Genomic DNA, 115,343 nt, shown 5'->3' on the forward strand with positions numbered 1-115,343 from the left:
GACGCCAGAGCAGATCCTCAGCAAGCTTGACGACGAGCGCGTCAAAGACAGCGACGTGCAGCACGATGGTCGCCACGCTCATGACTATGATTACGTGAACCGCGTGCGCGACGTGAACGCGGATACGCCAGCGCGTTACAACGCCGACCCGGAACGCCTGTTTGAGTCCTCCGGCTGTGCGGGTAAGCTGGCGGTGTTTGCGGTGCGCCTCGACACCTTCCCGGCGGAAAAACGCCAGCAGGTGTTCTATATCGGCACCAATCAGCCTGACGTGCTGACCGAAATTCGCCGCCATATTCTGGCGGAGTTCAAAAATCTGCCGGTCGCGGGCGAATATATGCACCGCGATATTTACGATATTGCCGAGCAGTACGGCAAAGATACCTTCCTGATGATCGACAAGCTCGGCACCGACAAAATGCCGTTCTTCTTCACCATGAAGGGCCGCGCGGATGCGATGCTGGAAAAAGTGTCGCTGTTCAAGCCGCACTTCACCGACCGCTTTATGCAAAAGCTGGGGCACGCCTTCCCGGCGCATCTGCCGGAGCGCATGAAAACCTGGCGCGATAAATACGAACATCACCTGCTGCTGAAAATGGCCGGTGACGGCATTGATGAAGCGCAGGCGTGGCTGACCGAATACTTTAAAGAGGCAGAAGGTGACTTCTTCGTCTGTACGCCGGAAGAAGGCAGCAAAGCCTTCCTGCACCGCTTCGCGGCGGCGGGCGCAGCCATCCGCTACCAGGCGGTTCACGCCGATGAGGTGGAAGATATTCTGGCGCTGGATATTGCGCTGCGCCGTAACGATACCGAGTGGTTTGAGCATCTGCCGGCGGAGATCGACAGCAAGCTGGTGCATAAGCTCTATTACGGGCACTTTATGTGTTACGTGTTCCACCAGGATTATATCGTCAAGAAAGGGGTCGATCCGCACGAGGTCAAAGAGCAGATGCTGGCCCTGCTGCGTGAACGCGGCGCGCAGTATCCGGCGGAGCATAACGTAGGGCATCTGTATGAAGCAGATGAAAACCTGAAGCGCCATTACCGCGAAAACGATCCGACCAACAGCATGAACCCGGGGATCGGTAAAACCAGTAAGCTCAAATATTGGGGCGAAAAAACCGACGTGTAATGCGACGCCGGTAGAATTTCCCGGGGTCGGCGTAAACGCCTCGCTCGGGCTACGATTCGCATGTAGCCCGGCCGAGCGCAGCGACGCCGGGAATTTTCCCAACACGATAAGGAATACAATGATGTCTACGCTTGATGTCACCCGCGACGGCAATGTTGAAATCCGTGACGCGCAGGCTGACGATGTACAAGCCATTGCCGCGCTGTATGCCTGGCACGTGCTTAACGGCCGCGCCTCGTTTGAAGAGGTGCCGCCATCCATTGATGAAATGCAGCAGCGGATGCGCAATATTCAGGAACAGGGCCTGCCGTGGCTGGTGGCGCTCTATCGCGGCGAAGTGGTCGGTTACTGCTATGCCAACCACTACCGCCCTCGCCCGGCCTACCGTTACACCCTTGAAGAGTCTATCTACGTTGACACCACAATGACGGCGCACGGCATCGGCAGTCGCCTGTTAACGGCGCTGATTACGATTTGCGAGCAAGGGCCATGGCGGCAACTGCTGGCGGTGATTGGCGACGGCAATAACAATACCGGTTCGCTGCGCCTGCATAAAAAGCACGGTTTCGAGGTGGTGGGTCAGTTGCGTAGCGTGGGCTACAAGATGGGGGACTGGCGGGATACGGTAATCATGCAGCGTCCACTCAATGATGGTGACTGGACGCTGCCGGAATAGTTAATCGTCCTGGGTGGTTTGCCCGCTTTTCTGGGCTCTGGCGATATCGCCTTCCACCTGGGCTTCCTTCTGCTTCTTATAGCTCAGCGCGGCCGCAGGTACCGGCATCACTTTCCCGGTTTCTACCCAAGTACGCAGACGGCTGGCGTCAGCGAAGTGGGTAAACTTACCGAATGCATCCATCACCACCATCGCCACCGGGCGCTTGTTCATCACGGTGCGCATCACCAGGCAGTGACCCGCAGCGTTGGTAAAGCCGGTTTTGGTCAGCTGAATGCTCCAGTTATCGCGATACACCAGATGGTTGGTATTGCGGAACGGCAGCGTGTAGGCCGGATGAGCGAAGGTCGCGGTGTCTTCTTTGGTGGTGCTGAGCTGGCCAATCAGCGGATACTGTTTGGTGGCAATCAGCAGCTTCGTCAGGTCACGCGCGGTCGACACGTTATGAATCGACAGCCCGGTTGGCTCAACGTAGCGGGTGTTGGTCATCCCCAGCGATTTTGCCTTGGCGTTCATCGCCCGGATAAACGCGTCATAGCCGCCCGGATAGTGGTGAGCCAGGCTCGCCGCCGCGCGGTTTTCTGACGACATCAGCGCCAGCAACAGCATATTTTTACGGCTGATCTGGCTGTTCAGGCGCACGCGGGAGTAAATCCCTTTCATCTCTGGCGTGTGGCTGATATCCACCGTCAGGATCTCATCCAGCGGCAAATGCGCGTCCAGCACCACCATCGCCGTCATCAGCTTGGTGATAGAGGCCATCGGGCGCACCAGATCCGGCTGGTTGGCGTAAATAACTTTGTTCGTTTCAAGATCAACAATCATCGCGCTACCGGAAGCAATTTCCGGCTGCGAGGCAACGGCGGTGACGGCCGTTTTAGCACTCGCCTGAGGCGCAAAAGGCAAAGCCAGCACAAAGGCAAGGCTCAGCAGGGAAACGCGAAATTTCTGCATGGTGAGTATTCTGGTGGTTATTTATGCACATTATGATAGACAACCGCCTCGTACCTAAGGGGTACGAAGCGGAATGGCTCATCATAGCGCGGAGTGCGCGGCATCTACCAGAAAAGAATAGTGAATAAATGCTGCATTGCTGACGGAATCTACATTCACATCAGCAATGCATTCAGCGAGTTAAAACAGCCTGTATCCGTAGCCCCACAGCACCACGGTCAGCGCCAGCAGAACCTCCAGTACCAGCACCCCAATGGCGAGGGTGGAACTGGCAAAGCTCAGCCCCTCTTCCCGGTTAATATTGAGGAAGGTGGGAATACCGACGTAGAGTAAATACCCGGTGTAGAACAGCGCCACCGTCCCCACCAGCGCGCACAGCCACACCAGCGGATAGAGCGCGACGATACCACTCAGGAAAATCGGCGTCGCCACGTAGCCGGCAAACACCATACAGCGCTTGAGTGAAGGACGCTGCGGGTAGTTGCGTGCCATCCACCAGATAACCCGGCCCATCACCGCTACGCCCGCCAGCATCAGTGCGTAGAAGAGTATCGCCAGCCCAATCCCGGTCATCAGTGAAAGCCTGACCACGGTGCCTTCGCCAAAGTTCCAGCCAAGCTGGGTGGTACCGATAAACGCGCACACCACCGGAATGGCCGCCATCACCAGCACATGATGCATATAGTGGTGAGAGACGGTTTCGTTCTCACTACGGATCACATGCATCTCTTTATCAGGGTGGGAGAAGAGTCCCCATACATGGTTCATAACGCCTCCTCAGCACGGCTTCGTACCACGTTGCTCTAAGTATAATTCACATAAATAGATTGTTTTATGTACAACGTAAAAAATAGACGCCGCCGCACTTCTCGCGTGAGGGTGTATGATTAAAGGATTGATGCAGTAAGGAGTGAGTGTTTGCATGGATATCAATAACCTGATTTCCCACTATGGTTACGCTGCGCTGGTGATTGGCAGTATGGCGGAGGGCGAAACGATTACGCTGCTCGGCGGGGTGGTGGCGCATCAGGGTCTGTTAAAATTTCCGCTAGTGGTCATTTCGGTGGCGCTGGGCGGTATGATAGGCGACCAGTTGCTGTACCTGCTTGGTCGGCGGTTTGGCGGGCGGCTGCTTAAACGTTTTTCACGCCACCAGGCGCGCATTCGCAAGGCGCAGCGGCTGATTAAAAGTCGTCCCTATCTGTTTGTGATTGGCACCCGTTTTATGTACGGTTTCCGCGTCATTGGGCCGCTGCTGATTGGCGCCAGCGGTTTGCCACCGAAGATCTTCCTGCCGCTGAATATTCTGGGGGCGTTAATCTGGGCGCTGCTGTTCACCACGCTTGGGTACCTTGGTGGTGAAGCCATTGGTCCGTGGTTGCATCATCTGGATAAACATCTGAAGCATCTCATCTGGCTGGTGCTGGTGGTCGCGCTGGTGATTGCCGTTCGTTGGTGGATGAAGCATCGCGAAGCGAAAAAACCGCAGGAATAAACCCGGCATAGGCCGGGTTTAGGGTAGCCCGGCCGAGCAACGCGACGCCGGGAATCACGCAAACCTTAAAACGAATACTGCACGCCCACACGATAACGCGTCTGACGCTCGTCGGTGGTATTACGCACGGAGACGTTGCCGATTTCCACATACGGCTTCCAGTTTTTATCAATACTGTAGGCCGTTTTAAAGTTCAGCTCGTAATCATCTTTACCGTTGTCATAGCGATTAAAATCTTCGCTCTTTTTATAAAGGTAGTTGCCTTCGAATGCCCACGCGCCGGTTTTATAACCCAGCCATACGTCACCGCGGTTAATATGTTCATCGTCTTTATCTTCAGAAGTATCTCGCACATATTCGTAGCGATATCGCGCTGCCAGATAAATACCATTACTGAAATTATACTGCCCACGAATATACGGTTTATAAATTGATTTAGACGAAGAGGTCTCTAATGCCAGGCCGGGTTGAATCGTTATTTCCGGCGTCGCATTAAACTGATAGCTCACCACATATTCGCTACCATTATCAACGACGTCATTAAACGCTTTCCGCGAATGTTCACCGCCCGATTTGCTTTTTGCCTCAACCGAGAAGCCAAAGCCGTTAGCAAAGCGGTGTGATATCAGCACCCTGTCCTTCTGCACCTGACTGTCGTCGGTATACTCATGGCGCAGGTCGATAGTGACCGCCTGTGCTGATGCGCTGGCGAAGGCCAGCATCCCAAAGGTTATTAATTTTTTCACGCAATCGTCCTCTGTTGTTATCGTTAACTCCAAAGCGGTGAGGAACTGGCTTTAATATTTAAAATATGAATATAAAAAGGTGTAGGGTATTTATTATCAATAAAGAATATTCTTTCTTCGGAGGGCGATACTAGTGGCGAGCAAATGAGGTGTCATTAAATTAAATCAAAATACGTGATCACAAACATATTTTAATGCAATATTGATGGTGATTTTTAATAAAATTAAAAATCAAATGCCGAGGGTATATATTAGCGAGTGATATTATTTAATCTAAGTATTTATTTTCCACTTTCCCCCTGCATGAATAATACAGGGGGGAAGTAACACGAGGTTGGCTATTTTTCTTCGCTGATGTGGTAGCCACCGCCCAGCGCCGAGGTCAGCTGGATGCTGGCATCGATCCACTGGCCGTGCAGGCGTAACGCGTTGACGCGCTCCTGCAGAGCGGGCAATTTCGCAAGGCTAACTTTAGCACCCGGAATAATCCCGGCGTTCATCCGCGCCTGCGCCAACGTCACCACACGCTGTGCGTCTTTTTCAACCTGCTGTTGCTGCTGGTTTTTCTCCATCAGCGTTTCAACCTGGCTGGCAGTTTTCGCCACCTGATTTACCGCATCCACCACCGCTTTATTATATTTAGCGATGGAGAGATTGCTCTGCGCATTAGCGATATCAAGGTTAGCGTTCAGACGGCCGCTATCGAAGATAGGTAGCGTCAGCCCGGCGGTCACGCCCATCTGGTTGGCCGAGCTACGGAACAGATCGCTTAAGTGCAGGGCATCCTGTTGCAGGAAGGCCATCAGGTTGATGTCCGGGTAGAACGCCGCTTTCGCCGCGTCGATCTCACTCAGCGACGCTTCGATATACCAGTGCGCTTCCTGCAGATCCGGACGGCGCGCCAGCAGGTCGTAGCCTAAGCGAGCCGGCATTTTGCTGGCAACCGCTGGCAGGTCGACCTTACGCAGATTCAGCGACTGGCTCTGGCTGTTGGTCAGCGCCATCAGCCGCGCCTCAATCTCTTTCATATTGCCAGCCACGTCGGTCAACTGCTGGTCGGTTTTGCTGACGTTAATATCGTTCTCAGCCCCTTCGGCGGAGTTGGTCAGCCCGTGCTGGTACAGCTCGGTATCCACGGTCACGATATTATTTTGTTCGCTTTTCACCTGCTCTAACACGTCGCGAATCGCGGCTTCGGTTTGCCACTGCCAGTACAAACGCGCCACGCTGCTGGAGAGCAGTTCCTGGGTTTGCGCCCGCTCGGCAACCTGCGCCTTCACTTCACCGATACGCGCCTTCACCTGCGCGCGGTTTTTACCCCACAGGTCAAGATCCCATCCGGCGGTCAGGCCGAACGTACCGTTGGTGTACCACGGGCCGGTATTGCCGTCAGTGTCGGTGGCAAACGGCCCCATCAGGCCTTCTGAGGACATTTTCTGGCGCTCAAGATTCCCGCCGAAATCCACTTCCGGGCCCAGCGACGACTTCGACATCCGCGCCTGCGCTTCGGCCAGTTTGATGCGCTGATCGGCAATCTGCATATCCGGCGCATTCGCCAGCGCGCGGGTAATTAGGCTGTTCAGCTGTGCATCGTGATAGCCCTGCCACCAGTTACTCTGCGGCCAACCGTTTTGCAACGCCGCAGGGAGTTCCGTTGAAACGTTCGAGGCCGGAACCTGCTGTTTAACAGGACTACCAATATCATGCGAAGGTGCACAGCCAGCCAGCGCGATGAGCAGGGGTAAACCAGTCAGCACGCTTTTTTTCAGAGTTAAGTTCATTTGAGAGGTCAGGTTACAAAAGAAGGAGGTTTATATTAATTTAAATGCAGCCAATCCTTTTAGTAAAGCGTGTGGGAACATAATTTGACATACTTAGTGACAGTCAAAAATGATTAAATTTCATGGAGTAGAAATGAGTCAGAATATTTATGACAACCCTGATTTCTTCGCCGGGTACGCCACGCTTGATCGTTCGGTTAGAGGGCTCGACGGTGCGCCGGAATGGGCCACTATTGTGCAGATGATGCCCGCGCTGGCCGGTCAGCGGGTGGTGGATCTTGGCTGTGGCTACGGCTGGTTTTGCCGCTGGGCGCGCGACCAGGGCGCCGCTAAGGTGACCGGGCTGGATCTCTCCAGCCTCATGCTGGAACGGGCGCGAGAGATGACCCACGACGCGGGGATTGAATACCGCTGCGAAGATTTGCAAACCCTCACCCTTGCCGCCAATAGCTGCGACGTGGTTTACAGCTCGCTGGCGCTGCACTATTTGCCCGATATCACCCCGCTGCTCACCTGCGTATATCAGGCTTTGACGCCGGGCGGTACGCTGCTGTTTTCCGCCGAGCATCCTATCTATACCGCCCCGCTCAAGCAGGGCTGGCAGGAAGATGCACAGGGACAGAAAAGCTGGCCGGTCAGCCATTATCAGCAGGAAGGCGAGCGCATCAGCAATTGGTTTGCCGACGGCGTGAAGAAACAGCACCGGACGCTTGGCAGTTGGATCAACGCGCTGGTCGCCGCCGGTTTTGTGATTGAATGCCTCAACGAATGGGGACCAACCGCAGAACAGATTGCCGCCAACCCGGCGCTGGATGAAGAGAAAGAACGGCCGATGATTTTTATTCTGCGCGCGCGTAAGCCGGTGTGAGTTGGGTGAGTGCCGGATGGCGGCTACGCCTTATCCGGCACTCACCGATGCTTACGCTTTCAAGCTCGCGCCGTTGGTCGCAATCACCTCTTTATACCAATCGAAGCTCTTCTTCTTGCTGCGCGCCAGCGTACCGGTGCCGTCGTCGTGGCGATCCACGTAGATAAATCCGTAGCGCTTGGAGAGCTCCGCCTTCGAGGCGCTGACCAGGTCAATCGGCCCCCAGCTGGTAAAGCCCATCAGCTCAACGCCGTCTTCAATCGCTTCCCGCGCCTGCACCAGATGGTCATTCAGGTAGCTGATACGGTAGTCATCGTTGATGCTGCCGTCAGCTTCCACTTTGTCCTTCGCACCTAGGCCGTTTTCAACGATAAACAGCGGCTTCTGGTAGCGATCCCACAGCACGTTCAGCAGCGTGCGCAGCCCCAGCGGGTCAATCTGCCAGCCCCACTCCGAGCTTTCCAGATGTGGATTCGGCACCATATTGAGGATATTGCCGCGCGCTTTCTGGTTCAGCGCTTCGTCGGCGGTCACGCACCCGGTCATGTAGTAGCTAAACGAGATAAAATCGACGGTCGATTTCAGCGCTTCACGGTCGGCGTCGGTAATCTCCAGCGCAAAACCGTTGTCGCGGAAATAGCGCAGCATATAGCCCGGATACGCTCCGCGCGCCTGTACGTCGCCGAAGAACTGCCAGCCGCGGTTCTCCTGCAGGGTTTTGAACACATCATCCGGCTTGCAGCTTAACGGGTACATCAGGCCGCCCAGCAGCATGTTGCCAATTTTCCCTTCCGGCACAATCTCATGGCAGGCTTTCACCGCCAGCGCGCTCGCCACCAGCTGATGGTGAATGGCCTGATACACTTCCGCTTTGCTGCTATCCCCCGGCAGGCCTACGCCGGTCATCGGCGCGTGCAGCGACATGTTGATTTCGTTAAAGGTCAGCCACAGTTTGACCTTGCCTTTGTAGCGCTCAAACACCGTACGGGCATAACGCTCGAAGAAGCCAATCACCTTGCGGTTGCCCCAGCCGCCGTAGTTTTTCACCAGCGCCCACGGCATTTCATAGTGGGAGAGCGTGACCAGCGGCGTAATGTGATGTTTAGCCATCTCGTCAAACAGCTTGTCGTAAAAGGCCAGACCGGCCTCGTTTGGCTCGGCGTCATCACCGTTCGGGAAGATACGCGTCCAGGCAATCGACACGCGCAGGCAGTTAAAACCCATCTCGGCGAACAGCGCGATATCATCCGGGTAGCGGTGATAGAAGTCGATGGCGATATCTTTTAAGCCGGTGTCACCTGGCACACGCTCAACGACGTCGCCAAAAACGCCGTGCGGTTGCACGTCGGAGGTGGATAACCCTTTGCCATCCTCAAGAAAGGCACCTTCAACCTGGTTCGCTGCGGTCGCGCCGCCCCAATAAAACGTCTGCGGGAATGCTTTCATCTCTCTCTCCTGTGATTAATGCGTAATGGACAACAGCGGTTGACCGGCGCTGACTGCGCTGCCGGCAACGATCTCCAGCTCCGGATAATCATCGCTATTGCTGATAATAATGGGGGTCGCCAGGTCGTAACCGGCGTCCAGAATGGCCTGACGATCGAAGGTGAGCAGCAGATCGCCCGCCTGCACCTTATCGCCCTCTTTCACATGGGCGGTGAACGGCGCGCCGTCCAGCTTGACGGTATCAATACCAACGTGGATCAGCAGTTCAATGCCGCTGTCGCTCTCAAGACCGATGGCGTGTTTGGTTTGAAAAATCGAGGCGACTTCGCCGTTAAAGGGGGCAATCACTTTGCCCTCCGCCGGGATAATTGCCACGCCTTTACCCAACAGGCCGCTGGCGAAGGTGGTATCCGGAACATTTTCCAGCGCCAGCACGCTGCCGGTCATCGGTGCCAGCACGTCATTTTCCGTCACTTTTGCCACCGCAGCGGGCTCAGCTACCTTGCGCGGCATCCCGAAGAAATAGGTCAGCAAGCCGGAAAGGATAAAGGCCACCGCTGTACCAATAAGCCCGCCCCATACGCTGGCATCAATACCGCTTGCCGGGATCATCTGCGCCGGGAAGAAGATATTCGGCAGGCCAAACGAGTAGGTCGCGCTGTTGCTGAAGGCGGTAATCGCGCCACCGAGGGCACCTGAGACGCAGCCAAAGATAAACGGACGACGCAGCGGCAAAGTCAGACCGTAAATCGCCGGTTCGGTAATACCAAAAAGTCCGGCAGAAAACGCAGAGCCTGCCAGCACTTTCTGGCGCACATCTCGAGTGGCGAGGAAAATCCCCAGCACCGCCCCCACCTGCGCCAGCACCGCCGGCAGAATAATCGGCAACATCGAGTCGTGGCCCAGCACGTTCAGGTTGTTGATCATCAGCGGTACCAGCCCCCAGTGCAGGCCGAAGATAACGCAGACCTGCCACAACCCGCCCAGCGCAGCCCCCGCCAGCCACGGCGCAACGACGTAAACCGCCTGGTAACCGTTCGCCAGCATCACGCTAAGCCAGGTGGCGATTGGCCCGATAACCAGAAACGTCAGCGGCACCACAATGGCAAGGCAGATAGCCGGGGTAAAAAAGTTCTTCATCGCCGACGGCAGCAGCGCGTTGCTGCGCCGCTCAATCCAGCAGCACACCCAGGAGGCGAGGATAATCGGGATAACCGAGGAGCTGTAGTTGATAAAAGTGACGGGGATGCCGAGGAAATACTCCGCCGTGGCACCCGGCATTTGTCCGGCCTCAAAGGCCTGAATCATCAGCGGGTGGGTCAGCGCGCCGCCGATCACCATCGTAATAAACGGGTTACCGCCAAACTTTTTCCCGGCGGTGTAGCCGAGGAACAGCGGGAAAAAGAAGAACAGCGCGTCGCTGGCCGCAAACCAGATTTTGTAGGTCGCCTGTTCGGTGTTCAGCCAGCCGCACACTACTGCCAGCGCCAGCAACCCTTTCAACAGACCGGTGGCCGCCATCACGCCGATAAACGGCGCAAAAATACCGGACACCACGTCGATAATCTGCCCCAGCACTGAAGTTTTTTCGCCTTTGACCGCGACCGGTTCGCTATCGTCGGTAATACCTGCCGCCTCGCGTACCGCCAGCCAGACATCGTGGACGTGGTTGCCGATCACCACCTGAAACTGACCGCCGCTCTCAACCACCATAATCACGCCGGGGTTCGCCTTTAGCGCCTCGGCGTCAGCTTTGCTGCTGTCTTTAAGCTTAAAACGCAGCCGGGTAGCGCAGTGAACCAGACTCACCATATTCTCTTTACCGCCCACGTGGCGGAGAATATCCTGCGCAAGTTCATGATATTTCATACCAAATTCCTTGACCGAGTATAAAAACAAAAAAACCCGAGAACGACGCCAGATGGCACCGCGCTCGGGTTTTGCCTGCGTTATGCAGTAACAATCCCATTGTGGTTTGGGGATTAACGCCCCTCTTTTCTCACCCGTTCAATATGAATGGCGAGAAACATAATCTCTTCCGTCGTCAACGGCCGCTGATAGCTGTTTTGCAGATGCAAACCGACGGTTTCCGCACACTTCCACGCTTTGGCGTAGTTGTCCTTCACCGCGCTATGCAGTTCGGCGTCATCGTCTTCCACCACCGTTCGCGTCAGCATCCGCTGGGCAAAGAATTTCAGGTGGGTCACGAAGCGCTGATAGCTTAACGACTCTTCGTTGTACTCCAGACGCAGTTGGTACTTCACCAACTGCAAAATTTCCTGCATCACACGGGTGACGTGCATCACTTCCGGCATTTCGCTGTTGAGCTGCGCCGTGACCAGATGCAGGGCGATAAATCCGGCTTCATCCTCCGCCAGCGCCACGCCGAGCCGCTTTTCAATCAGCGCTCGCGCCTCCTGCCCCAGCGCAAACTCTTTCGGGTAGAGCCGCTTTATCTCCCACAACAGCACGTTACGCAGCGCTACGCCCTTTTTCTGCCGCTCAATGGCGAAGTGGCAATGGTCGGTCAGGGTGATGTAAACGCTCTCCTGCAGCCTGCCGAGCCGCTCGCGCGCCCGTTCGATAATCCGGTCGCAGGTGGTCATCACCTCAAGCGGGATCTGACTGAGTAATTCACCTAAACGCCCTACCAGCTCATCGCTTTGCAGGGCAAAAATTTTCTCGATTTTCGTCTCATCCAGTGAGTCGCCGACGCGTTTCTGAAAGGCTAGCCCTCGCCCCATCACTACCTGCTCACGCCGGTGTTCATCCAGAACCACCACCACATTATTATTAAGTACTTTGGCGATTTGCATTTATGAACCCCAGAAACAAAAAAACCTGACCTCTGACAGGAGCCAGAGAATCAGGTTTTGCCTGCCGAAGCAGTAACAATCGTTCAGGAGTATTTCACTTTCACGTAGTGAAGCTCAATGAAGCAAAGAGAAAATTGTGATGGAGATCTGATACTTTATGCGCGCCAGTCGGTAATCGCCCGCGCAATCAGCTTCGACTCCTGCAGCGCGCGCACGGCGCTAAACAGTTCACTAGCCTCGTCATACTCTTTACGCAGGTAGCCAAGCCACTGCTTAATACGCGCCACATGATACAGCCCGGTATCCCCCTGTTTTTCCAGGAGAACATATTTTTTCAGTAAATCCACCACCTGCGGCCACGGCAGGCGCGGCTCGTTGTATTTGATCACCCGGCTGAGGTTCGGCACGTTCAGTGCGCCGCGGCCAATCATCACCGCATCGCAGCCGGTGACGGCCATACACGCCTGCGCGCTGTCGTAGTCCCAGATTTCACCGTTGGCGATAACCGGAATGGTGAGCCGCTGGCGAATCTCGGCGATCGCCTGCCAGTTGATGCGCTCGGCCTTGTAGCCATCCTCTTTGGTGCGTCCGTGGACGGCGAGTTCGGTAGCGCCCGCCTGCTGCACCGCATCGGCAATTTCAAACTGTCGCGCCCCGCTGTCCCAGCCCAGACGCACTTTTACCGTCACCGGCAGATGCGCGGACACCGCTTCGCGCATCGCTTTCACCCCCTGGTAGATAAGCTCCGGATCTTTTAGCAACGTCGCCCCACCGCCGCTGCCGTTTACCGTTTTCGACGGGCAGCCGCAGTTGAGATCTACGCCCCAGGAGCCTAGCGCCACCGCACGGGCGGCGTTCTCCGCCAGCCACTCGGGGTATTGCCCTAATAGCTGGATTCGCACGCGGGTCCCGGAAGGTGTGCGGCTTTGGTTATGCAGTTCGGGACATAGCTTGTAGAACGATTTTTCCGGCAATAGCTGGTCCACCACGCGCAGAAATTCGGTGATGCACAGATCGTAATCATTCACTTCGGTCAGCAGCTCGCGCACGAGCGAGTCGAGCACGCCTTCCATCGGTGCCAGTAAAACACGCATATCGTTATCCGGAAAAAAAAGAGGCGCTATGGTAACGTCTTAGTATGCCGCTTTCCACTGCCAGTCAACACACCAGGAGGTGAATGATGAATTCAAGGGATATTACGCTTAAAGCCATCCAGCCACCGTGCGGATTCAGCGACGTACCGCCGGTCACGCTGACCGATGCCACCCTGCTCGAGCGTAAAAATAAACTGCTCGAACGGATGCAGGAAGAACGCTTTGATGCGCTGGTGATTTACGCCGATAAAGAACACGGCGGTAATTTTGAGTACCTGACCGGCTTTATCCCGCGCTTTGAAGAGGGCCTGCTGGTGCTGCATAAATCCGGGCACGCCACCGCCATTCTCGGCAATGAAAACCTGAAGATGGCAGCGCATTCGCGCATTCCGGTGACGTTAAAACACTGCCCGCTGTTCTCGCTGCCTAATCAGCCGATGGATAACGAAAAGCCGCTGGCGCAGCTGTTCAGCGAAACCGGGCTGAGCGCGATGTCTAAAGTGGGGCTGGTCGGCTGGAAGATGTTTACCACCGCTGGGAGCGATAACGCAAAGCTGTTCGACCTGCCGTGGTTTATCGTCGAGGCGATAAAACAGAGCACCCATGCCGATTTGGTCAACGCGGCGCATCTGTTTATTCGCGGTGATAAAGGGGTGAGAACGGTGAATAACGCCAACGAAATTGCCCATTACGAATATGGCGCCAACCTCGCGTCCCGCTGCATGCTGGCGGCGCTGGACGCCGTCGAACCAGGCGTTCGTGAAGTGGATCTGGGCGCGCTGCTCGCCGCCGAGGGGCAGGCACCGTCTGTTGTTACCATCGCCGCAGCCGGGCAACGTTTTGAGAAAGCCAACCTCTATCCTTCGTGGAAAAAGGTCGAGCGCGGCCAGCCGCTGTCGATGACTACCGGGTTTAAAGGCGGGCTCTCCAGCCGCACCGGGTTTGTGATTGCTGAGGAGAGCGAGTTGCCGGAGAACCAGCGTGATTATCTGGACCGCGTGGTGAAGCCCTATTTTGGCGCGGTGGCGACGTGGCTTGAGAATATTAAGGTCGGGATGCCGGGCGGTGAGCTTTATGATTTAGTCGAACGCGTGCTGCCAAAAGCGCAGTACGGCTGGCACCTTAACCCGGGGCACCTGAGCGCGGATGAAGAGTGGATGTCGTCACCGGTCTATTCAGGCTCAAGCGAGACGCTGAAAAGCGGCATGGTGATGCAGATTGATATTATTCCGTCGGTACCGGGATATACCGGCACCAGCGCGGAAGAGAGCATTGCCCTGGCCGATGCCAGGTTACGCCAGCAGATAGCGCAGGCGTATCCGGCGCTGTGGGCGCGCATCGAGGCACGGCGGGCGTATATTCGCGAGACGTTGAATATTGCGTTGAGCGATGACGTGTTGCCGCTGTCTAACGCCGTGGGGTATCTGCGGCCGTTTATGTTAGCCAAAGATAAGGCGCTGGTGGGTTAGTGTGGTGATATTCCCGGCGGCGCTTTGCTTGGCCGGGCTACAAACCCTGCTCCATTCGGTCCCCTCGCCCCTTTGGGGAGAGGGCTAGGGTGAGGGGCATAGGCGCACCGAACCCTCACCCCGACCCTCTCCCTTAAAAAGGGAGAGGGAGCACATGGTGCCAACCGCTATTACCGCGGTTGCAGACAGTTATCTTCTTTCCAGCCGTACAACCACTCGATGCCGCGATAGAACTCTTCCTGGGTTTTGCCTTTCCACAGCAGGTTACGCACCTGACGCTCGACCCCAGCCGCATGATACAGACGCCCCATTTCACGGGTAGACCAGACGATACGCGCGGTGCGCGGAATACGCACCGACTCGTACAGCGCAAACGCGCTGGCGGCATCGCCGTCGCACTGGGTCAGCGCCTTACCGAGCGTCACCGCATCTTCCAGCGCCATACAGGCGCCCTGGGCCATATACTGCGCGACCGGGTGAGCGGAGTCGCCCACCAGCGTAATTCTGTCGTTGCCCCACTTCTCTACCGGCTCGCGGTCAGCGGTGGACCAGCGACGCCAGGAGGTGGGCTTATCCAGCATCTGGCGCGGACGTGGGTGAATGCCTTTAAAATACGACATGACCTCTTCTTTACTGCCATCACGTACGCCCCACTGCTCGGTTTCGCGGCTGTGGAAGGTCACCACCAGGTTGTACTGCTTACCGCCGCGCAGCGGATAGTGCACCAGGTGGCAGTGTGGGCCAGCCCACAGCACCGGCGCGTTGATACGCAGGTCTTCCGGCATATCGTCGCGTTCCACCACGGCGCGATAGACCACGTGGCCGGTCACGCGCGGCGTGTCGCCGAGCAGGCTCTGGCGCACCACCGATTTCACGCCGTCGCAGCCAATCAGAATATCCGCCGTCCAGCTGTTGCCTTTGTCGTCAAACACGGTGACATCGTCGGCGGTCTGGCGAATATCCACTACGTGGGTAGAGGTACGGTATTTCACACCCGGGTGCTGCAATGCCGCTTCCCAGACGGTGGCATGAATATCGACGCGGTGGATAACCGCATAGGGGCCGCCGAAGTGGTCACGGAACGCCTGCCCCGTCTCAATGTGAATCACCTCTTCGCCGTTGACCGCATCCATCATGGTGATGTGGTCGGTAAAGACCGCACGCTGACGGGCGACCTCGCCCACGCCGAGGCTGTCGAGCGCGGAAAACGCGTTCGGCCCGAGCTGAATCCCGGCACCAATCTCGCCAATTTCGTGCGCCTGTTCCAGCAGCATCACCTGGATGCCCTGACGCGCCAGCGACAGCGCGGTGGCCGCGCCACCAATACCGCCGCCGACAATGATTGCACGCGTTACTTTAGCCATGATTCTTCTCCTGTTCTCACTACGCCGGGATCTTGTCCTGCTGGTTTTCAGGGGCCGCCGCAATAAACGCCGGCAGCGCCGTACACGCATCAAACACGGCTTTACAGCGTGGGAAACCGCTTAAATCGCAGCCCATCCGCTCCGCATTCGCCCACTGCGGCACCAGGCAGCAGTCGGCCAGCGTCGGCGTATCGCCGAAGCAAAACGCCCCTGATTGGCCACGGCGCAGCAGTTGTTCTACCGCGCTCAGCCCCTGCTGGATCCAGTGTGCATACCAGCGTTTTTTCTCTTCTTCACTCACCTTCAGCTCGTCGCTGAGGTAGCGCAATACGCGCATGTTGTTGATGGGGTGGATGTCGCAACAGATGGCGTACACCACCTCCAGCACGCGCATGCGCTGGGGATCGTTCGCCGGAAGCAGCGGCGTCTGCGGGAAATGTCTGTCCAGCCAGTCAATAATCGCCAGCGACTGCCCCAGCGATTCACCCTCGTCGGTGACCAGTGCAGGCACTAATCCCACCGGGTTCAGGCGTCGGTACTCCAGCGCATTCTGCTGGCCGATACGGATGTTGACCCCGACGGTCTGGTGGTCAATGCCCTTCAGCGCCATCGCAATACGTACGCGGTAAGAGGCCGAACTATTAAAAAAACTGTACAGCTTCATCATTCACCTCAAATAATTTTGACCGCGATGGGCGTTAATCCTTCCACATTACCGGTGATGGTTTCGCCCTTCACGACCGCACCAACGCCTTCCGGCGTGCCGGTGAAGATCAGGTCGCCCGGCTGCAGTTCGAAGAAGCCTGACAGGTAGCTGATGGTCTCTTTCACGTCCCAGATCAGGTGCTGAATATCGCTGCGCTGGCGGTCTTTGCCGTCAACCTGCAGCCAGATTGGCGCGTTATCGAGGGACGGCGCGTCGGCCACTTTATGCAGCGGCGCAATGGGTGCAGACAGGTCAAAGGCTTTGCCGATTTCCCACGGACGGCCCATCTGACGCATCTCCATCTGACGGTCGCGGCGGGTCATGTCCAGCCCGGTGGCGTAACCCCAGATATACTCTTCAGCTTTCTCCAGCGGGATATCGCTGCCTTTTTTACCAATGGCGACCACCAGCTCGATTTCATAGTGATAGTTGTCGGTCTGCGCCGGGTAGGCGAGGTTCAGGGTTTCGCCAGCAGCAACGGGAACCACGGCATCCGCCGGTTTGCAGAAGAAGAATGGCGGCTCGCGATCCGGGTCAAAGCCCATCTCACGGGCGTGTGCGGCATAGTTACGGCCCACGCAGTACACGCGGCGCACCGGGAATTTCTCATCGCTGCCAACAACCGGTACGGCAACCGGCGCCTGGGGTTCAAATACGTATTTGCTCATCTTTCTTCTCCTGATTAATAGCGCGCTTCGCGGAACAGTCCCAGGGCTTCCTGGACAGGCCTATCCGAGAAACTGAATAGCACGGTCTCTTCTGGCGTGTTAAAGGACACGCTGTGCCAGGTTGGCACGACAAAAATATCTTTCGCTTTAAAGCTGAAGGCCTGCTCGCCGATGGTCACCTCACCGCTGCCTTCCACCACGTGGTAGATGGTGCTGTCGGTGGTGCGCGCCTGACGCGTCTGGAAGCCTTTCGGCAATAGCTGCAGGAAAGCGCCCATCGACGGCATCGGGTAGCCCCCGGTCACCGGGTTGACGTAGCGCATCTTGTAACCATCCCACTCATCGGCATCGCCCATGCGCATCAGCTCATGCAGCGCTTCACGGCTGCGGTCGTAACGGTAGTTGAAAATCGGCGATGAGTTACCCACCTGATGGCGCAGCGGCAGCATGTTGGCGGCGTAGCGCGGCAGGTAGTCGCCTTCTTTACGGGTGACCGGCTGCTGTTCTTCCGGGTAATCTTCCGCGAAGCCGCAGCCGAGGTAGTTCACCAGCGGCAGGTCGAGGCCGTCGAGCCAGATAACCGGTTCGTCGCCCGGGTTACCGTGGTCGTGCCAGCGCCACTGCGGGGTGAGGATAAAGTCTCCGGGGCTCATCTGGGTGCGTTCGCCGTCAACGGCGGTAAACGCGCCGTGGCCTTCTACCACAAAGCGCAGCGCCGACTGGTTATGGCGATGGCTTGGCGCCACCTCACCCGGCATGATCAGCTGCAGGCCCGCGTACAGCGACGAGGTAATCGATGAGTGACCGCGCAGGCCCGGATTTTCCAGCACCAGCACGCGGCGAACCGCCTCTTTTGCGCCAATCAGCGTGCCGCTTTCCAGCAGCAGCGGGCGAATTTCCTGGTAGTTCCAGTAGGCCGGGGCACAGTTGGCGTTCGGCGTTTTTGGCACCAGGTGATGCAACGATTCCCACAGCGGCGTCAGGTTTTGCCCGGAAATATGCTGGTAGAACTGCTGGCGATCGTGTTTTACGTCCGAGGTCATTATTATTCTCCTTAACTTTTCACCGCGCCCATCACAGGCGACGATTCGGGTACTCGGGAAGATTGGCGTACGACCAGCGTCAGGAGCGTCAGCACCACGGCGCTAATGGCGGCCGGTACGGCAATCACAAAGAACAGGGTGTCGAATGAGAAGTTCATCGCCATCATCACGCCGCCGGAAACGGAACCGACAATCGCGCCGCAGCGGCCGATAGCGTTTGACCAGCTCACGCCAGTGGCGCGGCTCTGGGTCGGATAAAGCGTGGCGGTCAGTGCATTCAGCCCAACCTGCGACCCGCTGATGCCGATACCGGTACCGAAAATCGCCAGCGCCATCATCCACAGGCCGTTTTCGCTCAGGCCAATCATCACAATGCACACCGCCCCCAGCGCATAGCTCACCGCCAGCACCCAGAACGGGTTGAATTTATCCATTAACACGCCGAGCATCAGCGCCCCCAGCGTACCGCCTACCTGGAACGCCGCCGTTACCCACGAGGCGTGCTGGAGATCGATACCGCGATGGTTCAGCAGGGTTGGCATCCAGCTGGAGAGTAAATAGATGATCAGCAGGCTCATAAAGAACACCACCCACAGCATCAGCGTGATGGTAAGCTGACGCCCGGCGAACAGCTGGCTGATGCTGCCCTTCTGGGTTGCCGCCGGTTCATCAAGCCAGAACTCGGCGTCGTCATAACGCTCGCCGGTCATGGCGCTCACGGTGCGGCGAATTTCCGCCTGCGGACGCTGACGACGCACCAGCCAGCGCGGGGATTCCGGCAGCACGGCCAGCAGCGCGAAGAACAGCACGATAGGCAAGACGCCGCCCAGCACCAGAATGCCGTGCCAGCCAATCACCGCCACCAGCTGCGCGCTAACGATACCGCCCAGCGCCGAGCCGAGGGTAAAGCCGCAGAACATCAAGGTGACCAGCGCGCCGCGACGGCGGGCCGGCAGGTATTCAGAGGTCATGGTGATGGTATTGGGCATCGCGCCGCCAAGGCCGAGGCCGGTTAAAAAGCGCAGGATGATTAAGGCTTCCAGATTCGGTGAGAACGCCGACAGCAGGCTGAAGAGGCCAAACAGCGCCACGCACCATTCGATAACGCGTTTGCGCCCGAGCCGGTCAGAGAGCGGGCCGCACAGCAAGGCGCCTGCGGTTAACCCCAGCAGACCTGCGCCAAACAGCGGTGCCAGATCGCCTGCGGTTAGCTGCCAGTGGTCGCGAATGGCTGGGGCGATAAAGCCAATCGCGGCGGTATCAAAACCGTCCATCATCACTACCAGGAAACAGCAGATGATGACGCGCCACTGCATCTTGCCGATCGGAGCGACATCGATGAGTGCCTGTAGTTCACGTCGTTGCGTCATAGGGAGGGCCTCGGTATATGCAGGTTATCCACGTCGCCGTTCACGCTTTCGCCAGAACGGCTCAGAGTAAGATGTTTATTTTTTTGCTTTTATGTTGCTATCTTGTGACATGTGAAATGAGTTGTACAATGGCATTTCATGCCTATCCATAACCTGGAGGTTATATCTCATGGCCGATTGGACGCAGAAGCTGAAGCTCCACCATCTGAAGATGCTGGTGGCACTTGGCGAGCAGGGAAACCTGACTCAGGTCGCTAAAATGATGCACATCACCCAGCCCGCGCTCTCAAAATGGTTAACCCAATTTGAAGAAGAGCTGGGCATCACGCTTTTTGAACGTCACAGCAAAGGGCTGCGCGTGTCCGAGGGCGGTAAGCTGCTGCTTCAGCACGCACAGCGGCTGATTAACGACATCGAACGCTCGCAGTTTGAGATGGAGCGTTTTAAACAGGGCGGCCTTGTGGGGAGCCTGAAAATCGGCTGCTCGCCGGTGGCGACCGACTGCGTCTCCCAGGCCATTTTCCCGCTGCTGGCCGAAATGCCAACGCTGCATCTGAATATTGAAGAGAAGGTGATGACGCCGCTGCTGCATGATTTGCAGTCCGGCGTCGTGGACGTGGTGGTTGGGCGTATTGGCGGCCGGGCGCTGGAACTGCCGCTGAATTATGAGGTGCTCTATACCGAACCGGTCTGTTTCGTGGCGCGAACCGACCATCCCCTCGCCCACCGCAGCCGACTGTCGTGGGAGGACCTGGCGTCATGGCGTTGGATAGTCTGGCCTAACGGCACGCCGATTCGCCAAAGCATCGACAACGCCCTGGTGGAAAACGGCGTCATGCTGCCTGAAAATACCATTGAGTCAGCCTCGATGAACGTCAGCGTCAACCTGCTGCAAAGCAGCGATATGATCTCAATTCTGTCACTGCGTCTGGCGGAGCGATACCAGAGCCAGGGCCAGCTCGCCATTCTGGCGCTGCCACGTGTTGAGCAGAAAGGCAGCGTTGGCGTATTCTGGCGCAAATCGAGCACGCCTTCGCTTGCGCTAAGCCGGTTTCTCCACTATTTGTCGCATCCGGTACAAATGGCGGAATAACGCCGGGCAGATGCCTGATGTTCGCGTTATCTATATCAGGTATGCTCAGATTTCATGATGTGATCGGTAGCACATTTCAGGGTTTAATTGTATGATGAATGCATTCCACCAAAGGTGAATCCCATGCTCAAATCGCTGAATTTAATCTGGCAATACCTGCGTGCATTCGTGCTGATTTACGCCTGTCTGTATGCCGGTATTTTTATTTCGTCGCTGCTGCCGATTACCATTCCCGGCAGCATTATCGGCATGCTTATTATGTTTGTGCTGCTGGCGCTGCAAATCCTGCCCGCGAAGTGGGTCAACCCCGGCTGCTACATCCTTATCCGCTATATGGCGCTGCTGTTCGTGCCGATTGGCGTGGGCGTGATGCAGTACTTCTCGCTGCTGAGCGCGCAGTTCGGCCCGGTGGTCGTCTCCTGTACCATCAGTACGTTGGTGGTGCTGGTGGTGGTGAGCTGGAGCTCTCACCTGATTCACGGTGAGCGTAAAGTCGTTGGTCGTGAGGGAGCGGATAAATAATGCTGCACTATATCTGGTGGTCTTTGCCGCTGACCTTAGTCGTCTTTTTCGCCGCCCGTAAGCTTGCCGCGCGCTTTAAGATGCCGCTGCTTAACCCGCTGCTGGTGTCGATGATAGTGATAATTCCGTTCCTGCTGCTGACCGATATTCCGTACGATCACTACTTTAAGGGTAGTGAAGTGCTGAACGATCTGCTGCAGCCTGCGGTGGTCGCCCTGGCCTATCCGCTGTATGAACAGCTGCACCAGATCCGCGCCCGCTGGAAATCCATCATTACTATCTGCTTCGTCGGCAGCGCGGTGGCGATGATCACCGGGACGTCAGTGGCGCTGATGATGGGGGCTTCACCGCAAATCGCCGCTTCTATTCTGCCGAAATCGGTGACCACGCCGATCGCGATGGCGGTCAGCGGCAGCATCGGCGGTATTCCGGCCATTAGCGCCGTGTGCGTGATTTACGTCGGTATTCTCGGGGCAGTATTTGGTCATACCCTGCTGAACCTGATGCGGATTACCACCAAAGCCTCACGCGGGCTGTCAATGGGCACCGCCTCGCACGCCCTCGGCACCGCTCGCTGCGCCGAGATGGACTATCAGGAAGGGGCGTTTAGTTCGCTGGCGTTGGTTATCTGCGGCATCATTACCTCGCTGATTGCGCCATTCCTGTTCCCGATTATTCTGTCGGTAGTGGGATAAAACGAGACAAATCACACATTTTTAATTGATGTTACACACGTTGCATTAACAATGAGATATTGATCACTAATCGGGGCGCTTGCGCCCCGTACACTACGATCCCATTACATTGTTATGAGGCACAACGCCATGCATCCACGTTTTCAATCTGCTTTTTCGCAACTGGCGGCAGATCTGCAGACCGCTATCGCTCCCCTGCTAGCCGATCCGCACTTCCCTGCTCTGCTGAGCGCCGAGCAGGTCTCTTCGCTTAAAACGGCGACGGGGCTGGACGAAGACGCGCTCGCTTTCGCGCTCCTGCCGCTGGCAGCAGCCTGCGCCCGTGCCGACCTGTCTCACTTTAACGTAGGCGCTATCGCCCGCGGCGTGAGCGGTACCTGGTACTTTGGCGGCAACATGGAATTCCTCGGTGCCACCATGCAGCAGACCGTGCACGCAGAACAGAGCGCCATCAGCCATGCCTGGCTGCGCGGCGAAAAATCTCTGCAGGCCATTACCGTTAACTACACGCCGTGCGGCCACTGCCGTCAGTTTATGAATGAACTGAACAGCGGGCTGGCGCTGCGTATCAACCTGCCGGGCCGTCAGCCGCATACGCTGCAAGACTACCTGCCGGACGCGTTCGGGCCAAAAGACCTCGATATCAAAACCCTGCTGATGGACGAGCAGGATCATGGTTATCCGCTCGAGGGCGATGCGCTGGCGCAAGCTGCCATTCAGGCCGCTAACCACAGCCATACCCCATACAGTAAAGCGCCCTCCGGCGTGGCGCTGGAGCTGCGTGACGGTACCATTTTCAGCGGCAGCTATGCGGAAAACGCGGCGTTTAACCCAACGCTGCCACCGCTGCAGGGTGCCCTGAACCTGCTGAGCCTGAACGGTTACGACTACCCGGATATTCAACGCGCCATTCTGGCCGAACGCACCGATGCGCCGCTGATTCAATGGGATGCCACCGCCGCCACGCTGAAAGCGCTGGGCTGCCACAATATCGATCGCGTGCTGTTAGGTTAACGATGTCGCCCGGACGAGGTGTGAACACGCCGACTCCGGGGTGACTCGGTACCCCGTCCCGGCGGCGCTTCGCTTAGCCGGGCGACAACACACCGGTTAATTTCCCCGCAATTAAACGATGGTTTCTTGCTCTTGCCCGGCGGGTAAAGTAGCCTGATGTCTCCCTCGTCCACTATTGAGTCAAGTTCATGTTAAAGCGTGTGTTATACAGCCTGTTAGTCCTATGCGGCCTGCTGCTGTTGACCGTGCTGGGTCTTGACCGTTGGATGAGCTGGAAAACCGCCCCTTATATCTACGATGAACTGCAGGATCTCCCCTACCGCCAGGTTGGCGTGGTGCTCGGCACTGCCAAGTACTACCGCACCGGGGTTATCAACCAGTATTATCGTTACCGCATTCAAGGTGCGCTGAACGCCTACAACAGCGGTAAGGTCAACTACCTGCTGTTGAGCGGCGATAACGCGCTGCAGAGCTATAACGAACCGATGACCATGCGTCGCGATCTGATTAAAGCGGGAGTCGATCCTGCGGATATTGTGCTCGACTACGCCGGTTTCCGTACGCTCGACTCCATCGTGCGTACCCGCAAAGTCTTCGACACCAACGATTTCATCATCATCACCCAGCGCTTCCACTGCGAGCGCGCGCTGTTTATCGCCCTGCATATGGGCATTCAGGCGCAGTGCTACGCCGTGCCGTCACCGAAAGATATGTGGAGCGTTCGCCTGCGTGAGTTCGGCGCCCGCTTCGGCGCGCTGGCCGATCTCTACCTCTTCAAGCGCGAGCCGCGTTTCTTAGGCCCGCTGATCCCTATTCCTGCCCAGCAGGAAGTGCCGGAAGGCGCTCAGGGATACCCGGCGGTGACGCCAGAGCAACTGCTGGAGTTGCAGAGGAAGAAATCCGCCGCTAAAGCTGATGAGTGATATATGTGTCACTAAAAACGTAAAACGTTAATAACGCGTGATATAAGGTACATAACTTGCCTTTATCACGTTTTATGTGTCATATTTTACGCATTAGTGGGAGGGGCATATGGAATCACTGACGCTACAGGCGCTGCTGAACGAAGCATGGGTTGATATCGCTGAAATCTCATTTCCCGAAAGCGATAACGGCAACTGGCGGCTGACTGAATTAGACTACCTGTCAGATTATGCCATCGAGCACCTGGATGCAGATAACCATTGCGCAGCCTCTATCAACCACCCGGTTGCCCTCTACTTTGACGACCATAGATCTCCTGGCTGGCTGCGATTTATTGACGATATTATTCCCAGCGGCGCCAGCCGACGCTATTGGGTCAATCAGCTTGATCTGGACGGTCTGACTCCCCAACAGCAAGATTTTATTTTACTCAAATACGGCACCATCTCTCCGGTCGGTAATCTGCGAATAAAAGAGTCGCTGCCTGATTATCAGCCAGAGGCGGAAAGCATCTATTTTACCGTCCAGGACGTCATCAATCGCGCGGCTGATTTTTTAGATTACGCTCAGCTACGGGGGGCCGCCGCCGGAGGTGCTACGGGCGCAGGCGGCGAAGCGCCTAAGCTACTCTTACGCTGTAGCGCGGATGAGCAGATCTGGATTGATAGCTGGCAAAACAGCCTCGACAATACCGACAGCTATTATCTGGTGAAATATCCCAGAGGTGGAAGAACGGAAATCGACTGCCATATTTTACGTGCTGAATATCATTTCTATCATGAGCTAACGGCGATGGGCTTTAATACCATCCCCACCAAAGGTATGCGTCTGGAAGAAGGAACGCACTACCCTTCATTATGGCTGCCTCGGTTTGATATCCAGAAAGCCGAGACGGGAAAAATGAAGCGCTATGCTATGGAATCTGTTTATTCCATGCTGCAAAAACCACCGGGAACCTTGCTCGATCACGAAACCACCATCCGCCAATTGCTACAGAAAATAGAGAATAGCAATACCGTTCAGGCAAGCGGCGAACGCTTCCATAAAGAGCAGTTTGTGATTGAATGGGTACGACGCGATTTACTTAATATCGTGTTTGGCAATAGCGATAACCACGGACGGAACACCGCATTTATGCGGGATGAAAATCATATTCGACTGGCACCTATTTATGACTTTGCACCAATGAAAGCTGACCCGGAAGGGATCCCCCGCTCGACTAAATGGGCATCTCCGCTCGAAATAGGGGGTCAGTACAACTTTCCAGCGATTGCAGATACGCTAAGCGATCTCGTGCCTGCCCCAGAGTTACTGAGCGCACTGCGTGAAACAGCAGCTTCGCTCGTCGACTTACCGGAAAGGCTCCAGGCACGCGGCGTACCGGAGGCCATTTTATTGATGCCGTCGATTGGCTTTAAATTTATGACAGACAAACTGACACGGTGGGGGCTGCTATGAGTGCGCAAAATAAAAAAGATGAGATTAAAGCCACCGTCGAACGCTTACGTCAGTCTAATAACGACTTAAATCAGGCGACAGGGATTTATAACGCCACTAGACAGACACCGCTGGTGGAAAAAAAGCGCGTCTCCTCAACGACGGATAAAATCACCACTCAGGAACGTAAAACGGTGATGAATAACCTCATCAGACAGCTACTGCTGGGTGAGATTTCACAGGGCGTCGCACTAAAGCAGTTTCGAATCCACATCATGGGATTAAAACAGGACGCCTACGCCGAACTGGTTTCCGTATCACGTAAAACGCTGTCAGATATTGAAAACGACAAAGGAAATTACTCCGTCGAAGTAATCAATCGAATCTATAAACCCCTCGGTCTACAGATAGGTCTGATACCGATCGCAAAAAGCCTGCTGACGACGCTACTTTCATCGGAGTAAACCTCTGCTTCAGATAAATCGCTCTAATGGATTCTCATTGCGGTAATTGTTCCTATTTGCATCTTATGTATTCTTGCGATCCTCAATAAACCATACCAATTATCAGGTTATTTGTGAATACTTTCACAGAACCCTCCCCCTCATCCGCTTAGCCTGCCAGTAGTTGTTTCACTTTATTTGCCTTAATTAAACTAATCATTAAGGGAGCAATTATGTCGCAACACGAATACCAGGATGAGCTGATTCCCGCCTTTACGCCGCTGTTGGCGATCAAAGAAGCCTCCCGCTGCCTGCTGTGCCACGATGCGCCGTGCAGCCAGTCCTGCCCGGCGGAGACCGACCCAGGCAAGTTCATTCGCTCACTCTATTTCCGCAACGTTAAAGGCGCGGCCGAAACCATTCGAGAAAATAATGCATTAGGGGCGGTGTGCGCACGCGTCTGCCCAACGGAAAAACTGTGCCAACAGGGCTGTTCCCGCTCGGGAATCGATACGCCGATTGATATCGGCCGCCTGCAGCGTTTTATTACCGACTTTGAGCAGCAAACGGCGATGCAGATTTACCAGCCGGGCCGCAAGGATAAGGGCAAAGTGGCGATTGTTGGCGCGGGCCCTGCCGGATTACAGGCCAGCGTCACCCTCACCAATCTGGGCTATGACGTGACCCTTTTCGAAAAAGCGGCTCAGCCGGGCGGCTGGCTACGTCACGGTATTCCTGAATTCCGCCTGCCGCAAAAGGTGCTGGATGCAGAGATTGCGCGCATCAGCGAAATGGGCGTGACGATTCGCTGCGGCTGTGAAGTTGGCAAAAACCTGCCCCTCTCCGAGCTAAAAGCCGACTACCGCGCCGTGCTGCTGACCGTTGGGATGTCCAAAGGCTCGACGCTGCCACTGTTTAACGACGCAAGCCCGGTCGAGATTGCCGTCGATTTTCTCCAGCGCGCCCGTACCTCAGGCGGCAACATCACCGTACCGCAAAGCGCCCTGATTGTCGGCGGCGGCGACGTGGCAATGGACGTGGCCAGCACGCTGAAAATTCTCGGCTGCTCGTCCGTCACCTGCGTCGCGCGCGAAGAGTTGGCCGACTTCCCGGCAAGCGATAAAGAGTTCACCACCACCCAGGCGCTGGGCGTGTCGATTATCGATGGCTTTACGCCTGTCAGCGTGACGGGCAACAAAGTCACATTCCAGCACGTTCGCCTGCCCGGCGAGCTGACGCTGACGGCGGAGCGTATTTACCTGGCGGTGGGCCAACGCGCCGAGCTGGACGCCTTTGCGGGCATTCAGGTACAGCGCAACGTCGTGGAAACGCACGACTACCAGACCAGCGATCCTGCGCTGTTCGCCGCAGGCGATATCGTCAAAGGAGATAAAACCGTGGTCTACGCCGTGAAGACCGGGAAAGAAGCCGCTCAGGCCATTCATCACTATTTAGAGGAGGCATGAACATGTTAACCAAGGATCTGTCGGTCACCTTCTGCGGCGTTAAATTCCCTAATCCGTTCTGCCTCTCGTCTTCACCAGTGGGCAACTGTTACGACATGTGCGCCAAGGCCTATGACAGCGGCTGGGGCGGGATCGTGTTTAAAACTATCGGCTTCTTCATTGCCAACGAAGTCTCTCCGCGCTTCGACCATCTGACCAAAGAAGACACCGGGTTTATCGGCTTTAAGAATATGGAGCAGATTGCCGAGCACCCGCTGGCGGAAAACCTGGCGGCAATCCGCCAACTCAAGCAGGATTATCCCGATAAGGTGCTGATCGCCTCGATCATGGGCGAAAATGAACAGCAATGGCAGGATCTGGCAAAGCTCGTCGAAGAAGCCGGGGCCGACATGATTGAGTGTAACTTCTCCTGCCCGCAGATGACCTCCCACGCGATGGGCAGCGACGTCGGGCAAAGCCCGGAGCTGGTAGAGAAATACTGCCGGGCGGTGAAGCGCGGCTCCTCTCTGCCGATGCTCGCTAAAATGACGCCGAACATCGGCGATATGTGCGAAGTGGCGCTGGCGGCCAAACGCGGCGGTGCCGACGGTATCGCGACCATCAACACCGTTAAATCGATTACCAATATCGACCTAAACCGTAAAATCGGCATGCCGGTGGTCAACGGCAAATCCAGCGTCTCCGGGTATTCAGGTAAAGCCGTGAAGCCGATTGCGCTGCGCTTCATTCAACAACTGCGCACGCACCCCGAACTGAAGGATTTTCCCATCAGCGGGATCGGCGGGATTGAAACCTGGGAAGACGCCGCCGAGTTTTTACTGCTGGGCGCGGCGACGCTGCAGGTTACGACCGGCATCATGCAGTACGGCTACCGTATCGTCGAAGATATGATAAGCGGCCTCTCCCACTACCTTAACGATCAGGGCTTCCATTCGCTTGATGAGATGATTGGTCTTGCCAATCACAACATCGTGCCGGCCGAAGACCTCGACCGCAGTTACATCGTCTACCCGCATATTAATCAGGAAAAATGCGTCGGCTGCGGCCGCTGCTATATCTCCTGCTACGACGGCGGGCATCAGGCGATGGAGTGGAATGAAGAGACCCGCACGCCGCACTGCGCTACCGAAAAATGCGTCGGCTGTCTGCTCTGCGGACACGTCTGTCCGGTGGCCTGCATTAGCCTTGGGGAGATAGCCTTTAAGCCGGGTGAAACAGCGCACGCCGTGGCGCTTTAACGCCCTTCAACATACCGGCCCGCCCAATGGGCCGGATGGATAACGCTATGAGCACACTTGTCGCTATCGCGCTAACTACCGGGATTTTATCCGGTATCTGGAGCTGGGTTGCCGTGACATGGGGGTTGCTTAGCTGGGCGGGGTTTCTTGGCTGTACCGCGTATTTTGCCTGTCCTCAGGGCGGGCTAAAAGGGCTGGGCATTTCATTTTGTACGCTGGTCAGCGGCGTATTCTGGGCAGAAGTGATTATTCACGGTAGCGCGCTTTCGCCTGCGCTGACGGTTGTCAGCTATCTGCTCACCGGGGTGGTGGCCTTCGCCATGTGCATTCAGGCCAAAAGCGGCTGGCTCTCTTTTGTCCCCGGCACCTTTATCGGCGCCTGTTCAACCTTTGCCTGCGACGGCAACTGGCGAGTGGTACTGCCTGCGCTGCTGGTAGGGTTGGTTTTTGGTTATGCGATGAAAAACAGCGGGCTGTATATTGCCGCCCGCAGCAAGTAGCCCGGCCAAGCGAAGCGACGCCGGGGCCCTGGAGTCGGTGCTTTGCACCTCGTCCGGGCTACAACGTAAAAGCCCGGCATTTCGCCGGGCTTCTTTTTATTTCTTACGTGCGTACTTGAGGGAGTCCAGCGCCACGGCGAAGATAATAATCCCGCCCTTGATGATGTACTGCCAGTACGGGTTCACGCCGATATAGGTCAGGCCGTAGTTGATAACGGTGAAGATAATCACACCGGTCACCACGCCCAGTACGGTACCGACGCCGCCGCTGAATGACACCCCGCCAACCACGCAGGCGGCAATCGCATCCAGTTCATACATAAAGCCGAGGTTATTGGTTGCCGAGCCGATACGCCCTGCTTCCAGCATCCCGCCGAAAGCATAGAACACGCCGGACAGCGCATAAATCACCAGCAGGTTCAGCGCCACGTTCACGCCGGAAACCTTCGCCGCTTCCGGGTTACCGCCGATAGCGAAGATATTTTTACCAAAGCGAGTCTTGTTCCACAGGATCCAGACAAAGCCAACGGCAATCAGCGCGTAGAAAGTAATGTACGACAGTCGGAAACTGCCCAGCGCGATAAACCCTTGCGTGAACGTCGAGAAGCCGCCGTCGAAGCCAGAAATCGGCGATGCACCGACGAAGTCGTAGTACAGGGAGTTGATACCGTAAACGATGATCATCGTACCCAGCGTGGTGATAAACGGCGTCACGTTCAGGTAAGCGATGATAATCCCGTTAATCAGGCCGATCACCGCGCCAATGGCACAGACAATAATCATCACCACGAAGATTGGCATGGTTGCCATCTCAGGGAAGACCTTGTTGGCGTTCTCCATCGACTGCAACAGCGTCGCTGCAATCACCGCCGCGAGGCCAACCTGGCGGCCCGCCGACAGGTCAGTACCCTGGGTCACAATCAGACCAGCAACGCCGAGGGCGATGATAATACGCACAGAAGACTGAGTCAGGATATTACTAAGGTTCAACAAACTTAAGAAAGTTGGGTCCTGGATAATAATAATGGCCAGCAGAACCAAAAGAACAACGTAAATACCGCCATCTTTCAGATAAGTGAGAAAGCTTTTTTTATTTAACGCACTCATGTCGAGCCCCTGAAATTAAAGGTGCAATGACGCAAGACGGAGAATTTCGTTTTGCGTTGCGGTTTTCGTTTCTACAATCCCGGCAACCAGGCCATTACTCATGACAAGGATGCGGTCAGTAATACCCAGCAGCTCTGGCATTTCTGAAGAAATAATAATGATCCCTTTATCCTTCTTCGCCAGTTCGGCGATTAATTGATAAATTTCAAATTTTGCACCAACGTCGATACCACGGGTTGGTTCATCCAGCATCAGGATTTCAGGCTGGGTTAACAGCCAACGTCCAATAATCACTTTCTGCTGGTTACCACCGGATAACGAACCAATTTGTGTGTGATGCCCTGGCGTTTTCACGCGCATCGAGTCGATAACCCATTGGGTGTCGCTCTTCATGCGGGAGTTATCCAGCAGGCCCACTTTGTTTTTATAGCTCTTGATATTCGAGATTAATGAGTTAAATCCAATATCAAGGTAGGCGTAAATACCGGTTGAGCGGCGCTCTTCAGTGACCAGCGCAAAACCGTTATTTATCGCTTCGTTGGCGCTATGGTTGTTGATTTTCTTCCCGTGCAGCGTAATGGTGCCGCCCGATTTTTCGCGCACGCCGAACAGCGTTTCCACGATATCGGTACGCTTAGCCCCCACCAGCCCGGCAATGCCGAGGATCTCCCCTTTACGCAACTGGAACGACACGTCACGAATCGACGGCTGACGCAGGGACGTCAGGTGCTGCACGTCGAGGATGACTTCGCCCGGCTCGTTCTGCCTGTCCGGGAAGCGCTGGTTCAGCGAACGGCCCACCATCATGGCGATGATCTTGTCCATATCCAGCCCTTCCAGCGGCTGGGTGGCAATCCACTGCCCGTCGCGCAGAACGGTGATCTCATCACACAGCTGGAAGATTTCTTCCATCTTGTGCGAGATATAGACGATGCCGCAGCCACGGTCTTTCAGCTTACGGATGATGGTAAACAGGTGGTTTACCTCTTTTTCCGTCAGCGATGACGTAGGCTCATCCATAATCACGATTTTCGCGTTATAGGAGAAGGCCTTAGCAATTTCAATCATCTGCATCTGCGAAACGGACAGCGTACCGACGCGCGCACGCGGGTCGATATCAATATCCAGCTCATCAAAGATGGCTTTAGTATCGCGATACATTTTATCCTGGTCGACAAACATGCCTTTGGTTGGGTAACGACCTAACCACATGTTGTCCATGACCGAGCGTTGTAATACCAGGTTAAGTTCCTGGTGAACCATCGAAATACCATTCTCCAATGCTTCTTTAGCAGAATGGAAATCAATCTCTTTGCCCTGGAAGAGAATACTGCCGGAATCTTTTTGGTAGATCCCAAATAGACATTTTAATAACGTTGATTTGCCCGCACCGTTCTCGCCCATTAATGCATGGATCGAGTGCGGACGAACTTTCAGGTTAACATTATCGAGTGCTTTTACGCCCGGAAATGACTTGTTGATCTGGCTCATTTCCAACAAGAATTCACCAGACGGCTCTCTATTATTGTTGTCCATATATATACCTGGCTGCGATATTTCTGCGTCAGTATTTATAGGGCGCACAAATGCGCGCCCTATATATTTAAAGATTACTTACCGGTGAATTCGCTAAGGTTGTCTTTATCTACGCCAACGTAAGGAACGCGGACGATTTTGTTCTCGATCTTCCAGTTGGTACCATCAGCAGCACCTTTACCAGCAGCGAGGTTTTTCGCCAGATCGAAGGTCGCCTTCGCCTGGTTGTTCGCATCGTTCAGCACGGTACCGGCCATCGCACCGGATTTCACCAGCGCCAGCGCTTCTGGCAGGGCATCAACGCCGAATACTGGGATGGAAGATTTGTTGTGTGCTTTCAGCGCTTCTACCGCACCCATTGCCATCGCATCGTTGTTGGCGATAACGACTTCAATTTTGTTAGCGTTAGGGCCGGACAGCCACGCGTCCATCTTATCTTTAGCCTGAGCGGTATCCCACATGGCGGTATCTAACGCCAGCTGCTGGGTTTTCAGGCCCTTGTCGTTCAGCTCTTTGATAACGTAGGTGGTACGCGCTTCAGCATCCGGGTGACCCGGTTCGCCTTTCAGCAGCACGAACTGAATCTGGCCATCTTTGTTCAGGTCCCAGTTCGGGTTCGCCGCCCAGTGTTTAGCAATCAGGTCGCCCTGGATAATACCGGACTCTTTAGAGTCAGTACCGACGTAGAACGCTTTGTCATAGCTATCCAGCGCTTTACGAGAAGGTTCTTTGTTGAAGAAGACGATCGGCACGTTCTGGCCGCGCGCTTTTTCAATAACCGTGCCCGCCGCCGCTGGGTCAACCAGGTTAATTGCCAGCGCTTTCACGCCTTTTGCCAGCAGCACGTCAATCTGGTCGTTCTGCTTGGACTGGTCGTTCTGGGAGTCGTTCATCAGCAGCTGAACGTCCGGCGCGGTTTTCGCATCTTTCTCGATAGCTTTACGCACAACGGACATAAAGTTGTCGTCGTATTTATAAATTGTCACACCAATACGCGTATCGGCAGCGTGAGCTGCTGCACCGAAAAACATGCTGGCCATCAGGGCAGACAGGGTTAACACCTTCTTATTCATGGTATCTCCGGTTTTATTATGCAGGGTAGTTCGGGTGAAAATAATCGGCGGGCAGCGTTAACAGGATGTTACTGCTCGACGAAATTCACTGATAAAAATTTGTTCTTCCGTGTTGAGTAACAATCCAGATTACGTTCTAAACTGTTTTTGCAGCTGGAATACGTTATAAAAAGTGATTAATCACCGTTACATCATGTTTCAGCCTGATAAACGCTGCCATCATAGCCATGCCGATGTTAACGATCTGTGAATTTACTCACAGATTGAAAACGGTTACATCGAGCTAACAAATCAGTTCGTGATGGGATGCACAAATTGCCGTTGCGCTACCGAATGGCGGCGAACTAAGGTCGGCATAAAGCAGTGCGTTGCTTCGCCGTCGAGCTTTCCTGCCGCCCCTAACAGCGCCAGTTCCGTGGCCTGTTTTGCCATAGAAACAATCGGGTAGCGGATGGTCGTCAGCTGCGGGTCGGTATAGCGGGCGATGGGAATATCATCAAAGCCAATGACCGACACCTGCTGCGGCACGGCAATGCCGTTATCTTTAAGCGCGCTAAGCGCCCCAGCCGCCATATTGTCGTTATAGGCAAACACTGCCGTCAGCCCGGCATTGCGTCCGAGCAGCTCAACCATCGCCGCTTCCCCGCCTTGCATATCCGGCGAGCCGGTGCCGACCCAGCTATCGGGTGCCACAATCCCCTGCTCCAGCAGCGCACGCGTCCACCCTTCCCGCCGCATATCATCATCTTCAATGCGGTGGCTGGAGGCGAGATAACCAATACGTTGATGACCATGATTGAGCAGCATCCGCGTCCCCATCAGCGCACCGCTGACGTTATCCAGGCAGACGCAACGGTGGGCATAACCGGGGACGATGCGGTTGATGAGCACCATGCCGGGCATCTGCGCCATAAACTCGCTCAGTTCACGATCGCTTAAGGCTTTTGAATGGACGATTAACGCGCTACAGCGCTGACGAATCAGCACCTCAATGGCGTTACGCTCTTTTTCTGCTTCGTGGTAGCTATTGCCGATCAGGACATACTTATGATGCTGCTGGGCGACGGTATCCACCGCTTTGACCAGCGCGCCAAAAAAGGCGTCGGACACGTCCATTACCACGCAGCCAATGGTATCGCTGACCTGCGTAGCCAGCGCCTGCGCGTTGGCGTTCGGGCGATAGCCCAGCGCTGACACCGCTTTCATGACCATGTCGCGCGTCTCATGGCTGACCAGCGCGCTGTTGTTCAGCACCCGCGAAACGGTGGCAACGGAGACGCCCGCCTGGCGGGCGACATCACGAATGGTGACCATACACACCGCCCGGTTGAAAATTGCTGCAGTTCACGATACACCCCCTATGTCCAGCGTGAGCGCTATTCTGGCAGCGAGTTTGCGGCAACTACGTGAGTGAGGTCACAGGGTTGGAAACGGTTACATCCATTTTGTTAATGGTTGTGATCTGGATCGTTATCTAAATGTGCCGCGAAATGACACGCCTGACGCTTTTGCCGTCAATTGCCGCCAGAGCCATTCAACCGGCCCCTGACGGAAATAGCGCAGCCACAGCAGCGAGAATGCGAGGTTGACCAGCCAGATGGGAACGACAAACGCCAGCAGCGTCAGGCGATCGAATTCCATAAACAAGCCGAAGTGATAAAACAGCGTGGTGCAGATAAGCGTTTGCAGAAGATAGTTGGTGAGCGCCATGCGCCCGACGCAGACCACCGCCGCCGCCAGCCGGCTACGGCTGATTTGCGGCCAGTAAGCGTAGGCCAGCGCCGCATAGCCCAGCGTCTGGATAGGTGCGCTGATTTCACGCGGCGCCTGCAGCAGGAACGCACACCAGCGATAGTCCCAGTCGAGATGCCACTGGGCGGCAATCGCCGGCAGGTTAATCAGCATGCCAAGCGAAATGCACACCGCCGCGCAGCGACGATAGTGGCGGTGGCTAAACTGCCCTTTCAACCAACCGCAGCGCATCAGCGCCGCGCCCATCAGCATCATGCCCGCCAGCTGCCAGCCGTACTGCGCACCGAGCGCCAGCAGGTTCGCCGACAGCATATCGCTGCGGTTAGTGATGGCTTCCATTCCGCCATTCAGCTTCCAGTAATGTTCGTAGAGCAGGCTTGAAGCATCCGGCACCCATGAACGGCTTTGTCCGTTATCGGCAATCAGCCCAAGTAACAGCAGTACAGCCACGCCAATGACGTACAGCATCGCGCCGGTGTTGAATAATGCTTTCACTTCACGCGCGTCGCGCACCAGCCGCCAGCAAACCAGCCCCACCAACGAATAGGCCAGCAAAATGTCGCCGTCCCAGAACAGTAGCCCGTGGATAAACCCAAGCAGCGCCAGCAGCGTCAGACGGCTTTGGATCCAGCGTGAACCGCGCGGAAGCAATAGCTGAAGGCCCGCGCCAAACAGCAGCGCAAACAGGGTGAGGAATTTCACCTGCGCAAACAGGTCAAGAATGGCCCACGTCCAGGCATCGCGAGAGGTAATTTCGCCGTACCAGGCAGGGTTAAGATAGGCGGCCTTCGGCAAGCCGAAGGCGCTGATGTTCAGCAGCAGGATACCCAGTATGGCTACGCCACGAATAAAATCCAGCGTGACGTTTCGCTCCATGTACCCTGCTCCGTTGGTCAATTAATTGTGGTGACGTACCGCGCGCAAGAACTCCTGGCGGGTATTCTGGCTGGACTTGAACAGGCCGCCCAGCGAGGTTGTGGTGGTGGCGCTGGTCGCATCACGAATGCCACGCGCTTTCACGCAGTAATGCACCGCGTCAATAGAAACCGCCACGTTGTTGGTACCGAGCAAAGTTTGCAGCGCGGTCAGAATCTGCTGCGTCAGACGCTCCTGCACCTGTGGTCGCTGAGCGAAGAACTGCACGATACGGTTGATTTTCGACAGACCAATCACCGAATCTTTCGGGATATAGGCCACGGTCGCTTTACCGTCGATGGTGACAAAATGGTGTTCGCAGGTGCTGGTTAAGGTGATATCGCGCACCGTTACCATTTCGTCGACCTTCATTTTGTTTTCAATGACGGTAATTTTCGGGAAGTTAGCGTAATCCAGACCGGAGAAAATCTCATCGACATACATTTTTGCAATGCGATGCGGCGTTTCCATCAGACTGTCATCACTCAGATCGAGATTCAGCAGCTGCATGATCTCAGTCATATGCCCGGTGATCAGACGCTTACGGGTTTCATTATCCATTTCGCGCTCCGATGGGCGCAGCGGTGTTTCCAGACCACGGGCGACCAGCGCTTCATGAACCAGGACCGCTTCTTTACTCAGTGATGACATCGTTTATTCTCCTGCAGGTGTGGCGCTTTGCTTTTTCGGTGCAAAGTTTGCACTCATTGTGCGTGAGGCGACGCACAGAATCCAGTATTCGTCGCGATAATTATTGCAATCGTTGTTCTCTTTCAACCCGTGGGCACCAGACCAACGCCCCGCCAATCAGTAATGCCACGGCGGCAATGCCCAGCGCGGGCTCCAGCCGTTGCGTGAGCCAGGTGGATATCGCCGAGGTCATCGGCCCCACTAATTGCCCAACGGCGTAACCGGTGGTCAGCAGTCCGGCCATATAGCGCGCGTGTTTTGGCGCAAGTTCGCGGCCATACAGCAGCGACAGCTGAACCGCCGCTAAGAATCCGCCGCCGACCAGCAGCGCGCCGCACACCAGCCCGCTCATCCCCGGCAGCAGCCAGGCCAGCAGTACACCTAGCCCCTGAAGCCACAGTACGACGGCCAGACGCTGATGCGCGTGACCGACCCCACGCATGGCGATACTCAGGCCAATCCCCGTGACGCTCGCCAGACCGAAAATCGGCCAGATAAACTGCGCAAACAGGCTCTCAGGAAAGCGATGGCTCGCCATCTGCGATAAAAAGGTAGCGGGCAGGATATAGCCGAAGCCTGCCAGACTATAGCTCCACACCAGCCGTTTCAGATTGGTAGTTAAGGTCAGCGGCTCGGGCTTTTCGCCGCTGCGGTGCAGCTCACCCGGACGCGGCAGCCAGCGGCCAATCAACGCCACCAGCAGCAGTGCCAGTACGCCATAAAGCTGCCAGCCCGCCGCCGCGCTCAGCGACTGTGCATGAATAAACACGCCGAGCAAACCGCTTAACGCAATACCGGCGCCCGGACCGGCAAATACCGCCGCGCTTAAGCCAGGCCTCGCATAGTGCGCCAGCCGTTCGTTAACCCACGCCGCCGTCAGTACCATTGCCCAGCCGCTCATGCAGCCAATGACAAAACGCAGCGCGCCGTGCAGCCAGGCGTTATCCGCCAGCGCCGAGAGAAAGGTCAGCGCAACGGCGCCTACAATCCCGGCATAAAGGCGCATTTCCACACCGCGATGGGCGCGCATGGCATCCCACGCGCCAACCAGATACCCCAGATAGTTCAGCGCGGCGACCAGCCCGGCGCTGGTCAGCGTCAGCTCACCTTCGCCGATCATCAGCGGCACCTGCGGGGTAAACGCGAAGCGCCCTATCCCCATCGCCACTACTAGTACCAGAAACCCACTTAGCGCAATACGTACCGGCATGAACGCCCCGGATGTAAATGTAAAGTTATCTTTATGATGCAACATGTGGATGGTATGCGGAAGTGAAAGTTACTCACCGCCGATGAATTATCTGTATGATGGACTGATATATTTTGACCAAAACCGCGAGGAGCCCGCATGGAAATGCTTGAAGAGCACCGCTGTTATGGCGGCTGGCAGCAGCGCTGGCAGCACCATTCTGCCACGCTAAATTGCCCGATGACCTTTAGTCTGTTTTTACCTCCGGAAGGGAAAAAAACGCCGCCACCGGTGTTGTACTGGCTGTCCGGCCTGACCTGTAACGATGAGAACTTCACCACCAAAGCCGGGGCGCAGCGGGTTGCCGCTGAACTGGGCATTGTGCTGGTAATGCCCGATACCAGCCCACGCGGCGACGGCGTTGCCAACGATGCCGGTTACGATCTCGGCCAGGGCGCAGGCTTCTACCTGAACGCCACCGAATCCCCGTGGGCCGCGCACTATAGGATGTATGATTACCTGTGCGATGAGCTCCCGTCGCTAATCCAGGCACAGTTCAACGTGAGCGCACGCAGCGCGATTAGCGGCCATTCCATGGGCGGCCACGGTGCGCTGATGCTGGCGCTCAAAAATCCGGGCAAATATTGCAGCGCGTCGGCCTTCGCGCCTATCGTCAACCCAAGCCGGGTGCCGTGGGGACAGAAAGCCTTTAGCGCCTATCTGGGTGATGACGTTGCTCGCTGGAAAGAGTGGGACAGCACCGAGCTGCTGCTGGCAAGCCAAGCGGAACATGCGATCCCGATGCTGATCGACCAGGGCGATAACGACCAGTTCCTCGCCGACCAGCTCCAGCCCGCGGTGTTCGCCGAGGCAGCGCGGCAGAAAGACTGGCCGCTCACCCTGCGCATTCAGCCGGGTTACGACCATAGCTATTACTTTATTGCCACGTTTATTGAAGATCACCTGCGCTTCCACGCCGAGTATCTGCTGAAATAATAGCAATCCCGGAGTCGGCGCTTACGCGCCTCGTCCGGGCTACCCTCATATGCAGCCCGGCCAAGCGCCAGCGCCGCCGGGGTTCGCACAGGTTTAGAAGCGGTAATCCACCGCCATAAAGTAGCGACGACCGTCTTCGTTATAGCTGTAGTCATCACGATTCAGGTCTTTATCACCCACGTTGAGCACGCCCGCGCGCAGCTTAACGTCTTTGGTCGCCTGCCATGCACCGCCGATATCCCAGGTGGTATAGCCGCCCGGCGTTTTCGAGGTTGCCGTGGTAGCACGCTGCTTACCGGTGTAGCTTCCCGCCAGATAGAACGTCCAGTCCTGAATCGGGCTCCAGTCCACGCGACCATTACCGGTGTGGAACGGCAGCTCCTGCAGCGGCTTGTCACCACCGTTGCTCAGGTCTCGACCGTCGTTATAGGTGTAGTTCAGCGTCACCTTCCAGTCGTCACCAAACGGCACCTTCAGCTCGGACTCCACGCCGCGGATACGCGCTTTGTTGACGTTGTAGTAGGCAAACACCGGCACGCCGTTATCGAAGCCGACAAAGTTCGGATAGCCCGGCGCAGCATTTTTATCGCGCGTACGGCTGATGTTAATCATGTCGTCGATATCGTTCTGGAAGGTGGTCACGTTCGCCTGCACGCCCTCCAGCCAGCCCTCTTCCCCTTGATAGTAGAGGCCGATTTCATAGCTCTCGCTGGTTTCCGGCTTCAGGTCCGGGCTACCGACAATTCGGCAGCCGCCGCGACAGGAGTTGGTGGCCCAGTCCGGGCTCAGCTGCAGCAACGAAGGCGCTTTAAACGCCGTGGCCCAGCCCCCTTTCACCGTCACGGTATCGGTCGCGTTATAGACCAGGTACGCACGCGGGCTCCAGTGGTCACCATAGGTTTGGTGATCGTCCATACGGATACCGGTGGTCAGTGCCAGCGGTTCAAAGATGCGCCATTCGTCTTCAAGGAACAGCGCGTACTGGCTGGCTGAGGTTTCGCTGCTGGTGCCGCGCGTCAGGTTAACCGGGTCACTCAGCTTGTCGTGACGCCATTCGCCACCTAAGGTCACCAGTTGATTAATCGCCCCCAGCGGCAGTACATATTTACCGTCGATGGTGTTGCTTTCAGAGGTGATTTCACTGGCGTTACCCGGGTTCTTATTCACCACCTTCTCGCCGTAATATTTAAGCTCGCTGTTGCCCAACTCCCAGCGGCCATTGTGGCTTAACGAGTAGTTCTGGCGTTCAACGCGGTTACGGTCGAGCGAATCGGAGTCGCGGTCCTGGCGGTCGAAACCATAGCCTGCGGTGATATCGTTGCTCTCGTTTGGCGTCCAGGCGAACTCGACATTGGCATCGCGGCTGGTAAAGCCTTCAATACGCGGGCTCTCACCGGTCGCGCTGGTGCTGGAGGGTTGCTGATCGTCTTTCTCGCGTTTTGCCAGACTACCAAAGGCTTTCATGCCCAGCACGCCGTCCACCAGCGGGCCGGCGGTATAGAACTGGCCGTTCCAGGTGTCGCCACGGTCGCGGTGTTCCTGAATGGTGGTGTCAGCGGTGACGGTGCCGGTCCATTTGGCGCCAATCTTTTTGGTGATGATGTTGACCACCCCGCCCAACGCATCGGAGCCGTACAGCGAAGACATCGGCCCACGCACCACTTCAATGCGCTCGATAGCGTCTACCGGGATCCAGTTGAGGTCGAAATCGTTGTGGCGGAAGACGACGTTACGCGAGTTGACGCGTTTGCCGTCGATAAGAATCAGGGTATAGCTGCTGTCCAGGCCGCGAATACTCACGCCCTGACGGTTATCCCCTTCGTTGGTGAGCTGAACGCCCGGAACCTCTTTCAGCACATCCTTCAGGTTCTGCACCGGCTTGCGCTGCAGGTCTTCCTGGGTGATGACGCTGATACTCGCGGGCGCATCCTTCACGCTTTGTTCGGTGGCAGCCGCCGTCACGACCATCACGTCTTTATCATCTGCAGCGCTGACCGGCAGCGCCAGGGACATTACGGACGCACAAAGCCCGCCCCGAACCAAGGGGTTTAACCTGAACATTTCCTATCTCCATGAGGTGAATACTGAATTAAAACAAAGAGGTCTTACTCACAAATGCTGCTGCAATGCCGTTGACCGACGGCCTGTTGTTTTATGCAGATGTGGCTGGTCCCTCCAGGTTTTATCTATCAGGAGTGGAAATGGCTTCATCTATTTATATGAGGCGTGATAATAAACGTAATGATAATGATTATCAATTAAGTTTATTTAAAGTTATGTCAAGAAGTAACTATTTGCGTCTACTTCATAGACGGCAGGCATAAAAAAACCTCTCCGAAGAGAGGTTTCTCACATTATGCCGAACGGCTGATTATTTCTTGAAGCGTTCCGGGAAGTGCATTTCGCTATAGCTCACGAAGTGCGTACCGCGGGTCAGCTTATAGCCGAACCAGATAACCAGGAACAGCGGAATACCGATATAGGTTGCCGCTACGCCGCCCCAGTCGATGGTATCGGCCAGGAAGGCTTCGTAGTTCTGGCCCAGAGTAATAATCAGGCACAGTACGAAGGCGAAGATTGGCCCCAGCGGGAAGAACCCGGAACGGTACGGCAGATTATTCAGGTCATGACCCTGCATCACATAGCCGCGACGGAAACGATAATGGCTAATCGCAATCCCCAGCCAGGCGATAAAGCCGGTCATCCCGGAGGTGTTCAGCAGCCACAGGTAAACGGTCTGGTTGCCAAACATTGAGGTCAGGAAGCACAGGCCAGCAATCACGGTTGTCGCATACAGCGCGTTACGCGGCACGCCGCCACGGGAGAGCTTCGCGAAGATGCGCGGCGCTTTGCCGTCGCAGGCCAGGGTGTAGAGCATACGGGTAGAAGCGTACATCCCGGAGTTACCCGCCGACAGCACCGCCGTCAGGATAACCGCGTTCATGATCGCCGCCGCAGAGAGCAGACCCGCGTGTTCGAACACCAGCGTGAACGGGCTGACGGAGATATCTTTCACGTCGTTACGCAGCAGGCTTGGGTCGGTGTAAGGGATGATCAGGCTGATAATCAGGATCGCGAACACATAGAACAGCAGGATACGCCAGAACACCTGACGGACCGCGCGCGGAATGTTCTTCTCTGGATCTTCAGATTCGCCCGCCGCAATACCGATAAGTTCGGTACCCTGGAAGGAGAAGCCGACGATCATCGCCACGCCAATCATCGCTGATAACCCACCGGCAAACGGCGCGTCGCCGGTTGTCCAGTTGCTCCAGCCCACCGGCTGCGCACCTTTGAAGATGCCGAGGATCATCATGATGCCGACGATAATAAAGATGATAACGGTCGCCACTTTGATCAGCGAGAACCAGTATTCCGCTTCGCCAAAGCCTTTAACCGAGATGTAGTTCAGCAGGAAGATGACGCACAGGAACAGCGCACTCCAGATCCAGCCTGGGGTATCCGGGAACCACCAGCTCATCACCAGTTGTGCGGCCACCAGGTCAACGGCGATCGTTACCGCCCAGTTGTACCAGTAGTTCCAGCCCAGCGCGAAGCCGAAGCCCTCTTCCACATAGTTCTGGCCATAGGTGGCAAAAGAACCGGATACCGGCATATAGGCTGCCAGCTCGCCAAGACTGGTCATCAGGAAGTACACCATCAGGCCAATCAGAATATAGGAAAACAGCGCGCCGCCCGGGCCCGCCTGAGAAATGGTTGCGCCGGACGCAACAAACAGACCTGTACCAATGGAACCGCCAATAGCGATCATCGTCAGGTGACGCGCCTTGAGTTCGCGACGTAACGCGGGCGCTTGTGTGGTTTTTGTTTCGGAACCCATGTGAAAATGCTATCCATCCAAAAAATGAGGCGCGATTGTAACAGACGATTCCGGCATATCACGGTAGAAATGCGCAGTTATAAGAGAGCTTCATGATCGCTCTCTTATTATAAGTAAAGCATCCGATGGCGATTTTAGATATCGCAGTAGTGCAGAAAGCGCTTGAGCGCGTTGGAGAGGTGCTTTTGCCGATGATGGATGCGCCACAGCGTGCGGCTGAGCGTCGGCAGCGGAATGGTCACTTCCACCAGCGTCCCGGCTTCAAGCTGTTCGGCAATGACCCGCCGCGACAGGCAGCTGATGCCAAGATCATGGCGTACTGCGTGTTTAATGGCTTCCGAGTTGCCAAGCTCCATACCCATCTGGAACTGCGGCAGGTGTGAAAGCAGCAGATAATCGACGATCTCCCGCGTGCCCGACCCCTTCTCACGCAGGATCCACGGCGCCATTGCCAGCTTTTCGAGCGTCACCTCTCCCAACAACCAGGCGCTGTTTGGCGCGGAGAACACCACCAGCTCATCATCGAGCCATGGCTCGGCAATAATGTCCGCCGAGTGGCATGGGCCTTCGATAAGGCCGATATCGACGCGGAAGTCCGCCACCGCGTTAATTACATCCTGACTGTTGCCCACGCTCAGTTCCAGCGGCAGCGCAGGAAAGTCTTTGCGGTAGCGAGCGATAATGCCCGGCAGAATATAGTTGCCGATGGTGCTACTGGCGTAGACACGAATCGCGCCGTTATCTTCGCGAAACAGCTGTTCTATCTCCCCGGCCTGTTCCAGTAGCGCCAGCGCGCGCGGGTAGAGCAGACGACCGTGCTCGTTCACTACCAGCCGTTTACCGACGCGGTCAAAAAGCTGAACGCCGAGTTGACCTTCCAGATCGGTGAGCGCCGCGCTGACCGCCGACTGCGACAGCGCCAGCATCTGCGATGCCTGGGTGGTGGAGCCACTTTTCAGTACCTCTGCAAAAACTTCTAACTGCCGCAGCGTGATATGCATAGCGCTTCAGCCCGCCTGGGCCGCCCTTACCAGTTATTACGATTAATTATAAATATATAATCAATTTTATCTTTAAACCAGCGAGGCGTACTCTTTTAGCCAGACAAAGGAGAAGGCTATGACACAGGTCACCTTAGAAACGCATCATCATCGCGGTATCAAACATTTTATCCCAGGTCTTGCGCTGACCGCCGTGATTACCGGCGCCGCAGTCTGGATCGGCAATATCCCGGCCGTTGCAGGCGTCGGCATGAGCGCACTGACGCTGGCCATCCTGTTTGGGATGGTGATTGGTAACACGATTTACCCGAAACTCTGGCAGTCCTGCGACGGCGGGGTACTGTTCGCCAAGCAGCATTTACTGCGTCTGGGGATCATTCTTTACGGCTTCCGCCTGACCTTTTCCCAGATTGCAGACGTGGGCGTAAGTGGGATTGTTATTGATGCCCTGACGCTTTGCAGCACCTTTATGATGGCCTGCTGGCTCGGGCAGAAAGTCTTTGGTCTGGATAAACACACCAGTTGGCTGATTGGCGCGGGTAGCAGTATCTGCGGCGCGGCAGCGGTACTGGCGACCGAACCCGTCGTAAAAGCTGAAGCAAGCAAAGTGACCGTTGCGGTAGCGACCGTGGTTATCTTCGGTACGTTGGCTATCTTTATCTACCCAGCCATGTACCCGCTGCTGGCGCACTGGTTTAGCCCTGAGGCTTACGGGATCTATATCGGTTCCACCATGCACGAAGTGGCGCAGGTTGTGGCAGCTGGCCATGCGGTAACGCCAGAAACGGAAAACGCAGCGGTCATTGCCAAAATGCTGCGCGTAATGATGCTGGCACCGTTCCTGCTGTTTATGGCCGCTCGCGTTAAACAACTGGCTCCAGCGGGTGCGACCGAGAAAAGCAAAATCACGATCCCATGGTTTGCCATCATGTTTATCGTGGTCACCATCTTTAACTCGTTCCACCTGCTGCCAAACAGCGTGGTGCAAATGCTGATTACGCTGGACACCATTATGCTGGCCATGGCCATGGCGGCACTGGGTGTGACCACGCACGTTAGCGCACTGAAAAAAGCCGGTGCAAAACCGCTGATGATGGCGCTGGTGCTGTTCATCTGGCTGATTGTTGGCGGCGGTGCGATTAACTACGCTATCCATAGCGTGATGGCATAATCGACAACGACTAAGCGCTTTTAACCCGCTATACTCCCCCTTTTGAGTATGGCGGGTTTAACGATATGAAATACATTGGAGCGCACGTCAGCGCCGCGGGCGGCCTGGCAAACGCCGCAATTCGGGCTGCGGAAATCGAAGCGACCGCATTCGCCCTGTTCACCAAAAATCAGCGCCAGTGGCGCGCCGCGCCGTTAACCACCGAGGTTATCGACGACTTCAAAGCCGCCTGTGAAAAATATCACTACACCCCGGCACAAATTCTTCCTCACGACAGCTACCTGATTAACCTCGGCCACCCGGTTGAGGAGGCGCTGGAGAAATCCCGCGAAGCCTTTATCGACGAACTGGCACGCTGCCAGCAGTTGGGGCTGACGTTGCTGAACTTCCACCCGGGCAGCCACCTGTTGCAAATTGATGAAGATAAGTGCCTGGCGCGGATTGCCGAATCCATCAACATCGCACTGGCGCAAACCGAAGGCGTCACGGCGGTGATTGAGAATACGGCCGGTCAGGGCAGCAATCTCGGCTTTAAGTTCGAGCATCTGGCGGCCATCATTGACGGCGTAGAAGATAAGTCTCGCGTCGGCGTCTGCATCGATACCTGTCACGCGTTTGCCGCGGGCTACGACCTGCGTACCACCGAAGCCTGCGCGGAAACCTTTGCTGAATTCGAACGCATTGTCGGCTTCCAGTATCTGCGCGGCATGCACCTCAACGATGCCAAAAGCGAGTTCGGCAGCCGCGTTGACCGCCACCAGAGCCTCGGCCTCGGCAACATCGGGCACGATGCGTTCCGCTTTATCATGCAGGACAACCGCTTTGACGGTATCCCGTTGGTGCTGGAAACCACCAACCCGGATATCTGGGGTGAAGAAATTGCGTGGCTGAAGGCGCAACAGCAGGAAACGGTGGAAGCCTAATCATGAACGACAGGGAAAAGCAGATACTCAAGATCCTGCGTCGCAATCCGCTGATTCAGCAAAACGAGATTGCCGATATTTTGCAAATCAGCCGCTCTCGCGTGGCGGCGCATATTATGGATCTGATGCGCAAAGGAATGATCAAAGGTAAAGGCTATATCCTCACCGAACAGGAGTACTGCGTGGCGGTGGGTGCCATCAATATGGATATTCGCGGTATTGCAGATATTCACTACCCGCAGGCCGCCTCTAACCCAGGTAACATCCGTTGTTCAGCCGGCGGCGTGGGGCGCAATATTGCCCACAACCTGGCGTTACTGGGCCGCGATGTGCATCTTATCTCGGCGGTCGGCAGTGATTTTTACGGCGAAACGCTGCTGGAACAGACCCGCCAGGCCGGAGTGAATATCTCCAGCTGTATTCGCCTGCACGGGCATAGCACCGCCACCTATCTCTCCATTGCCAATCAGCAGGAAGAGACGGTGCTGGCCATTAACGACACCCATATTCTTGAGCAGCTCACGCCACAGCTGTTGAACGGTTCGCGAGAGCTGATTCGCCACGCGGGCGTCGTGCTGGCTGACTGTAACCTGACGCCGGAAGCCATTGAGTGGGTCTTTACCATTGCCGATGATATTCCGGTGTTCGTGGATACCGTATCCGAGTTTAAAGCGGCTAAAATCAAGACCTGGTTCTCACGTATTCATACCCTGAAACCGACGCAGAAAGAGCTGGAGATCCTGTGGGGCCAACCTATTGTTTCCGCAGCCGACCGCGTTCAGGCCGTCAATGCGCTGCATCAGCAGGGTGTTCAGCATATTTTTGTCTGTCTGGAAGATGAGTCGGTTTTCTGCAGTGAGAAAGATGGCGAGCAGTTCGTTCTGACGCCACCTATGCACACCGTTGTCGATAGCTTCGGTGCCGATGACGGCTTTATGGCAGGGCTGATTTACGGTTTTCTGGAAGGGAGCGAGTTTCGCGACCGCGCGAATTTCGCCATGGCCTGCGCTGCGCTGTCGCGCGCCAGCGTCAGCATCAATAACCCTACCCTCTCCGCAGACAACGCCATCTACTTACTGCAAAACGCCCAGGCATAACGCCTGGGCTTTACGGTTCCGTTAATTATGACAATCCGATAAAGAGTCCGGCGATGGTGGCGCTCATCAGGTTAGAGAGCGTTGCCGCGGCCAGCGCCCGCATCCCCAGCTGGGCAATTTCCGGCGCTCGCTGCGGTGCAATGGCTGAAAATGCCCCGACCACCACCCCGATAGAGCCAAAGTTGGCAAAACCGCACAGGGCAAACGAGATAATCGCAATCGTCTTCACGTCCAGCGAACCGCCGGCTTGCAGGTACGGAGAGAAGTTGAGATAGGCGACAAATTCGTTGATCGCCAGCTTCTGTCCGATCAAACTGCCCGCAAGCGTCGCATCGCTCCAGTCGACGCCCATAATCCAGGCAAGCGGCGCCAGCACCCAGCCAAAAATCCCTTCCAGGGTCGCATGACCGAAACCAAACCAGCCACCAATACCGCCGATAATGCCGTTAATCAGCGCGATAATAGCGACAAAAGCCATCACCACCGTCGCTACGCCAGCCGCAATTTTCAGGCCGGTCATCGCCCCGCTCGCCGCGGCTTCGATGATGCTTTTTGGCGGTGTGTCGGTAAATGACAGGTTTTCGAAGGTGACGGTTGATGCCTCGGTTGCCGGGCTCAGCATACGGGCAAACAGGATCCCACCAGGAATAGCCATCAGCGAGGCCGCCAGCAGGAAATCAATCGGCACCCCCATGCCCGCATAGCCAATCATCATCGACCCCGCGATAGACGCCATGCCGCTACAAATTGCGGTAAATAGCTCATTGCGGTTCAGGCGATGAATAAACGGTTTGACGATCGCCGGGATCTCATTTTGCCCGAGGAAAATGGTGGTCACGGCCACGAAGGACTCAATTTTGCTGATGTTCAACGCTTTCTGGAAAATGCCGCCGAGGACGCGAATCAGCAGCCCCATCACGCCAATGTAGTAAAGCAGGCTGATAAGTGCGGTAACAAAGATAATGGCGGGCAGCACGCGGAAGGCGAAGATAAAACCCGCACCGTCAAACAGTACATCCATCTTCGGCCCCACCAGCGAGCCAAAAATAAAGGCGCTGCCCGCATCGCTGTAGGACATCACCTTGTGAACGCCCAGCGCCGCTTGCTCAACCAGCCATTTCCCCGGCGGGAAATAGAGCATAATGCCGCCGATGGCAATTTGCAGCACCAGCGCCGCGCCAACGGTACGCAGGCTAATGCGCTTTTTATTCACTGACAGCAAAAACGCGATGGCCAGTAATACCACCATACCCACAAGACTTCTCATTATATCCATAATGATTTCCCTTCATGCCAGGAAACCCGGCGTAAACGCCAGGTTTTGGTATGTTTGATATTCGCGGGCGACCGCACGCTGCCCGTGAAGTTGGTTTATGCGAGGCGTTGATACTCCTTCGCAATTTCACAAGCCAGCACCGCGTTGTTGAACACCAGTTGAATGTTGGATTTCAGGCTATCGCCACCGGTCAACTCCGCCACGCGAGCCAGCAGGAACGGCGTGCTCTCTTTGCCCACAACGCCCTGCTCTTCCGCTTCCTTCACCGCTCTATCGATAGCGGCATTGATTGCTTCTTCCGCCATCGCAAACTGTTCTGGAATAGGGTTTGCCACCACCAGACCACCGTTCAGACCGGCCTGCCATTTCACCGCCATTGCACGAGCAATTTCTTTCGCGCTATCGAGGCGAATGCTGACCTCAAACGGACTGGTGCGGCAGAAAAATGCGGGCAGCGCCTGGGTTTGATAACCAATCAGCGGCACGCCAAAGGTTTCCAGATATTCAGTAGTTAAGCCGAGGTCGAGAATAGATTTCGCGCCTGCACAAATAACCGTAACGTTGGTATGCGCCAGCTCTTGTAAATCGGCGGAAATATCGAATGAGTGCTCTGCACCACGGTGAACACCGCCAATACCGCCGGTAGCAAAGACTTTAATACCGGCCAGTGCGGCAATAATCATGGTAGAGGCAACGGTGGTCGCACCATTTTTTCCGGCGGCAACCACAAACGGTAAATCACGGCGACTGACTTTCGTTACGCTATGCCCTTCGCGGCCTAATAATTCGATTTCCTCTTTGCTCAGGCCGACTTTCATTACGCCGCCAATAATCGCAATCGTTGCAGGAACAGCACCATGCTTGCGAATGGTTTCTTCAACTTCAATCGCCGTTTGCGCATTCTGCGGGAAAGGCATGCCGTGAGAAATAATGGTCGATTCCAGTGCAACAATCGGCTTTTTGCTGTTTAAGGCGTCCTGGACTTCAGGTGAAATTTGTAATAATTCAGGGGAAAGAGTTAATTCAGACATTCTATGTTCTCCACTAACGATGTAACGTTCGCAATAGAAAGATCAGGGTTATTGGTATATTCACTGGACAGCGCCATTGATGAACAACCCTGCGCAAATCGGACAGACTCAATAAACGGCACGTTATCAACCCAGCAGGAAGCTAGCCCAGCCATCATCGCATCACCGGCCCCGGTAACATTAATAACGTTGGTTTTCAGCGGTCGTGACCAACCGTGTTCGCCGTGAATATCGCTGTAGTAAACGCCGTCGCCGCCCATGCTAAGCACCAGGCGATTCAGGCCATGCTCATGGAACCATGCGGCAACCTTGCCGACATCCTCTCGCCCTGAGAGCGTGATACCGCTTAGGGTTTCAGCTTCCAGACGGTTCGGTTTCAGGGTATGTATTTTGCCCAACCGCTCGCGAATTTTGACGCACTTCCAGGCTGAAACTGGGTCAACAAATACCGGCGTGGAGTCGGCGTTTTCCAGCACCCAGGTCAGCGCCGCTTCGCTGATATTACAGTCAGCAATAATCACCTTTGCCCCACGAATAAAATCTGCATGCTGCGCTAAAAACTCAGCAGAAATATATTCGGTAATACACATATCGTTGATAGCCACCAGCATTTCGCCGGTATTATCCAATAGGGATAAATAACTTGAGGTATTTTCCCCAGAAACGATAAGACATTTATCGACGTGGACGCCAGGCTGACTGGTCTGGGCTAATAATGATTGGCCATAAAAGTCACTGCCGACAGCCGTTAATAGCCATGAGTCCTTTCCCAGCAGTGCCAAATTATGCGAAATGTTGCGCCCGACGCCGCCTGGCGTAAATTTAATTTTTCCCGGATTGGAATCCGCATAGTTTAAAGAAGCATGCGAATATCCAGCCACATCCATATTGGCCGAGCCAATAGTGACAATGTATTCCTTTTTACGCATAGCACGTCCTCTGGCAATAAATTGCCATAAAAATGAGTTCGTTAACGATGTTGATAGCAACCTACTATATTAGAGCATGTGTTCATTACCAAACATGTGTTCATGATAAGCTTGGTTTAGATAAAGTAAACCCGTCCGCAAGCGCGAAAGTGAATAGATATGAGGGGAGTCACAGATTTTTATTGTGGATGACTGAAAGCGAGGGAAAAATTGAAAGGCAGGACACAAATTTGAAAAATAAAAAAGGGCAGAGATCGCTCTGCCCTTTCCGAATAAAGGTAAACTTATGCCTGTTTAGCGACGACTTCCGGGCGTTTCAACACCGCGTAAGAGAGGCCAGCAACCAGCGTACCCACGATAATCGCCACCAGATAACCCAGTACCGGCGTGATAGCGCCAGGGATCAGCAGGACGAACAGACCACCGTGTGGTGCCATCAGTTTCGCGCCAACCGCCATCGAAATAGCACCGGTAACGGCACCGCCGACGATACAGCAAGGCAGGACGCGCATTGGGTCACGAGCCGCGAACGGAATCGCCCCTTCGGAGATAAAGCACAGGCCAAGAACCAGCGCCGCTTTACCACCTTCACGTTGACCCTGATCGAATTTCTTACGCGCAATCAGCGTGGCAATACCCATTGCCAGCGGTGGAACCATACCGGCCGCCATAATCGCTGCCATTGGCGTGTACGGCTGTTCCGCATCATCAAGGTAAGTCCGCCATCCCTGCGCCTCACTCTCCTGCAACAGCCTGAACCCCTCCCACACAAACTCCCTGCGGCTTTGTTCCTTGTACGCATAGCCCGTGTGCCGCGTATACGTCACCTTCCGGGTTCGTCTCCCCAGCGCATCGTAACCGTAGCGCGTCTCCGTGTTGCTGCTGATAACCCGCGTCAGCTGCCCCTGCGCGTTCCACTCCAGTTCCTGCCCCCGCCGTGTGGTCAGTTCGCCCCACTCGTTATAGCCGTAACGGTCGCGGCCATAGCCCGGCAGACGGTTGCTCATCACCGCGCCCTGCCGTTCGTTATCCCGCAGGTTACCCGCTTTATCGTAATAATAATGGTCGTGGTCATACATCTGACCCGAACGCCCCGTCAGGTAACCGCTGCCGTCATAGCTGTACACCAGGCTGCCGCGCAGTCTGTCGTCAATCGTGCCAATCTCGCCGTGGTGGTTCCAGTAATAGTCTCTTGACGTCACACAGTCCTGCCGCGATGGCCGATGACCGGGAGGAGCAAGGTCACTGCCGGTGCCGGATGCCGTTGTCAGACTGCGCTGCCAGCTCAGCAGCCCGTCCTCGTTATAGCCGCTGAAGGTCGCCAGCTGCCCCTGCGTGCGCATCACCTGACGGTGCAGGCTGTCGCGCTCATACTCGCTCACCGTGATACCGTCCAGCACCGTCTGTAGCAGATGCCCGCTCCCGTAGTACAGGTGACTGAGCGTCTGACCGTCCGGCAGCGTCAGGGTTATCGGGTTCCCCAGTGCATCACGCTGATACCGCAGACTGCCGTGTCCTGCATGCTCCGCCGTCAGCCAGCCGCTGCGGTCGTATTCAAAACACACCGTATCCGCCTGCATACCGTGCTGTTGCTCACCCGACTCCGTCGGAGTTTATCAGGTTAAACAGGGGATTAAGGATGTACTCATTTAGTGGATTGAACAATAAAAAGCCGGGAAGATTTGAGGATCTTTCCGGCTTTTGCTATTTATGGCATTAGTTTTTTAATATCTTCAACGGTCAAACTAAAACTATCTATAGTATTTTTATTCAATCCCAAACCAAACTCATTATTTATTTTCTGCAACCAATGATAAAACCCAATAAATACACTCTCATTTTCCTCTGTCAATTCTATAAAACCAGAATCAGTATGTGACAACTCTAATAAGATTATTATAGAGTTAAAAGCACCTGTGTTTTTGGTTAAGTCATTAGATTCAACACTCATTAAAAATTCAATTATCAATAGTTCATCCGATATATCCATTACCGAAGGAAGAGACAAAACTTTATCTTTTATTTCTTGTAATTTCATATTTATACCTCAATAAGATGAGCCATCAAGAGGAATATGGGCACTATTAGGAGCTGATTTAAACGTTCCCCATGTACCATCAGTTCTAAAGACCTCCCCAGTTGAAGTATTTTTCATACTTGCTGTTGGGCCATTTGCAGCATTGGAGTTAGGGAATTTGGCTACTGCTGATGGATTAGCGCCATGACCATGTACAGTATAACTACCTACATCATATTTAAATCCGCCACTAGGAAATTTTGCTGGATCGTGTCCCCATGTGTTAGGAATACCGCCTTGGCTTGCCCAGACATCAATATCAGATTTATTAATTCTACCATTATTGACTAATTCAGAAGGATCGGTTGGTCGTTTAGTAAAACGCCCTGTCTCGCTATCATGCCAGCGATTAGACTTAGAATTGAAAGAACAACTTAATCCCAGCGGATCGATCTAGCTTAATGGATTCGGCGCATAAGCGTAGAGATTAAACCCACCCCTCAGCCCTATCGGGTCCTGACTGACAAACCGCCCACACTCCGGCGCATAATACCTGAACAGATTGTAATGCAGCCCCGTCTCATCGTCAAAATACTGCCCCGCCAGCCGTAGCGGCTGGTGAAAGTACGCTCCGCTGTTGCTGATATCCCCTGCATTCTCGCCAAAACCCTTTATATAACCCGCCCACACCAGACTACCGTCACCCGCTGTCACCTCCTGCGGTGTGCCCGCGACGTCCGTGTGGTAATACCATACCTTCCTGCCCTCTCCTTTTCCCGTCACGCACGCCACCGGCGTGTACGGCTGTTCCGCATCATAAAGGTAAGTCCGCCATCCCTGCGCCTCACTCTCCTGCAACAGCCTGAACCCCTCCCACACAAACTCTCTGCGGCTTTGCTCCTTGTACGCATAGCCCGTGTGCCGCGTATACGTCACCTTACGGGTTCGTCTCCCCAGCGCATCGTAACCGTAGCGCGTCTCCGTGTTGCTGCTGATAACCCGCGTCAGTTGCCCCTGCGCGTTCCACTCCAGTTCCTGCCCCCGCCGTGTGGTCAGTTCACCCCACTCGTTATAGCCGTAACGGTCGCGGCCATAGCCCGGCAGACGGTTGCTCATCACCGCGCCCTGCCGTTCGTTATCCCGCAGGTTACCCGCTTTATCGTAATAATAGTGGTCGTGGTCATACATCTGACCCGAACGCCCCGTCAGGTAACCGCTGCCGTCATAGCTGTACACCAGGCTGCCGCGCAGTCTGTCGTCAATCGTGCCAATCTCGCCGTGGTGGTTCCAGTAATAGTCCCTTGACGTCACGCACCCCTGTCGCGATGGCCGCTGGCCGGGAAGAGAAGGTTTGGCACCGGAGGCCCGGCTGCGCTGCCAGCTCAGCAGACCGTCCTCGTTATAGCCGCTGAAGGTCGCCAGTTGCCCCTGCGTGCGCATCACCTGACGGTGCAGGCTGTCGCGCTCATACTCGCTCACCGTGATACCGTCCAGCACCGTCTGTAACAGATGCCCGCTCCCGTAGTACAGGTGGCTGAGCGTCTGACCGTCCGGCAGCGTCAGGGTTACCGGGTTCCCCAGCGCATCACGCTGATACCGCAGACTGCCGTGTCCTGCATGCTCCGCCGTCAGCCAGCCGCCGCGGTCGTATTCAAAACGCACCGTATCTGCCTGCATACCGTGCTGTTGCTCACCCGACTCCGTCGGCGTCAGCGTGACCTCCGTTATCTGGTCTAGCCGGTTATAGCTGAACGTCCGCTGGCTGTGCTCATTCTCCGTCTGCAGCAGTCGGCCCAGCGCGTCGCGCTGCTGCGTTTCCAGGCGCACCCCGCCCTGCGTCCCCACGGTCTGTATCGCCGCCAGAAAACCGCTGGCGTTCAGGATGAAGCAGCGGCTCAGCCCATCCGGGCGCACTTCCCGCACCAGCCTGCCGTCCGCATCGTGGGCAAAGCGGTACTGCGCCCCGTTACCGTTGGTCAGCCCGACTATCCGCCCTTCCGGCGTGTACTCCCAGCGTGTCTCACGCTTCTCTTCATCGGTGTGCGCCGCCAGCAGCCCCCGCGACGTATACCGCCAGCTCTCCACGCACCCCGTGAGGCGACGGCGACTGCTCATCAGCCCCAGCGCATTCCAGGTGTAACGGTCCTGCTGTTGCCCCGGATGATTCACCGTCTCCGGCAGCCCCTGCCGGTTATAGCTGATGCGTACCGCTTTTCCCTCCGCGTCCGTCACCCGCGTCAGATGGCCGTCCTCATTGTATTGATAGTCGGTGCTGCGCCCTGAGCAGTCGGTATATCGCGTTATCTGCCCCCGGTCGTCGAATGCCGTCACCACCGTGCCGCCCGCCGCATCCATCCGGCTGCGCATCAGACCCCGTTCATCGTAAGCATACTGCGTCACCCGCCCTTCCGGGTCCGTCTCCTGCACCGGCTGGCCGTGGGCGTTATACTGCGTTTTCCAGATAGCGTCATCCAGCGCCGTACGCGTGATTTCATCGAACTCGCCGTTCCACTGCGTCTGCGTCATCCGGCCTTCCGGGTCCGTCGTCTTCACCACCCGGTTCTGGGTATCGTATTCATACGCCACGATACGCCCGCCCGGCAGTTCGATAGTCACCGGGAAATGGTCTTCATTATACGTGAAGCGGTACATCCCGCCCCCCGGCGTCCGGTGCGCGGTGATGTACGTCTCCCTGTCGAACCACCACTGCCATTGTGCACCCTGCCTGCCGGTGACGGTGGCGCAGCCTGCGGCAAAGTCGTAGTCGAAACGGTAATGCTCCCCGTCGCTGGTATCGTGTGCCACCACGCGCGGCACACCCCCGACCGTTTCCCAGCGGTAGCGGCAGGTGAACCCCGCCGCGTTGCTGTGCGACGTCATCAGTCCGTTTTCATAAGCAAACTGCCGCACCGCTGTCCCCGCGCGGTTTATCACACTGCACAGCTGCCCGTTATCATCGTAGCGGTACTCCACCAGGTTACCCCGGGTGCCCCCCTGCACCTGTTCAATACGCGATACTCGTTCCCCGCCGGGGGTCTGCGTGCGGTGCAGCAACAGGTGATGCCCGCTGCTGGACGCCACCCGGACCAGCCGGCCCTCCTCACGCCCGAAGACAATGCGCTGCCGGTGCGGCGTTTCCATAAACAGCAGGTGAGCCATACCGTCGCGGTCGACATCCCCAAACACGTAATAGCTGCGGTCGCTGTAATGCAGCACGTAACGCCCGTCATGCAGGCGGCTGAGGTATAACTGTTCTTCCGGGTCAAATATCTGGTGGCCGGGCGCCAGCATCGTTTTCAGGTAACTCAGCTCCCGCCCCTGAGCCCCAATCAGGGTGATATGTTCATCATCTTCCCGCAGGCTGATTTCCCAGTTCAGCCGCCAGCCCCGCCCCAGCAACCCCGCCGTCTCCAGATGGCTGGCATAAAACCGCGAGCAGGCGATCGGCAGGCGGCCAGGCAGGGTGAAGTCCGTTTCCGGCAGCAGAATTTTCTGCCCGGTGGTCACATCCACCGGATTGCCGAACATCCCGCTGATGGCCTCACTGACGCCTATTCCCACCAGCTCCCCGCCGATGAACCTGGCGGCGCACTTCATGCCGAATGATCCCGCCCTCGCCCACGAGCCCGACAGCCCGCCGAGCAGGCCAGCCACCACAAACAGCACATCCACCACGCTGCGCAGCCAGTCCGGAATTTCAGAACTGATTTCCAGCACCGTCTGTGTGCCGCCGCCAAGAAACACATCCGGCGAGCCATCGTCAATCACCGCATCACATTCGGTATGATCGTCCTTGCGGGCGGCGGGCTGGCTGTTAATGTAGATATTTCCCGATCCCTGGGCGATACGCTTTTCCGCGATGTGGTCATCGCATTTTACCGTACTCAGTACCGCACGCGCCGCCGGGCGACTGTTGATGCTGACATTTTCCGAGCCGGTCAGAATTTTTCCCGCCGTGTGGCGGATTGAGCGCCCGATGGCCTCGCCCAGTTGCAGCACCCCGGAAGCTATCTGGCCGCTCATAAGCCCCAGAAAAAACCCGGCAAAAAAACCGCAGGAAACAGAAGCAAAAGCGATAAACGCGATAATGGCAATGCCAATGAGGGCGCCGATAAGAAACCCAGCGAGCGCACTGGTGTGGTAGATGGGATCATCCACACGGGCAGCTTCATACATGGTCACACCTCCGTGTGGCGGTTAGCGTTTATCCGGCTGAAAACCCGCCAGCCAGACGTTCCAGAGCCGTTCCGTTTTTTCATCAAAAGGGCGGGGACTGGTCAGCGTGAATACCAGCACTCTGCCAGGGGCGACAATAAACCCGGCCTGACGCTGATACGCTTCGGTTTTCCCGGATTTATGCGTGGCGGCAATTTGTTCCCCCGTAAGGGCGTCGTTGCCCGTTCCTGCCTGTACCGGCGTTCGCGACAATAACCGATACTGACCGAGGTTTTTTTTCATCAGTACAATCTGGCGATCAATATAGCTGGCCAGGTCTTCATCGGGTTTGAGCGTATCGCGGGAAATATTCATACCGGGCGATGCCCGTTCATTGCTCTCAGAGACGAAAATATTAACGCTGCGATCGATAAAGCTCTCCGGCAGGGTAAAGTGCCCTTCCTGTATACGGTATGCTCGGGTCATGAGAATTCCTTTTCTTATTCAGCACTTTCCGGCGCGGGGAAAGGCGCAATATCATCGACTGCTATCGCTGTGCCGCCATCCGGGTTCATATCAATGCCTTTACCAATCATCGATGAAGATGGTTTCCTCATAGCGTAACGATAAGTCGATATCTGCAGATTTTTACATCCGGACCACTGGTTTTCCGCTCATGCAAAGCCCTTTTGCTGTTTAAAATCAGAACGGAAGTATTAGAAGAGAAATCGAACCGTAGAAATGTGACAAGTATCCTGTTATGTCATCAACACCAAATAAAAATACCGTAATTTCAATTAGTTAATAACTATTGGTGATACATCTATTCATTTAAATTTAATAAAATAATGGATATCGTCATTACTGAAATAAGGGACAAAAAAAATCCGGAAACGCGCTAGCGTTCCCGGATTATATATCGTTCAGATTTGCACTACGGTTACGCTTTCGCAGCAACCCCACTTTCCGGGCGTTTCAACACCGCGTAAGAGAGGCCAGCAACCAGCGTACCCACGATAATCGCCACCAGATAACCCACTACCGGCGTGATAGCGCCAGGGATCAGCAGGACGAACAGACCACCGTGTGGTGCCATCAGTTTTGCACCAACCGCCATCGAAATAGCACCGGTAACAGCACCGCCGACGATACAGCAAGGCAGGACGCGCATTGGGTCACGAGCTGCGAATGGAATCGCCCCTTCGGAGATAAAGCACAGGCCAAGAACCAGCGCCGCTTTACCACCTTCACGTTGACCCTGATCGAATTTCTTACGCGCAATCAGCGTGGCAATACCCATTGCCAGCGGTGGAACCATACCGGCCGCCATAATCGCCGCCATCGGCGCGTAGGTTTGGGTACTCAGCAGACCAACGCCGAACGCGTATGCCGCTTTGTTCACCGGGCCACCCATGTCGGTACACATCATCGCACCGAGGATCGCACCCAACAGGACGGCGTTCGCGGTACCCATGGTTTGCAGCCAGTGGGTCAGCCAGTTCAGCAGCGCCGCAACTGGAGTGCCGATCAGGTAGATCATCGCCAGGCCAACAATCAGGCTGGAGACCAGCGGGATGATCAGAATGGGCTTCAGCGCTTCCATGCTTGGCGGTAGCTTCAGCTTGGTGCTGATAAGTTTCGCGACGTAACCGGCCAGGAAGCCTGCAATGATACCGCCGATAAACCCAGAACCACCGCTCACCGCCAGCATACCGCCGATAAGACCTGGGGTCAGGCCAGGACGGTCAGCAATGGAGAAGGCGATAAAGCCTGCCAGCACCGGCACCATCAACGCGAAGGCTGAACCGCCGCCGATCTGCATCAGCGCCGCCGCCAGCGTGCCTTTCACTTCAAACGCTTTGATACCGAAGGCAAAGGACAGGGCGATACACAGACCGCCCGCCACGACCATTGGCAGCATATAAGAAACACCGGTCAGCAGGTGACGATACGCCCCGCCGCCGCTCTCTTTCTTCGCAGAATCCGCCGGGGATTTGCTCTGGCCAGCTGGCTGATACGGCTTCGCCTCAACCATTGCTTTGTCCAGTTCCTGCGCGGTTTTCTTCAGCGCCAGGCCGGTGGTGGTACGATACATCGGCTTACCAGCAAATTTCGCCAGATCCACTTCAATATCTGCCGCCACGATAACCAGATCCGCCTGCTCAACTTCTTCTGGCGTAATTGCGTTACCAGCGCCCACGGAGCCACGGGTTTCCACTTTCACCCACAGGCCACGTTTTTTAGCCTCGGTTTCAATGGCTTCAGCCGCCATAAAGGTGTGCGCCACGCCGGTTGGGCACGCGGTGACCGCCACGATGCGTTTTACCGCACCTTTGGCGGTTGGTTCCGCCTGCGCCGGAGCCTCGTAAGGCAGGGCGTGGGATTTGGCTTCGCTCAGGAACAGTTCCGGATGGGAGACTGCACGGTTGATGTCGCCAAGGTAAACCTGTTTGCCAGCCAGCGCGGTATCCGCTGGCAGAGCAGTGCCCAGCACGATCGCCAGGTCGGCGTCGTTCGGGTTATCAATGAACTCCAGGCGCGCTTTCTGCGCCGCCGCACCCAGCAGGGTCTTCGCCATATAAGCGCGAGCCTGTCCGAGTTTGGCATCGATAATCAGCAGCGTTTTCATACGCCTCTCCCGCTGTTAGTTAAAAGGTTTCAGGTCGACGCGCGCCATCATCGCGGCCAACTGGGTACGGTCGGTGATCCCGACGTTGCTCTGGCTTACCGCCAGCGCTGCAACGGCGGTCGCCAGACGCAGGGTATGCTCGCTGGATTCACGCATCAGCAGGCCGTAAATCAGACCGCCGACCATTGAATCCCCTGCCCCTACGGTGCTTACCACTTCCATTGACGGCGGCTTGGCAATCCATTCGCCGGAGGCGTTAACCCAAAGCGCGCCTTCTGCACCCAGCGAAATCACCACGTGAGCAATACCCTGCTCGCGCAGCGCGTGGGCCGCTTCAATCACATCTTTCATTTCAGGCAGCTTGCGACCAGCCCAGATTTCCAGCTCGCGGCGGTTTGGCTTCACCAACCACGGCGCGGCTTTCAGCCCGGCAACCAGCGCTTCACGGCTGCTGTCGAAAATAATGCACGGACACTGGCTACGCAGACGCGTCATCCAGTCGGTGAACGCTTCAGGGCTCACGCCCGCCGGCAGACTGCCGCTCACGCACACCATGTCGAACTGACCCAGCCAGCTCAGGGAATCATTGACGAAACGCTCCCAGTCGGACGGGGTAACTTCAAAACCAGAGAAGTTGAAGTCGGTGACTTCTCCATCTTTTTCCGTCAGCTTAACGTTAATACGGGTACGGCCCTGGACGATCTGGAAACGGTTAGCAATGCCCAGTTCGCTGAACAGCTGCTGAAAACCATCCTGGTTGTCTTTCCCCAGGAAACCACCTACGGTGACGTCGATGCCTAAGTCCTTCAGCACTTTGGCCACGTTAATGCCTTTACCCGCCGCGTGCAGCCCGGTGGTACGCACCAGGTTCACTTCGCCACGCTCAACTTCTGGCGTGAACCCTACCAAATCATAGGCCGGGTTTAAGGTAATTGTGGCTACTCTTCTGCTCATTTATGCGCCCTCCCCGAGGCCTGAAGCAATGGCTTCGCCAATAGCGTCCAGCGCCTGACGAGCATCATCACCCTGTGCGGTAAAGCGCAGGCGATGACCTTTTTTGACACCCAGCGCGACAACCTTCATCAGGCTACGTCCGTTGGCTGGTTTACCGCTGCCGTCAAGGTTGGTGACGGTAATGTCGCTGTTAAACTGTTTGATGGTGTTCACCAGCACGGTGCCCGGACGGGCGTGCAGACCGTGTTCGTTACGCACCACGAATTCTTCATTCAGCACGTCTTCAGCCAACGCTTCATCGCTGGTCAGCAGCGCCAGCAGCGTAGCGGCATCGGCTTTCAGCAGGCGTTCAGCTTTGTTGTCCAGCAGAATATTGACCAGGCGGTTCAGCACTGCGGTCGGCTGAGCATCGGCCATGGCGACGGAGATCAGCAGCGAAGCAGAAGCGTCACCGACGGTAAATGGCGTTGCCGCGCGGCTTACCGCGATAGCGCTGCGCAGGTTGCCTTCCGCGCTGTCGTTCAGCCAGATACCCTGGCCCAGGTTCAGCGGCTGCTCGTTAATCACGCGCGCCACAAAGTTGGCATCTACCGCGCCCGCTTCTTTCAGACGTGCGGCGTTCAGCGCCTGCAGCGTCACCAGGTCACTGGCGACCACATCTAGCGAGAGCGTGTCGTTATCAAGCTTCAGCGCTTCGCTCTGCTTTTCACCCATCAGCAGCGCACGCAGCTCTTCCGCGGTGGTGGCGGTTTTCAGCTGTTCAGCCACCGCGTCATCGCTCAGCACATGCGTCAGCTGACGCAGCAGGCCGAGGTGCTCATCGGAGCTGGCGGCGATACCGATAGCGACGTACGCCGTCTGGCCTTCGCCCCAGGTGACGCCCTGCGGGAATTGATAAACCTGAACACCGGTTTTCAGCACCTGATCGCGGGTATCGGTGGTGCCGTGCGGAATCGCAATGCCGTTGCCAAGGAAAGTGGAGGTTTGTTGCTCACGCGCCAGCATGCCGGCAACGTAACCGTCAGCAACGTTGCCTGCGCTAACGAGCGCCGCAGCAACCTGCCGAATAGCCTCTTCTTTATTCGCGGCCTGCTGGCCGGGATGAATATCCTGAACAGTTAACTGGAACATGGTTCCCCTCGCGCGCTGAATTGAATCGATTCAGCTTTGGTGAGAAAAAATCGTCGTACTTAGCGAGTGAGGTGCTGAAGACGACGCTGAAACGTTTCAATAATATTGTGCCTTTCTTAATCAGCCTGCAAGTTTTGCTGACAATTTGATTGCATAAATTAGATCTACAGCACATTTCATTAGCATTCTCGCCACATCTGCTGACGCGCTGATGGCGACCCAACAACGGCTTCAGCAAGACGTAAGCTGGATTTTGAAATGGCCTTTTAATTTTTCGTGCCGAATTTGATTTAGGTTACTGTTCATTTTCTGAGTCGCGGCGTAAACTCCCCGCCTCTCCTAAAGCGACCGATAAAACAACATGCAAAACAGCACCGCCGCCGCCCCACGGCGATCGTTTGATTTCACCTCGTCATCCTTTCTGATTGTTGCCTTTTTAACCGGTATTGCCGGCGCACTACAGACTCCAACGCTGAGCCTGTTCCTCAGTAATGAAGTACACGTTCGCCCGGCGATGGTGGGCTTCTTTTTCACCGGCAGCGCCGTTATCGGCATTCTGGTCAGCCAATTTCTGGCGGGCTACTCGGATAAACGCGGCGACCGTAAAAATCTGATCGTGGTCTGCTGCCTGCTCGGCGTGCTGGCCTGCGTGCTGTTCGCCTGGAACCGTAACTACTTTATTCTGCTGTTTGTCGGCGTCTTCCTCAGCAGCTTTGGCTCCACGGCCAACCCGCAAATGTTCGCCCTCGCCCGCGAGCACGCCGATAAAACCGGCCGCGAGGCGGTAATGTTCAGCTCGATTATGCGAGCGCAGGTGTCGCTGGCGTGGGTAATTGGCCCGCCGCTGGCCTACGCACTGGCCATGGGCTTTAGCTTTACGGTGATGTATCTGTCGGCTGCGGTGGCGTTTGTGGTCTGCGGCGCGATGGTCTGGCTGTTTTTGCCAACCATGCGCAAGGAGAAAGCGGCGGCCAGCGGTACGATTCAGGCACCGCGCACCAACCGTCGGGATGCGCTGCTGCTGTTTGTTATCTGCACCCTGATGTGGGGCACTAACAGCCTCTATATCATCAATATGCCGCTGTACATCATTAATGAACTGCATCTGCCGGAGAAGCTGGCCGGGGTGATGATGGGCACTGCCGCCGGGCTGGAGATCCCGACGATGCTGATTGCGGGCTACTTCGCCAAGCGCCTGGGTAAGCGCTTCCTGATGCGCCTGGCCGCCGTGGCTGGGCTATTCTTCTATATAGGTATGCTGACCTTCAGCAGCCCAACGCTGTTGCTGGCCATGCAGTTGCTGAACGCGGTGTATATCGGGATTCTCGGCGGGATAGGCATGCTGTACTTCCAGGATTTGATGCCGGGGCAAGCCGGTTCAGCCACCACGCTGTACGCCAATACCTCGCGCGTCGGCTGGATCATCGCCGGTTCGCTGGCGGGCGTCGTGGCGGAAATCTGGAACTACCACACCGTGTTCTGGATTGCGCTGGCGCTGTGCGTCGGCACCCTTTGCTGCCTGGTGCGGATTAAAGACGTTTAGGGCGCGGTCAGCGCTTCGAGGTGAAGCAGATAGGTCATCGCCGCGTCGCGGGTGACGCCGCACATTTCAGGCGCGGGCTGTAACCCTGCGCACACCTTCGGGCGCAGCGGCGAGCCAAAGATTTTACACCGCTGGCGTTCGTCGAGCTGCACGCAGGGCGTGTTAGCCGGTTTGCCGTTGGGCATGCCGGGAATGGGGCTGGAGATTGAAGGTGCAGTGCAGCAAGCCCCGCAGTCCGGACGACATTCCATCGCGGGTTCTCTGTAGTGTGGATAAGGTGGTGGCGCGCACATTACCACCTTTTGAGCAGCCATAGCAAAAGCCTTTAAATCCTCTTGCCTGAAACGCCCGGCACGAGTACTTTTACGCGATATTTTTGACACCCTAGTTCACAGGATAATTGCAATGCCAAGAGCGAACGAAATTAAAAAAGGTATGGTGCTGAATTACAACGGCAAGCTGCTGATTGTAAAAAATATTGATATTCAGTCACCGAGCGCCCGTGGTGCAGCAACGCTGTACAAAATGCGTTTCTCCGATGTCAGCACCGGCCTGAAGGTTGAAGAGCGTTTTAAAGGCGACGACATGGTTGATACCGTGACCCTGAACCGCCGCTTCGTTGACTTCTCCTACATCGATGGCAACGAATACGTGTTCATGGATAAAGAAGATTACACCCCGTACATCTTCACCCACGATCAGATTGCTGAAGAGCTGCAGTTCATTCCTGAAGGCGGTATGCCGGAAATGCAGGTTCTGCTGTGGGATGGCCGGGTTCTGGCGCTGGAACTGCCGCAGACGGTCGATCTGGAAATCGTGGAAACGGCACCGGGCATCAAAGGCGCTTCCGCCAGCTCCCGTACCAAGCCAGCAACCCTGACTACCGGTCTGGTTGTACAGGTTCCTGAATACCTGACCACCGGCGAAAAAATTCGCGTTCATATCGAAGAAAAACGCTATATGTGCCGCGCGGACTAACTGTCTTTGGTAGCCCGGCCGAGCAACGCGACGCCGGGCTACGGAAATAGGCCAACAAAAAGGGCAGCCAAATGGCTACCCTTTTTTATTTTGAGAAAATGACGAATTACAGCAGATCGCGGAACTTGGTCATTTTCAGCGCCAGCTCAACGCCGCGCACTTCCGCCAGACCTTTCAGACGACCAATCGCAGAATAGCCTGGGTTGGTTTTCTTCTTCAGGTCATCCAGCATCTGGTGACCGTGGTCAGGACGCATTGGGATAGGACGCAGATCGCCCGCTTTCTTACGACGCTGCTCTTCGGTCAGAATCGCATCAACCACCGCAACCATGTTCACATCGCCCTGCAGGTGCGCAGCTTCGTGGAAGGTTTTCGGGTTTCCTTCACGGCAGGTAGAACGCAGGTGCGTGAAGTGAATACGGTCACCGAAGGTCTCGATCATTTTCACCAGATCGTTATCTGCACGCACGCCGTAAGAACCGGTGCACATGGTGAAGCCGTTGTTGATGCTATCAACGGTCTCTTTCAGCCACTGCATATCTTCGATGGTAGAAACGATACGCGGCAGGCCGAGGATTGGACGCGGTGGATCGTCCGGGTGAACCGCCAGGCGCACGCCGACTTCTTCCGCTACCGGCACGATAGCACGCAGGAACACCGCCATGTTTTCACGCAGGTTTTCTTTGCTGATGTGGTCGTATTCCGCCAGACGCGCACGGAACTGGTCAAGGGTGTAACCCTCTTCCGCACCCGGCAGGCCAGCAATGATGTTGCGGGTCAGCTTGGTGACTTCCGCTTCGGTCATTGCATTGAAGTATTCCTGCGCCTGACGCTGCTCTTCTGCGGTGTAATCCGCCTGCGCGCCTTCACGCTTCAGGATGTGCAGTTCAAACGCCGCGAAAGCGATCTGGTCAAAGCGCAGCGCTTTAGAGCCATCTTTCAGAGTGTACTCGAGGTCGGTACGCGTCCAGTCAAGGATCGGCATGAAGTTGTAGCAGACGGTGTCAATGCCACATTCAGCCAGGTTGCGGATGCTCTGCTGGTAGTTGGCAATCCAGGTTTTGTACTCACCGGAGCCAGTCTTAATATCTTCGTGAACCGGGATACTCTCAACCACGGACCAGGTCAGACCTTTTTCAGCCAGCATCGCTTTACGCTGTTTAATTTCTTCAACCGGCCATACCTGACCGTTTGGAATGTGGTGCAATGCCGTTACGACGCCCGTCGCGCCAGCCTGACGCACATCATCAAGAGATACCGGATCGTTCGGGCCGTACCAACGCCAGGTTTGTTCCATTGCCTCACCCTCTAAAGTTGTTATACCAATAAAATCACCTTCAATGACGACTACCATACATGTTTATTCAGAACCGTCAATAAATCCGCTGGGATTGATTGATCAAGCTCACATTAACGCGATAAATACGGCACACCAATTCAATTTGTTGTCATATAACTTTACACTGCACACGTTAATTAATCGTTAATCGGATGTGTGAACAATGAATACAATCGCCACAAGTGCCCTTCCCGTCAGCGTCCAGCGCCCTCAATATGATAGACAACAGCTACGTTCGCGGATTGTGCACTTCGGTTTTGGTGCTTTTCACCGCGCCCATCAGGCGCTGTTAACCAACCGGGTATTGAACCAGCACGGCGGCGACTGGGGGATTTGTGAAATCAGCCTGTTTAGCGGCGACGTGCTGATGAGCCAGCTCCGCCAGCAGGATCATCTGTTTACCGTGATGGAGAAGAGCGCTGCGGGCAATCAGCCGATTATTATTGGCGCGGTCCACGAGTGCCTGAACGCAAAGCTTGATTCTCTGGCGGCGATTATCGAAAAATTCTGTGAGCCGCAGGTGGCGATTGTCTCGCTGACGATCACCGAAAAAGGCTATTGCATCGATCCGGCGACCGGTCATCTCGATTTCACCCAACCGCGGATCGCCCACGATCTTGCATCCCCCACGGAGCCCCATTCCGCGCCGGGCATTCTGGTCGAAGCCCTATCTCGCCGTCGCGATCGTGGTCTTCCGGCCTTCACCGTCCTCTCCTGCGATAACATTCCTGATAACGGTCATGTGGTTAAAAATGCGGTGCTGGATATGGCAACCCGTCGGGATCCAGAGTTGGCAAGCTGGATTGCGGAATATGTCAGCTTCCCCGGCACCATGGTTGACCGTATCGTCCCAGCCGCAACCGAAGCGTCGCTGGCAGAAATCACCCAGGAGCTGGGTGTCGAAGATCCGTGTGCCATCAGCTGCGAACCGTTTATCCAATGGGTTATAGAAGATAACTTTGTCGCCGGGCGTCCTGATTGGGGCAGCGTTGGGGCGCAGATGGTCAGCGACGTCCTGCCGTGGGAAGAGATGAAGCTGCGTATGCTTAACGGCAGCCACTCGTTCCTTGCCTATCTCGGCTATCTTGCGGGCTATGCGCACATCAGCGACTGCATGCAGGACGAATCTTACCGCCGGGCGGCGCGTCATCTGATGATGGCCGAGCAGGCCCCCACGCTACGCATTACCGGTGTAGACCTCGGCGCGTATGCCGATAGCCTGATCGACCGCTTCAGTAACCCGGCGCTCCAGCACCGTACCTGGCAAATCGCCATGGACGGCAGCCAGAAGCTGCCGCAGCGTCTGCTGGATGGCATTCGTATTCATCTCCAGAACGGCAGCCGCTGGCCGCTGCTGGCGCTGGCCGTCGCCGGATGGATGCGCTACGTGAGCGGCGTGGATGATGCCGGGCAGCCGATTGATGTTCGTGACCCGCTGGCGGAGAAAATTCGCGGCATCGTGGCGAACAGTAGCGACGAGAAGCGGGTTGCTGCGCTGCTCACGCTGCAGGAAATTTTCGGCAGCGACCTGCCAGCCAACCCGCAGTTTGTTCAGGCTATCGAGCAGGCGTGGCAGCATCTGGTGCAACAAGGCGCACGCCAGGCGGTGCTGACCGCGCTCAATAGTTAACATTTTCTGCTATTTCGCGGGCTATCCTTAGATTAGCCCGCCTTAACACTTCTCTTTTCGACGCCGCTTCGCCAGGATAAAGTGATCCAGATAACACTATCACTATGTCCTGTGCGGAGTTTTCGTGACTAAAACCAATCTGATCACCGGCTTTCTCGGCAGCGGGAAAACCACCTCAATTCTGCACCTGCTGGCCAATAAACCTGCCGACGAAAAATGGGCCGTGCTGGTCAATGAGTTTGGCGAAGTCGGCATCGACGGTGCCCTGTTGGCCGACAGCGGCGCGTTGCTCAAAGAGATCCCCGGCGGCTGCATGTGCTGCGTTAACGGCCTGCCGATGCAGGTCGGCCTGAACACGCTGCTGCGCCAGGGCAAACCGGATCGTCTGCTGATTGAGCCTACTGGCCTCGGTCATCCCAAGCAGATCCTCGACCTGCTTACCGCCCCGGTTTACGAGCCGTGGATCGACCTGCGTGCCACGCTGTGCGTGATCGATCCTCGCCAGTTGCTGGACGACAAGGTCGCCAACAATGAAAACTTCCGCGACCAGCTCGCGGCGGCAGACATTATCGTCAGCAACAAAACGGACCGCGCCACCGCCGAAAGCCAGCAAGCGCTGGCCGCCTGGTGGCAGCAGCACGGCGCTGAACGCCAGCTGGTAGAAGCCACTCAGGGCAGCATCGATAATGCCCTACTGGATACGCCACGCAGCAACACGGCGCCGCTCAAGGCCAGCGCGGCGCACTCGCACTCACATCCGTCAAACAAAGGCCTCGCGGCGTTAAGCCTGCCGGAGCACCAGCGTTGGCGCAGAAGCGTCAACGAGGGTCAGGGCTATTACGCCTGCGGCTGGATTTTTGACGCCGATACCGTGTTTGACACCATCGGCCTGCTGGAGTGGGCGCGTCTCTCTCCGGTGACTCGTTTGAAAGCGGTGATGCGTATTCCTGAAGGGCTGGTGCGTATTAATCGCCAGGGCGCCGATCTGCACATTGAAACGCAGAACGTTGCGCCACCGGATAGCCGTATTGAGCTGATAAACGACGCGCAAACCGACTGGAATTCGTTACAAACGGCGCTGTTGAAACTTCGTTTAGGTTGAAACCGCTAAGGTTTCCGCCGAGACTAATTGCTATGAATACTAAGATGCGTACACGTTATCCCCTGATTATTTTACTCAACGCCGCCGGCGTGGCGTTGTTTCTCTCCTGGTTCCTGCCGGTAAATCACGGATTCTGGTCCGCGGCCGACCTTGGCATTTTTCACTTCTTTAACCGGGGTTTAACCGCAGATAATTTGGGCTACGCCTGGTTCTTAGCCATTATTAATAATCGCGCCTTTGACGGCTGTTCGCTGTTGGCAATGGGCTGTCTGATGCTGAGTTTCTGGCTAAAAGAAACCACCCAGGGCCGTCGCCGAATCGTGGTGATGGGGCTGGTGATGCTGCTGTCGGCGGTCATCATTAACCAGCTGGCGCAGCACCTGATGCCGGTCACCCGTAGCAGCCCGTCGCTCTCCGTGCCGGGCGTACACCGCGTCAGCGACTTTATCGACTTCTCGACCAAAGACGGCTCGCGGGACAGCTTCCCCGGTGACCACGGAATGATGCTGCTGATATTCGCCACCTTCATGTGGCGCTATTTCGGTCAGAAAGCGTTCATTATTTCGCTGATTATTTTTGTGGTTTTCGCCTTCCCGCGCGTGATGATCGGCGCACACTGGTTTACCGATATTGCCGTCGGTTCGTTAACCGCAGTGCTGATTGGCGTACCGTGGGTGCTGATGACGCCATTAAGCGATAATGTGATCGGTCTCTTTGAACGAAATTTGCCCCATTTATCCAAAGCGAAATCGGCGCAATAAATAACCAATTCATCTGATATTCCAGAAAGAGGGTATTCGCCCTCTTTTTCTTTTTTTTATCCCGCCGCGTTATTGTCATCTTCCCGTCACAACATTCATTTTGATAATGAATGAGTTGCCCATTTTTCATTCACCAGCGACGCAATTTTGGCCATTCACAATTTTTAACTTTGTGTATCACGATTTCTTATAAAAAATCGGGCAAAAGCGCTCGCAATGCCGCTTTCGTTAAGGTAATCTCATTCGCGTTTGTCGTTTCAAAGAGCAATTATTTGGTTCGTAAATAAAACTTTGTGCGCTAAGCCACAAAAATGAATTCAAAGAATTGTCTCATTGATTGCGTGTATTTAGTCTCAGACGCGTTTGGCATTTTTTATAACGACTCCATCGTTAAGGACTTCAAGGGAAAACAACGAAAATGGTCAAATCTCAGCCGATTTTGAGATATATCTTGCGAGCGATTCCAGCAGTAGCAGTTGCGGTTCTGCTTTCTGCCTGTAGTAACACCAGCAACACCGCTAAGAACATGCATTCTGAGACGCATGCAGTGGGCACCGAAGATGCCTCGTCACTGCAAGCCTCTCAGGATGAATTTGAAACCATGGTGCGTAACCTCGACGTGAAGTCCCGTCTGATGGATCAATACGCAGGATGGAAAGGTGTCCGTTACCGTCTGGGCGGCGACACCAAGCGCGGTATCGACTGCTCCAGCTTTGTGCAGCGTACCTTCCGCGAACAGTTTGGTTTAGAGCTGCCGCGCTCCACCTGGGAGCAGCAGGAAACGGGCAAATCCGTTAAACGCAATCAGCTTCGAACCGGTGATCTAGTGTTGTTCCGCGCCGGCTCTACCGGTCGCCATGTAGGCATCTACATCGGCAACAACCAGTTTGTTCATGCTTCCACCAGCAGTGGTGTGACGATTTCCAGCATGAATGAACCGTACTGGAATAAACGTTACAACGAAGCACGCCGTGTCCTGAGTCGTTCGTAATGTCGTTTACCGTCAGTTTCCCTTGGCTGACGGTAAGCATAAAAAAAGCACTGCTCCGGCAGTGCTTTTTTTATGCTTCATCATTATTCTTTTCTTTAGAGTTCCGTAGCATAGAGAAGTTGCATGTTCACTCGCCACTCATCGATTAACCGTCGAATCGTCCTCACCAGTATTGTCGCTGGCCTGCTGATTGCGCTCGCGGCCGGGCTGGCACAGTATTCTATTTTCCATCACCGCCGCTCGGTCCAGTTTGATAACACTATCTCCAGCCTGCAAAACTACCTAAATAACTACTTCAGGCAGATCCTGGTGACGATGGATTCCCTGCAGCCGCTGACCATGGATCCATGCCATGCCGTGTCGTCGGAACTCACCGAACGCGCTGCGTTCAGCATGAACGTGCGGGCATTTTTGCTGGTGAAAGATCAGATAGCCTACTGTTCATCGGCCACCGGGGAGATGTCGCTGGGGCTTAAGGATCTGGTGCCGGATCTCGATCTCAGCAAAACGCACGTGATGGGGATCGTCCCCGGCACGCCGATGATGCCAACCACCCCTGCCTTTGTGCTGTGGGTAAAAAGCCCGCTGCTGGAGAACCGCGGCGTTTTCGCCTCGATTAACGCCAACCTGATGCCCTGGGTGCTCTACTCGTCAAAGCAGACCCCGTATAACGGCGTCGCGCTGGTGGTTAACGGTAAGACGGCCATCTCCACCTTTAGCAGCAAGCCCCTTGCGGTCGACGACATTACCGATACCGCCGTTCGCCACGTGAAGATCAACGATGTGCCGCTGGAGGTCTATCTCTACAGCAACGCGCTCAGCAGCGATAACTCGCTCTATTCCATCCTGCTTGGGCTCACCTGTGGCCTGATCGGCGGCCTGCTGTGCCTCTATATTCTGGCCATTCGATCGCGTCCAGGAAAAGAGATCCTCTCTGCCATCAAACACCGTCAGTTCTACGTGGTCTATCAGCCGGTGGTGGATGCGAAGAATCGCCAGATTACCGGCGCAGAGGCGCTGATGCGCTGGTCGCACCCAACCGCCGGGAATATTCCCCCGGATGCGTTTATCAGCTATGCCGAAGCGCAGGATCTCATCGTCCCCCTCACCCACCATCTGTTTGAGCTGATCGCCCGCGATGCGCCGGTGCTAAAAGATCTTCTGCCGCCGGGCGCCAAGCTCGGCATCAATATTGCGCCCGGTCACCTGCATGCCGAGAGCTTCCAGCAGGATATTCGCAACCTGGCGGCCAGCCTACCGCAAAACTACTTCCAGCTGGTGCTGGAGATAACCGAGCGCGACATGCTGCACCAGGAGAAGGCCATGAGCCTGTTTACCTGGCTGCGCGGTGAAGGCATTGAAGTGGCTATCGATGATTTTGGCACCGGGCACAGCGCGCTTATCTACCTTGAACGCTTCACCCTCGACTATCTGAAAATCGACCGCGGTTTTGTCAACGCTATCGGTCGGGAGACCATCACCTCACCGGTGCTGGATGCGGTGCTGACCCTGACGCATCGCCTGAACCTGGTGACGGTTGCCGAAGGGGTGGAAACGGAGGAACAGGCAAGCTGGCTTCGCGATCACGGCGTCGACTATCTTCAGGGTTATCTGATAAGCCGCCCGCTCACGCTGCAGCAGCTGATTGTGGAATATCGTAAGCCAGCAAAGTATTTCACAAGTTAAGCAAGGTCATTTAAGATTCAGGGATAAAAGACGTTTTCAATCAATACTTTTCAATGCGGGGTAGCCCTATCGTGATCGTAGCGCGTGTCTGTTTGACCCTGCTGATGCTGTTCAGCCTGTCCCTGCAGGCGCAGACCATTAAAGAGAGCTACGCGTTTGCGGTGATCGGCGAACCTAAATACGCCGTCGACTTCAACCACTTCGATTACGTTAACCCTGCAGCCCCGAAAGGCGGGAGCGTCACGCTGGCCGCACTTGGCACCTTTGATAACTTCAACCGCTTTGCGCTGCGCGGAAACGCCGCGGTGCGCACCGACTCTCTGTACGACGCGCTGTTCACCACCTCCGACGACGAGCCGGGCAGCTACTATCCGCTGGTCGCCGACCGGGCGCGCTACGCCGATGACTATTCCTGGGTGGAGTTGACCATCAACCCGCGCGCCCGCTTCCACGACGGCAGTCCTATTACCGCTCGCGACGTCGCCTTCACCTTTAACAAGTTCATGACCGAAGGCGTGCCGCAGTTCCGGTTGGTCTACAAAGGCACTACCGTCAAGGCTATCGCTCCGTTGACGGTCCGCATTGAGCTGGCGAAACCGGGCAAGGAAGATATGCTGAGCCTGTTTACCCTGCCGATTCTGCCGGAAAAGTTCTGGAAAGATCATAACCTCAGTGAACCGCTCAGCACGCCGCCGCTGGCAAGCGGCCCTTACCGCATCAGCGACTGGAAGATGGGGCAATATATCGTCTATCAGCGCGAGAAAGATTACTGGGGCGCCGACCTGCCGGTAAACCGTGGCCGCTGGAACTTCGACACCATCCGCTATGACTACTACCTCGATGACAACGTCGCGTTTGAGGCTTTCAAGGCCGGTGCCTATGACGTGCGCACCGAGAGCAGCGCTAAAAACTGGGCGACGCGCTATATCGGCAAAAACTTTGCCAGCGGTTACATCGTTAAGGATGAACAGAAGAACAACGCCGCGCAGGATACCCGCTGGCTGGCTTTTAATATCCAGCGCCCGGTATTCAACGACCGCCGCGTGCGTCAGGCAGTCAGCATGGCGTTTGATTTCGAATGGATGAATAAAGCGCTGTTTTACAACGCCTACAGCCGTGCCGACAGCTATTTCCAGAATACCGAATACGCCGCGCGTGGCTACCCGAATGCCGACGAGCTCACGCTGCTGGCTCCGCTCAAGAATGAGCTACCACCGGAAGTATTCACCTCCATCTACCAGCCCGCCGCGTCAGACGGGCACGGCTTTGACCGCAACAACCTGCTGAAGGCGGGAAATCTGCTGACCGACGCCGGCTGGGTGCTGAAAGGTCAGCAGCGCGTCAATGCAAAAACCGGCCAGCCGCTGCGCTTTGAACTGCTGCTGCCCTCCGGCGGCAACGATCAGTGGGTGATGCCCTTCCAGCGCAATCTACAGCGTCTGGGTGTGACAATGGATATCCGCCAGGTCGATATCTCACAAATCACCAACCGGATGCGTAAGCGCGACTACGACATGATGCCGCGCCTGTGGCGGGCGATGCCGTGGCCTAGTTCAGATCTGCAAATCTCCTGGTCGTCGGAATACATCAACTCCTCCTACAACTCGCCTGGGGTGGCAAGCCCGGCTATCGACAGTCTGATCAACCAAATCATCCGCTGGCAGGGCAATAAGCAGAAGCTGCTGCCGCTCGGGCGCGCCCTCGACCGGGTACTGACCTGGAACTATTACATGCTGCCGATGTGGTATATGTCCGGCAGTCGAACCGCCTACTGGAATAAGTTTTCTTATCCCAGCATCCACCCGCTCTATGCCTCCGGCACGGATGCGCCGGGCTTCGATACCTGGTGGTACGACGTGAATAAAGCGGCGACCTTACCCGCTTCCCGACGTTAAGGAGAGAACATGGGTGCCTATCTGATTCGCCGACTGCTGCTGATTATCCCGACCCTGTGGGCAATCATCACGCTCAACTTTTTTATCGTACAGATAGCGCCCGGCGGCCCGGTTGACCAGGCGATTGCGGCGGTAGAGTTCGGCCATCAGGGTGGGCTACCCGGCGGTGGCGGCGGGCTGGAACGTAGCCAGGCGCGGGCGGGCGTTGGCAATATCGCGGAAAGTCAGTACCGCGGCGGACGCGGCCTTGACCCAGAGGTTATCGCCGAGATAACCCATCGCTACGGCTTCGACAAACCGCTGCACGAACGCTACTTCAAGATGCTCGGCGACTATCTGCGCTTTGATTTCGGCAACAGCCTGTTCCGCAACGCCTCGGTTATGCAACTGATGAAAGAGAGCCTGCCGGTCTCCATCTCGCTCGGGCTCTGGAGCACGCTGATTATCTATCTGGTCTCTATTCCGCTGGGCATTCGTAAGGCGGTGTACAACGGCAGCCGCTTTGATATCTGGAGCAGCACCGGCATTATTATCGGCTACGCTATTCCGGCGTTTCTCTTCGCCATCGTACTGATCGTCTTCTTCGCCGGCGGCAGCTATTACGACATCTTCCCGCTGCGCGGGCTGGTCTCAGCGAACTTTGACACCCTGCCGTGGTATCAGAAAATCACCGACTACCTTTGGCACATTACCCTGCCGGTGCTGGCAACGGTGATCGGCGGCTTTGCCGCACTCACCATGCTGACGAAAAACTCATTTCTCGACGAAATCCGCAAGCAGTACGTGGTCACCGCGCGGGCAAAAGGGGTCGGCGAAAAGCAAATCCTCTGGAAGCATATCTTCCGTAACGCCATGCTGCTGGTTATTGCTGGCTTCCCCGCCACCTTTATCAGCATGTTCTTCACCGGCTCGCTGCTGATCGAGGTGATGTTCTCCCTGAACGGGCTGGGGCTGCTGGGCTACGAAGCGACCGTCTCCCGCGATTATCCGGTGATGTTCGGCACGCTCTACATTTTCACCCTGATAGGGTTGCTGATGAACATCGTCAGCGACATCAGCTACACGCTGGTGGACCCACGCATTGATTTTGAGGGCCGCTAATCATGACCCTGAACGCCGTCAACCAGGCCCGCTGGGCGCGTTTTTGCCACAACCGACGCGGCTACTGGTCGCTGTGGATCTTTCTGGTTATCTTTGTCTGTAGCCTGGGCGCTGAGCTTATCGCCAACGATCGCCCGCTGCTGGTCAGCTATCAGGGCAGCCTGTACGTCCCGGTGGTGAAAAACTACAGCGAAAAAACCTTCGGCGGAGAGTTCGCCACCGCCGCCGATTATCAGGACCCGTGGCTGCAGCAGCGGCTGGAGAAAAATGGCTGGGTGCTGTGGACGCCAATACGCTTCGGCGCCAGCAGCATTAACTTCAGCACCGATATCCCCTTCCCAGCCCCGCCGTCGCGGCAAAACTGGCTGGGTACCGATGCTAACGGCCGTGATGTGCTGGCGCGTATTCTCTACGGTACGCGCATCTCACTGCTGTTCGGCTTGATTCTGACGGTCTGCTCCAGCGTAATGGGGGTGATTGTCGGCGCCGTGCAGGGCTACTACGGCGGGCGTATTGACCTATGGGGGCAGCGTTTTATCGAAGTGTGGTCGGGTATGCCGACGCTGTTTTTGATTATCCTGCTCTCAAGCGTCGTGCAGCCAAACTTCTGGTGGCTGCTGGCGATTACCGTGCTATTCGGCTGGATGTCGCTGGTCGGCGTGGTGCGCGCCGAATTCCTGCGGACCCGCAACTATGATTATATTCGCGCCGCGCAGGCGCTGGGCGTCGGGGATCGCAGCATTATCCTGCGACATATGCTGCCCAATGCGATGGTCGCCACCCTGACCTTTATTCCGTTTATCCTGTGCAGCTCCATCACTACGCTGACCTCGCTCGACTTTCTGGGCTTTGGCCTGCCGCTCGGTTCACCGTCGCTCGGTGAACTGCTGCTTCAGGGCAAAAATAATTTGCAGGCCCCCTGGCTTGGGATCGCCGCGTTTCTCTGCGTTGCCGTACTGCTCTCGCTGCTGATCTTTATCGGCGAGGCGGTGCGCGACGCCTTCGATCCTTCTAAGGCGGTATAAGATGCAGCAACCACTTCTGGAGATCGATAACCTCTCCATCGCCTTCCGCCAGCAGGGCGTAACCACCACCGTGGTTGAACAGCTCTCACTGACGCTCGCCGCCGGAGAGACGCTGGCGCTGGTCGGGGAATCCGGCTCGGGGAAAAGCGTCTCGGCGCTGTCGATTCTGCGCCTGCTGCCAGAGCCGCCGGTCAGCTACCCAACGGGCGATATCCGCTTTGCCGGGGAGTCATTACTGCACGCCAGCCCGCAGACGCTGCGCGGGGTGCGCGGCAACCGTATTGCGATGATTTTTCAGGAACCGATGGTGTCACTGAACCCGCTGCACAATCTGGAAAAGCAGCTTTATGAAGTGCTATCGCTGCACCGGGGCATGCGCAAAGAGGCGGCGCGCGGCGAGATCCTCGACTGCCTTGACCGGGTCGGCATTCGCAACGCCGCAAAACGGTTGAGCGATTTCCCCCACCAGCTTTCCGGTGGTGAGCGCCAGCGAGTGATGATCGCCATGGCACTGCTGACGCGTCCGGAATTATTGATTGCCGATGAACCGACGACCGCGCTGGACGTTTCGGTGCAGGCGCAAATTCTTCAGTTGCTGAGGGAATTGCGCGTCGAGCTGAATATGGGGCTGCTGTTCATCACCCACAACCTGAGCATCGTACGCAAGCTGGCTGACCGCGTGGCGGTGATGCAGCATGGCCGCTGCGTTGAGCAAAACAGCGCGAGCGCGCTTTTTGCCGCGCCGCAGCATCCGTACACCCGTAAGCTGCTGGACAGCGAACCGGCGGGCGATCCGGTGCCTTTACCACCGGAGGCTACCCCGCTGCTGGAGGTAAATAAGCTCAGCGTGGCCTTCCCGATTCGCAAAGGTATCCTGCGCCGTGTGGTTAGTCACAACACAGTGGTCAACAACCTGAGCTTTACGCTGCGCAAAGGGGAGACGCTGGGGCTGGTCGGTGAGTCCGGTTCCGGTAAGAGCACCACCGGGTTGGCGCTGCTACGTTTAATCGCCTCGCAGGGCGATATTCGTTTTGCCGGGGAGGCTATTCAGGGGCGTAACCGTCAGCAAATGCTGCCGCTGCGTCGTCGGATTCAGGTGGTGTTTCAGGACCCTAACTCGTCGCTCAACCCACGGCTCACCGCGCTACAGATTATTGAAGAAGGTCTACGGGTTCATCACCCTGCCCTTACCGCGGCAGAACGCGAGCAGCGGGTGATGGCAGCCATGCAGGAGGTGGGTTTGGAGCCAGAGACCCGGCAGCGCTATCCGTCTGAGTTTTCCGGCGGCCAGCGACAGCGTATCGCCATCGCGCGGGCGCTCATCCTGCAGCCGGAGCTTATCGTGCTGGACGAACCCACGTCCTCGCTCGATCGCACCGTTCAGGCACAAATTCTGGCGCTGCTTAAAGCGTTACAGGAAAAGCATCAGCTGACCTACATCTTCATCAGCCACGATCTGCACGTCGTTCGTTCGCTGTGCCATCAGGTGATGGTACTGCGTCAGGGAGAAGTCGTCGAACAGGGAGAGTGTCGGCGCGTATTTTCAGCACCGCAGCAGGAATATACGCGTCAGCTCATTGCACTGAGCTGACGGTTAAAACGGGTTGTTGCCGGAGAACGGTTCGGCAATTGCCACGCCGAAATTTTTCAGGCGGCAGGTCGCCGCAAACTCATCCTGACGTTTCACGAACAGGCACGGCTCCCCTTCACACTCGAGCACCGAGCAGTCGACGGAGATATCGGTTAACGCCTGGCTCAGGGAATGCATCACCGGCCAGGCGCTATCGCCGTCCGGACTCAACAGTTTAAGGGCCACCAGCGCATTTTCGCCGGATGCGCCGTTTTGCGGAATCGGTTCAACTTTCGAACCTGCAAAACCCGCAGACCAACGATAGTCCTGCGGCAGTCGATGTACGATTGATAGCTGTAATGTCATTACGTTCTTTTCCCCGGAAGCGACAGTGCTTCACAATTATTTCACATCCATATTAACACATTGTTGACAAATCGTCCTGCATCCAGAAAAAAAACGCCAGCATTCAACATTCTTCTTACGACATAGTTCGGTGTAATGATGCGTTTTCGCGCTATATGTACCCGTATCTGTGATCTAACGCAACCTTTTTATCTACAACAATGTGACTTTTTACATTAATGGATTTTACATAAAAGAAACATTACACCCTATCAGGAATGCGATTTCAGTTGATATGTATCAACAAAGGGGCGTATTTCGCCCCTCTAAAGGCTTATTAGTGCGCAGTTTTGCGGGGTCGACTGGCGTAGAGATAGAAGAGGATCGAGCAGGTCGCGCACAGGGCGATGGAAATCAGCATTGGCCAGGCGGTGGTGAAGGTCGCCATCGACAGCAGCGCGCCGATAATGGCCCCAATCCCAAAGCGGAACGTCCCCGCCAGCGATGACGCCGTACCCGCCATATGCGGAAACTCATCGAGGATCACCGCCATGGCGTTCGAGGAGACCATCGACACGCAGCCGACAAACACCGCAATGCCCAGCACCAGCGACCAGAAACCAACATCCAGCAGCGCGCAAACCACCATCCAGATTGCCATAACGAACTGGATTGTCAGCCCGGCGCGGAACATCCACAGCGCCCCAACCCGGCGAACAAAGCGGCTGTTAATGGTGGTCATGACAAAGAGGAACACAATGTTCAGCGCGAAGTAGTAGCCGAAGTGCTGCGGCGACACATGGTTAAGCTCGATATAGACAAACGGCCCGGCGCTTAAGAACGAGAACATCGCCGCAAAGCTAAAGCCGCTCGCCAACATGTACGACAGCACGCGCTTGTGGCGGAACAACGACGCAAAGTTGCCGAGCGTGGTGCTCAAGCGGAACGGCTGCCGTTTATCGGCTGACAGCGTTTCGTCAATAAAGAACCAGATCGCCGCCGAGGCTAGCAATGCGGCAACCGCCAGGATCCAGAAGATAGCATGCCAACTAAACCAGACCAGCACCGCACCACCCACCATCGGCGCCACCAGCGGGGCAATAGTCGTCACCAGCATGACAAACGACATCATGCGCGAGAACTCTTCTTTCGGGTAGATATCGCGCATCAGGGCGTTGATCACGACGCTTGCCGCCGCAGCCGCCAGGCCGTGGAAAAAGCGGGTGACGATCAGGTAATCGATGGTCGGCGCCAGCGCACAGGCTACCGCCGCCGCGGCAAAGATAAGCGTACCGCCCAGAATGACCGGCTTACGCCCGAGGCTGTCCGCCATCGGCCCATACAGCAGTTGACCCAGCGCAAAGCCCAGAATATAGGTGCTCAGGGTCATCTGCGCGCTGCCTGCCGGCACGCCAAACTGTTGCGAAATGACCGGCAGCGCCGGAAGGTACATGTCGATCGATAACGGCATTAACATGGCCAGGAGGCCAAGAATAAACACAATTTTTAACGACGAGCGCGGCCTGGACGTCACAATTTACCTCGGTTGTTGGTTAGCGCTATGGTGCGCCAACGCTGGCAATTTCTGCTGCAGTTAACGGACGGTATTCACCCGGTTCTAAGTCTGAGTCGAGCGCAATCTCACCGATGCGTTCGCGATGCAGACCGACAACGTGGTTACCCACGGCGGCAAACATACGTTTCACCTGGTGATAACGACCTTCACTGATGGTCAGACGTACTTCAGTCGGCGTAATCACTTCCAGCACCGCTGGCTTGGTAAGATCTTTCTCATTGTGCAGCTGAACGCCTTTGGCGAACTGCGCGGCGGTGTCATCGCTGACCGGATTTTCCAGCGTCACCAGGTAGGTTTTCTCGCAATGATGGCGCGGCGAGGTGATGCGATGGGACCACTGACCGTCATCGGTCATCAGCACCAGACCGGTGGTATCAATGTCTAAACGACCTGCGGCATGCAGCTTGTACGCCACCGGGACATCGAGGAAATAGAGCACCGTTGGGTGATCCGGGTCTTCCGTGGAGCACACGTAGCCCTGCGGCTTGTTCAACATGAAATAGCGCGGGCCATTCTGCTGGGTCAGCGGGTTGCCTTCGTAGGCTACGTCGTGTTCTGGTAGCAGTTTAAACGCGGTATCGCGCACCACTTCGTCATCAATGGTCACGTGGTGGCCGCGGATCAAACGCCCGGCAATAGCACGGCTGACGCCGAGTTGCTGAGCGATAAACTTATCAAGTCGCATGAAGTATTTTTAGCCTGTAATAGTGCCGGGTGCCGGACGAAAGGTCCGAAAAATGGGGTAATCGACTCGGAGCCTGCCGCGTAGCGGGACAAAAAGCACCGGCAACGGGAGAGACAGCGAGCATAACAATCCGTAAGTATAACGGGCTTGTTATCCCACTCAAGTGAAAAGATTCATGGCATACTATTTGGCTGTTAAGGACAATCATCACGCCAATGACTTTTACACTTCGCCCCTATCAACAGGAAGCGGTTGACGCCACCCTGGCCTACTTCCGCCGCCACACGCAACCTGCGGTTATCGTATTGCCCACCGGCGCCGGGAAAAGCCTGGTGATCGCCGAACTGGCGCGGCTGGCGCGCGGCCGCGTGCTGGTGCTGGCCCACGTCAAAGAGTTGGTGGCGCAGAACCACGCGAAATACTGCGCCCTGGGGCTGGAGGCCGATATTTATGCGGCCGGGCTGAAACGTAAAGAGAGCCACGGCAAAGTGGTGTTCGGCAGCGTGCAGTCGGTGGCGCGTAATCTCGACCATTTCCAGGGCGAGTTTTCCCTGCTCATTGTCGATGAGTGCCATCGCATTAGCGACAATGATGATAGTCAGTACCAGCAAATTCTCAGCCATCTGGGGAAAGTGAACCCTCACATTCGGCTGCTGGGCCTGACGGCCACACCGTTTCGCCTGGGCAAAGGCTGGATTTATCAGTTCCACTACCACGGCATGGTGCGCGGCGACGAGAAAGCGCTGTTCCGTGACTGCATCTATGAGTTGCCGCTGCGCTATATGATCAAGCACGGCTATCTGACGCCGCCGGAGCGGCTGGATATGCCCGTGGTGCAGTACGATTTCAGCCGCCTTCAGGCCAACAGCAACGGGCTGTTCAGCGAGTCTGACCTCAACCGTGAGCTGAAACAGCAGCAGCGCATTACGCCGCATATCATCAGCCAGATTGAGGAGTTTGCGCAAACGCGCAAAGGGGTGATGATTTTTGCCGCCACCGTCGAGCACGCCCGCGAAATTACCGGGCTGCTGCCCGCCAATGACGCGGCGCTGATCACCGGCGAAACCCCCGGTCCACAGCGCGACGAGCTGATTGAAGCCTTTAAAAATCAGCAGTTCCGCTATCTGGTTAACGTCGCCGTATTGACCACCGGTTTTGACGCCCCGCACGTTGACCTGATTGCGATTCTGCGCCCTACCGAGTCCATCAGCCTGTATCAGCAAATTGTAGGCCGCGGCCTGCGCCTCGCACCGGGGAAAACGGACTGTCTGATCCTCGATTACGCCGGTAACCCACACGACCTCTACACGCCGGAAGTGGGCTCACCGAAAGGTAAGAGCGATAACGTGCCGGTGCAGGTTTTCTGCCCCGGCTGCGGTTTTGCCAACACCTTCTGGGGAAAAACCACCGCCGACGGCACCATTATTGAGCACTTTGGCCGCCGCTGTCAGGGCTGGCTGGAGGATGATGAAGGCCATCGCGAACAGTGCGACTACCGCTTCCGCTTTAAAAACTGCCCGCAATGCAACGCCGAAAACGACATTGCCGCCCGCCGCTGTCGGGAATGCGACACGGTACTGGTCGACCCGGACGACATGTTAAAAGCGGCGCTGAAGCTAAAAGACGCGCTGGTGCTGCGCTGTAGCGGCATGGTGTTACAGGACGGCATGGATGAGAAAGGCGGCTGGCTTAAGATAACCTATTACGACGAGGACGGTGCGGATGTCAGTGAGCGCTTCCGTCTGCACACCCCCGCGCAGAAAACGGCGTTCGAGCAGCTATTTATCCGCCCGCACACCCGCACGCCCGGCGTGCCGCTGCGCTGGATAACGTCTGCCGATATCATCGCCCAGCAGGCGCTGCTACGCGCGCCAGATTTTGTCGTCGCCCGTAAGAAAGGCGTCTACTGGCAGGTGCGCGAAAAAGTGTTCGACTATGAAGGCCGCTATCGCCGGGCTAACGAACTGCGCTAGCCGCGCGTCTGCTTCACCCACAGCAAACTGTCGACCGGGAATCCGAGCCCACGGGCGATAGTCAGGTAGTTTTGCTGTACCTGCGGCGGCAGCGTTGGCGTGCGCGATAAAATCCACAGATAGTCGCGGTTCGGCCCGCTGACCAGCGCGTACTGGTAGTCATCATCCAGCGCGATGACGTTATAGCCGCCGTAGAAGGGGCCAAAGAACGACACCTTCAGTGCGGCAACGCTCGGCTCGCCGGTGAAGTATGCTTTCCCTTCGCTCTCCTTCCACTCGCCTCTCATTGGGTCAAACCCACGGTTCAACACGCTAATGCCACCGTCCTTACGCTTACCGTAGTGAGCGGTCACCTGCTCCAGACCGCGCTCAAAGCGGTTATCCAGACGGGCAATTTCATACCATTTCCCCAGATAGCGGCTAGCATCGAAATGGCGAATCGGCGTCACCCCTTTTGGCGGAGTGGGGGAACGGCAGGCCACCAGCGCGAGCGACAACGCGACTCCGGTGACTACGGGCCATAGCTTCATGCAGTTTCCTCTCTTTACGATCCTCGTTTAAGTGTAGAGGATAAAAAGCCACGCGGCCGGAAGCGGGAGAACCTATGCTTGAGCTATGGCCCACCACAAACAGGACAATAATATGAACGACAAACCGATACTCGGCATCAGCGGTTGCCTGACCGGTGCTGCCGTTCGCTTTGACGGCGGGCATAAGCGGATGGGGTTTATTATGGATGAGCTTGCTGAATGGGTGACGTTTAAACCCGTCTGCCCGGAAATGGGCATTGGCCTGCCCACACCGCGCCCGGCGCTGCGGCTGGTGAAGACCGCAGATGGCGATACCCGCGTGCGCATGAGCCAGGACCTGGATTGCGACCTCACCGATAAAATGCACCGGTTTGCCGAGGGTGTACTGCCGGGTGCCGCGCAATTCTCCGGGTTTATCGTCTGCGCAAAATCCCCCAGTTGCGGAATGGAGCGGGTAAGGCTGTACGATGAACGTGGCAACCGGGGTGCGAAGGAAGGCGTTGGCCTGTTTACCGCGGCGCTGCAGGCGCGCTATCCGTGGCTGCCGGTGGAAGAGGACGGCCGACTGCACGACCCGGTTTTGCGGGAGAATTTCGTGGCGCGAATTTTTGCGCTGCGCGAGCTGAATGCGCTGCGGGAAGAGGGATTAACCCGTCAGGCCCTGCTGGCGTTTCACAGCCGCTATAAGCTGCATCTGCTGGCCCACAACCAGCCGGGCTATCGTGAAATTGGTCCCTTTATCGCTCATCTACATGAGTGGCAGGATCTGGATGCCTTTTTTGTCGCCTATCGCGACAAGCTGATGGCGATTCTGCGCCACCCCGCCTCACGTAAAAACCACACCAACGTGCTGATGCACATTCAGGGTTATTTCCGCAAACAACTCAACGACCGCCAGCGGGCAGAGCTTCGCGACGTTATCGTCAACTACCACGCCGGGCACCTGCCAATCCTCGCGCCGCTGACGCTGCTGAAACACTACCTCGCCGAGCACCCGGATGATTACCTGCTGACGCAGCGCTATTTTTCGCCCTACCCGGACAGTTTACGGCTGCGCTTAACGGCCAACTGAAGGTGAGGTTTTCATTGCCCGTAAGGCAATAGGCGGCTATAATGCCGCCCGCTTTCACATCCGTGAAGCAGATCATTTGCCTGCTGCTGGGTCGCCTGTAGCAGGATTAATTAAGAGAGCTATCAATGTTTACTATTAACGCAGAAGTACGTAAAGAGCAGGGTAAGGGTGCGAGCCGCCGCCTGCGCGCAGCTAACAAGTTCCCAGCTATCATTTATGGTGGCGAAGCAGCTCCTGTTGCTATCGAACTGGATCACGACAAGCTGTGGAACCTGCAGAACAACGCTGAATTCTACAGCGAAGTTCTGACCATCGTTGTTGATGGTAAAGAAGAAAAAGTTAAGGCTCAGGCGGTGCAGCGTCACCCGTTCAAGCCAAAACTGGCTCACATCGACTTCGTTCGCGCTTAATCGCCGACAAGTCTTAGTGACGAAAGAACGGCTCCTTATGGAGCCGTTTTTTTTACTGCTTCGCCGCCTCTCGCACGACCGTCTCCTTCCCTACTGACGTTATCACCTCATTATTCACGCTGTCTGAAAGCGTAATACCGCTTACCTGCGCAACGTTCCAGGCGTGCTCAGTATTATCAAACGTAACGTTGGTAAACTGGCTGTCATGCAGGAAGGTGATTTTGCTCGCCAGAACGTTACGGAACTTCACGTTGCTGAACGCCAGGTTCTGATGATAAGCATCGCGCGGATAGGTAATCCCGTAGGCCGCCGTCATCTCCTGCACCGTCATGCCATCCACCAGGATGCTTTTCTTCGCCGCCGTGCCGTCAACGGTGACGTGCTCAACGGTCACGTTGCGGAACTGCGCGGGCTCGGTTGCTGGCGTGGTGTCATTCACGTCGGCACTGTACTTGATGGTGAAGATAAACGGCTCTTTCGCCAGATCTTTCATCGCGTTATTACGGAATAGTACGTCGCGCGCCCCGCCGCCGTAGTACGGGCGGCTTTTCATTCGCAGGCCGATATCCGTCATATACATAACGTTATCTTCCGCTTTGATCTTCTCGATCCAGGCGCCAGTATGGCTGCCGGTCACTACCGCGCCGTGGCCTTTGCGGAAGTAGTTATTGAAGATCCATGCCCCGCTCTGCGGTTTCTGACCAAAGGTTTCGACGCCTTTGCCGTAGCCCGCGGCAAAATTCATCCCGTCGTCGCCGGTATCAAAGAAGTTATTGAAGACCAGGCTATTTTGGCTATTACCCAGTTCAATGCCGTCGGCGTTATTACCGTCGAAAGTCTTATGGCTGAGCGCATTCAGCGCGATATTTTCCGACTCCAGCACCATAATCCCGTGAAATGCCGGGTTGAGAATCGTCAACCCTTCAATGTAGAGATTGCTGACGCCGCGCAGCGTCATCAGGCTGGAGCGGCGGTTTTTGTAGGCGCTATCGCGGTTCATCCCTTCAGATACCGCCAGCTCGGTCTGATGTTTTGCCAGAATCCCGTCTTCGCCCACCTTATTGGCGTTGCTGGCGCGATACTGCGGCAGCGCATTACCGGCTTCATCAACGATAGACTCCGGCCCGCCGTGCTTCACGCCTCGCGTCCAGCCATTACCATCGATGGTGCCTTTGCCGACAATGCGAATATTGCGGAAAGTGCCCGCGTGAGAGCTTCCTTTATCGTCGGCCTCCAGTGCGTTAATTAACGACGGTGGGCGCTTCGGCAGCGGATTATCAGTATAGGGGTAAAGAAAGTAACCTTTGTTCATTGGGTACTGTGCCGGGTCATCCGAACCCAGTAGCGTCGCGTCTTCGGCAATCTCCAGCGTCATATCGCTGTGTAAGAACAGCGCACCGGTTTTAAACACGCCCCCGCGCACGCTGACTTTGCAGCCTTGCGGATACTGCGCCAGCGTACAGCTATCAATGGCTTTTTGCAGCGCGGCGGTATCAAGCGTTGTTCCGTCGCCGACGGCCCCTGTCGCTTTGGCATCCACCACATGCGGCACCTTCGTGGTACGTAGAGAAATTGGCGCGCTATCGGCGGACTCGTTGCCGTCCGAATAGACCGCGCGAACGGTAAACTGGTAATCGGTATCGGCTTTCAACCCTTCGACGGTGAAGCTTCGCAAATCAACCTTCTGCTGCCAGTGGTCGTTATCCAGCGTCTGATAGAAGTTGTCGATGTAAGGTTTCGCGGGGGAGAATGCGTCCTGATTGTCGCGCGCGCTGCCCAGCAGTTCACCGCCACGATAGACGTGATAGTCCACCACCTTGTCCGCCTCCAGCAGCGGTTTTTCCCACACCAGCACCACGCTGTCATCGTCGACGGAGAGCACCGGCGACTGGACATTTTGTGGCGCCGCTGACGCCTTCGCCTGAGCGGCTTCGCTATCATCGCAGCCGCTTAATACACCCGCGAGCATCATTGTGGTGGCCAGCGCCAGTCGGGAGTGCCTGAAGGTATTGTGCATCTTGTTATTTTTCCTCTCAGTGATTCGCGGCACCCAGCTGCCGCGTCCTTGAGCCCTCCTGAATCAGAGTGGCTCTCCATTTACAAAATCAAAATGTTTTTGCATTTAAAATGAAACGTATTTTTATTTATTTCATTAGGCCTTAACCGAGAGTCAGCTCAAGTTTTAACCTGGATGAAAAAACATCGATACAGAAAATGAGAGGAACATCACTCAATACTGGCGGGAATACGGATAGACAAAGCCCGCTCGGGGATGAGCGGGCTTTAGCGGGAGGACTTAGCTTTTTCCGGAGGTCCGGCGCTGGAGCTGGTCACGCAGGTTTGGCGGCGTGCCTTTAATGGTCAGCGTATCGGTGGCCGGGTCCCAGTAAATTCGCTCACCAAGCAGCATGGCATCGAAGTTAATGGTTAAGCCGCCGCCGCTACCGGCAAATTTGGTCAGCTGGCGCAGGGTGCTACGATCCGCCGGGAAGCTCTCTTCCAGTTCGTAGCCCTTCTCCGCGGTAAATTCGCTGAAGCTCACTTCGCTCACGCCGGAGAGCTCTTTTGACAACGACTCCAGCTCAATCTCTTCACCGGCCTGCAGCTGTTCGTTGCAGTAGGAGTAGACCTGCTGACGCACGTTCTGACGCTCGTTTTTGTCGAGCTGCGCTTCGGCGGCAAAATCATCCAGCGCCTGCAGCAGGCCGCGGTTTTGCACTTTCGCATTCAGCCCTTCGCTCGCGCCGAGGAAGTCCATAAAGAAATCGGCGACTTTGCGCCCGACTCGCCCTTTCAGGAAGGTCAGGTAGCGGGTCGATTCCGGGTTGGTTTCCCACTCGGTTAAGTCGATACGCGCGACGATATCCGCATGGTTGATGTCGAGATAATGTGTCGCGCTGATGTCCAGCTCTTCGTTGACGCGCATGCTGCTGAGATTATTCAGCACCGCCACCAGCAGATACTCCACCGCCAGATAGCGGTAGTGGCAGAACAGCACGATTCCGCCGTCGGCGAACGGATATTTCGCCAGCTCGTCGCGCAGACGACCGGTGGCCGCGCGGCTGAAGGCGAGGAAATCTTCCTCACCCTGACGCTGCAGCTTTAACGCCTGCGCCAGTTCGCTCTCTTCGGTAAACAGGCCGTAGGCTTTATTCTTCGCGCTGTACACCCGATGCAGCTCGGCCATCATCTCTTCAACCGGCGCGGTCGGCTCCAGCAGCGTGTCGCGCAGCACCACGTCCAGGTTTTGCTCATCGCGTTTGATGAGCTGATGCAAAGCAATCTGGTCGATATCCAGACTCATGTTAAACTCTCCTTTAAGATCGGGTGTATTCAATCACCCCCGATGCGACAGTGCAACTCACACATTACCGCCCTCGCGGCAGCATAATGGCGAAAGGATAACGCGTTCCGCTGAAAAAAAGCGGAAAAAATGCTGCTGCTACGGTAATATACTGCCCTTTAATGAATAGACAGATTTCGATTTATGCCACAACAATCCCGCTATAGTGATGAACACGTTGAAAAACTGCTGAGCGAGCTCGCCAACGTGCTGGAAGAACATAAAGCCCCGACCGATCTTTCTCTGATGGTGCTGGGTAATATGGTGACCAACCTGATTAACAGCAGCGTGGCTCCGGCTCAACGCCAGGCTATCGCACGTTCTTTTGCCCAGGCGCTCCAGTCTTCTATTAACAGCGATCCTGCGCACTAAGGGTACAAGCAACAGTTTATGGTGACTCATCGTCAGCCTTACCGAGAAAAAGTCTCCCAGATGGTTAGCTGGGGGCACTGGTTCGCCCTGTTCAACATGCTGTTGGCCATGGTGCTCGGTAGCCGCTATCTTTTTGTCGCCGACTGGCCGACGACGCTGGCTGGACGCATTTTCTCCTACATCAGCCTTGTCGGGCATTTCAGCTTTCTGGTGTTCTCTGCCTATCTGCTGATTCTGTTCCCCCTGACCTTTATCGTCATGTCCCAGCGTTTGATGCGCTTCCTGTCCGCCATTCTGGCGACGGCGGGCATGACGCTGCTGCTTATCGACAGCGAGGTCTTTACCCGCTTCCACCTGCACCTCAACCCGGTGGTGTGGGAGCTGGTTATCAACCCCGATCAAAACGAGACCGCCCGTGACTGGCAGCTGATGTTTATCAGCGTGCCGGTGATTCTGCTGGTCGAGATGCTGTTTGCCACCTGGAGCTGGCAGAAGCTGCGCAGCCTGACGCGTCGCCGTCACTACGCCCGCCCGGTCGCATGGTTCTTCTTTGCATCGTTCATCGCCTCGCACGTGATGTACATCTGGGCCGATGCTAACTTTTATCGTCCGGTCACCATGCAGCGCGCCAACCTGCCGCTGTCGTATCCAATGACCGCGCGCCGCTTCCTTGAGAAGCACGGGCTGCTTGACGCGCAGGATTACCAGCGCCGTCTGGTGGAACAAGGCGATCCGGAAGCGGTAACCGTGCAGTATCCGCTCAGCGATCTGCGCTATCGCGATATGGGTGTTGGCAAGAACGTCCTGCTGATTACCGTCGATGGCCTGAACTATTCGCGCTTCGAACAGCAGATGCCATCGCTGGCCCGTTTTGCGGACAGCAACGTCAACTTTACCCAGCATATGAGCGCGGGCAACAACGCCGATAACGGCATCTTTGGCCTGTTCTACGGTATTTCACCGTCCTACATGGACGGCGTCCTGTCGGCACGTATTCCGGCAGCGCTGATTAGCGCGCTTAACCAACAGGGCTATCAGCTGGGTCTTTTCTCTTCTGACGGCTTCACCAGCCCGATTTATCGCCAGGCGCTGCTGTCTGATTTCTCACTGCCGCCGGGCAAATCGCAGAATGATGCCCAGACGGCAAGCCAGTGGACTAACTGGCTTAAAAACAACGCCCAGGACGAAAACCGCTGGTTCTCGTGGGTGTCGTTTAACGGAACCACCATCAACAACGCTCAGGCCAACGACCGTCAATATGCTCGTGCGGCAGCGGATGTGGATGCACAAATTGCTAAGGTACTGGACGCACTGCGCGACTCCGGCAAGCTCGATGACACCGTGGTGATTATTACCGCCGGTCACGGCGTGCCGCTCAGCGACGAGAACAGCACCTTTAACTGGTCACGCGCCCAGCTTCAGGTGCCGCTGGTCATCCACTGGCCGGGTACCCCTGCTCAGCGCATCGACCTGTTGACCGATCATAAAGATATTATGACCACCCTGATGCAACGCCTGCTGCATGTCAGCACGCCGGCAAACGAATACTCGCAGGGTCAGGATCTGTTCAGCGCCGCGCGCCGCCATAACTGGGTGACGTCGGCAGATAACGATACCCTGGCGATCACCACGCCATCGATGACCGTCGTGCTCAGCCATAATGGTCACTATAAGACCTGGAACGCGGCGGGTGAGAAGGAACGGGATCAAAAAGCCCAGCTCAGTTTGCTGCTGCAGGTGCTGACGGATGAAAAACGCTTTATCGCTAACTGATTGATTAATTTTAAATCAATTGGTGAACCCTGACTTGCAATCAGGGATAAAAGCGGTAGTATTTTTGTCATGCGTCGGCACGTAGCGCAGCCTGGTAGCGCACCGTCATGGGGTGTCGGGGGTCGGAGGTTCAAATCCTCTCGTGCCGACCAAAAAGCTTATATAAACCAGCCTGTTATGGCTGGTTTTTTATGCCCTTACCGCGACTTCCCCAGCGCCCAGCGGCTGTCAAAATGCGCCTGATACTGGCGGATAACCTCCGGCTCATCACGTATAACCAGCACGTTCTCTGAGTTTTCCGTCTCTGCCGATTTAGCGAAGTTAAACGACCCGGTCTCCAGCGTATTGCCGTCCACGATCATCACTTTGTCATGCTGAATGTGGTAGTGGCCGTCAATGCGAACATCAATGCCGTTTTCTGCCGCCCGAGCAATGGCCTTCTGGCTAACCTCCCCCTGATTTCGTCGCTTATCAATCACCGCCCGCACCTTCACACCGCGTTTTTGGGCGCGAATCAGCGCGTCGACAATATCTTTGGCCTGAAACGAGTAGGCCATCATGTCGATCGAGCGCTGTGCGCCATCGATAGTGCTCAGCACCAACTCACGGGCGGAGCCTTCAGGTGAGAACCCAACCTGGATTGTGGCCTGTGCGGCAGGGATAACGCCGAGAAGCGCAGCTATAATAAGAAATCTGGTCATTTTCATCATTATTCAGGATATCCATACGTGATAAGGCGAGCTAAGTAGTCTTAATCGCTATATTTATTCACAAAGGCAATATTTAGAACTAGTCCTAATGCAAAATTCAGTAAAATACGATTACCATTGATGTCAGGAATGATATTCTCCTCTCGTTGCAAACTGATAAAAAGGATGAACAGTGAAAAACACACATAAACTTGCCGCTTCGTTACTGGCCATCGCCTGCGCTTCCAGCTCCGCCTGGGCTGCAGAACAGCCGCTGGAAAAGGTTGCGCCTTTCCCTAAAGCGGAAAAAGGTATGACGCGTCAGGTGATTCAGTTGCCGGAACAGAAAGATGAGTCTGCCTACAAGGTGGAATTATTGATTGGTAAAACGCTGGAAGTCGACTGTAATCATCAGCGCCTTGGCGGCGAGCTGGAAAGTAAAACGCTGGAAGGCTGGGGCTACGACTACTACGTGGTGGAGAAAATCTCCGGACCAGTGTCGACCATGATGGCCTGCCCTGACCAGAAGAAAACGAAAAAATTCGTCACCGCATCACTGGGCGACGATGGCATGCTGCGCTACAACAGCAAGTTGCCGATCGTTATCTACGCGCCTGAGAACGTAGAAGTGAAATACCGTATCTGGGAAGCCCAGGAAACGGTACATAACGCCGTCGCGCGTTAATAAAAAACCCGGGGTCGCTTGCGCTCGCCCGGGCTACCAAATAATAAAATCCCGGTATGACCGGGATTTTTTCTTTCTTAGAGTGCGATATCCGCCATCTCTTTTGCTACAACCGGTTTGGACGATACCTGCACCGCTGGCGTCGGATCCGCTTCACGGGTTGCTTCATGACGTAGTCCCAGCACTTCGCTGGTATAGGCCAACGTTTTTTCAATCAGGTGCGGGTTTTCCGTCAGCGTAGAACCATAGGTCGGTACTACGGCGCGAATTTTTTCCTGCCATTCCGCCGTCTGCATTTTATCCTTAAAGACCTTTTCCATCAGCTCCAGCATGATAGGCGCGGCGGTTGATGCCCCCGGAGATGCCCCCAGTAGCGCGGCAACGGTGCCTTCATCATCGCTGACCACTTCAGTGCCCAGACGCAGTACGCCACCGATACGCGCATCACGTTTGATGATCTGTACGCGCTGACCGGCCTGCCACAAACGCCAGTCCTGCTTTTTCGCCATCGGATAGTAAGCGCGCAGAGCCGCATGGCGGTCTTTATCTTTCTGTAGCACCTGGCTTACCAGGTATTTCACCAGATCGAAGTTATCTAGCCCAACATTCAGCATCGGCAGGATGTTGGATTTATTGGTCGAGGCCAGCAGATCCCACAGCGAACCATTTTTCAGGAAGCGCGTAGAGAAGGTGGCGAACGGCCCAAACAGCACCACGCGTTTGCCGTCGATGATACGGGTGTCGATGTGCGGCACAGACATCGGCGGCGCGCCCACGGAAGCCTGACCGTAGACCTTCGCCAGATGATGGTTAACCACTTCCGGGTTTTCGCACACCAGGAACTGACCGCCAACCGGGAAGCCTGCGTACTCTTTCGCCTGAGGAATTTTGGTTTGCTGTAGCAGCTTCAGCGCCGCACCACCCGCGCCGATGAAAATAAACTTCGCTTTGATGGTACGTTTTTCATGGCTGCCGTTGGCGTCAGAAACCGTCACATTCCAGCTGTTGTCTGGATTACGACGGAAACGGCGCACCACGGTGTTGAGCTGCAGCGTAAAGCGTTCGCGCTTTTTGAGGCCCTGAATGAGCTGGCGGGTAATCTCGCCGTAGTTCACGTCGGTGCCTGCTTCAGTTCGCGTAGCGGCAATCTTCTGCTGCGGATCGCGCCCTTCCATCACCAGAGGTGCCCAGTCTTTAATCTGCTCGTGATCTTCGGAGTAGCGCATGCCGTTGAACAGCGGGCTCTTTTGCAGTGCACGATAGCGCGCACGCAGGAAATTGACGTTGTCATCGCCCCACACAAAGCTCATGTGTGGCACGGTGTTAATAAAGCTCTTCGGCTGCGTCAGCACGCCGCGCGTCACCTGGTGGGCCCAGAATTGACGGGAAATCTGGAAGGCTTCGTTGATATCAATAGCTTTGTCGATGCTGACGGAGCCATCGGCTTTCTGCGGGGTATAGTTGAGTTCCATCAGGGCCGAGTGCCCGGTGCCGGCGTTGTTCCAGCCGTTGGAGCTCTCTTCGGCCACGCTTTCCATCTGCTCAACCATGGTAATCGACCAGTCTGGCTCCAGCTCCTGCAGCCATGTACCCAGCGTAGCGCTCATAATGCCGCCACCGATCAGCAATACATCTGTCTCGTGCACCACACGAGTCTTCGCCTTAGTCGCCACAGAAACCTTCTCGGTACCCGATTTCTGTGCGTTGGGTACAGCTATCTTTTTTTTCATCGTAGGGGGCCTTACTTGACTTGCGATTTGTTACATGCAGGTAAAAACATCCGTACGGTTACGTTACCACCAGCCACGGTAAATTTAAATATTGTTTAAAATTTAAGTTGAGTTTTGAGATCTGTTATTAAAATGTTTAATAAATGTGTACAGAAAATGAGATTTGGTACTGGTAGAGTGTGACGGGAAGCGGTATTATTCTCCCCTTTGTGATGGTACGCACGGACGCTGGGGATTATAGAAAACCCGCCATCGATAACCTGTGAATACCCTATGTCGAACGCTTCTCCCTCCCCTCTTTCTGGTTCTCTGCTTGCCGTCCTGACGTCACCTTCCATGTTGACGCGTGAAGTTCTGGCGGGCGTGATTACCGCGCTGGCGCTGATCCCCGAGGTTATCTCGTTTTCCGTGATTGCGGGCGTTGACCCGAAGGTCAGCCTGATTGCCTCCGTGGTGCTGTGCCTGTCGATGTCGTTTCTCGGCGGCCGCCCGGCGATGGTCACCGCCGCTGCCGGTTCGGTGGCGCTGGTCATCGGCCCGATGGTACACCAGCACGGCGTTACCTACATCCTGCCAGCCGTAGTGATGGCCGGTATCATCCAAATTCTGTTTGCCGCCTGCGGGATGGCAAAGCTGATGCGCTTTATTCCACAGTCGGTGATGACTGGGTTTGTGAATGCGCTGGGTATTCTGATTTTCTTTGCTCAGGTACCCCATTTCTGGAGCCGTAGCCCGCTGATTGTCGCGCTGTTTGCCGCCACAATACTCATCGTGTTGTGGCTTCCGCGCGTGATGAAAAGCATTCCATCGCCGCTTATCGCCGTCGTTCTACTCACCCTCTATACCGCCACCAGCGGGCAGATTTTGCCAACCGTCGGCGATGAAGGTTCGATGAGCGGCGGGCTGCCGGGCCTTACCCAGTGGCTGGTGCCGATGAATCTTGAAACGTTGCAGATTATCTGGCCGTGCGCGCTGAGTATTGCTTTTGTTGGCCTGATGGAGTCGCTGCTGACCGCGAAACTGGTCGATGACCTCACCGTCACACCATCGAACAAAACGCGTGAGAGCGCGGGTCTCGGCATCGCCAATATTCTGGCTGGCTGCTACGGCGGCATCGCCGGCTGCGCCATGATCGGTCAGACCATCGTGAACGTGGAGATGGGCAAAGGCCGCACCCGGATATCAACCATCGCGGCAGCGCTGGTACTGCTGCTGCTGGTCACCGCCTTAAGCGAAGTGATGGCAAAAATCCCGATGTCGGTACTGGCGGGCATTATGGTGATTGTCGCCTTCAAAACCTTTAACTGGCATAGCCTGCAGCCCGGCGCACTTAAGCGCACCCCGTGGCCGGAAACGCTGGTGATGCTGGTCACCGTCGGCGCGACGGTCAGCACGGGGAATCTGGCAATTGGCGTGCTGGCGGGCATCATGATGATGGTTGTCGTCCCTGCCCGCCTGAAGCACCGCGCAAAGCTTAAAGCAGAAACACGGTCGCCAGCCCCAGAAAAATAAAGAAGCCGCCGGTATCGGTGATCGCGGTGATCATCACGCTGGAGCCGACCGCCGGGTCGCGCCCCAGTTTAGCCATGATCATCGGGATCAATACCCCCATTACCGAAGCTACCAGCAAGTTGAGGATCATCGCCAGGGTCATCACGGCACCCAGATGTGGATCGCCGTACAATAGCCAAGTGACGGTGCCCATAATGCCGCCCCAGACGATGCCGTTAATCAGCGCTACGCCCATTTCGCGCAGAATCAAAAACGAGAAGTTGCCCGGCTGGATATGCTGTAACGCCAGCGCGCGCACGATCATCGTGATGGTCTGGTTGCCGGTATTGCCACCTATCCCCGCCACAATTGGCATCAGTGAAGCCAGCGCCACCAATTGAGAGATGGTATGTTCGAAACCGTCGATCACGCGCGAGGCAATAAAAGCGGTACAGAGGTTAATGGCGAGCCACGCCCAGCGGGTTTTCACCGCTTTCATCACCGGCGCAAACACATCTTCTTCGCTGCTCAGGCCGCCCATACGGCGCAGATCGCTGTCGGTCTCTTCGTAGACCACGTCAACGATCTCATCGATGGTCAAACGCCCCATCAGCTTGCCTTCCGAGTCAATCACCGCGGCGCTGATGAGGTTGTCACGCTCGAAGGTACGGGCGACGCTTTCCGATCGCTCCTCCGGATGAAACGCAACCGGATCGGCCTCCATCACTTCATGCACGTAGCGTTCTGCTGCATTCAGCAGGATCGTTTTAAGCTCCAGTTCGCCAATCAGGGTTTGATCGCGCTTTACCACGAACAGTTTGTCGGTGTTCTCCGGCATTTTGCCCAACCGACGCAAAAAGCGTTGCACCGAGGCTAGCGTGACGTCCGGGCGAATGGTGATCACCTCGAACTCCATGATCGAGCCCACCTGCTCGTGGGCATAGTTCATAACCTGGCGAACGCGCGCGCGTTCAGCGGGATCCATAGAGGCCAGCAGGCGCCCGGTCAGGTCACGCGGTAGGTGCTGAACCAGATAGATCTGTTCGTCGATATCCAGCGTTTGCAGTGCATCGAGCAACGCCCGGTCGCTCATATCTTCTATGAGGTCGTCCCAGACGTTCTCCGATGCTTCTAGCAACACTTTCCCGCGCCGGTCATCTTCAACCATGTTCCACAGCGCGTGACGCTCTTCTGACGGCAGCGCTTCCAGGGTATCGGCGAGATCCGGCGGCGGCAGGTGCGCCACCAGCGCGCCCACTTCCGCAAGGTCATCAACCAGCGTGCCCTCATCGTACTGCTCGGCCAGCGTCAGCTTGCCCAGCAGCGCTGAAGTCACCGCTTTATCGGTGGTCAGCAGCCAGATGAGCCGCTGGCGCTCTTCATCGCGCAGGCGGGCACTGTTCTTCTTCAACAGAGACATGAATAATCCTTATTCCTGAAAGTGCGCCCAATCGGATGATTGAGCGCATTAAGCATAGCGCGGGGGAATATAAAAAAGTTAAACAAGCCGCTTAGGCGTTGAAAAATTCAGCAAAGCGGCTAAAAAATCAGGCGGTACGCGCAACGGCATCACGGGAAGCGCGCTCGCGCTCTTCACCCACCAGTTCGCTCAACTGACCGTTACGCATCTCCAGCAGGCGATCTGCATGGGTAAAGTAGTGGTCATCGTGGCTGATGGCGAAAATCGTTTTGCCCATCTGCTGCATCAGCGGCAGCAGTACCTGGTAAAACTCGCGGCGGAAGTGCGGGTCCTGATCGGCCGCCCACTCATCAAGCATAATGATGTCGCGTTCTTCTGCCAGCGCCAGCAGCAGCGCCACGCGTTTTTTCTGCCCTTTTGACAGCTTCAGGTCAAGAATTCGTCCATCCTCAAGCTTCACCTTATGGCTCATTTGCAGTTGCGCCAGCCACTTCTCTACCAGCTCAGGCTTCGCCTGCTTGCCTTCCGGCCCCAGCAGGTGCTCGAACAGCCAGACGTCGGTAAACACCGCGGAGAAGAGCTTGCGATAGTCTTCCGGTTTATCCGCCGCCAGCGGCTGGCCGTCGAGCAGGATCTGGCCTGAAATCGGCTGATACAGCCCGGTCAGCAGCATCGCCAGCGTCGATTTGCCGCTGCCGTTACCGCCAATCAGGAAGACCATTTCGCCGCGCTTTAGCGTCAGGTTCAGCGGGCCGACCGCAAAGGTGTTGTCTTCGTAGTGGAAGGTCACATCGCGCAGTTCCAGCGTCTGCCAGTTCGGGTGCGCCGTTGGCTGCGGGAACGGCTCGCGGAACGGTGCCAGCGAGAATTTATTCAGCTTGTTAAACGCGACCTGGGCACTCAGCAGCGTTGGCAATGCCCCTACCGCCGACAGCAGCGGCGTACGCAGGAACAGCAGCGTCAGAGAGTAGGTTGCCGCCACGTTAGTGTCGGCCCAGCCCAGGCCGTTTGCCATCCAGAACACCAGGCCAATCGCGCCCAGCATCATGATATTCGACCAGTTCACGGCGCTCAGGTGGAAGGTATCGGCGCGGATGATATGGTGGCGATAAGCCTTTGCGTCCGGCGTGAACTGCTGTTCAAACACGTACTGCGCGCGCTCGCGGTTCAGAGTGAGCTCTTTGCGCCCTTCCAGCACCGTCTGGTAGTCGTTATAAAGGCTATCTTCGGTCTCGCGCAGCGTCGCCATGTGCTTATAGACGCGCGCCACCAGCATAAAACCGCCCCAGATGGTCAGCGCCATCCACAGTGCGGTAATCAGCAGCATTTTAGTCGACAACATCGCCAGATAGGCGGCAGAGCCCACGGTGAGGATTATCCCCTGCACCAGTTCAGGCAGACGCACGAAGGCAATGGTGATGGCGCGAATATCGCTGGTCAGCCCCGCGAGCAGCGAGGCGCTGCCGAGCTTCTCCACGCGTTCCACCTGAGTGTCGAGAATACGTTTGATAAATTCGCGACGCAGGCGATAAACAAAATGATGCCCCAGCGTCGTCAGCGCCAGCTGAGAGCCCAGCGTCACGGCCATCAACAGCAGCAGCAGCCCGAGAAACTCCGGCAGCACCGTAAGGTTGGTGTCGACCATTTCAATCAGACGCACGTTAATAAAGGCGATAAGTCCAATACCGAGCGCCGCGCTCAGCAGGCTCAGGGCGATAACGCCAATGAAGGGCCAGCGGTACTGACGCCAGACGAGTAAAAGAAGTTCCATAACAGCAACCAGAGCAAGAAAAACAGCCAGCAGTGTAAACTGCTGAGCAACGACATCAAGAATAATTCTTATTTTTATTCGTCATTGCGCAGCGCGGCGAAACGTCAGGTTATAGCGCCAGGCGCCCACCTGCGGGTGGCTTCCGGGCTTAAGAGGCAAAATGGCGTGGTAGAACAGCCGGGAGGCGCCGCCCCACACCACAACATCGCCATGCTCCAGCCAGACGCGCTGCAGCGGATCGCTGCGTTTTAACCCGCCGAACTGGAAGGTAGCCGGTAATCCCAGCGAAACGGAAACGATCGGCGCATCCAGCCGCGCTTCATCTTTATCCTGATGCAGCGATAGCTTCGCGCCCGGCTGGTAGCGATTGATAAGACAGGCATCGGGGCTGAATTCCGGGTATCCGGCCTGGCTCGCCGCCGTCTTCGCCAGGCGGAGAAAAACATCCGGAATAGCTGGCCACGGCCGCCCGGTCAGCGGGTCGATGGCGGCGTAGCAGTATCCGCAGCTGTCCGTGCTCCAGCCCAGCGCCCCGCAGTTGGTCATCGCCACCGACATGGTATACCCGCCCGGCGTCACCATATGGCGAAACGGCGAGACGGCGGCAACCTGCGCAATAGCGGCGAGCAATGCATCGCTCTGTTCACGCGCCAGTCGGCGCAGAACGACGGCCCCCGGTGCCAGCGGCTCTGACCACGGCGCTTCATCAGCAAACAGATCCAGCATCACCGCTCCTGCTCTTTTTCACGCGCTAACAGCGCCGCTTTACGCGTCACGCCCCAGCGATAGCCGGACAAACTGCCGTCGCCGCGTACCACACGGTGGCACGGTATCAGAATCGCCAGCCGGTTTGCCGCACAGGCCCCAGCCACCGCGCGCACCGCTTTCGGGTTGCCGATGCCGTCGGCTATCTGCTGATAGCTGCGGGTTTCACCAGCAGGGATCACACGCAGCGCCTGCCAGACCTGCTGCTGAAAGGCGGTACCGCGAATATCCAGCGGCAGCGTTAACGGCGTTGAACGCTGATTCAGGCTGGCGATAACGGCTTGAATCTGCGCTTGAGACGCTGCATCCGCTGCCGTCAAGTGGGCAGACGGGAAGCTCTGCTGCAACTCCGTCAGCAGCGTAGCGTCATCATCCCCGAGCAGCACCGCGCAAATGCCGCGTTCGCTCAGCGCCACCAGACAGCGGCCCAGCTCGCAGCGGTCGGTCGCATAATGAATGTCAGCGGTTTTGCCACCCTGACGGTAAGCGCGCGCCGTCATCCCCAGCACATTGTCTGCCTGACGATAGTAGCTGCTGCTTGAGGGGAATCCCGCCGCCAGCACCGCCTGGGTCACCGGTTCGCCGCCGCTGAGTGAATCACGCAGCCGACGCGCCCGCCACGCCTGCTGCCAGGCCTTTGGCGTGACGCCAGTGACGGATTTAAACAGACGGTGAAAATGGTAAGGGCTGACGGCAACCGCCTCGGCCAGCGCCTCAAGCGTGACGGGGCTGTCCTGCTCCAGCAGCCGACAGGCCTCGGCAACTTTGTCGATTTTCTGCTGTTCGGGAGAGAGGCTATCTGGCTGACAGCGCTTGCAGGGACGAAATCCGGCCTCCAGCGCAGCCTGTGCATTGGGATAGAACCGGACGTTCTGGCGCAGCGCATGACGGGCACGGCAGGACGGGCGACAGAAAATACCGGTGGTCTGTACGGCAAAAACAAACTGACCATCGGCGCGGGCGTCGCGATTTATCACCGCCTGCCAGCGGTCATCATCGGTATATAGGGTATGAGATGTCATAACGGGCTCCTCCTTTTAGTGTAACCATCACTGTGACCAAAAGGAGGAATTAAAAAACCCGCAATCTTGCTTTTTAATTTTTCCCGCTGACCAGGAACGCACGGAACTGCGGCGACATCCAGGTGGTGAAGCCGTCACCCTCTTTCATGATCATATAGACCGCCAGCCCCTGCTCACGCACCACCTGCTGGGCTTTTTCCGTGCCGAGCACCATCAGACCAGTATCCCAGCCGTCGGCTTCCAGCGCGGTTGGCGCAATCACGGTGACCGACACCAGCTTATGGGTAATCGGCCGCCCGGTTTGCGGATCGATAACGTGCGAGATCCGCTTCCCATCCAGCTCATAGTAGTTGCGATAACTACCGGAGGTGCTGATCCCGTGGCCGTTAATGTCGACGATCGCCTGCACCGCATTTTCCCGGTCGGTTGGCTTTTGAATCGCCACGCGCCACGGCTGGCCATCGGCATTCATCCCACGGCTCACCAGCGCACCACCCACCGAGACCAGATAGCGGGAGATCCCCTCTTCTATCATCAGCCGCGCCAGATGATCGGCAGCGTAACCTTCGCCAACGGTCGAGAGGTCAACGTACAGATCGGGGATCGCCTTTTGCAGATACTGCTGGCCCGCGCGGTTAATCACCGTCAGATTTTTCAGCCCGGTGCGCGCTTTCGCGGCATCTATTTGCGCCTGAGTCGGCGTTTTCACCGGTTGTTTATCCGGGCCAAAGCCCCAGAGATTGACCAGCGGCCCCACGGTGATGTCCATCGCACCCTGCGTTTTCTGCCCGATGCGCAGCGATTCGGTGACGATATCCGCCATCCCTTCACTTACCGGCCATGGGGTGGTGCTTTGCGACTGGTTAAAACGCATCAGCGCCGAGTCGTTTTTCCAGGTCGACAATAGCTGATCGTCGCCATCGAGCAGCGTCTGCACCTTCTGACGCAGATTCTCCGCCCTGTTTTGATCGAGGCCAACCACGCTCACCCGCCAGAACGTGCCCATGGTTTTACCATCAAGTACGGTCACCTGCGCCTTTGGGGTTGCCGGCGCGCTGGTGTTGTCACAGCCAGCCAATAAAATAACGACGCCAAGCAGCATCGTACGTAAAAAAGTCATTTCCATCGGTTATTACCCTCCTGCAATCGGCGCAAGAGTACACTAATTAGCTGAAATCAGACATTAAAAAAGGGGCCCAAGGGCCCCTTTTGTCTCGGTCGAAACCGAATTAGAACTGGTAAACCATACCCAGAGCTACGATGTTGTCGGTAGAGATACCGGCACGACGAGTGAAGTCGTTGTCATCCAGCAGGTTGATTTTGTAATCAACGTAGGTGGACATGTTTTTGTTGAAGTAGTAAGTCGCGCCTACATCAACGTATTTCAGCAGATCCTGATCGCCGAAGTTGTCTACGCCGTTGTTAATGTCCTTACCTTTAGACTGCAGGTAAGCGATGGATGGACGCAAGCCGAAGTCGAACTGGTACTGTGCAACCACTTCGAAGTTCTGTGCTTTTTCAGCGAAGCCGCTGATAGCATCTGGATTATTGCTACCGCTGAAGCGGGTCGCGTTGTAAGTCTGGGTGTACTGAGCGGCCAGGTAGATGTTGTTCGCATCATATTTAACGCCACCGGAGTAGGTGGTCGCTTTATCGCCTTGGCCATAAGCCATGTTGTTCTGATCGGTAGTACGTTTAGAGCTGGAAATTGCGGTACCTACGCTGAAGCCTTCGCCGATATCGTAAGTCAGGGAGCCACCGAAGCCGTCACCGTTCTGTTCCAGATCGTCACGACCGTTGTTGGTGGAACCTTCGCCAGAAGCGCTGCCGTTCTTACCCTGATACTGCAGAGCAAAGTTCAGGCCATCAACCAGACCGAAGAAGTCAGTGTTACGGTAGGTCGCAACGCCGTTAGCACGCTGCTGCAGGAAGTTGTCTGCACCGTAGGTGTCGCCGCCGAATTCTGGCAGGACGTCGGTCCAGGAAGTCACATCGTAAACTACGCCGTAGTTACGACCGTAGTCGAAAGAACCTACGTCAGCAATGCGGATACCGGCGAAACCTACACGGGTCCATGCCTGGTCAGAAGCGCCTTCGGTGTTGTTAGCCTGGATGTTGTATTCCCACTGGCCGTAACCGGTCAGCTGGTCGTTGATCTGAGTTTCACCTTTGAAGCCCAGACGAACGTAGGACTGGTCGCCATCTTTACTGTCGTCGCTGGAGAAATAGTGCAGACCATCGACTTTACCGTACAGATCTAATTTGTTGCCATCTTTGTTATAAATTTCAGCCGCATTTGCTGCGCCTGCTACCAGCAGTGCTGGTACCAGGAGGGACAGTACTTTAACTTTCATGTTATTAACCCTCTGTTGTTATATATATGCCTTTATATATGCCACTGCTTACTGATTAACCCTCATTAATCAGTCGGCAGATCCATTGTGCTGTAAAAATTAGAATAATCCAATAAGAATATGATACGAAAATCGCTCAAATGTTTCATTTATCCCCATAGATGTTTCAAAATGTAAATTTAAGGGAACTTTTATAAGCACAAAAAGACAGGAAAAATAGCACTAATAATCAAAACTAAAGCAAATAAATTCACTAAATCAATGAGTTAAAAAACACGAAAGGTATAGCACTGAATGGTAAAACAAAACCTTCACCTACAACTAAAATATTCCTCGCTATCATCATTAACTTTATTTATTACCGTCATTCAATTCTGAATGTCTGTTTACCCCTATTTCAACCGGATGCTTCGCATCCGGTTTTTTTTACCTTTCTTTACGTAAACTGAATCAAACTGTGCTACCGCACGTAAATTGTAACGACTATTAACTAATCAAATCTCATACCATTTTTTATGTCTACCAGGCACTCGATTAATAATGTCTTGTTATTTAGTGCTATTTTTAAGTCGTTATTCGTAAATAACTGTACAATAAATGTTACATTGTACAATTAATCCGCAACAAACTATTTCTGCTCACCGCCAATATCTAACGCCCTCCTCCGCATAGCATTGCCGCCAGCTCCGCGCAGTGTAATTTGCCCCGTAGATGCATCTTGCCGACTTTTTTGTATATACTGCCAGCAGTGCAAAAACAGGATCTTCGCGCCTCAATGCCGATTCAGGCTTGAGCTTCTCCTCATTCAGATGCCGTTATGATGGGTTACACACGCCAATGAGTCAGTCCGACAAGATGAACCCGACGAAATTCTCTCTGCTTCCGGGGAGCATCACGCGTTTCTTCCTTCTTATGATCATCGTGTTGCTGGTGACGATGGGCGTGATGATTCAAAGCGCCGTCAACGCCTGGCTTAAAGATAAGAGCTATCAGATTGTCGATATGACGCACGCCGTCCATAAGCGCATCGATACCTGGCGCTACACCACCTGGCAGATCTACGACAACATCGCCGCCGCGAATACCAATGCGCCGCCTGCCGATGGCCTGCAGGAAACCCGCTTAAAGCAGGATGTGTATTACCTTGAGAAGCCACGCCGTAAAACCGAAGCGTTGATCTTCGGTTCGCATGACAGCGCCACGCTCGATATTACCCAACGCATGTCGACCTATCTCGATACCCTGTGGGGCGCGGAAAATGTTCCCTGGTCGATGTACTATCTCAACGGCCAGGATAACAGCCTGATTCTTATCTCTACCCTGCCGTTAAAAGATCTCTCATCCGGCTTTAAAGAGTCGACCGTGGGCAGCATCGTTGATTCCCGCCGGGCTGAAATGCTACAGCAGGCCAACACTCTGGATGAGCGCGAAACCTTCTCGTCGCTGCGCCGTCTCGCCTGGCAGAACGGCCGCTACTTTACCCTGCGTACCACCTTCAACCAGCCGGGGCATCTGGCAACCGTCGTCGCCTTTGATTTACCGATTAACGACCTGGTACCGCCAACCATGTCGCTGGACAGTTTCCGCCTGGAACCCGATCCGGCGCAGAATGCCCAGCGCGCTCAGGAAAAAGACCCGAGCGACAGCGTCTCCATCAACTTTAATAGCTCACGCATTGAGATAACCTCAGCGCTGAACGGCACCGGCATGCGTCTGGTGTGGCAGGTACCGTTTGGCACGCTGCTGCTCGACACCTTCCAGAACATCATGCTGCCGCTGCTGCTGAACATTGGGCTGCTGGCGCTGGCGCTGTTCGGCTACTCGACGTTCCGTAATCTGCCCACTCGCGGCAGCAACAGCAACGTTCCTTCGACGGGGACCAATAATGAGCTGCGCGTGCTGCGCGCCATTAATGAAGAGATTGTCTCATTGCTGCCGCTCGGGCTACTGGTGCACGATCAAGAGTCGAACCGAACCATAATCAGCAACAAAATTGCCGACCATCTGCTACCGCACCTCAACCTGCAAAACATCACCAGCATGGCGGATCAGCATCAGGGAGTGATTCAGGCCACCATTAATAATGAACTGTATGAAATTCGTCAGTTCCGCAGCCAGGTGTCACCGCGCACCCAGATTTTCATTATTCGCGATCAGGACCGGGAAATTCTGGTGAATAAGAAGCTCAAGCAGGCCCAGCGTCTGTATGAGAAGAACCAGCAGGGCCGCGCGGCGTTTATGCAAAACATCAGCGATACGCTGAAGCAACCGATCAAAGCGCTCGCCGCCGAGGCCAGCAGCATTGATACGCCAGATGGACAGAAGCTCGCGAACCATGCCGACCTGCTGGTACGGCTGGTCGATGAAATTCAGCTCGCGAATATGCTGGAAAACGACAGCTGGAAAGGATCGTCCACGCAGTTCTCCTTGCAGGAGCTGATCGACGAAGTGGTGCCTGAAGTGTTGCCGTCGATTAAGCGCAAAGGGCTTCAACTGCTGATCAATAACCCGCTTCCAGCAAAAGAGCAGCGTCACGGCGACCGCGATGCGCTGCGCCGCATTCTGCTGTTGCTGATCCAATATGCGGTGACCACCACGCAAATTGGTAAAATTACCCTTGAGGTCAACGCCGATGAGTCGGTGGAAGAACGTTTAACCTTCCGTATTCTTGATACCGGCAACGGCGTGTCGCACGGTGAAGTCGATAATCTGCACTTCCCATATCTGAACGACACCCAGTCAGACCGCTACGGCAAAGCCAACGCCCTCACCTTCTGGCTGTGCGATCAGCTGGCGCGTAAACTCGGCGGTCATCTTAATATTAAGGCACGAGAGTCGTTGGGCACGCGCTATACGCTACATGTCAAAATGCCGGTGCGTGAAGAGGACGTGGAGCCCGAAGAGCAGCTGCTGGATGATGTGGTGGCGATGGTGGATATCACCTCAAACGAGGTCCGCAACATTGTCACTCGCCAGCTTGAAAGCTGGGGCGCGACCTGTATCAGCCCTGACGAACGAGCAACAAGTCAAGAATTTGACCTTTTTTTAACAGATAATCCGTCTAATCTTACTGCTTCGGGCTTGCTTTTAAGCGATGATGAGGCTGGGATACGCAAAATTGGCCCAAGTCAGCTGCGTGTGAACTTTAACATGAGCAACGCCATGCAGGATGCCGTACTCCAGCTTATTGAAGAGCAACTGGCGCAGGAAGAAGTGACGGAATCGCCGCTGGGCGGAGATGAAAGTGCCGAGCTTCAGGCCAGTGGCTATTATGCTCTGTTTGTGGATACGGTACCGGAAGATGTTAGCAGGCTGTATACTGAGTCCGCGGCGAAGGATTTTGCCGCACTGGCACAGACAGCTCACCGCCTTAAGGGTGTGTTTGCCATGCTAAATCTGGTACCTGGCAAGCAGTTATGTGAATCGCTTGAGCATCTGATTCGTGAAAAAGATGCGTCAGGCATAGAAAAATACATCAGCGACATTGACGCCTACGTCAAGAGCTTGCTGTAGCAAGGTAGCCTTTACATGAACAATATGAACGTAATTATTGCCGATGACCATCCGATTGTGCTGTTCGGGATCCGTAAGTCTCTGGAGCAAATTGAATGGGTTAATGTTGTTGGCGAATTTGAAGACTCCACTGCGCTAATTAACAACTTACCGAAGCTTGACGCACACGTACTGATTACCGACCTCTCCATGCCAGGAGACAAGTACGGTGATGGTATTACGCTTATCAAGTACATCAAACGCCATTTCCCAGGTCTGGCTATTATCGTGCTGACCATGAACAACAACCCGGCGATTCTGAGCGCCGTGCTGGATCTGGATATTGAAGGGATCGTGCTGAAGCAAGGCGCGCCGACTGACCTGCCAAAAGCGCTGGCGGCGCTGCAAAAAGGCAAGAAGTTTACCCCGGAAAGCGTCTCTCGCCTGCTGGAGAAAATCAGCGCGGGTGGTTACGGCGACAAGCGCCTGTCACCAAAAGAGAGCGAAGTGCTGCGTCTCTTTGCTGAAGGCTTCCTGGTAACGGAGATTGCGAAGAAGCTGAACCGCAGCATCAAAACCATCAGTAGCCAGAAGAAATCGGCCATGATGAAGCTGGGCGTGGAAAACGACATCGCGCTGCTGAACTACCTCTCCTCCGTGACGCTTTCGCCGTCAGACAAAGACTAAACAGCGTTGCACATCGGGGCCTGCTTTACATAGGCCCGATGGCGATGCTGCCGTCGTACCATCTGTGATAATCCCGGCGGCGCTTCGCCTGGCCGGGCTACCCATAAAATACTTTATTCCCGTGCTTTACGGACGCGTGCGGCATAGACCGTTAGCGTCTGTTTGAGCACGTCCAGCGTCACCGGTTTCGACAGGCAGCTATCCATCCCCGATTCCAGACAGCGCTGCTTCTCTTCGGCCAGCGCGTTGGCCGTCACTCCAACGACCGGAAGCGTCAGCCCCAGCTGTCGAATACGCTGCGTCAGGCGATAACCGTCCATATTCGGCATGTTGACGTCGCTGAGCACAATATCAATGTGATTCTTGCTCAGCACGTTCAGCGCATCAACGCCGTCGTTGGCAGTTTTACACTGATAGCCCAGCGATCCCAGCTGATCGGCCAGCAATCGGCGGTTGATTGGGTGATCGTCGACGACGAGAATCATCATATCGTCGTTACTGTCTGCCGGTGCTTCATGGGCAGACTGCAGCTCCGCCGCATCGCCCGTTTCCACCTTCACGCGATAGATGCGTCCCAGCAGCGTCATCAATTCATGCGGAGAGACAATGCTGTGCACCCATTGGCCTGGCGCATATTCCTGCGGAATACCAATATGACGGCGGCAGAAAACTACCGCAGCCCTGCCCGCCCACGGCTGCGACAGTTCGTCATCGGCGATCAGCAGATCGTCCGGCCCCGGAACTTCACCGTCGTACAGGCGAACGTCAATACCGTGCCAACTCAGCAGCGAATGAATAAAGTCGGAGAGCGACGCATTACGTATCGCCAGCCAGCAGCGAATCTTCGCCAGCCCGTCAATCGCCAACGGCGTAGCGTCCTGCTCACCGTACAGCGGAATGCGCAGCGTAAACTGGCTCCCCATACCCGGCTCGGTATCTACCGCGATATCGCCGTCCATCATATTGACCAGCTTTTCACAAATCGCCAGCCCCAGCCCGGTCCCCTGGAAGTTACGCTGTACGCCGGTCCCCACCTGGAAGAATGGGTCAAACAGGCGCACCACTTCTTTCGCCGGGATGCCGACACCGGTATCACGAATGCTGATGCTGAGGTAATACCCTTCGCGTTTCAGATGTAAAACGATACAGCCGATATCGGTAAACTTGATGGCGTTGCTTAGCAGGTTAGAGATAACCTGCTGCAGGCGCATCGGGTCGCCCATCAGCTTCATCGGCACATCCGGCTCAATAAAGCAGTACATGCCGAGCTGTTTTCTCACCACCAGCGGCAGGTAGTTGGCGGTAATGTGGTTCATCACCTCTTTTGGCGAAAACTCGCGCGGCTCGATTTTCAGCTGCTCGGACTCAATTTTCGAGAAATCGAGGATATCGCTGATGATCTTCAGCAGCAGCCCGGAAGAGTTGTTCATCGCTGTGACCAGGCGGTCAACGCCCTTCGGCAGCTCTTTGGTTTGCAGCAGGTCGAGGTTACCGATAATCCCGTACAACGGAGTACGCAGCTCGTGGCTGACGGTAGCGAGGAACATCGATTTCGACTGGCTCGCCTGCTCCGCCGCCTGCGCCATCTCCTGCAAGGACTCTTCCATTTTGACGCGCGAACTCACGTCCACCAGCACGCAGATCGCTACGTTTTCGTTGCGGTAGCGCGAGTGAACGAAGCTGATTTGCAGGTTGGTATTGTTGCTGGTCAGCACGTCGACGAAGTTAACCTGCTGGCCGCAGATAATCTGCGTCAGACGCTGACGATCCTCGTGGGTCAGCATATTGAGATAGTTATGCGCCAGTTCGTTACTCAGGATGTTAGTGCCGTCCTGAGTACGCAGAATACAGATCCCCACCGGTGCCGAGGCGACAATTTTGCGGTTGAACTGCTCGTGCTCTTCAAGGCGCAGCGCATCGGATTCAGCCGGTAAAAAGATACGCCGCTCGTACATGCGTGCCATGGTAAACAGCGCAATACCGGTCAGCAGGTTCAGCAACAGCGCATTCAGCACCAGAATACGAATCCGCTCCAGCACCGCATCCAGCGGCACCGAGTAGACAATACTCAGCGAGGACGGCGACAGCGTCTTTTTCAGCACCAGCTCACGGTAGCCGGCGGTATAGCCGAACCACAGTCGCTCCTGCAATCCACGCGCGTTGATATGCATTTTGGTATCCGGCCCCGCCAGATTAATCAGCGTGTTGCCGTTATCATCCAGAATGGATACGCCCATCGGCATACTGCCCGGGGTAAAGAAGTTTTCCGCACGAATGGTTTGCTCAACGCCCAGCAGCGCCTGCAGACGGTTTGCCAGATAGACCGGCGTCAACGCATAGAAGTAGCCGACGCTATGACGCGGCCCTTGCCCGACCCAGAACAGGTTGCCGCCGCGATCGTCCTGCGGAGCATTGCGATAGGCCATAATGCGTTCGTGCAGCGCCTTCAGCGCCTCGCTGCGATCTACCGGCATTTCGCGCAGGCCAAAGTTGGCCATGCACAGGTTGTCACTGCCGATTAAAAAGACGCGGTTGAGATCGTAAGCCGCCGAGAAATTTTCCCGCCAGTAACGCAGGAACCAGGACAGCGATTCCAGCGGACCACGCCAGGTGGTGTCGAGGGTGCCGCAGTCAGAGTCGGGGAACAGCGGTTCAAAATCCGGCACATCGGAATTGTCTTTTACCTGCCCGCCCGGCAGCGCGCCATTCGCCGCGGTGAGACGGTTTTCCGCAATATACTTGAGCTCCTTTATCACATCGGAGGTGCGCTGGAAGTAACGCTGGGCCTGATCGGAGTTAAGGATAAATTCCTGACGGATTTCCGACTCTTTTTGATGCAGGGCATTCACGATATAGAAGACGGAAATCAGCGCGATAAGCAGCCAAAGCAGCAGCGCCAGCGCCCGAAACAGGTAACGTGAAACTTTCAGCGTTGTGCGAAAGGAGACAAGATATTTCAAAGTGGCGAAACTCCGCCGTTGAGGGCTAACAGGATGTGGTTAAGGTAGCGGGAAAAGCCGCTAGCCGCAATCAGAGAGTCACTTAGAACACCCCGGAGTCGGCGCTTTGCACCTCGTCCGGGCTACGTAATATGTAGCCCGGCCGAGCGCAGCGACGCCGGGAATGCCGCACACATAAAAAAAGGGCCAGTTTTCACCGGCCCTTTCTCAACGTTGCTCAACGATTACTCTTCAGCATCGTCCGCGACGTCGTCATCGCTGTCGGTTTCCGGCGCGATATCATCGTCGCCTTCCGCCACGCTACCGTCGATAGCGTCCAGCTCTTCGTCATCAACCGGCTCGGCCACGCGCTGCAGACCCACTACGTTTTCATCTTCCGCAGTACGGATGAGGATAACGCCCTGGGTGTTACGCCCTACCACGCTGACTTCCGACACGCGAGTACGCACCAGCGTACCGGCATCGGTGATCATCATGATCTGGTCGCAGTCGTCGACCTGCACCGCGCCCACCACGGAGCCGTTACGCTCGGTGACTTTGATAGAGATAACGCCCTGCGTCGCACGCGACTTGGTCGGATACTCTTCGGCAGCGGTACGTTTACCGTAGCCGTTCTGGGTCACGGTCAGGATTGCGCCTTCGCCGCGTGGAACAATCAGCGATACCACGCTGTCATTTTCCGCAAGCTTAATACCGCGTACGCCGGTCGCAGTACGACCCATTGCGCGGACGGCATCTTCTTTAAAGCGCACCACTTTGCCGGCGGCAGAGAACAGCATGACTTCATCGGTACCGGAGGTCAGGTCAACGCCAATCAGCTCGTCGCCTTCGTTCAGGTTCACCGCGATAATACCGGCAGAACGCGGACGGCTGAACTCGGTCAGCGCCGTTTTCTTCACGGTACCGCTAGCGGTCGCCATAAAGACGTTCACGCCCTCTTCGTACTCGCGTACCGGCAGGATGGCGGTGATACGTTCGTTCGCTTCCAGCGGCAGCAGGTTGACGATCGGACGGCCACGCGCGCCGCGGCTAGCTTCCGGCAGCTGATAAACCTTCATCCAGTACAGACGACCACGGCTGGAGAAGCAGAGGATAGTGTCATGGGTGTTGGCCACCAGCAGGCGGTCGATAAAGTCTTCTTCTTTAATACGGGCAGCTGACTTGCCTTTACCGCCACGACGCTGAGCTTCGTAATCGGTAAGCGGCTGATATTTGACGTAACCCTGGTGAGACAGCGTGACGACAACATCTTCCTGGCTGATCAGATCTTCGATATTAATATCGGCGCTGTTGGCGGTGATTTCGGTACGACGCGCGTCGCCGAACTGTTCGCGAACCAGTTCCAGCTCTTCGCGGATCACTTCCATCAGACGCTCGGCGCTGCCCAGAATGCGCAGCAGTTCAGCTATCTGTTCCAGCAGCTCTTTGTACTCGTCGAGCAGTTTTTCATGCTCAAGGCCGGTCAGTTTCTGCAGACGCAGATCCAGAATCGCCTGTGCCTGCTGTTCGGTCAGGTAGTATTTACCGTCACGAACGCCAAACTCAGGTTCCAGCCACTCTGGACGCGCCGCGTCATCACCCGCACGTTCCAGCATCGCGGAAACGTTGCCCAGTTCCCACGACTGTGCCACCAGGCCCGCTTTCGCTTCGGCTGGGGTTGGCGCGCGACGGATCAGTTCAATGATCGGGTCAATGTTAGCCAGCGCAACGGCCAGCGCTTCCAGGATGTGCGCGCGATCGCGTGCTTTACGCAGTTCGAAAATGGTACGGCGCGTCACCACTTCACGGCGGTGACGCACGAACGCAGCGATAATCTCTTTCAGGTTCATGATCTTCGGCTGACCATGGTGCAGGGCAACCATGTTAATACCGAAGGAGACCTGCAGCTGGGTCTGGGAATAGAGGTTGTTCAGTACCACTTCCCCGACCGCATCGCGTTTCACTTCAATCACGATGCGCATACCGTCTTTATCAGACTCGTCACGCAGCGCGCTGATGCCTTCAACGCGTTTATCTTTTACCAGCTCGGCGATTTTCTCGATCAGGCGCGCTTTGTTCACCTGATACGGAATTTCGTGCACGATGATGGTTTCACGACCGGTTTTGGCATCGGCTTCGACTTCCGCGCGGGCGCGAATGTACACTTTGCCACGACCAGTACGATAGGCTTCTTCAATCCCGCGGCGGCCATTGATGATGGCGGCAGTCGGGAAATCCGGGCCTGGGATGTGTTCCATCAAACCTTCGATGGTGATGTCTTCGTTGTCGACATATGCCAGACAGCCGTTGATCACTTCCGTCAGGTTGTGCGGTGGAATGTTGGTGGCCATACCTACGGCGATACCAGAGGCACCGTTAACCAGCAGGTTAGGAATTTTGGTCGGCATTACATCTGGAATACGTTCGGTGCCGTCGTAGTTATCGACGAAGTCCACCGTCTCTTTTTCCAGATCGGCCATCAGCTCATGGGCGATTTTCGACATACGGATTTCCGTATAACGCATCGCTGCGGCGGAGTCGCCATCGACAGAACCGAAGTTACCTTGACCATCTACCAGCATGTATCGCAGCGAGAATGGCTGTGCCATACGGACGATAGTGTCATAGACGGCAGTATCACCATGCGGGTGATATTTACCGATCACGTCACCCACGACACGGGCTGATTTTTTGTAGGCTTTGTTCCAGTCATTGCCCAATACGTTCATGGCGTAAAGTACGCGACGGTGTACCGGCTTCAGGCCATCTCGGACATCCGGTAGCGCACGGCCAACAATGACCGACATCGCATAATCCAGATAAGAGTTCTTTAGCTCTTCCTCAATGTTGACCGGTGTAATTTCTCTCGCAAGGTCGCTCATCTAACCGCTATCCCTCTACTGTATTCCCGGATTCAAAGGTCGCAAATTATAACACATTAGCGTAAAGACAGGTAAACCCATTAGCACCCCGCGAACGCTTTATTCACACCGTGGTACTGATATACTCGCTCTCAATAACGAAATAAGGAGCAGGAACAGCCATGAATGCCGAAAAAGCTGCGGTAGCGCACAACGTAGACCACGAAGAGATCGCCAAATTCGAGGCCGTCGCGTCACGCTGGTGGGATCTGGAGGGGGAATTTAAGCCTCTGCACCGCATTAACCCGCTGCGTCTGGGCTACATCGCCGAACGTTCCGGCGGCCTGTTTGGCAAAAAAGTGCTGGATGTCGGCTGCGGCGGCGGCATTCTGGCCGAAAGCATGGCGCGTGAAGGTGCGACGGTCACCGGCCTGGATATGGGCTTTGAGCCGCTGCAGGTGGCAAAGCTGCACTCGCTGGAAACCGGTATTCCGGTCGACTACGTGCAGGAAACCGTCGAAGAGCATGCGGCAAAACACGCCGGGCAGTATGACGTGGTGACCTGCATGGAGATGCTGGAACACGTTCCAGACCCGCAGTCGGTGGTGAAAGCCTGCGCCCAACTGGTGAAACCCGGCGGTCAGGTCTTCTTCTCCACGCTCAACCGCAACGGCAAATCCTGGCTGATGGCAGTAGTTGGCGCGGAGTACATTCTGCGCATGGTGCCCAAAGGCACTCACGACGTGAAGAAATTCATCAAGCCGGCCGAACTGCTGAGCTGGGTTGACCAGACCGTGCTGAAAGAGCGCCATATGATTGGCCTGCACTATAACCCAATCACCAACAGCTTTAAGCTGGCACCGGGCGTAGACGTTAACTATATGCTACACACCACCGCAAAAGCAGAGTAAATCTGCGCTCATGGCCTGATGACGCTTATCAGGCCTACGTGCCCCCTACCAATCATTAGGGTGTATTTACGACAAAATTGCGCTACATCATATTGCGCAATTTCCCCCTTCGACGAAGAAATCAGCACTCGATCAAATTTTCATTTTTTTTTGCAAATTATTGACATTCCCGCCAGCCCTTACGTGCCGTGGACTTAGCGTTTTTTACCCTTTATCAACCTCAAGTTAACGCCAAAATCAACCCTTGTGCTCAAAAGAATCCAGACTAGAATACTCACCATATAGCGTTTAATTAATCAACGAACCCCTACATGTAGTATTTATCCACAGGTTTTGTTACAACGGCAATTGTGGATAAATCAGGGGATATTTTCCTTTTCACGGACAGGTAAAAATCACATGAATCAGAGTCTGCTGGTGACGAAGCGTGACGGCCGCACAGAGCGCATTAACCTCGACAAAATTCATCGCGTGCTGGATTGGGCCGCCGAAGGGCTGCACAACGTTTCGATTTCTCAGGTCGAACTGCGTTCACACATCCAGTTCTACGACGGGATTAAAACGTCCGACATTCATGAAACTATCATCAAAGCAACCGCAGACCTGATCTCCAGCGAAGCACCAGACTACCAGTACCTGGCCGCGCGCCTGGCGGTATTCCACCTGCGCAAAAAAGCCTACGGCCAGTTTGAGCCACCGGCACTGTTCGACCATGTCAAACACATGGTTAACCTGGGTAAATACGACAATCATCTGCTGGAAGACTATACGGAAGAAGAGTTCAAGCAGATGGACTCGTTCATTGTTCATGACCGTGACATGACCTTCTCCTACGCTGCCGTTAAGCAGCTGGAAGGGAAATACCTGGTACAGAACCGCGTGACCGGCGAAATCTACGAGAGCGCCCAGTTCCTCTATATTCTGGTCGCGGCGTGCCTGTTCTCGAACTACCCGCGTGAAACCCGTCTGAGCTACGTGAAGCGCTTCTACGACGCGGTTTCCACGTTCAAAATTTCTCTGCCTACGCCGATTATGTCCGGCGTGCGTACCCCAACTCGTCAGTTCAGCTCTTGCGTACTGATCGAGTGCGGCGACAGCCTGGATTCCATCAACGCCACCTCCAGCGCTATCGTGAAATACGTTTCCCAGCGCGCCGGTATCGGCATCAACGCCGGTCGCATCCGTGCGCTGGGTAGCCCGATTCGCGGCGGTGAAGCGTTCCACACCGGCTGTATTCCATTCTATAAGCACTTCCAGACGGCGGTTAAATCCTGCTCCCAGGGCGGTGTGCGCGGTGGTGCGGCCACCCTGTTCTACCCAATGTGGCACCTGGAAGTCGAAAGCCTGCTGGTGCTGAAAAACAACCGCGGCGTGGAAGGCAACCGCGTGCGTCATATGGACTACGGCGTACAGATCAACAAACTGATGTACACCCGTCTGCTGAAAGGTGGCGACATCACCCTGTTCAGCCCGTCCGACGTCCCAGGCCTGTACGATGCGTTCTTCGCCGACCAGGACGAGTTCGAACGTCTGTACACAAAATATGAGAACGACGACAGCATCCGCAAACAGCGCGTGAAAGCGGTCGAACTGTTCTCCCTGATGATGCAGGAACGTGCCTCTACCGGTCGTATCTACATTCAGAACGTTGACCACTGCAACACCCACAGCCCGTTTGACCCGGTAGTCGCGCCGGTGCGCCAGTCTAACCTGTGCCTGGAAATCGCCCTGCCGACCAAACCGCTGGACGACGTTAACGACGAAAACGGCGAAATCGCCCTGTGTACGCTGTCCGCCTTCAACCTGGGCGCTATCAAAAGCCTGGACGAGCTGGAAGAGCTGGCGGTGCTGGCCGTGCGCGCACTGGATGCCCTGCTGGACTACCAGGACTACCCAATTAAAGCCGCTGAACGTGGCGCAATGGGTCGTCGTACGTTGGGCATTGGCGTTATCAACTATGCCTACTGGCTGGCGAAAAACGGCAAGCGCTACTCCGACGGCAGCGCCAACAACCTGACGCACCAGACCTTCGAAGCGATTCAGTACTACCTGCTGAAAGCCTCCAACGAGCTGGCGAAAGAGCAAGGTGCCTGCCCGTGGTTCAATGAAACCACCTACTCGCAGGGCATTCTGCCGATCGACACCTATAAGAAAGACCTGGATGCGATTGCCAACGAGCCGCTGCATCTGGATTGGGAAACGCTGCGTGAGTCCATTAAGACCCACGGCCTGCGTAACTCCACGCTCTCTGCCCTGATGCCGTCCGAGACCTCTTCGCAGATCTCCAACGCCACCAACGGCATCGAACCGCCGCGCGGCTACGTGAGCATCAAAGCGTCGAAAGACGGTATCCTGCGCCAGGTGGTGCCGGACTACGAACACCTGCACAACGCTTACGAGCTGCTGTGGGAAATGCCGAACAACGACGGCTATCTGCAATTGGTGGGTATCATGCAGAAGTTTATCGACCAGTCGATCTCGGCCAACACCAACTACGATCCGACGCGCTTCCCATCTGGCAAAGTCCCGATGCAACAGCTGCTGAAAGACCTGCTCACCGCCTATAAATTTGGCGTGAAGACCCTGTACTACCAGAACACCCGTGACGGTGCGGAAGATGCGCAGGACGATCTGGCCCCTTCCATTCAGGATGACGGCTGCGAAAGCGGCGCCTGTAAGATCTAATAACGATTGCCGGGCAGCGACACGCTGACCCGGCCTTTGATTTCCGTATCGACCAAAACCTTATTCGGTGTACGGATTTATTTGCGATGATATTGTAAGCAGGTAAGTAACCGCCATCCGGCATTACTCTCCAGACAGGATTGACATCAATGGCATATACCACTTTTTCACAGACGAAAAACGATCAGCTCAAAGAGCCGATGTTCTTTGGCCAGCCGGTCAACGTGGCACGCTACGACCAGCAGAAATATGACATCTTCGAAAAACTGATTGAAAAGCAGCTCTCCTTCTTCTGGCGTCCGGAAGAAGTTGACGTGTCCCGCGACCGTATCGACTACCAGGCACTGCCGGAACACGAAAAGCATATATTCATCAGCAACCTGAAGTATCAAACCCTGCTGGACTCCATCCAGGGCCGTAGCCCGAACGTCGCGCTGCTGCCGCTGATTTCCATTCCGGAACTGGAAACCTGGGTTGAAACGTGGGCGTTCTCTGAAACCATCCACTCGCGCTCTTACACCCACATCATCCGCAACATCGTCAACGATCCGGCGATTGTGTTTGATGACATCGTCACCAACGAGCAGATTCAGAAGCGCGCGGAAGGCATCTCCAGCTATTACGATGAGCTGATCGAGATGACCAGCTACTGGCACCTGCTGGGCGAAGGCACCCATACCGTTAACGGCAAAACCGTGACCGTGAACCTGCGCGAGCTGAAAAAGAAACTCTACATCTGCCTGATGAGCGTAAACGCGCTGGAAGCGATTCGCTTCTACGTCAGCTTCGCCTGCTCCTTTGCCTTCGCCGAGCGCGAACTGATGGAAGGCAACGCCAAAATTATTCGCCTGATCGCCCGCGATGAAGCACTGCACCTGACCGGCACCCAGCACATGCTGAACCTGCTGCGCAGCGGCGCGGATGACCCGGAAATGGCGGAGATTGCGGAAGAGTGCAAGCAGGAGTGCTACGACCTGTTCGTACAGGCGGCGGTGCAGGAAAAAGAGTGGGCGGACTATCTGTTCCGCGACGGCTCAATGATTGGCCTGAACAAAGACATTCTGTGCCAGTACGTTGAGTACATCACCAACATCCGTATGCAGGCGGTTGGCCTGGATCTGCCGTTCCAGACCCGATCCAACCCGATTCCGTGGATCAACACCTGGCTGGTGTCCGATAACGTGCAGGTTGCCCCGCAGGAAGTGGAAGTGAGTTCCTACCTGGTCGGCCAGATTGACTCGGAAGTCAATACTGACGATCTCAGCGACTTCCAGCTCTAATGAGCCGCGTTTTTCTGCGCATCTCTGGCACGCGTTTACAGTGCCAGGATGAACACCCTTCCCTGCTGGCGGCGCTGGAATCTCACAACGTTGAGGTGGAATACCAGTGCCGCGAAGGCTACTGCGGCTCCTGCCGCACGCGGTTGGTGTCGGGCCAGGTTGACTGGCTGACCGAGCCGCTGGCTTTTATCCAGCCGGGTGAAATTTTGCCCTGCTGTTGCAGGGCAAAGGGCGATATAGAAATTGAGATGTAACGGTTAGTGCACCTCGTGTGCGCTAACCAGCGGCATCGCACCACGGCGCTTCATCTGCGAAATATACAGCGCCCCCGCCAGCACCACCAGCAGCGCCCCGACCAGGTAAATGGCGCGATAGCCTACCCCTTCCACCATCATCCCCATCACGAAAGCGCCAATCGCCAGTCCGGCATCCATCGCGTTGAAGAACAGCGAGTTCGCTACGCCAATTTTATGTGGTTCCACCGAACT

The 115,343-nt window shown here is 55.8% G+C and carries 93 protein-coding genes, 1 tRNA gene and 2 pseudogenes (2 of these 96 cut by a window edge); 44 read left to right on the forward strand and 52 right to left on the reverse strand.

Annotation, left to right across the window (positions count from 1 at the left end; translation table 11 throughout):
- Both dld and AB2B48_RS10065 read left to right on the forward strand, forming a co-directional pair.
- A protein-coding gene (dld, locus tag AB2B48_RS10060; RefSeq protein ID WP_185666933.1) for a D-lactate dehydrogenase crosses the window boundary here: on the forward strand, nt 1–1,132 show its 3' portion. It extends 590 nt beyond the left edge of the window; the window shows 1,132 of its 1,722 coding nt (coding positions 591–1,722); its start codon lies beyond the left edge, outside the window; its stop codon occupies nt 1,130–1,132.
- A 121-nt stretch (nt 1,133–1,253) separates the two neighbouring features.
- On the forward strand, nt 1,254–1,808 hold the full coding sequence (locus tag AB2B48_RS10065) for a GNAT family N-acetyltransferase (RefSeq protein ID WP_368301947.1): 555 nt from the start codon (nt 1,254–1,256) through the stop codon (nt 1,806–1,808).
- On the opposite strand, the gene pbpG is transcribed toward AB2B48_RS10065, so the two are convergent.
- Both pbpG and AB2B48_RS10075 read right to left on the reverse strand, forming a co-directional pair.
- The gene (gene pbpG, locus AB2B48_RS10070; protein ID WP_185666932.1) at nt 1,809–2,762 is read right to left on the reverse strand and encodes a D-alanyl-D-alanine endopeptidase; all 954 of its coding nucleotides are present in this window, start codon (nt 2,760–2,762) and stop codon (nt 1,809–1,811) included.
- A 180-nt stretch (nt 2,763–2,942) separates the two neighbouring features.
- The gene (locus AB2B48_RS10075; RefSeq protein WP_185666931.1) at nt 2,943–3,530 is read right to left on the reverse strand and encodes a Yip1 family protein; all 588 of its coding nucleotides are present in this window, start codon (nt 3,528–3,530) and stop codon (nt 2,943–2,945) included.
- A gap of 154 nt (nt 3,531–3,684) precedes the next feature.
- On the opposite strand from AB2B48_RS10075, the gene AB2B48_RS10080 reads away from it, so the two are divergent.
- Nucleotides 3,685–4,257 carry a DedA family protein gene (locus tag AB2B48_RS10080; protein WP_185666930.1) on the forward strand — a complete coding sequence of 191 codons (573 nt, stop codon included), beginning with the start codon at nt 3,685–3,687 and terminating at the stop codon, nt 4,255–4,257.
- A 65-nt stretch (nt 4,258–4,322) separates the two neighbouring features.
- Here AB2B48_RS10080 and AB2B48_RS10085 read toward each other — a convergent pair whose 3' ends face one another.
- On the reverse strand, nt 4,323–4,979 hold the full coding sequence (locus AB2B48_RS10085) for an oligogalacturonate-specific porin KdgM family protein (protein ID WP_220439431.1): 657 nt from the start codon (nt 4,977–4,979) through the stop codon (nt 4,323–4,325).
- Nucleotides 4,980–5,341: 362 nt separating this feature from the next.
- Nucleotides 5,342–6,784, reverse strand: coding sequence for a multidrug resistance outer membrane protein MdtQ (gene mdtQ, locus AB2B48_RS10090; protein WP_368301669.1), 1,443 nt, complete (start codon nt 6,782–6,784; stop codon nt 5,342–5,344).
- 133 nt (nt 6,785–6,917) lie between these two features.
- Here mdtQ and AB2B48_RS10095 point away from each other — a divergent pair, with 133 nt between their 5' ends.
- Nucleotides 6,918–7,652: a class I SAM-dependent methyltransferase gene (locus AB2B48_RS10095; RefSeq protein ID WP_368301670.1), complete on the forward strand. Its 735-nt coding sequence runs from the start codon at nt 6,918–6,920 to the stop codon at nt 7,650–7,652.
- Between the two features lie 51 nt (nt 7,653–7,703).
- Here AB2B48_RS10095 and AB2B48_RS10100 read toward each other — a convergent pair whose 3' ends face one another.
- From AB2B48_RS10100 to dusC, 4 genes are all read right to left on the reverse strand, one after another.
- Complete coding sequence (locus AB2B48_RS10100; protein ID WP_368301671.1) at nt 7,704–9,098, reverse strand: glycoside hydrolase family 1 protein; 1,395 nt, start codon at nt 9,096–9,098, stop codon at nt 7,704–7,706.
- A 15-nt stretch (nt 9,099–9,113) separates the two neighbouring features.
- Complete coding sequence (bglF, locus tag AB2B48_RS10105; RefSeq protein WP_368301948.1) at nt 9,114–11,051, reverse strand: PTS beta-glucoside transporter subunit IIABC; 1,938 nt, start codon at nt 11,049–11,051, stop codon at nt 9,114–9,116.
- 29 nt (nt 11,052–11,080) lie between these two features.
- A complete protein-coding gene (gene bglG, locus AB2B48_RS10110) occupies nt 11,081–11,914 on the reverse strand; it encodes a transcriptional antiterminator BglG (protein ID WP_185666926.1) in 834 nt (277 codons plus the stop codon).
- A gap of 155 nt (nt 11,915–12,069) precedes the next feature.
- Nucleotides 12,070–13,008 carry a tRNA dihydrouridine(16) synthase DusC gene (gene dusC / locus AB2B48_RS10115; protein WP_368301672.1) on the reverse strand — a complete coding sequence of 313 codons (939 nt, stop codon included), beginning with the start codon at nt 13,006–13,008 and terminating at the stop codon, nt 12,070–12,072.
- An 86-nt stretch (nt 13,009–13,094) separates the two neighbouring features.
- On the opposite strand from dusC, the gene AB2B48_RS10120 reads away from it, so the two are divergent.
- A complete protein-coding gene (locus tag AB2B48_RS10120; RefSeq protein WP_368301949.1) occupies nt 13,095–14,477 on the forward strand; it encodes a M24 family metallopeptidase in 1,383 nt (460 codons plus the stop codon).
- A 170-nt stretch (nt 14,478–14,647) separates the two neighbouring features.
- On the opposite strand, the gene AB2B48_RS10125 is transcribed toward AB2B48_RS10120, so the two are convergent.
- The 5 genes from AB2B48_RS10125 to AB2B48_RS10145 are packed head-to-tail and all read right to left on the reverse strand — an operon-like array spanning nt 14,648 to nt 19,628.
- Nucleotides 14,648–15,841: a 3-hydroxybenzoate 6-monooxygenase gene (locus AB2B48_RS10125; protein ID WP_035893422.1), complete on the reverse strand. Its 1,194-nt coding sequence runs from the start codon at nt 15,839–15,841 to the stop codon at nt 14,648–14,650.
- 19 nt (nt 15,842–15,860) lie between these two features.
- Entirely contained in the window at nt 15,861–16,505 is a 645-nt protein-coding gene (gene maiA, locus AB2B48_RS10130) for a maleylacetoacetate isomerase (RefSeq protein ID WP_185666924.1), read from the reverse strand.
- An 8-nt stretch (nt 16,506–16,513) separates the two neighbouring features.
- Entirely contained in the window at nt 16,514–17,215 is a 702-nt protein-coding gene (locus AB2B48_RS10135) for a fumarylacetoacetate hydrolase family protein (protein WP_185666923.1), read from the reverse strand.
- A gap of 14 nt (nt 17,216–17,229) precedes the next feature.
- On the reverse strand, nt 17,230–18,258 hold the full coding sequence (gene gtdA / locus AB2B48_RS10140) for a gentisate 1,2-dioxygenase (protein ID WP_368301673.1): 1,029 nt from the start codon (nt 18,256–18,258) through the stop codon (nt 17,230–17,232).
- A gap of 11 nt (nt 18,259–18,269) precedes the next feature.
- Entirely contained in the window at nt 18,270–19,628 is a 1,359-nt protein-coding gene (locus AB2B48_RS10145) for an MFS transporter (protein ID WP_333009696.1), read from the reverse strand.
- Between the two features lie 169 nt (nt 19,629–19,797).
- On the opposite strand from AB2B48_RS10145, the gene AB2B48_RS10150 reads away from it, so the two are divergent.
- The 10 genes from AB2B48_RS10150 (at nt 19,798) to AB2B48_RS10195 (ending at nt 28,960) form a co-directional block, all read left to right on the forward strand.
- On the forward strand, nt 19,798–20,721 hold the full coding sequence (locus AB2B48_RS10150) for a LysR substrate-binding domain-containing protein (RefSeq protein WP_220440440.1): 924 nt from the start codon (nt 19,798–19,800) through the stop codon (nt 20,719–20,721).
- A gap of 123 nt (nt 20,722–20,844) precedes the next feature.
- A complete protein-coding gene (locus AB2B48_RS10155) occupies nt 20,845–21,243 on the forward strand; it encodes a CidA/LrgA family protein (RefSeq protein ID WP_185666919.1) in 399 nt (132 codons plus the stop codon).
- Nucleotides 21,243–21,938: a CidB/LrgB family autolysis modulator gene (locus AB2B48_RS10160; protein WP_368301674.1), complete on the forward strand. Its 696-nt coding sequence runs from the start codon at nt 21,243–21,245 to the stop codon at nt 21,936–21,938. Before AB2B48_RS10155 ends, AB2B48_RS10160 begins: the two co-directional genes overlap by 1 nt.
- A 129-nt stretch (nt 21,939–22,067) precedes the next feature.
- Complete coding sequence (cdd, locus tag AB2B48_RS10165) at nt 22,068–22,952, forward strand: cytidine deaminase (protein WP_368301675.1); 885 nt, start codon at nt 22,068–22,070, stop codon at nt 22,950–22,952.
- A 188-nt stretch (nt 22,953–23,140) separates the two neighbouring features.
- The gene (gene sanA / locus AB2B48_RS10170) at nt 23,141–23,875 is read left to right on the forward strand and encodes an outer membrane permeability protein SanA (RefSeq protein ID WP_368301676.1); all 735 of its coding nucleotides are present in this window, start codon (nt 23,141–23,143) and stop codon (nt 23,873–23,875) included.
- Nucleotides 23,876–23,984: 109 nt separating this feature from the next.
- A complete protein-coding gene (locus AB2B48_RS10175) occupies nt 23,985–25,334 on the forward strand; it encodes a type II toxin-antitoxin system HipA family toxin (RefSeq protein WP_368301677.1) in 1,350 nt (449 codons plus the stop codon).
- On the forward strand, nt 25,331–25,777 hold the full coding sequence (locus AB2B48_RS10180; RefSeq protein ID WP_368301678.1) for a helix-turn-helix transcriptional regulator: 447 nt from the start codon (nt 25,331–25,333) through the stop codon (nt 25,775–25,777). The genes AB2B48_RS10175 and AB2B48_RS10180 overlap by 4 nt, the downstream gene beginning before the upstream one ends.
- 212 nt (nt 25,778–25,989) lie before the next feature.
- On the forward strand, nt 25,990–27,222 hold the full coding sequence (locus AB2B48_RS10185; protein WP_368301679.1) for an NAD(P)-dependent oxidoreductase: 1,233 nt from the start codon (nt 25,990–25,992) through the stop codon (nt 27,220–27,222).
- Nucleotides 27,223–27,224: 2 nt separating this feature from the next.
- Nucleotides 27,225–28,460, forward strand: a complete 1,236-nt coding sequence (gene preA / locus AB2B48_RS10190) for an NAD-dependent dihydropyrimidine dehydrogenase subunit PreA (protein ID WP_368301680.1) — start codon at nt 27,225–27,227, stop codon at nt 28,458–28,460.
- Nucleotides 28,461–28,507: 47 nt separating this feature from the next.
- Nucleotides 28,508–28,960, forward strand: coding sequence for a DUF1097 domain-containing protein (locus AB2B48_RS10195; protein ID WP_368301681.1), 453 nt, complete (start codon nt 28,508–28,510; stop codon nt 28,958–28,960).
- A gap of 96 nt (nt 28,961–29,056) precedes the next feature.
- Here the strand turns inward: AB2B48_RS10195 and mglC are convergent, their stop codons facing one another.
- From mglC to AB2B48_RS10230, 7 genes are all read right to left on the reverse strand, one after another.
- Complete coding sequence (gene mglC / locus AB2B48_RS10200; protein ID WP_220440434.1) at nt 29,057–30,067, reverse strand: galactose/methyl galactoside ABC transporter permease MglC; 1,011 nt, start codon at nt 30,065–30,067, stop codon at nt 29,057–29,059.
- Nucleotides 30,068–30,082: 15 nt separating this feature from the next.
- A complete protein-coding gene (gene mglA / locus AB2B48_RS10205) occupies nt 30,083–31,603 on the reverse strand; it encodes a galactose/methyl galactoside ABC transporter ATP-binding protein MglA (RefSeq protein WP_185666911.1) in 1,521 nt (506 codons plus the stop codon).
- Between the two features lie 74 nt (nt 31,604–31,677).
- Nucleotides 31,678–32,676, reverse strand: coding sequence for a galactose/glucose ABC transporter substrate-binding protein MglB (gene mglB / locus AB2B48_RS10210; RefSeq protein ID WP_185666910.1), 999 nt, complete (start codon nt 32,674–32,676; stop codon nt 31,678–31,680).
- 291 nt (nt 32,677–32,967) lie between these two features.
- Complete coding sequence (gene galS, locus AB2B48_RS10215; protein WP_368301682.1) at nt 32,968–33,990, reverse strand: HTH-type transcriptional regulator GalS; 1,023 nt, start codon at nt 33,988–33,990, stop codon at nt 32,968–32,970.
- Nucleotides 33,991–34,146: 156 nt separating this feature from the next.
- Complete coding sequence (gene yeiB, locus AB2B48_RS10220) at nt 34,147–35,304, reverse strand: DUF418 domain-containing protein YeiB (protein WP_220440433.1); 1,158 nt, start codon at nt 35,302–35,304, stop codon at nt 34,147–34,149.
- A gap of 21 nt (nt 35,305–35,325) precedes the next feature.
- Nucleotides 35,326–35,994 carry a GTP cyclohydrolase I FolE gene (gene folE / locus AB2B48_RS10225; protein WP_035893451.1) on the reverse strand — a complete coding sequence of 223 codons (669 nt, stop codon included), beginning with the start codon at nt 35,992–35,994 and terminating at the stop codon, nt 35,326–35,328.
- A 100-nt stretch (nt 35,995–36,094) separates the two neighbouring features.
- A complete protein-coding gene (locus tag AB2B48_RS10230; RefSeq protein ID WP_368301683.1) occupies nt 36,095–37,243 on the reverse strand; it encodes a YbfB/YjiJ family MFS transporter in 1,149 nt (382 codons plus the stop codon).
- Nucleotides 37,244–37,381: 138 nt separating this feature from the next.
- Here AB2B48_RS10230 and fghA point away from each other — a divergent pair, with 138 nt between their 5' ends.
- Nucleotides 37,382–38,218, forward strand: a complete 837-nt coding sequence (gene fghA, locus AB2B48_RS10235; protein WP_368301684.1) for an S-formylglutathione hydrolase — start codon at nt 37,382–37,384, stop codon at nt 38,216–38,218.
- A 93-nt stretch (nt 38,219–38,311) separates the two neighbouring features.
- Here the strand turns inward: fghA and cirA are convergent, their stop codons facing one another.
- From cirA to yieE, 3 genes are all read right to left on the reverse strand, one after another.
- Entirely contained in the window at nt 38,312–40,279 is a 1,968-nt protein-coding gene (gene cirA / locus AB2B48_RS10240; RefSeq protein WP_220440431.1) for a catecholate siderophore receptor CirA, read from the reverse strand.
- Nucleotides 40,280–40,589: 310 nt separating this feature from the next.
- Nucleotides 40,590–42,059, reverse strand: a complete 1,470-nt coding sequence (locus AB2B48_RS10245) for an amino acid permease (RefSeq protein WP_185666902.1) — start codon at nt 42,057–42,059, stop codon at nt 40,590–40,592.
- A 134-nt stretch (nt 42,060–42,193) separates the two neighbouring features.
- Complete coding sequence (yieE, locus tag AB2B48_RS10250) at nt 42,194–43,060, reverse strand: DNA-binding transcriptional regulator YeiE (protein ID WP_185666901.1); 867 nt, start codon at nt 43,058–43,060, stop codon at nt 42,194–42,196.
- A gap of 118 nt (nt 43,061–43,178) precedes the next feature.
- Between yieE and AB2B48_RS10255 the strand changes: the two genes are divergently transcribed.
- The 3 genes from AB2B48_RS10255 to AB2B48_RS10265 all read left to right on the forward strand — a co-directional run bounded on the left by AB2B48_RS10255 (nt 43,179) and on the right by AB2B48_RS10265 (nt 46,251).
- Nucleotides 43,179–44,231: a YeiH family protein gene (locus AB2B48_RS10255; RefSeq protein WP_185666900.1), complete on the forward strand. Its 1,053-nt coding sequence runs from the start codon at nt 43,179–43,181 to the stop codon at nt 44,229–44,231.
- Nucleotides 44,232–44,296: 65 nt separating this feature from the next.
- Entirely contained in the window at nt 44,297–45,154 is an 858-nt protein-coding gene (gene nfo / locus AB2B48_RS10260) for a deoxyribonuclease IV (protein WP_220440429.1), read from the forward strand.
- Nucleotides 45,155–45,156: 2 nt separating this feature from the next.
- The gene (locus AB2B48_RS10265; RefSeq protein WP_368301685.1) at nt 45,157–46,251 is read left to right on the forward strand and encodes a sugar kinase; all 1,095 of its coding nucleotides are present in this window, start codon (nt 45,157–45,159) and stop codon (nt 46,249–46,251) included.
- 25 nt (nt 46,252–46,276) lie between these two features.
- On the opposite strand, the gene AB2B48_RS10270 is transcribed toward AB2B48_RS10265, so the two are convergent.
- From AB2B48_RS10270 to fruB, 10 genes and pseudogenes are all read right to left on the reverse strand, one after another.
- Nucleotides 46,277–47,527 (reverse strand): NupC/NupG family nucleoside CNT transporter, encoded by a 1,251-nt coding sequence (locus AB2B48_RS10270; protein ID WP_368301686.1) that lies wholly within the window; start codon nt 47,525–47,527, stop codon nt 46,277–46,279.
- A gap of 95 nt (nt 47,528–47,622) precedes the next feature.
- Entirely contained in the window at nt 47,623–48,558 is a 936-nt protein-coding gene (locus tag AB2B48_RS10275; RefSeq protein WP_368301687.1) for a pseudouridine-5'-phosphate glycosidase, read from the reverse strand.
- Nucleotides 48,546–49,487 (reverse strand): pseudouridine kinase, encoded by a 942-nt coding sequence (locus AB2B48_RS10280; RefSeq protein ID WP_368301688.1) that lies wholly within the window; start codon nt 49,485–49,487, stop codon nt 48,546–48,548. Before AB2B48_RS10280 ends, AB2B48_RS10275 begins: the two co-directional genes overlap by 13 nt.
- 284 nt (nt 49,488–49,771) lie before the next feature.
- Nucleotides 49,772–51,100, reverse strand: a pseudogene (locus AB2B48_RS10285) (fructose-specific PTS transporter subunit EIIC); the annotation flags it as partial.
- A 95-nt stretch (nt 51,101–51,195) separates the two neighbouring features.
- A complete protein-coding gene (locus AB2B48_RS10290) occupies nt 51,196–51,525 on the reverse strand; it encodes a hypothetical protein (protein WP_368301689.1) in 330 nt (109 codons plus the stop codon).
- 435 nt (nt 51,526–51,960) lie between these two features.
- Nucleotides 51,961–55,680 (reverse strand): annotated as a pseudogene (locus tag AB2B48_RS10295) (DUF6531 domain-containing protein); the annotation flags it as partial.
- A 21-nt stretch (nt 55,681–55,701) separates the two neighbouring features.
- The gene (locus tag AB2B48_RS10300; RefSeq protein ID WP_368301690.1) at nt 55,702–56,145 is read right to left on the reverse strand and encodes a DcrB-related protein; all 444 of its coding nucleotides are present in this window, start codon (nt 56,143–56,145) and stop codon (nt 55,702–55,704) included.
- Nucleotides 56,146–56,599: 454 nt separating this feature from the next.
- Entirely contained in the window at nt 56,600–58,288 is a 1,689-nt protein-coding gene (gene fruA / locus AB2B48_RS10305) for a PTS fructose transporter subunit IIBC (RefSeq protein ID WP_368301691.1), read from the reverse strand.
- Nucleotides 58,289–58,303: 15 nt separating this feature from the next.
- Entirely contained in the window at nt 58,304–59,242 is a 939-nt protein-coding gene (gene fruK / locus AB2B48_RS10310; protein ID WP_220440423.1) for a 1-phosphofructokinase, read from the reverse strand.
- Nucleotides 59,243–60,373 (reverse strand): fused PTS fructose transporter subunit IIA/HPr protein, encoded by a 1,131-nt coding sequence (fruB, locus tag AB2B48_RS10315; protein ID WP_333494497.1) that lies wholly within the window; start codon nt 60,371–60,373, stop codon nt 59,243–59,245. It abuts the gene before it with no gap.
- Nucleotides 60,374–60,734: 361 nt separating this feature from the next.
- Here fruB and setB point away from each other — a divergent pair, with 361 nt between their 5' ends.
- On the forward strand, nt 60,735–61,916 hold the full coding sequence (gene setB, locus AB2B48_RS10320) for a sugar efflux transporter SetB (RefSeq protein WP_185666891.1): 1,182 nt from the start codon (nt 60,735–60,737) through the stop codon (nt 61,914–61,916).
- Here setB and AB2B48_RS10325 read toward each other — a convergent pair.
- Nucleotides 61,913–62,167 (reverse strand): YkgJ family cysteine cluster protein, encoded by a 255-nt coding sequence (locus tag AB2B48_RS10325; RefSeq protein ID WP_185667036.1) that lies wholly within the window; start codon nt 62,165–62,167, stop codon nt 61,913–61,915. The genes setB and AB2B48_RS10325 overlap by 4 nt on opposite strands.
- 154 nt (nt 62,168–62,321) lie before the next feature.
- Between AB2B48_RS10325 and yeiP the strand changes: the two genes are divergently transcribed.
- On the forward strand, nt 62,322–62,894 hold the full coding sequence (yeiP, locus tag AB2B48_RS10330; protein ID WP_185666890.1) for an elongation factor P-like protein YeiP: 573 nt from the start codon (nt 62,322–62,324) through the stop codon (nt 62,892–62,894).
- Nucleotides 62,895–63,000: 106 nt separating this feature from the next.
- Here yeiP and uxuA read toward each other — a convergent pair whose 3' ends face one another.
- Nucleotides 63,001–64,191, reverse strand: coding sequence for a mannonate dehydratase (gene uxuA, locus AB2B48_RS10335; RefSeq protein WP_368301692.1), 1,191 nt, complete (start codon nt 64,189–64,191; stop codon nt 63,001–63,003).
- 205 nt (nt 64,192–64,396) lie between these two features.
- Between uxuA and AB2B48_RS10340 the strand changes: the two genes are divergently transcribed.
- The 9 genes from AB2B48_RS10340 (at nt 64,397) to yejF (ending at nt 76,015) form a co-directional block, all read left to right on the forward strand.
- A complete protein-coding gene (locus AB2B48_RS10340) occupies nt 64,397–65,863 on the forward strand; it encodes a mannitol dehydrogenase family protein (RefSeq protein ID WP_368301693.1) in 1,467 nt (488 codons plus the stop codon).
- A 124-nt stretch (nt 65,864–65,987) separates the two neighbouring features.
- Complete coding sequence (locus AB2B48_RS10345; RefSeq protein ID WP_368301694.1) at nt 65,988–66,965, forward strand: CobW family GTP-binding protein; 978 nt, start codon at nt 65,988–65,990, stop codon at nt 66,963–66,965.
- Nucleotides 66,966–67,009: 44 nt separating this feature from the next.
- Entirely contained in the window at nt 67,010–67,726 is a 717-nt protein-coding gene (locus AB2B48_RS10350; RefSeq protein WP_368301695.1) for a phosphatase PAP2 family protein, read from the forward strand.
- A 418-nt stretch (nt 67,727–68,144) separates the two neighbouring features.
- A complete protein-coding gene (gene mepS / locus AB2B48_RS10355) occupies nt 68,145–68,717 on the forward strand; it encodes a bifunctional murein DD-endopeptidase/murein LD-carboxypeptidase (RefSeq protein WP_185666886.1) in 573 nt (190 codons plus the stop codon).
- 123 nt (nt 68,718–68,840) lie between these two features.
- Nucleotides 68,841–70,403 (forward strand): cyclic di-GMP phosphodiesterase, encoded by a 1,563-nt coding sequence (locus tag AB2B48_RS10360; protein ID WP_185666885.1) that lies wholly within the window; start codon nt 68,841–68,843, stop codon nt 70,401–70,403.
- Between the two features lie 74 nt (nt 70,404–70,477).
- A complete protein-coding gene (locus AB2B48_RS10365; protein ID WP_368301950.1) occupies nt 70,478–72,298 on the forward strand; it encodes an extracellular solute-binding protein in 1,821 nt (606 codons plus the stop codon).
- A 9-nt stretch (nt 72,299–72,307) separates the two neighbouring features.
- Nucleotides 72,308–73,399: a microcin C ABC transporter permease YejB gene (locus AB2B48_RS10370; protein ID WP_185666884.1), complete on the forward strand. Its 1,092-nt coding sequence runs from the start codon at nt 72,308–72,310 to the stop codon at nt 73,397–73,399.
- The gene (locus AB2B48_RS10375) at nt 73,399–74,424 is read left to right on the forward strand and encodes a microcin C ABC transporter permease (RefSeq protein WP_185667034.1); all 1,026 of its coding nucleotides are present in this window, start codon (nt 73,399–73,401) and stop codon (nt 74,422–74,424) included. Before AB2B48_RS10370 ends, AB2B48_RS10375 begins: the two co-directional genes overlap by 1 nt.
- 1 nt (nt 74,425) lies before the next feature.
- Entirely contained in the window at nt 74,426–76,015 is a 1,590-nt protein-coding gene (yejF, locus tag AB2B48_RS10380) for a microcin C ABC transporter ATP-binding protein YejF (protein ID WP_368301696.1), read from the forward strand.
- 3 nt (nt 76,016–76,018) lie between these two features.
- Here yejF and AB2B48_RS10385 read toward each other — a convergent pair whose 3' ends face one another.
- The 3 genes from AB2B48_RS10385 to rsuA all read right to left on the reverse strand — a co-directional run bounded on the left by AB2B48_RS10385 (nt 76,019) and on the right by rsuA (nt 78,600).
- Nucleotides 76,019–76,360, reverse strand: coding sequence for a YejG family protein (locus tag AB2B48_RS10385; protein ID WP_185666882.1), 342 nt, complete (start codon nt 76,358–76,360; stop codon nt 76,019–76,021).
- Between the two features lie 316 nt (nt 76,361–76,676).
- Nucleotides 76,677–77,873 carry a Bcr/CflA family multidrug efflux MFS transporter gene (locus AB2B48_RS10390; protein WP_368301697.1) on the reverse strand — a complete coding sequence of 399 codons (1,197 nt, stop codon included), beginning with the start codon at nt 77,871–77,873 and terminating at the stop codon, nt 76,677–76,679.
- Between the two features lie 25 nt (nt 77,874–77,898).
- Nucleotides 77,899–78,600: a 16S rRNA pseudouridine(516) synthase RsuA gene (rsuA, locus tag AB2B48_RS10395; RefSeq protein ID WP_368301698.1), complete on the reverse strand. Its 702-nt coding sequence runs from the start codon at nt 78,598–78,600 to the stop codon at nt 77,899–77,901.
- 215 nt (nt 78,601–78,815) lie between these two features.
- On the opposite strand from rsuA, the gene AB2B48_RS10400 reads away from it, so the two are divergent.
- Nucleotides 78,816–80,573 carry a DEAD/DEAH box helicase gene (locus AB2B48_RS10400; RefSeq protein WP_368301699.1) on the forward strand — a complete coding sequence of 586 codons (1,758 nt, stop codon included), beginning with the start codon at nt 78,816–78,818 and terminating at the stop codon, nt 80,571–80,573.
- On the opposite strand, the gene AB2B48_RS10405 is transcribed toward AB2B48_RS10400, so the two are convergent.
- Complete coding sequence (locus AB2B48_RS10405) at nt 80,570–81,103, reverse strand: lipocalin family protein (protein WP_185666878.1); 534 nt, start codon at nt 81,101–81,103, stop codon at nt 80,570–80,572. The genes AB2B48_RS10400 and AB2B48_RS10405 overlap by 4 nt on opposite strands.
- Before the next feature lie 112 nt (nt 81,104–81,215).
- On the opposite strand from AB2B48_RS10405, the gene AB2B48_RS10410 reads away from it, so the two are divergent.
- Together AB2B48_RS10410 and rplY are read left to right on the forward strand one after the other, a co-directional pair.
- On the forward strand, nt 81,216–82,175 hold the full coding sequence (locus tag AB2B48_RS10410; protein WP_368301700.1) for a YbgA family protein: 960 nt from the start codon (nt 81,216–81,218) through the stop codon (nt 82,173–82,175).
- Nucleotides 82,176–82,300: 125 nt separating this feature from the next.
- Complete coding sequence (gene rplY / locus AB2B48_RS10415; RefSeq protein ID WP_052285124.1) at nt 82,301–82,585, forward strand: 50S ribosomal protein L25; 285 nt, start codon at nt 82,301–82,303, stop codon at nt 82,583–82,585.
- Nucleotides 82,586–82,637: 52 nt separating this feature from the next.
- On the opposite strand, the gene AB2B48_RS10420 is transcribed toward rplY, so the two are convergent.
- Together AB2B48_RS10420 and yejK are read right to left on the reverse strand one after the other, a co-directional pair.
- Entirely contained in the window at nt 82,638–84,602 is a 1,965-nt protein-coding gene (locus tag AB2B48_RS10420; protein WP_368301701.1) for a glycosyl hydrolase family 28 protein, read from the reverse strand.
- Nucleotides 84,603–84,881: 279 nt separating this feature from the next.
- Nucleotides 84,882–85,889 (reverse strand): nucleoid-associated protein YejK, encoded by a 1,008-nt coding sequence (gene yejK / locus AB2B48_RS10425; RefSeq protein WP_035892652.1) that lies wholly within the window; start codon nt 85,887–85,889, stop codon nt 84,882–84,884.
- A 183-nt stretch (nt 85,890–86,072) separates the two neighbouring features.
- On the opposite strand from yejK, the gene AB2B48_RS10430 reads away from it, so the two are divergent.
- The 3 genes from AB2B48_RS10430 to AB2B48_RS10440 all read left to right on the forward strand — a co-directional run bounded on the left by AB2B48_RS10430 (nt 86,073) and on the right by AB2B48_RS10440 (nt 88,225).
- Complete coding sequence (locus AB2B48_RS10430) at nt 86,073–86,300, forward strand: YejL family protein (protein ID WP_035892650.1); 228 nt, start codon at nt 86,073–86,075, stop codon at nt 86,298–86,300.
- Between the two features lie 18 nt (nt 86,301–86,318).
- Nucleotides 86,319–88,073, forward strand: a complete 1,755-nt coding sequence (gene yejM / locus AB2B48_RS10435) for an LPS biosynthesis-modulating metalloenzyme YejM (RefSeq protein WP_368301702.1) — start codon at nt 86,319–86,321, stop codon at nt 88,071–88,073.
- Between the two features lie 75 nt (nt 88,074–88,148).
- Nucleotides 88,149–88,225, forward strand: a tRNA-Pro gene (locus tag AB2B48_RS10440).
- Between the two features lie 45 nt (nt 88,226–88,270).
- Here the strand turns inward: AB2B48_RS10440 and AB2B48_RS10445 are convergent.
- Entirely contained in the window at nt 88,271–88,774 is a 504-nt protein-coding gene (locus tag AB2B48_RS10445; protein WP_368301703.1) for a phospholipase D family protein, read from the reverse strand.
- A 181-nt stretch (nt 88,775–88,955) separates the two neighbouring features.
- Here AB2B48_RS10445 and eco point away from each other — a divergent pair, with 181 nt between their 5' ends.
- The gene (gene eco, locus AB2B48_RS10450) at nt 88,956–89,447 is read left to right on the forward strand and encodes a serine protease inhibitor ecotin (protein ID WP_185666873.1); all 492 of its coding nucleotides are present in this window, start codon (nt 88,956–88,958) and stop codon (nt 89,445–89,447) included.
- A 77-nt stretch (nt 89,448–89,524) separates the two neighbouring features.
- Here eco and mqo read toward each other — a convergent pair whose 3' ends face one another.
- On the reverse strand, nt 89,525–91,177 hold the full coding sequence (gene mqo / locus AB2B48_RS10455; protein WP_185666872.1) for a malate dehydrogenase (quinone): 1,653 nt from the start codon (nt 91,175–91,177) through the stop codon (nt 89,525–89,527).
- Between the two features lie 273 nt (nt 91,178–91,450).
- Here mqo and AB2B48_RS10460 point away from each other — a divergent pair, with 273 nt between their 5' ends.
- Nucleotides 91,451–92,689: a SulP family inorganic anion transporter gene (locus AB2B48_RS10460; RefSeq protein WP_368301704.1), complete on the forward strand. Its 1,239-nt coding sequence runs from the start codon at nt 91,451–91,453 to the stop codon at nt 92,687–92,689.
- Here AB2B48_RS10460 and mgtE read toward each other — a convergent pair.
- The 6 genes from mgtE to AB2B48_RS10490 all read right to left on the reverse strand — a co-directional run bounded on the left by mgtE (nt 92,652) and on the right by AB2B48_RS10490 (nt 100,000).
- Nucleotides 92,652–94,088: a magnesium transporter gene (gene mgtE / locus AB2B48_RS10465; RefSeq protein WP_185666870.1), complete on the reverse strand. Its 1,437-nt coding sequence runs from the start codon at nt 94,086–94,088 to the stop codon at nt 92,652–92,654. The genes AB2B48_RS10460 and mgtE overlap by 38 nt on opposite strands.
- Nucleotides 94,089–94,215: 127 nt before the next feature.
- Complete coding sequence (locus tag AB2B48_RS10470; RefSeq protein ID WP_333009654.1) at nt 94,216–95,859, reverse strand: multidrug ABC transporter permease/ATP-binding protein; 1,644 nt, start codon at nt 95,857–95,859, stop codon at nt 94,216–94,218.
- 81 nt (nt 95,860–95,940) lie between these two features.
- Complete coding sequence (gene alkB, locus AB2B48_RS10475) at nt 95,941–96,585, reverse strand: DNA oxidative demethylase AlkB (RefSeq protein WP_368301705.1); 645 nt, start codon at nt 96,583–96,585, stop codon at nt 95,941–95,943.
- Nucleotides 96,585–97,646, reverse strand: a complete 1,062-nt coding sequence (gene ada, locus AB2B48_RS10480) for a bifunctional DNA-binding transcriptional regulator/O6-methylguanine-DNA methyltransferase Ada (RefSeq protein ID WP_368301706.1) — start codon at nt 97,644–97,646, stop codon at nt 96,585–96,587. Before ada ends, alkB begins: the two co-directional genes overlap by 1 nt.
- Nucleotides 97,647–97,719: 73 nt before the next feature.
- Nucleotides 97,720–98,772 (reverse strand): FAD:protein FMN transferase ApbE, encoded by a 1,053-nt coding sequence (apbE, locus tag AB2B48_RS10485; RefSeq protein ID WP_333009651.1) that lies wholly within the window; start codon nt 98,770–98,772, stop codon nt 97,720–97,722.
- Between the two features lie 103 nt (nt 98,773–98,875).
- Entirely contained in the window at nt 98,876–100,000 is a 1,125-nt protein-coding gene (locus AB2B48_RS10490) for a porin OmpC (RefSeq protein WP_368301707.1), read from the reverse strand.
- An 837-nt stretch (nt 100,001–100,837) separates the two neighbouring features.
- Here AB2B48_RS10490 and rcsD point away from each other — a divergent pair.
- Together rcsD and rcsB are read left to right on the forward strand one after the other, a co-directional pair.
- On the forward strand, nt 100,838–103,513 hold the full coding sequence (gene rcsD, locus AB2B48_RS10495) for a phosphotransferase RcsD (RefSeq protein ID WP_333009650.1): 2,676 nt from the start codon (nt 100,838–100,840) through the stop codon (nt 103,511–103,513).
- A gap of 15 nt (nt 103,514–103,528) precedes the next feature.
- Nucleotides 103,529–104,179, forward strand: coding sequence for a response regulator transcription factor RcsB (rcsB, locus tag AB2B48_RS10500; RefSeq protein WP_064544005.1), 651 nt, complete (start codon nt 103,529–103,531; stop codon nt 104,177–104,179).
- A 113-nt stretch (nt 104,180–104,292) separates the two neighbouring features.
- On the opposite strand, the gene rcsC is transcribed toward rcsB, so the two are convergent.
- Together rcsC and gyrA are read right to left on the reverse strand one after the other, a co-directional pair.
- Nucleotides 104,293–107,139: a two-component system sensor histidine kinase RcsC gene (gene rcsC, locus AB2B48_RS10505; protein WP_368301708.1), complete on the reverse strand. Its 2,847-nt coding sequence runs from the start codon at nt 107,137–107,139 to the stop codon at nt 104,293–104,295.
- A 224-nt stretch (nt 107,140–107,363) separates the two neighbouring features.
- Nucleotides 107,364–110,000, reverse strand: a complete 2,637-nt coding sequence (gene gyrA, locus AB2B48_RS10510) for a DNA topoisomerase (ATP-hydrolyzing) subunit A (RefSeq protein ID WP_368301709.1) — start codon at nt 109,998–110,000, stop codon at nt 107,364–107,366.
- 161 nt (nt 110,001–110,161) lie between these two features.
- Between gyrA and ubiG the strand changes: the two genes are divergently transcribed.
- From ubiG to yfaE, 4 genes are all read left to right on the forward strand, one after another.
- Complete coding sequence (gene ubiG / locus AB2B48_RS10515) at nt 110,162–110,890, forward strand: bifunctional 2-polyprenyl-6-hydroxyphenol methylase/3-demethylubiquinol 3-O-methyltransferase UbiG (RefSeq protein ID WP_185666861.1); 729 nt, start codon at nt 110,162–110,164, stop codon at nt 110,888–110,890.
- Nucleotides 110,891–111,289: 399 nt separating this feature from the next.
- The gene (gene nrdA, locus AB2B48_RS10520; RefSeq protein WP_368301710.1) at nt 111,290–113,575 is read left to right on the forward strand and encodes a class 1a ribonucleoside-diphosphate reductase subunit alpha; all 2,286 of its coding nucleotides are present in this window, start codon (nt 111,290–111,292) and stop codon (nt 113,573–113,575) included.
- 149 nt (nt 113,576–113,724) lie between these two features.
- Complete coding sequence (gene nrdB / locus AB2B48_RS10525; RefSeq protein WP_035892621.1) at nt 113,725–114,855, forward strand: class Ia ribonucleoside-diphosphate reductase subunit beta; 1,131 nt, start codon at nt 113,725–113,727, stop codon at nt 114,853–114,855.
- The gene (gene yfaE / locus AB2B48_RS10530) at nt 114,855–115,109 is read left to right on the forward strand and encodes a class I ribonucleotide reductase maintenance protein YfaE (protein WP_035892620.1); all 255 of its coding nucleotides are present in this window, start codon (nt 114,855–114,857) and stop codon (nt 115,107–115,109) included. The genes nrdB and yfaE overlap by 1 nt, the downstream gene beginning before the upstream one ends.
- A gap of 3 nt (nt 115,110–115,112) precedes the next feature.
- On the opposite strand, the gene AB2B48_RS10535 is transcribed toward yfaE, so the two are convergent.
- Nucleotides 115,113–115,343, reverse strand: the final stretch of a protein-coding gene (locus AB2B48_RS10535) for an MFS transporter (RefSeq protein WP_331387588.1). Its footprint extends 960 nt past the window's final position; only the last 231 of its 1,191 coding nucleotides appear in the window; its start codon lies off the right edge, out of view — the gene reads right to left on this strand; it ends in the stop codon at nt 115,113–115,115.

It is taken from the genome of Kluyvera sichuanensis (genome assembly GCF_040930405.1).
Taxonomy (GTDB): Bacteria; Pseudomonadota; Gammaproteobacteria; order Enterobacterales; family Enterobacteriaceae; genus Kluyvera; species Kluyvera sichuanensis.

Excerpts from the sequence above, each read along its gene's own strand:
- nrdB (WP_035892621.1), top strand. The coding sequence starts at position 113,725 with ATGGCATATACCACTTTTTCACAGACGAAAAACGATCAGCTCAAAGAG.
- AB2B48_RS10085 (WP_220439431.1), bottom strand. The coding sequence starts at position 4,979 with ATGCTGGCCTTCGCCAGCGCATCAGCACAGGCGGTCACTATCGACCTG.
- galS (WP_368301682.1), bottom strand. The coding sequence starts at position 33,990 with ATGGTCACCATTCGTGATGTCGCCCGCCAGGCGGGCGTCTCCGTTGCC.
- AB2B48_RS10230 (WP_368301683.1), bottom strand. The coding sequence starts at position 37,243 with ATGCCGGTACGTATTGCGCTAAGTGGGTTTCTGGTACTAGTAGTGGCG.
- AB2B48_RS10445 (WP_368301703.1), bottom strand. The coding sequence starts at position 88,774 with ATGACCAGATTTCTTATTATAGCTGCGCTTCTCGGCGTTATCCCTGCC.
- AB2B48_RS10080 (WP_185666930.1), top strand. The coding sequence starts at position 3,685 with ATGGATATCAATAACCTGATTTCCCACTATGGTTACGCTGCGCTGGTG.
- yejF (WP_368301696.1), top strand. The coding sequence starts at position 74,426 with ATGCAGCAACCACTTCTGGAGATCGATAACCTCTCCATCGCCTTCCGC.
- AB2B48_RS10195 (WP_368301681.1), top strand. The coding sequence starts at position 28,508 with ATGAGCACACTTGTCGCTATCGCGCTAACTACCGGGATTTTATCCGGT.
- fruB (WP_333494497.1), bottom strand. The coding sequence starts at position 60,373 with ATGTTCCAGTTAACTGTTCAGGATATTCATCCCGGCCAGCAGGCCGCG.
- rcsB (WP_064544005.1), top strand. The coding sequence starts at position 103,529 with ATGAACAATATGAACGTAATTATTGCCGATGACCATCCGATTGTGCTG.
- mepS (WP_185666886.1), top strand. The coding sequence starts at position 68,145 with ATGGTCAAATCTCAGCCGATTTTGAGATATATCTTGCGAGCGATTCCA.
- apbE (WP_333009651.1), bottom strand. The coding sequence starts at position 98,772 with ATGGAAATGACTTTTTTACGTACGATGCTGCTTGGCGTCGTTATTTTA.
- folE (WP_035893451.1), bottom strand. The coding sequence starts at position 35,994 with ATGTCATCACTGAGTAAAGAAGCGGTCCTGGTTCATGAAGCGCTGGTC.
- fruK (WP_220440423.1), bottom strand. The coding sequence starts at position 59,242 with ATGAGCAGAAGAGTAGCCACAATTACCTTAAACCCGGCCTATGATTTG.
- yieE (WP_185666901.1), bottom strand. The coding sequence starts at position 43,060 with ATGCATATCACGCTGCGGCAGTTAGAAGTTTTTGCAGAGGTACTGAAA.
- rcsD (WP_333009650.1), top strand. The coding sequence starts at position 100,838 with ATGAGTCAGTCCGACAAGATGAACCCGACGAAATTCTCTCTGCTTCCG.
- AB2B48_RS10145 (WP_333009696.1), bottom strand. The coding sequence starts at position 19,628 with ATGACGCAACGACGTGAACTACAGGCACTCATCGATGTCGCTCCGATC.
- AB2B48_RS10270 (WP_368301686.1), bottom strand. The coding sequence starts at position 47,527 with ATGGATATAATGAGAAGTCTTGTGGGTATGGTGGTATTACTGGCCATC.
- AB2B48_RS10275 (WP_368301687.1), bottom strand. The coding sequence starts at position 48,558 with ATGTCTGAATTAACTCTTTCCCCTGAATTATTACAAATTTCACCTGAA.
- mgtE (WP_185666870.1), bottom strand. The coding sequence starts at position 94,088 with ATGTCTCTGTTGAAGAAGAACAGTGCCCGCCTGCGCGATGAAGAGCGC.
- AB2B48_RS10325 (WP_185667036.1), bottom strand. The coding sequence starts at position 62,167 with ATGGAATGTCGTCCGGACTGCGGGGCTTGCTGCACTGCACCTTCAATC.
- mglC (WP_220440434.1), bottom strand. The coding sequence starts at position 30,067 with ATGAGTGCGTTAAATAAAAAAAGCTTTCTCACTTATCTGAAAGATGGC.
- AB2B48_RS10245 (WP_185666902.1), bottom strand. The coding sequence starts at position 42,059 with ATGGGTTCCGAAACAAAAACCACACAAGCGCCCGCGTTACGTCGCGAA.
- AB2B48_RS10385 (WP_185666882.1), bottom strand. The coding sequence starts at position 76,360 with ATGACATTACAGCTATCAATCGTACATCGACTGCCGCAGGACTATCGT.
- AB2B48_RS10095 (WP_368301670.1), top strand. The coding sequence starts at position 6,918 with ATGAGTCAGAATATTTATGACAACCCTGATTTCTTCGCCGGGTACGCC.
- AB2B48_RS10410 (WP_368301700.1), top strand. The coding sequence starts at position 81,216 with ATGAACGACAAACCGATACTCGGCATCAGCGGTTGCCTGACCGGTGCT.
- AB2B48_RS10405 (WP_185666878.1), bottom strand. The coding sequence starts at position 81,103 with ATGAAGCTATGGCCCGTAGTCACCGGAGTCGCGTTGTCGCTCGCGCTG.
- pbpG (WP_185666932.1), bottom strand. The coding sequence starts at position 2,762 with ATGCAGAAATTTCGCGTTTCCCTGCTGAGCCTTGCCTTTGTGCTGGCT.
- yfaE (WP_035892620.1), top strand. The coding sequence starts at position 114,855 with ATGAGCCGCGTTTTTCTGCGCATCTCTGGCACGCGTTTACAGTGCCAG.
- maiA (WP_185666924.1), bottom strand. The coding sequence starts at position 16,505 with ATGAAGCTGTACAGTTTTTTTAATAGTTCGGCCTCTTACCGCGTACGT.
- preA (WP_368301680.1), top strand. The coding sequence starts at position 27,225 with ATGTTAACCAAGGATCTGTCGGTCACCTTCTGCGGCGTTAAATTCCCT.
- AB2B48_RS10175 (WP_368301677.1), top strand. The coding sequence starts at position 23,985 with ATGGAATCACTGACGCTACAGGCGCTGCTGAACGAAGCATGGGTTGAT.
- AB2B48_RS10430 (WP_035892650.1), top strand. The coding sequence starts at position 86,073 with ATGCCACAACAATCCCGCTATAGTGATGAACACGTTGAAAAACTGCTG.
- mglB (WP_185666910.1), bottom strand. The coding sequence starts at position 32,676 with ATGAATAAGAAGGTGTTAACCCTGTCTGCCCTGATGGCCAGCATGTTT.
- AB2B48_RS10290 (WP_368301689.1), bottom strand. The coding sequence starts at position 51,525 with ATGAAATTACAAGAAATAAAAGATAAAGTTTTGTCTCTTCCTTCGGTA.
- AB2B48_RS10400 (WP_368301699.1), top strand. The coding sequence starts at position 78,816 with ATGACTTTTACACTTCGCCCCTATCAACAGGAAGCGGTTGACGCCACC.
- fruA (WP_368301691.1), bottom strand. The coding sequence starts at position 58,288 with ATGAAAACGCTGCTGATTATCGATGCCAAACTCGGACAGGCTCGCGCT.
- cdd (WP_368301675.1), top strand. The coding sequence starts at position 22,068 with ATGCATCCACGTTTTCAATCTGCTTTTTCGCAACTGGCGGCAGATCTG.
- AB2B48_RS10255 (WP_185666900.1), top strand. The coding sequence starts at position 43,179 with ATGACACAGGTCACCTTAGAAACGCATCATCATCGCGGTATCAAACAT.
- AB2B48_RS10160 (WP_368301674.1), top strand. The coding sequence starts at position 21,243 with ATGCTGCACTATATCTGGTGGTCTTTGCCGCTGACCTTAGTCGTCTTT.
- bglG (WP_185666926.1), bottom strand. The coding sequence starts at position 11,914 with ATGCAAATCGCCAAAGTACTTAATAATAATGTGGTGGTGGTTCTGGAT.
- uxuA (WP_368301692.1), bottom strand. The coding sequence starts at position 64,191 with ATGGAACAAACCTGGCGTTGGTACGGCCCGAACGATCCGGTATCTCTT.
- AB2B48_RS10350 (WP_368301695.1), top strand. The coding sequence starts at position 67,010 with ATGCGTACACGTTATCCCCTGATTATTTTACTCAACGCCGCCGGCGTG.
- AB2B48_RS10420 (WP_368301701.1), bottom strand. The coding sequence starts at position 84,602 with ATGCACAATACCTTCAGGCACTCCCGACTGGCGCTGGCCACCACAATG.
- sanA (WP_368301676.1), top strand. The coding sequence starts at position 23,141 with ATGTTAAAGCGTGTGTTATACAGCCTGTTAGTCCTATGCGGCCTGCTG.
- yeiP (WP_185666890.1), top strand. The coding sequence starts at position 62,322 with ATGCCAAGAGCGAACGAAATTAAAAAAGGTATGGTGCTGAATTACAAC.
- AB2B48_RS10185 (WP_368301679.1), top strand. The coding sequence starts at position 25,990 with ATGTCGCAACACGAATACCAGGATGAGCTGATTCCCGCCTTTACGCCG.
- AB2B48_RS10150 (WP_220440440.1), top strand. The coding sequence starts at position 19,798 with ATGGCCGATTGGACGCAGAAGCTGAAGCTCCACCATCTGAAGATGCTG.
- nfo (WP_220440429.1), top strand. The coding sequence starts at position 44,297 with ATGAAATACATTGGAGCGCACGTCAGCGCCGCGGGCGGCCTGGCAAAC.
- gtdA (WP_368301673.1), bottom strand. The coding sequence starts at position 18,258 with ATGACCTCGGACGTAAAACACGATCGCCAGCAGTTCTACCAGCATATT.
- gyrA (WP_368301709.1), bottom strand. The coding sequence starts at position 110,000 with ATGAGCGACCTTGCGAGAGAAATTACACCGGTCAACATTGAGGAAGAG.
- AB2B48_RS10155 (WP_185666919.1), top strand. The coding sequence starts at position 20,845 with ATGCTCAAATCGCTGAATTTAATCTGGCAATACCTGCGTGCATTCGTG.
- yejK (WP_035892652.1), bottom strand. The coding sequence starts at position 85,889 with ATGAGTCTGGATATCGACCAGATTGCTTTGCATCAGCTCATCAAACGC.
- AB2B48_RS10180 (WP_368301678.1), top strand. The coding sequence starts at position 25,331 with ATGAGTGCGCAAAATAAAAAAGATGAGATTAAAGCCACCGTCGAACGC.
- AB2B48_RS10300 (WP_368301690.1), bottom strand. The coding sequence starts at position 56,145 with ATGACCCGAGCATACCGTATACAGGAAGGGCACTTTACCCTGCCGGAG.
- alkB (WP_368301705.1), bottom strand. The coding sequence starts at position 96,585 with ATGCTGGATCTGTTTGCTGATGAAGCGCCGTGGTCAGAGCCGCTGGCA.
- dusC (WP_368301672.1), bottom strand. The coding sequence starts at position 13,008 with ATGCGTGTTTTACTGGCACCGATGGAAGGCGTGCTCGACTCGCTCGTG.
- AB2B48_RS10135 (WP_185666923.1), bottom strand. The coding sequence starts at position 17,215 with ATGAGCAAATACGTATTTGAACCCCAGGCGCCGGTTGCCGTACCGGTT.
- AB2B48_RS10470 (WP_333009654.1), bottom strand. The coding sequence starts at position 95,859 with ATGGAACTTCTTTTACTCGTCTGGCGTCAGTACCGCTGGCCCTTCATT.
- AB2B48_RS10065 (WP_368301947.1), top strand. The coding sequence starts at position 1,254 with ATGTCTACGCTTGATGTCACCCGCGACGGCAATGTTGAAATCCGTGAC.
- AB2B48_RS10265 (WP_368301685.1), top strand. The coding sequence starts at position 45,157 with ATGAACGACAGGGAAAAGCAGATACTCAAGATCCTGCGTCGCAATCCG.
- setB (WP_185666891.1), top strand. The coding sequence starts at position 60,735 with ATGCAAAACAGCACCGCCGCCGCCCCACGGCGATCGTTTGATTTCACC.
- nrdA (WP_368301710.1), top strand. The coding sequence starts at position 111,290 with ATGAATCAGAGTCTGCTGGTGACGAAGCGTGACGGCCGCACAGAGCGC.
- AB2B48_RS10125 (WP_035893422.1), bottom strand. The coding sequence starts at position 15,841 with ATGGCTAAAGTAACGCGTGCAATCATTGTCGGCGGCGGTATTGGTGGC.
- mglA (WP_185666911.1), bottom strand. The coding sequence starts at position 31,603 with ATGGACAACAATAATAGAGAGCCGTCTGGTGAATTCTTGTTGGAAATG.
- mqo (WP_185666872.1), bottom strand. The coding sequence starts at position 91,177 with ATGAAAAAAAAGATAGCTGTACCCAACGCACAGAAATCGGGTACCGAG.
- AB2B48_RS10280 (WP_368301688.1), bottom strand. The coding sequence starts at position 49,487 with ATGCGTAAAAAGGAATACATTGTCACTATTGGCTCGGCCAATATGGAT.
- cirA (WP_220440431.1), bottom strand. The coding sequence starts at position 40,279 with ATGTTCAGGTTAAACCCCTTGGTTCGGGGCGGGCTTTGTGCGTCCGTA.
- AB2B48_RS10460 (WP_368301704.1), top strand. The coding sequence starts at position 91,451 with ATGTCGAACGCTTCTCCCTCCCCTCTTTCTGGTTCTCTGCTTGCCGTC.
- yejM (WP_368301702.1), top strand. The coding sequence starts at position 86,319 with ATGGTGACTCATCGTCAGCCTTACCGAGAAAAAGTCTCCCAGATGGTT.
- AB2B48_RS10370 (WP_185666884.1), top strand. The coding sequence starts at position 72,308 with ATGGGTGCCTATCTGATTCGCCGACTGCTGCTGATTATCCCGACCCTG.
- AB2B48_RS10340 (WP_368301693.1), top strand. The coding sequence starts at position 64,397 with ATGAATACAATCGCCACAAGTGCCCTTCCCGTCAGCGTCCAGCGCCCT.
- fghA (WP_368301684.1), top strand. The coding sequence starts at position 37,382 with ATGGAAATGCTTGAAGAGCACCGCTGTTATGGCGGCTGGCAGCAGCGC.
- AB2B48_RS10100 (WP_368301671.1), bottom strand. The coding sequence starts at position 9,098 with ATGAAAGCATTCCCGCAGACGTTTTATTGGGGCGGCGCGACCGCAGCG.
- rplY (WP_052285124.1), top strand. The coding sequence starts at position 82,301 with ATGTTTACTATTAACGCAGAAGTACGTAAAGAGCAGGGTAAGGGTGCG.
- mdtQ (WP_368301669.1), bottom strand. The coding sequence starts at position 6,784 with ATGAACTTAACTCTGAAAAAAAGCGTGCTGACTGGTTTACCCCTGCTC.
- AB2B48_RS10120 (WP_368301949.1), top strand. The coding sequence starts at position 13,095 with ATGAATTCAAGGGATATTACGCTTAAAGCCATCCAGCCACCGTGCGGA.
- ada (WP_368301706.1), bottom strand. The coding sequence starts at position 97,646 with ATGACATCTCATACCCTATATACCGATGATGACCGCTGGCAGGCGGTG.
- AB2B48_RS10360 (WP_185666885.1), top strand. The coding sequence starts at position 68,841 with ATGTTCACTCGCCACTCATCGATTAACCGTCGAATCGTCCTCACCAGT.
- rsuA (WP_368301698.1), bottom strand. The coding sequence starts at position 78,600 with ATGCGACTTGATAAGTTTATCGCTCAGCAACTCGGCGTCAGCCGTGCT.
- AB2B48_RS10075 (WP_185666931.1), bottom strand. The coding sequence starts at position 3,530 with ATGAACCATGTATGGGGACTCTTCTCCCACCCTGATAAAGAGATGCAT.
- AB2B48_RS10490 (WP_368301707.1), bottom strand. The coding sequence starts at position 100,000 with ATGAAAGTTAAAGTACTGTCCCTCCTGGTACCAGCACTGCTGGTAGCA.
- yeiB (WP_220440433.1), bottom strand. The coding sequence starts at position 35,304 with ATGGAGCGAAACGTCACGCTGGATTTTATTCGTGGCGTAGCCATACTG.
- ubiG (WP_185666861.1), top strand. The coding sequence starts at position 110,162 with ATGAATGCCGAAAAAGCTGCGGTAGCGCACAACGTAGACCACGAAGAG.